Annotated in this window: 104 protein-coding genes and 5 pseudogenes (1 of these 109 cut by a window edge); 53 read left to right on the top strand and 56 right to left on the bottom strand. The window is 70.9% G+C overall.

Features of this window, described 5'->3' with window-relative positions; genetic code table 11:
- Positions 1 to 71, bottom strand: the start of a protein-coding gene (locus ACWEOE_RS29555) for a hypothetical protein (RefSeq protein WP_452014806.1). The gene continues 592 nt to the left of window position 1, outside the view; the window shows 71 of its 663 coding nt (coding positions 1–71); the start codon lies at positions 69 to 71; its stop codon lies off the left edge, out of view.
- Positions 72 to 132: 61 nt separating this feature from the next.
- Here ACWEOE_RS29555 and ACWEOE_RS29550 point away from each other — a divergent pair, with 61 nt between their 5' ends.
- From ACWEOE_RS29550 to ACWEOE_RS29515, 8 genes are read left to right on the top strand one after another with little or no spacing between them, the layout of a single operon-like run.
- Positions 133 to 1,452, top strand: coding sequence for an MSMEG_0569 family flavin-dependent oxidoreductase (locus tag ACWEOE_RS29550; RefSeq protein WP_452014804.1), 1,320 nt, complete (start codon positions 133 to 135; stop codon positions 1,450 to 1,452).
- Complete coding sequence (locus ACWEOE_RS29545; protein ID WP_452014832.1) at positions 1,452 to 2,285, top strand: amidohydrolase family protein; 834 nt, start codon at positions 1,452 to 1,454, stop codon at positions 2,283 to 2,285. Before ACWEOE_RS29550 ends, ACWEOE_RS29545 begins: the two co-directional genes overlap by 1 nt.
- 6 nt (positions 2,286 to 2,291) lie before the next feature.
- Complete coding sequence (locus tag ACWEOE_RS29540) at positions 2,292 to 2,804, top strand: MSMEG_0572/Sll0783 family nitrogen starvation response protein (RefSeq protein ID WP_220243137.1); 513 nt, start codon at positions 2,292 to 2,294, stop codon at positions 2,802 to 2,804.
- A gap of 9 nt (positions 2,805 to 2,813) precedes the next feature.
- Positions 2,814 to 3,890, top strand: a complete 1,077-nt coding sequence (locus ACWEOE_RS29535; protein WP_452014801.1) for an MSMEG_0568 family radical SAM protein — start codon at positions 2,814 to 2,816, stop codon at positions 3,888 to 3,890.
- A gap of 1 nt (position 3,891) precedes the next feature.
- Positions 3,892 to 5,265: an MSMEG_0567/sll0787 family protein gene (locus tag ACWEOE_RS29530; RefSeq protein ID WP_452014799.1), complete on the top strand. Its 1,374-nt coding sequence runs from the start codon at positions 3,892 to 3,894 to the stop codon at positions 5,263 to 5,265.
- A 13-nt stretch (positions 5,266 to 5,278) separates the two neighbouring features.
- On the top strand, positions 5,279 to 6,106 hold the full coding sequence (locus tag ACWEOE_RS29525; RefSeq protein ID WP_452014798.1) for a carbon-nitrogen hydrolase family protein: 828 nt from the start codon (positions 5,279 to 5,281) through the stop codon (positions 6,104 to 6,106).
- The gene (locus tag ACWEOE_RS29520) at positions 6,107 to 6,937 is read left to right on the top strand and encodes a carbon-nitrogen hydrolase family protein (protein WP_452014796.1); all 831 of its coding nucleotides are present in this window, start codon (positions 6,107 to 6,109) and stop codon (positions 6,935 to 6,937) included. It abuts the gene before it with no gap.
- Between the two features lie 2 nt (positions 6,938 to 6,939).
- Positions 6,940 to 7,995, top strand: coding sequence for an MSMEG_0565 family glycosyltransferase (locus ACWEOE_RS29515; protein WP_364056926.1), 1,056 nt, complete (start codon positions 6,940 to 6,942; stop codon positions 7,993 to 7,995).
- Positions 7,996 to 8,027: 32 nt separating this feature from the next.
- Here the strand turns inward: ACWEOE_RS29515 and mtnA are convergent, their stop codons facing one another.
- Positions 8,028 to 9,014, bottom strand: coding sequence for an S-methyl-5-thioribose-1-phosphate isomerase (mtnA, locus tag ACWEOE_RS29510; RefSeq protein WP_452014794.1), 987 nt, complete (start codon positions 9,012 to 9,014; stop codon positions 8,028 to 8,030).
- Positions 9,015 to 9,078: 64 nt separating this feature from the next.
- Here mtnA and ACWEOE_RS29505 point away from each other — a divergent pair, with 64 nt between their 5' ends.
- Complete coding sequence (locus tag ACWEOE_RS29505) at positions 9,079 to 9,477, top strand: RidA family protein (RefSeq protein ID WP_452014792.1); 399 nt, start codon at positions 9,079 to 9,081, stop codon at positions 9,475 to 9,477.
- Here the strand turns inward: ACWEOE_RS29505 and ACWEOE_RS29500 are convergent.
- Together ACWEOE_RS29500 and ACWEOE_RS29495 are read right to left on the bottom strand one after the other, a co-directional pair.
- On the bottom strand, positions 9,472 to 10,260 hold the full coding sequence (locus tag ACWEOE_RS29500; RefSeq protein ID WP_452014790.1) for a PIG-L family deacetylase: 789 nt from the start codon (positions 10,258 to 10,260) through the stop codon (positions 9,472 to 9,474). The two genes, ACWEOE_RS29505 and ACWEOE_RS29500, sit on opposite strands and share 6 nt — an antisense overlap.
- A gap of 41 nt (positions 10,261 to 10,301) precedes the next feature.
- A complete protein-coding gene (locus tag ACWEOE_RS29495) occupies positions 10,302 to 11,180 on the bottom strand; it encodes an RNA polymerase sigma-70 factor (protein WP_452014788.1) in 879 nt (292 codons plus the stop codon).
- 125 nt (positions 11,181 to 11,305) lie between these two features.
- Between ACWEOE_RS29495 and ACWEOE_RS29490 the strand changes: the two genes are divergently transcribed.
- Positions 11,306 to 11,788 (top strand): carboxymuconolactone decarboxylase family protein, encoded by a 483-nt coding sequence (locus ACWEOE_RS29490; protein ID WP_452014787.1) that lies wholly within the window; start codon positions 11,306 to 11,308, stop codon positions 11,786 to 11,788.
- Positions 11,789 to 12,032: 244 nt separating this feature from the next.
- Here the strand turns inward: ACWEOE_RS29490 and ACWEOE_RS29485 are convergent, their stop codons facing one another.
- Complete coding sequence (locus ACWEOE_RS29485; protein ID WP_452014786.1) at positions 12,033 to 12,650, bottom strand: glyoxalase; 618 nt, start codon at positions 12,648 to 12,650, stop codon at positions 12,033 to 12,035.
- A gap of 159 nt (positions 12,651 to 12,809) precedes the next feature.
- Between ACWEOE_RS29485 and ACWEOE_RS29480 the strand changes: the two genes are divergently transcribed.
- Both ACWEOE_RS29480 and ACWEOE_RS29475 read left to right on the top strand, forming a co-directional pair.
- Positions 12,810 to 13,484, top strand: coding sequence for a DUF6313 family protein (locus ACWEOE_RS29480; RefSeq protein ID WP_452014785.1), 675 nt, complete (start codon positions 12,810 to 12,812; stop codon positions 13,482 to 13,484).
- Positions 13,471 to 15,264 (top strand): PstS family phosphate ABC transporter substrate-binding protein, encoded by a 1,794-nt coding sequence (locus ACWEOE_RS29475; protein ID WP_452014784.1) that lies wholly within the window; start codon positions 13,471 to 13,473, stop codon positions 15,262 to 15,264. The genes ACWEOE_RS29480 and ACWEOE_RS29475 overlap by 14 nt, the downstream gene beginning before the upstream one ends.
- 42 nt (positions 15,265 to 15,306) lie before the next feature.
- On the opposite strand, the gene ACWEOE_RS29470 is transcribed toward ACWEOE_RS29475, so the two are convergent.
- The 4 genes and pseudogenes from ACWEOE_RS29470 to ACWEOE_RS29455 all read right to left on the bottom strand — a co-directional run bounded on the left by ACWEOE_RS29470 (position 15,307) and on the right by ACWEOE_RS29455 (position 17,145).
- Positions 15,307 to 15,768 (bottom strand): phage tail protein, encoded by a 462-nt coding sequence (locus ACWEOE_RS29470; RefSeq protein WP_452014830.1) that lies wholly within the window; start codon positions 15,766 to 15,768, stop codon positions 15,307 to 15,309.
- A 210-nt stretch (positions 15,769 to 15,978) separates the two neighbouring features.
- A pseudogene (locus ACWEOE_RS29465) lies at positions 15,979 to 16,170 on the bottom strand (hypothetical protein); the annotation flags it as partial.
- Positions 16,145 to 16,417, bottom strand: a complete 273-nt coding sequence (locus ACWEOE_RS29460) for a hypothetical protein (protein ID WP_452014783.1) — start codon at positions 16,415 to 16,417, stop codon at positions 16,145 to 16,147. The pseudogene ACWEOE_RS29465 and the gene ACWEOE_RS29460, both read right to left, overlap by 26 nt.
- A gap of 29 nt (positions 16,418 to 16,446) precedes the next feature.
- Entirely contained in the window at positions 16,447 to 17,145 is a 699-nt protein-coding gene (locus tag ACWEOE_RS29455) for a dienelactone hydrolase family protein (RefSeq protein ID WP_452014782.1), read from the bottom strand.
- A 96-nt stretch (positions 17,146 to 17,241) separates the two neighbouring features.
- On the opposite strand from ACWEOE_RS29455, the gene ACWEOE_RS29450 reads away from it, so the two are divergent.
- The gene (locus tag ACWEOE_RS29450) at positions 17,242 to 18,594 is read left to right on the top strand and encodes a TrpB-like pyridoxal phosphate-dependent enzyme (protein ID WP_452014780.1); all 1,353 of its coding nucleotides are present in this window, start codon (positions 17,242 to 17,244) and stop codon (positions 18,592 to 18,594) included.
- Positions 18,595 to 18,635: 41 nt separating this feature from the next.
- Here ACWEOE_RS29450 and ACWEOE_RS29445 read toward each other — a convergent pair whose 3' ends face one another.
- Positions 18,636 to 20,228 carry a hypothetical protein gene (locus ACWEOE_RS29445; RefSeq protein ID WP_452014778.1) on the bottom strand — a complete coding sequence of 531 codons (1,593 nt, stop codon included), beginning with the start codon at positions 20,226 to 20,228 and terminating at the stop codon, positions 18,636 to 18,638.
- Positions 20,204 to 20,983: an ABC transporter ATP-binding protein gene (locus ACWEOE_RS29440; RefSeq protein ID WP_452014776.1), complete on the bottom strand. Its 780-nt coding sequence runs from the start codon at positions 20,981 to 20,983 to the stop codon at positions 20,204 to 20,206. Before ACWEOE_RS29440 ends, ACWEOE_RS29445 begins: the two co-directional genes overlap by 25 nt.
- Before the next feature lie 109 nt (positions 20,984 to 21,092).
- On the opposite strand from ACWEOE_RS29440, the gene ACWEOE_RS29435 reads away from it, so the two are divergent.
- A complete protein-coding gene (locus ACWEOE_RS29435) occupies positions 21,093 to 21,908 on the top strand; it encodes a class I SAM-dependent methyltransferase (RefSeq protein ID WP_452014774.1) in 816 nt (271 codons plus the stop codon).
- Here ACWEOE_RS29435 and ACWEOE_RS29430 read toward each other — a convergent pair.
- From ACWEOE_RS29430 to araD, 4 genes and pseudogenes are all read right to left on the bottom strand, one after another.
- The gene (locus ACWEOE_RS29430; protein ID WP_452014772.1) at positions 21,889 to 22,011 is read right to left on the bottom strand and encodes a hypothetical protein; all 123 of its coding nucleotides are present in this window, start codon (positions 22,009 to 22,011) and stop codon (positions 21,889 to 21,891) included. The genes ACWEOE_RS29435 and ACWEOE_RS29430 overlap by 20 nt on opposite strands.
- A 140-nt stretch (positions 22,012 to 22,151) precedes the next feature.
- Positions 22,152 to 22,682: pseudogene (locus tag ACWEOE_RS29425) on the bottom strand (DJ-1/PfpI family protein); the annotation flags it as partial.
- A 140-nt stretch (positions 22,683 to 22,822) separates the two neighbouring features.
- Complete coding sequence (locus tag ACWEOE_RS29420; RefSeq protein WP_452014770.1) at positions 22,823 to 24,586, bottom strand: VanW family protein; 1,764 nt, start codon at positions 24,584 to 24,586, stop codon at positions 22,823 to 22,825.
- Between the two features lie 91 nt (positions 24,587 to 24,677).
- Positions 24,678 to 26,396, bottom strand: coding sequence for an L-arabinonate dehydratase (gene araD / locus ACWEOE_RS29415; RefSeq protein ID WP_452014768.1), 1,719 nt, complete (start codon positions 26,394 to 26,396; stop codon positions 24,678 to 24,680).
- Positions 26,397 to 26,543: 147 nt separating this feature from the next.
- Between araD and ACWEOE_RS29410 the strand changes: the two genes are divergently transcribed.
- From ACWEOE_RS29410 to ACWEOE_RS29400, 3 genes are read left to right on the top strand one after another with little or no spacing between them, the layout of a single operon-like run.
- Positions 26,544 to 27,203 (top strand): GntR family transcriptional regulator, encoded by a 660-nt coding sequence (locus ACWEOE_RS29410; protein ID WP_452014766.1) that lies wholly within the window; start codon positions 26,544 to 26,546, stop codon positions 27,201 to 27,203.
- A gap of 4 nt (positions 27,204 to 27,207) precedes the next feature.
- Positions 27,208 to 27,711: a metallophosphoesterase family protein gene (locus tag ACWEOE_RS29405; RefSeq protein WP_452014765.1), complete on the top strand. Its 504-nt coding sequence runs from the start codon at positions 27,208 to 27,210 to the stop codon at positions 27,709 to 27,711.
- Positions 27,712 to 27,728: 17 nt separating this feature from the next.
- Positions 27,729 to 28,724, top strand: a complete 996-nt coding sequence (locus ACWEOE_RS29400; RefSeq protein WP_452014764.1) for a PHP domain-containing protein — start codon at positions 27,729 to 27,731, stop codon at positions 28,722 to 28,724.
- Here the strand turns inward: ACWEOE_RS29400 and ACWEOE_RS29395 are convergent.
- Both ACWEOE_RS29395 and ACWEOE_RS29390 read right to left on the bottom strand, forming a co-directional pair.
- Positions 28,711 to 29,376: a L,D-transpeptidase family protein gene (locus ACWEOE_RS29395; protein ID WP_452014762.1), complete on the bottom strand. Its 666-nt coding sequence runs from the start codon at positions 29,374 to 29,376 to the stop codon at positions 28,711 to 28,713. The two genes, ACWEOE_RS29400 and ACWEOE_RS29395, sit on opposite strands and share 14 nt — an antisense overlap.
- Positions 29,377 to 29,438: 62 nt before the next feature.
- The gene (locus ACWEOE_RS29390; protein ID WP_452014760.1) at positions 29,439 to 30,287 is read right to left on the bottom strand and encodes a chitosanase; all 849 of its coding nucleotides are present in this window, start codon (positions 30,285 to 30,287) and stop codon (positions 29,439 to 29,441) included.
- A 599-nt stretch (positions 30,288 to 30,886) separates the two neighbouring features.
- Between ACWEOE_RS29390 and ACWEOE_RS29385 the strand changes: the two genes are divergently transcribed.
- The gene (locus ACWEOE_RS29385) at positions 30,887 to 32,908 is read left to right on the top strand and encodes an MFS transporter (protein WP_452014759.1); all 2,022 of its coding nucleotides are present in this window, start codon (positions 30,887 to 30,889) and stop codon (positions 32,906 to 32,908) included.
- A 1,006-nt stretch (positions 32,909 to 33,914) separates the two neighbouring features.
- Here ACWEOE_RS29385 and ACWEOE_RS29380 read toward each other — a convergent pair.
- Both ACWEOE_RS29380 and ACWEOE_RS29375 read right to left on the bottom strand, forming a co-directional pair.
- A complete protein-coding gene (locus ACWEOE_RS29380) occupies positions 33,915 to 34,061 on the bottom strand; it encodes a hypothetical protein (protein ID WP_452014757.1) in 147 nt (48 codons plus the stop codon).
- Positions 34,062 to 34,126: 65 nt separating this feature from the next.
- Positions 34,127 to 35,287, bottom strand: a complete 1,161-nt coding sequence (locus ACWEOE_RS29375) for a saccharopine dehydrogenase family protein (protein ID WP_452014755.1) — start codon at positions 35,285 to 35,287, stop codon at positions 34,127 to 34,129.
- 90 nt (positions 35,288 to 35,377) lie between these two features.
- On the opposite strand from ACWEOE_RS29375, the gene ACWEOE_RS29370 reads away from it, so the two are divergent.
- Complete coding sequence (locus tag ACWEOE_RS29370; protein WP_452014753.1) at positions 35,378 to 36,214, top strand: LLM class flavin-dependent oxidoreductase; 837 nt, start codon at positions 35,378 to 35,380, stop codon at positions 36,212 to 36,214.
- On the opposite strand, the gene ACWEOE_RS29365 is transcribed toward ACWEOE_RS29370, so the two are convergent.
- On the bottom strand, positions 36,211 to 36,762 hold the full coding sequence (locus ACWEOE_RS29365; protein ID WP_452014751.1) for a DUF4262 domain-containing protein: 552 nt from the start codon (positions 36,760 to 36,762) through the stop codon (positions 36,211 to 36,213). The two genes, ACWEOE_RS29370 and ACWEOE_RS29365, sit on opposite strands and share 4 nt — an antisense overlap.
- Positions 36,763 to 36,854: 92 nt before the next feature.
- On the opposite strand from ACWEOE_RS29365, the gene ACWEOE_RS29360 reads away from it, so the two are divergent.
- The 3 genes from ACWEOE_RS29360 to hrpA all read left to right on the top strand — a co-directional run bounded on the left by ACWEOE_RS29360 (position 36,855) and on the right by hrpA (position 42,390).
- Entirely contained in the window at positions 36,855 to 37,211 is a 357-nt protein-coding gene (locus ACWEOE_RS29360) for a hypothetical protein (RefSeq protein ID WP_452014750.1), read from the top strand.
- A gap of 40 nt (positions 37,212 to 37,251) precedes the next feature.
- Positions 37,252 to 38,445 (top strand): cation:proton antiporter, encoded by a 1,194-nt coding sequence (locus ACWEOE_RS29355; RefSeq protein WP_452014748.1) that lies wholly within the window; start codon positions 37,252 to 37,254, stop codon positions 38,443 to 38,445.
- 63 nt (positions 38,446 to 38,508) lie between these two features.
- Positions 38,509 to 42,390: an ATP-dependent RNA helicase HrpA gene (hrpA, locus tag ACWEOE_RS29350; RefSeq protein ID WP_452014746.1), complete on the top strand. Its 3,882-nt coding sequence runs from the start codon at positions 38,509 to 38,511 to the stop codon at positions 42,388 to 42,390.
- Here the strand turns inward: hrpA and ACWEOE_RS29345 are convergent.
- Positions 42,383 to 42,781, bottom strand: a complete 399-nt coding sequence (locus tag ACWEOE_RS29345; protein ID WP_452014744.1) for a hypothetical protein — start codon at positions 42,779 to 42,781, stop codon at positions 42,383 to 42,385. The two genes, hrpA and ACWEOE_RS29345, sit on opposite strands and share 8 nt — an antisense overlap.
- A 154-nt stretch (positions 42,782 to 42,935) precedes the next feature.
- Positions 42,936 to 43,808 (bottom strand): AraC family transcriptional regulator N-terminal domain-containing protein, encoded by an 873-nt coding sequence (locus tag ACWEOE_RS29340; protein ID WP_452014742.1) that lies wholly within the window; start codon positions 43,806 to 43,808, stop codon positions 42,936 to 42,938.
- Positions 43,809 to 44,005: 197 nt separating this feature from the next.
- Between ACWEOE_RS29340 and ACWEOE_RS29335 the strand changes: the two genes are divergently transcribed.
- Positions 44,006 to 45,043 carry an aldo/keto reductase gene (locus tag ACWEOE_RS29335; protein ID WP_452014740.1) on the top strand — a complete coding sequence of 346 codons (1,038 nt, stop codon included), beginning with the start codon at positions 44,006 to 44,008 and terminating at the stop codon, positions 45,041 to 45,043.
- A gap of 388 nt (positions 45,044 to 45,431) precedes the next feature.
- Here the strand turns inward: ACWEOE_RS29335 and ACWEOE_RS29330 are convergent, their stop codons facing one another.
- On the bottom strand, positions 45,432 to 45,629 hold the full coding sequence (locus tag ACWEOE_RS29330) for a hypothetical protein (RefSeq protein ID WP_452014738.1): 198 nt from the start codon (positions 45,627 to 45,629) through the stop codon (positions 45,432 to 45,434).
- Between the two features lie 277 nt (positions 45,630 to 45,906).
- The gene (locus ACWEOE_RS29325) at positions 45,907 to 47,598 is read right to left on the bottom strand and encodes a bifunctional 3'-5' exonuclease/DNA polymerase (protein ID WP_452014736.1); all 1,692 of its coding nucleotides are present in this window, start codon (positions 47,596 to 47,598) and stop codon (positions 45,907 to 45,909) included.
- 152 nt (positions 47,599 to 47,750) lie between these two features.
- Here ACWEOE_RS29325 and ACWEOE_RS29320 point away from each other — a divergent pair, with 152 nt between their 5' ends.
- Positions 47,751 to 49,376, top strand: coding sequence for an acyl-CoA synthetase (locus ACWEOE_RS29320; protein WP_452014734.1), 1,626 nt, complete (start codon positions 47,751 to 47,753; stop codon positions 49,374 to 49,376).
- Positions 49,377 to 49,438: 62 nt separating this feature from the next.
- On the opposite strand, the gene ACWEOE_RS29315 is transcribed toward ACWEOE_RS29320, so the two are convergent.
- Positions 49,439 to 50,362 (bottom strand): hypothetical protein, encoded by a 924-nt coding sequence (locus ACWEOE_RS29315; RefSeq protein ID WP_452014732.1) that lies wholly within the window; start codon positions 50,360 to 50,362, stop codon positions 49,439 to 49,441.
- 389 nt (positions 50,363 to 50,751) lie between these two features.
- On the opposite strand from ACWEOE_RS29315, the gene ACWEOE_RS29310 reads away from it, so the two are divergent.
- Genes ACWEOE_RS29310 through ACWEOE_RS29290 form a run of 5 tightly spaced genes read left to right on the top strand, consistent with a single transcriptional unit; the run spans position 50,752 to position 53,917 of the window.
- Positions 50,752 to 51,504, top strand: coding sequence for an SDR family oxidoreductase (locus ACWEOE_RS29310; RefSeq protein ID WP_452014730.1), 753 nt, complete (start codon positions 50,752 to 50,754; stop codon positions 51,502 to 51,504).
- Positions 51,505 to 51,539: 35 nt separating this feature from the next.
- Positions 51,540 to 52,196, top strand: a complete 657-nt coding sequence (locus tag ACWEOE_RS29305) for a histidine phosphatase family protein (protein ID WP_452014728.1) — start codon at positions 51,540 to 51,542, stop codon at positions 52,194 to 52,196.
- Between the two features lie 9 nt (positions 52,197 to 52,205).
- Complete coding sequence (locus ACWEOE_RS29300; RefSeq protein WP_452014726.1) at positions 52,206 to 53,123, top strand: SMP-30/gluconolactonase/LRE family protein; 918 nt, start codon at positions 52,206 to 52,208, stop codon at positions 53,121 to 53,123.
- A gap of 41 nt (positions 53,124 to 53,164) precedes the next feature.
- On the top strand, positions 53,165 to 53,356 hold the full coding sequence (locus ACWEOE_RS29295) for a hypothetical protein (RefSeq protein WP_452014724.1): 192 nt from the start codon (positions 53,165 to 53,167) through the stop codon (positions 53,354 to 53,356).
- A 42-nt stretch (positions 53,357 to 53,398) separates the two neighbouring features.
- Entirely contained in the window at positions 53,399 to 53,917 is a 519-nt protein-coding gene (locus ACWEOE_RS29290; protein ID WP_452014722.1) for a 2-keto-4-pentenoate hydratase, read from the top strand.
- Positions 53,918 to 53,978: 61 nt separating this feature from the next.
- On the opposite strand, the gene ACWEOE_RS29285 is transcribed toward ACWEOE_RS29290, so the two are convergent.
- Both ACWEOE_RS29285 and ACWEOE_RS29280 read right to left on the bottom strand, forming a co-directional pair.
- The gene (locus ACWEOE_RS29285) at positions 53,979 to 54,749 is read right to left on the bottom strand and encodes an Imm1 family immunity protein (protein WP_452014829.1); all 771 of its coding nucleotides are present in this window, start codon (positions 54,747 to 54,749) and stop codon (positions 53,979 to 53,981) included.
- A gap of 316 nt (positions 54,750 to 55,065) precedes the next feature.
- Positions 55,066 to 55,893: a Scr1 family TA system antitoxin-like transcriptional regulator gene (locus tag ACWEOE_RS29280; protein WP_452014720.1), complete on the bottom strand. Its 828-nt coding sequence runs from the start codon at positions 55,891 to 55,893 to the stop codon at positions 55,066 to 55,068.
- 272 nt (positions 55,894 to 56,165) lie between these two features.
- On the opposite strand from ACWEOE_RS29280, the gene ACWEOE_RS29275 reads away from it, so the two are divergent.
- Complete coding sequence (locus tag ACWEOE_RS29275; RefSeq protein ID WP_452014718.1) at positions 56,166 to 57,026, top strand: helix-turn-helix domain-containing protein; 861 nt, start codon at positions 56,166 to 56,168, stop codon at positions 57,024 to 57,026.
- Positions 57,013 to 57,276 carry a DUF397 domain-containing protein gene (locus tag ACWEOE_RS29270; protein WP_452014716.1) on the top strand — a complete coding sequence of 88 codons (264 nt, stop codon included), beginning with the start codon at positions 57,013 to 57,015 and terminating at the stop codon, positions 57,274 to 57,276. The genes ACWEOE_RS29275 and ACWEOE_RS29270 overlap by 14 nt, the downstream gene beginning before the upstream one ends.
- 74 nt (positions 57,277 to 57,350) lie before the next feature.
- Here the strand turns inward: ACWEOE_RS29270 and ACWEOE_RS29265 are convergent, their stop codons facing one another.
- The gene (locus ACWEOE_RS29265) at positions 57,351 to 58,178 is read right to left on the bottom strand and encodes an enoyl-CoA hydratase family protein (protein WP_452014714.1); all 828 of its coding nucleotides are present in this window, start codon (positions 58,176 to 58,178) and stop codon (positions 57,351 to 57,353) included.
- Positions 58,175 to 58,867 carry an SDR family NAD(P)-dependent oxidoreductase gene (locus tag ACWEOE_RS29260; protein WP_452014712.1) on the bottom strand — a complete coding sequence of 231 codons (693 nt, stop codon included), beginning with the start codon at positions 58,865 to 58,867 and terminating at the stop codon, positions 58,175 to 58,177. The genes ACWEOE_RS29265 and ACWEOE_RS29260 overlap by 4 nt, the downstream gene beginning before the upstream one ends.
- 122 nt (positions 58,868 to 58,989) lie before the next feature.
- On the opposite strand from ACWEOE_RS29260, the gene ACWEOE_RS29255 reads away from it, so the two are divergent.
- From ACWEOE_RS29255 to ACWEOE_RS29240, 4 genes are all read left to right on the top strand, one after another.
- The gene (locus ACWEOE_RS29255) at positions 58,990 to 59,763 is read left to right on the top strand and encodes a PaaX family transcriptional regulator (RefSeq protein ID WP_452014827.1); all 774 of its coding nucleotides are present in this window, start codon (positions 58,990 to 58,992) and stop codon (positions 59,761 to 59,763) included.
- A gap of 33 nt (positions 59,764 to 59,796) precedes the next feature.
- Positions 59,797 to 60,588 (top strand): tryptophan 2,3-dioxygenase, encoded by a 792-nt coding sequence (locus ACWEOE_RS29250; RefSeq protein ID WP_452014710.1) that lies wholly within the window; start codon positions 59,797 to 59,799, stop codon positions 60,586 to 60,588.
- A gap of 11 nt (positions 60,589 to 60,599) precedes the next feature.
- Positions 60,600 to 61,793 (top strand): kynureninase, encoded by a 1,194-nt coding sequence (locus ACWEOE_RS29245; RefSeq protein WP_452014826.1) that lies wholly within the window; start codon positions 60,600 to 60,602, stop codon positions 61,791 to 61,793.
- A 138-nt stretch (positions 61,794 to 61,931) separates the two neighbouring features.
- A complete protein-coding gene (locus ACWEOE_RS29240; protein WP_452014708.1) occupies positions 61,932 to 63,005 on the top strand; it encodes a Glu/Leu/Phe/Val dehydrogenase dimerization domain-containing protein in 1,074 nt (357 codons plus the stop codon).
- 269 nt (positions 63,006 to 63,274) lie between these two features.
- Here the strand turns inward: ACWEOE_RS29240 and ACWEOE_RS29235 are convergent, their stop codons facing one another.
- From ACWEOE_RS29235 to ACWEOE_RS29225, 3 genes are all read right to left on the bottom strand, one after another.
- Positions 63,275 to 63,460 carry a DUF5302 domain-containing protein gene (locus ACWEOE_RS29235; RefSeq protein WP_452014706.1) on the bottom strand — a complete coding sequence of 62 codons (186 nt, stop codon included), beginning with the start codon at positions 63,458 to 63,460 and terminating at the stop codon, positions 63,275 to 63,277.
- Positions 63,453 to 63,947, bottom strand: a complete 495-nt coding sequence (locus ACWEOE_RS29230) for a hypothetical protein (RefSeq protein ID WP_452014704.1) — start codon at positions 63,945 to 63,947, stop codon at positions 63,453 to 63,455. Before ACWEOE_RS29230 ends, ACWEOE_RS29235 begins: the two co-directional genes overlap by 8 nt.
- A gap of 82 nt (positions 63,948 to 64,029) precedes the next feature.
- Positions 64,030 to 64,896, bottom strand: a complete 867-nt coding sequence (locus tag ACWEOE_RS29225; RefSeq protein WP_452014702.1) for an alpha/beta fold hydrolase — start codon at positions 64,894 to 64,896, stop codon at positions 64,030 to 64,032.
- Between the two features lie 67 nt (positions 64,897 to 64,963).
- Between ACWEOE_RS29225 and ACWEOE_RS29220 the strand changes: the two genes are divergently transcribed.
- A complete protein-coding gene (locus tag ACWEOE_RS29220) occupies positions 64,964 to 65,692 on the top strand; it encodes a TetR/AcrR family transcriptional regulator (protein ID WP_452014700.1) in 729 nt (242 codons plus the stop codon).
- Positions 65,693 to 65,861: 169 nt separating this feature from the next.
- Here ACWEOE_RS29220 and ACWEOE_RS29215 read toward each other — a convergent pair whose 3' ends face one another.
- The 7 genes from ACWEOE_RS29215 to ACWEOE_RS29185 form a co-directional block, all read right to left on the bottom strand.
- Positions 65,862 to 66,506 (bottom strand): TetR/AcrR family transcriptional regulator, encoded by a 645-nt coding sequence (locus ACWEOE_RS29215; RefSeq protein ID WP_452014698.1) that lies wholly within the window; start codon positions 66,504 to 66,506, stop codon positions 65,862 to 65,864.
- 126 nt (positions 66,507 to 66,632) lie between these two features.
- Positions 66,633 to 68,327, bottom strand: coding sequence for a flavin monoamine oxidase family protein (locus tag ACWEOE_RS29210; RefSeq protein ID WP_452014696.1), 1,695 nt, complete (start codon positions 68,325 to 68,327; stop codon positions 66,633 to 66,635).
- Entirely contained in the window at positions 68,324 to 69,094 is a 771-nt protein-coding gene (locus ACWEOE_RS29205) for a carbon-nitrogen hydrolase family protein (protein WP_452014694.1), read from the bottom strand. Before ACWEOE_RS29205 ends, ACWEOE_RS29210 begins: the two co-directional genes overlap by 4 nt.
- Complete coding sequence (locus tag ACWEOE_RS29200) at positions 69,091 to 70,509, bottom strand: amino acid permease (RefSeq protein WP_452014692.1); 1,419 nt, start codon at positions 70,507 to 70,509, stop codon at positions 69,091 to 69,093. Before ACWEOE_RS29200 ends, ACWEOE_RS29205 begins: the two co-directional genes overlap by 4 nt.
- 146 nt (positions 70,510 to 70,655) lie before the next feature.
- A complete protein-coding gene (locus ACWEOE_RS29195; RefSeq protein WP_452014690.1) occupies positions 70,656 to 71,951 on the bottom strand; it encodes a sensor histidine kinase in 1,296 nt (431 codons plus the stop codon).
- A 2-nt stretch (positions 71,952 to 71,953) separates the two neighbouring features.
- The gene (locus ACWEOE_RS29190; protein WP_452014688.1) at positions 71,954 to 72,637 is read right to left on the bottom strand and encodes a response regulator transcription factor; all 684 of its coding nucleotides are present in this window, start codon (positions 72,635 to 72,637) and stop codon (positions 71,954 to 71,956) included.
- A gap of 182 nt (positions 72,638 to 72,819) precedes the next feature.
- Positions 72,820 to 73,857 (bottom strand): LacI family DNA-binding transcriptional regulator, encoded by a 1,038-nt coding sequence (locus tag ACWEOE_RS29185; RefSeq protein ID WP_452014686.1) that lies wholly within the window; start codon positions 73,855 to 73,857, stop codon positions 72,820 to 72,822.
- Positions 73,858 to 73,894: 37 nt separating this feature from the next.
- On the opposite strand from ACWEOE_RS29185, the pseudogene pip reads away from it, so the two are divergent.
- The 5 genes and pseudogenes from pip to ACWEOE_RS29160 all read left to right on the top strand — a co-directional run.
- A pseudogene (gene pip, locus ACWEOE_RS29180) lies at positions 73,895 to 74,833 on the top strand (prolyl aminopeptidase); the annotation flags it as partial.
- A gap of 63 nt (positions 74,834 to 74,896) precedes the next feature.
- Positions 74,897 to 75,301, top strand: coding sequence for a nitroreductase family deazaflavin-dependent oxidoreductase (locus tag ACWEOE_RS29175; RefSeq protein WP_452014824.1), 405 nt, complete (start codon positions 74,897 to 74,899; stop codon positions 75,299 to 75,301).
- 54 nt (positions 75,302 to 75,355) lie between these two features.
- Complete coding sequence (locus ACWEOE_RS29170; protein ID WP_452014684.1) at positions 75,356 to 76,150, top strand: lysophospholipid acyltransferase family protein; 795 nt, start codon at positions 75,356 to 75,358, stop codon at positions 76,148 to 76,150.
- Positions 76,151 to 76,202: 52 nt separating this feature from the next.
- Positions 76,203 to 77,597 (top strand): dihydrolipoyl dehydrogenase, encoded by a 1,395-nt coding sequence (gene lpdA, locus ACWEOE_RS29165; RefSeq protein WP_452014682.1) that lies wholly within the window; start codon positions 76,203 to 76,205, stop codon positions 77,595 to 77,597.
- Positions 77,598 to 77,838: 241 nt separating this feature from the next.
- Complete coding sequence (locus tag ACWEOE_RS29160) at positions 77,839 to 79,713, top strand: S8 family peptidase (RefSeq protein WP_452014680.1); 1,875 nt, start codon at positions 77,839 to 77,841, stop codon at positions 79,711 to 79,713.
- A gap of 34 nt (positions 79,714 to 79,747) precedes the next feature.
- Here the strand turns inward: ACWEOE_RS29160 and ACWEOE_RS29155 are convergent, their stop codons facing one another.
- Positions 79,748 to 80,455, bottom strand: a complete 708-nt coding sequence (locus ACWEOE_RS29155) for a peroxiredoxin-like family protein (protein ID WP_452014678.1) — start codon at positions 80,453 to 80,455, stop codon at positions 79,748 to 79,750.
- A gap of 106 nt (positions 80,456 to 80,561) precedes the next feature.
- Positions 80,562 to 81,194 carry a class I SAM-dependent methyltransferase gene (locus tag ACWEOE_RS29150; protein WP_452014676.1) on the bottom strand — a complete coding sequence of 211 codons (633 nt, stop codon included), beginning with the start codon at positions 81,192 to 81,194 and terminating at the stop codon, positions 80,562 to 80,564.
- Between the two features lie 124 nt (positions 81,195 to 81,318).
- On the opposite strand from ACWEOE_RS29150, the gene ACWEOE_RS29145 reads away from it, so the two are divergent.
- The 3 genes from ACWEOE_RS29145 to ACWEOE_RS29135 all read left to right on the top strand — a co-directional run bounded on the left by ACWEOE_RS29145 (position 81,319) and on the right by ACWEOE_RS29135 (position 83,230).
- Positions 81,319 to 82,050 carry an SDR family oxidoreductase gene (locus ACWEOE_RS29145; protein WP_452014674.1) on the top strand — a complete coding sequence of 244 codons (732 nt, stop codon included), beginning with the start codon at positions 81,319 to 81,321 and terminating at the stop codon, positions 82,048 to 82,050.
- 101 nt (positions 82,051 to 82,151) lie between these two features.
- Positions 82,152 to 82,655 (top strand): RNA polymerase sigma factor, encoded by a 504-nt coding sequence (locus ACWEOE_RS29140; RefSeq protein WP_452014672.1) that lies wholly within the window; start codon positions 82,152 to 82,154, stop codon positions 82,653 to 82,655.
- Entirely contained in the window at positions 82,652 to 83,230 is a 579-nt protein-coding gene (locus ACWEOE_RS29135; protein ID WP_452014670.1) for a hypothetical protein, read from the top strand. Before ACWEOE_RS29140 ends, ACWEOE_RS29135 begins: the two co-directional genes overlap by 4 nt.
- A gap of 16 nt (positions 83,231 to 83,246) precedes the next feature.
- On the opposite strand, the gene ACWEOE_RS29130 is transcribed toward ACWEOE_RS29135, so the two are convergent.
- Positions 83,247 to 84,704, bottom strand: coding sequence for an ABC transporter substrate-binding protein (locus tag ACWEOE_RS29130; protein ID WP_452014668.1), 1,458 nt, complete (start codon positions 84,702 to 84,704; stop codon positions 83,247 to 83,249).
- Positions 84,705 to 84,804: 100 nt separating this feature from the next.
- Here ACWEOE_RS29130 and ACWEOE_RS29125 point away from each other — a divergent pair, with 100 nt between their 5' ends.
- Positions 84,805 to 86,139: an LVIVD repeat-containing protein gene (locus ACWEOE_RS29125; RefSeq protein WP_452014822.1), complete on the top strand. Its 1,335-nt coding sequence runs from the start codon at positions 84,805 to 84,807 to the stop codon at positions 86,137 to 86,139.
- A gap of 371 nt (positions 86,140 to 86,510) precedes the next feature.
- Here ACWEOE_RS29125 and ACWEOE_RS29120 read toward each other — a convergent pair whose 3' ends face one another.
- The 8 genes from ACWEOE_RS29120 to ACWEOE_RS29085 form a co-directional block, all read right to left on the bottom strand.
- Complete coding sequence (locus tag ACWEOE_RS29120; protein WP_452014666.1) at positions 86,511 to 86,813, bottom strand: hypothetical protein; 303 nt, start codon at positions 86,811 to 86,813, stop codon at positions 86,511 to 86,513.
- 37 nt (positions 86,814 to 86,850) lie between these two features.
- On the bottom strand, positions 86,851 to 87,420 hold the full coding sequence (locus ACWEOE_RS29115; protein ID WP_452014664.1) for a dihydrofolate reductase family protein: 570 nt from the start codon (positions 87,418 to 87,420) through the stop codon (positions 86,851 to 86,853).
- An 88-nt stretch (positions 87,421 to 87,508) separates the two neighbouring features.
- Positions 87,509 to 89,074 carry a glycoside hydrolase family 13 protein gene (locus tag ACWEOE_RS29110; RefSeq protein WP_452014820.1) on the bottom strand — a complete coding sequence of 522 codons (1,566 nt, stop codon included), beginning with the start codon at positions 89,072 to 89,074 and terminating at the stop codon, positions 87,509 to 87,511.
- A gap of 44 nt (positions 89,075 to 89,118) precedes the next feature.
- Positions 89,119 to 89,997 (bottom strand): carbohydrate ABC transporter permease, encoded by an 879-nt coding sequence (locus ACWEOE_RS29105; protein ID WP_452014662.1) that lies wholly within the window; start codon positions 89,995 to 89,997, stop codon positions 89,119 to 89,121.
- Positions 89,994 to 90,959 (bottom strand): carbohydrate ABC transporter permease, encoded by a 966-nt coding sequence (locus tag ACWEOE_RS29100; protein WP_452014660.1) that lies wholly within the window; start codon positions 90,957 to 90,959, stop codon positions 89,994 to 89,996. The genes ACWEOE_RS29105 and ACWEOE_RS29100 overlap by 4 nt, the downstream gene beginning before the upstream one ends.
- Positions 90,937 to 92,328, bottom strand: coding sequence for an ABC transporter substrate-binding protein (locus ACWEOE_RS29095; RefSeq protein ID WP_452014658.1), 1,392 nt, complete (start codon positions 92,326 to 92,328; stop codon positions 90,937 to 90,939). The genes ACWEOE_RS29100 and ACWEOE_RS29095 overlap by 23 nt, the downstream gene beginning before the upstream one ends.
- Before the next feature lie 116 nt (positions 92,329 to 92,444).
- Positions 92,445 to 93,452, bottom strand: coding sequence for a LacI family DNA-binding transcriptional regulator (locus tag ACWEOE_RS29090; RefSeq protein ID WP_452014656.1), 1,008 nt, complete (start codon positions 93,450 to 93,452; stop codon positions 92,445 to 92,447).
- Between the two features lie 71 nt (positions 93,453 to 93,523).
- Entirely contained in the window at positions 93,524 to 94,276 is a 753-nt protein-coding gene (locus tag ACWEOE_RS29085; RefSeq protein WP_452014654.1) for an IclR family transcriptional regulator domain-containing protein, read from the bottom strand.
- A 152-nt stretch (positions 94,277 to 94,428) separates the two neighbouring features.
- On the opposite strand from ACWEOE_RS29085, the gene ACWEOE_RS29080 reads away from it, so the two are divergent.
- From ACWEOE_RS29080 to ACWEOE_RS29055, 6 genes are read left to right on the top strand one after another with little or no spacing between them, the layout of a single operon-like run.
- The gene (locus ACWEOE_RS29080) at positions 94,429 to 95,751 is read left to right on the top strand and encodes a Rieske 2Fe-2S domain-containing protein (protein ID WP_452014652.1); all 1,323 of its coding nucleotides are present in this window, start codon (positions 94,429 to 94,431) and stop codon (positions 95,749 to 95,751) included.
- Positions 95,751 to 96,215 carry an aromatic-ring-hydroxylating dioxygenase subunit beta gene (locus tag ACWEOE_RS29075; protein WP_452014650.1) on the top strand — a complete coding sequence of 155 codons (465 nt, stop codon included), beginning with the start codon at positions 95,751 to 95,753 and terminating at the stop codon, positions 96,213 to 96,215. Before ACWEOE_RS29080 ends, ACWEOE_RS29075 begins: the two co-directional genes overlap by 1 nt.
- A complete protein-coding gene (locus ACWEOE_RS29070; RefSeq protein WP_452014648.1) occupies positions 96,212 to 97,174 on the top strand; it encodes a PdxA family dehydrogenase in 963 nt (320 codons plus the stop codon). The genes ACWEOE_RS29075 and ACWEOE_RS29070 overlap by 4 nt, the downstream gene beginning before the upstream one ends.
- A complete protein-coding gene (locus tag ACWEOE_RS29065; RefSeq protein WP_452014646.1) occupies positions 97,171 to 98,169 on the top strand; it encodes a 2Fe-2S iron-sulfur cluster-binding protein in 999 nt (332 codons plus the stop codon). The genes ACWEOE_RS29070 and ACWEOE_RS29065 overlap by 4 nt, the downstream gene beginning before the upstream one ends.
- Positions 98,170 to 98,210: 41 nt before the next feature.
- Positions 98,211 to 98,882 carry an alpha/beta fold hydrolase gene (locus tag ACWEOE_RS29060; RefSeq protein WP_452014644.1) on the top strand — a complete coding sequence of 224 codons (672 nt, stop codon included), beginning with the start codon at positions 98,211 to 98,213 and terminating at the stop codon, positions 98,880 to 98,882.
- 8 nt (positions 98,883 to 98,890) lie between these two features.
- Positions 98,891 to 100,231 (top strand): MFS transporter, encoded by a 1,341-nt coding sequence (locus ACWEOE_RS29055; protein WP_452014642.1) that lies wholly within the window; start codon positions 98,891 to 98,893, stop codon positions 100,229 to 100,231.
- A 44-nt stretch (positions 100,232 to 100,275) separates the two neighbouring features.
- On the opposite strand, the gene ACWEOE_RS29050 is transcribed toward ACWEOE_RS29055, so the two are convergent.
- The 3 genes and pseudogenes from ACWEOE_RS29050 to ACWEOE_RS29040 form a co-directional block, all read right to left on the bottom strand.
- The gene (locus ACWEOE_RS29050; RefSeq protein WP_452014640.1) at positions 100,276 to 100,623 is read right to left on the bottom strand and encodes a discoidin domain-containing protein; all 348 of its coding nucleotides are present in this window, start codon (positions 100,621 to 100,623) and stop codon (positions 100,276 to 100,278) included.
- Positions 100,624 to 101,260: 637 nt separating this feature from the next.
- A pseudogene (locus ACWEOE_RS29045) lies at positions 101,261 to 102,478 on the bottom strand (glycosyl hydrolase family 28-related protein); the annotation flags it as partial.
- A gap of 38 nt (positions 102,479 to 102,516) precedes the next feature.
- Positions 102,517 to 104,826: a discoidin domain-containing protein gene (locus ACWEOE_RS29040; protein ID WP_452014638.1), complete on the bottom strand. Its 2,310-nt coding sequence runs from the start codon at positions 104,824 to 104,826 to the stop codon at positions 102,517 to 102,519.
- Positions 104,827 to 105,025: 199 nt separating this feature from the next.
- Between ACWEOE_RS29040 and ACWEOE_RS29035 the strand changes: the two are divergent.
- Positions 105,026 to 105,873 (top strand): annotated as a pseudogene (locus ACWEOE_RS29035) (alpha/beta hydrolase).
- Positions 105,874 to 105,933: 60 nt separating this feature from the next.
- Here ACWEOE_RS29035 and ACWEOE_RS29030 read toward each other — a convergent pair.
- Positions 105,934 to 108,489, bottom strand: a complete 2,556-nt coding sequence (locus ACWEOE_RS29030; protein ID WP_452014818.1) for a bifunctional FO biosynthesis protein CofGH — start codon at positions 108,487 to 108,489, stop codon at positions 105,934 to 105,936.
- Between the two features lie 186 nt (positions 108,490 to 108,675).
- On the opposite strand from ACWEOE_RS29030, the gene ACWEOE_RS29025 reads away from it, so the two are divergent.
- Positions 108,676 to 110,283: an IS1634 family transposase gene (locus ACWEOE_RS29025; RefSeq protein ID WP_452014636.1), complete on the top strand. Its 1,608-nt coding sequence runs from the start codon at positions 108,676 to 108,678 to the stop codon at positions 110,281 to 110,283.
- Here ACWEOE_RS29025 and ACWEOE_RS29020 read toward each other — a convergent pair.
- Positions 110,280 to 111,029, bottom strand: coding sequence for an SDR family NAD(P)-dependent oxidoreductase (locus tag ACWEOE_RS29020; RefSeq protein WP_452014634.1), 750 nt, complete (start codon positions 111,027 to 111,029; stop codon positions 110,280 to 110,282). The genes ACWEOE_RS29025 and ACWEOE_RS29020 overlap by 4 nt on opposite strands.
- Positions 111,030 to 111,037: 8 nt before the next feature.
- Positions 111,038 to 111,877: an alpha/beta fold hydrolase gene (locus tag ACWEOE_RS29015; RefSeq protein ID WP_452014632.1), complete on the bottom strand. Its 840-nt coding sequence runs from the start codon at positions 111,875 to 111,877 to the stop codon at positions 111,038 to 111,040.
- Positions 111,878 to 112,165: the final 288 nt, after the last annotated feature.

Raw genomic sequence — 112,165 nt, 5'->3', positions numbered from 1 at the left:
GGGGTTTTCTTACCCTCACCCGAATTCGTGTTAACGCCCAGTCGTGCGAACCGTAACTCTGCGCGGGGCATGTAACACGGCGGTGTTCCGGATGAAACGGTTCGGACTCCGCCCGGCGGTGCACTGTGCGGCATGAACCTCCAGCTCGACGGCCTGCACCGGCCGGTGATCGTGGTCGGCGGCGGACAGGCGGGGCTATCGATGTCCCACTGCCTGACGACCGCCGGGGTCGGGCACGTGGTGCTCGAGCGCGAGAGCGCCGGGCACGAGTGGCGCTCACGCCGCTGGGACAGCTTCTGCCTGGTGACGCCCAACTGGCAGTGCCGGCTTCCCGGTTTCCCCTACCCGGGCGATGATCCGGACGGGTTCATGGTGCGCGACGACATCGTCGCCTACCTCGAAGACTACAAGAAATCCTTCGACGTGCCCATCGTCGAAGGGGCCGCGGCCACGCGCCTGACGAAGGTGCCCGGTGGTGGGTTCCGCGTGGCCACCACGCAGGGTGAGCTGACGGCCGACCACGTCGTGGTGGCGACCGGCCCGTACCAGGTGCCGCTGAAGCCGCGGCTGGCCGAGCGGTTGCCGGCGACCACCGTGCAGCTGCACAGTTCCGAGTACCGCAACCCGGAGCAGCTGCCCGCCGGCGAGGTGCTCGTGGTGGGCACCGGCCAGTCCGGCTGCCAGATCGCCGAGGACCTGCACCTCGCGGGCCGCCGCGTGCACCTCGCGGTCGGGTCGGCGCCGCGGGTGGCGCGGCGCTACCGGGGCCGCGACGTGGTGGCCTGGCTCGACGACATGGGTTACTACGCCAGGGGAATCGACGAGTTCGCCGACGCCGATGCCGTCCGGTTCCGTGCCAACCACTACGTCACCGGGCGCGACGGCGGCCACGACATCGACCTGCGCGCCTTCGCCCGTGAGGGAATGCAGCTCTACGGACGCCTCACCGACGTCCGCGAAGGCACCCTGAGCTTCGCCCCCGATCTCCGTCGCAACCTCGACGCGGCCGACGCCGTGTCCGAAGGCATCAAGGACTCGATCGACGCCTACCTCACCCGGGCGAACATCGAAGCACCGGCCGAACCCCGCTACACCCCCGTCTGGCAGCCGGACGACGAGCCGCGGACCCTGGACGTCACCAGGATCTCCGCCGTCGTCTGGAGCACCGGCTTCGGCCGGGACCACCGCTGGATCGACGTCCCGGTGTTCGACGGCAAGGGCTACCCGACGCACCGCCGCGGCGTCACGAGCTGCCCGGGACTATTCTTCCTCGGCCTGCCGTGGCAGCACACCTGGGGCTCCGGCCGCTTCTGCGGCGTCGGCGCCGACGCGGAGTACCTGGCGCGGCGCATCGTCGCGGGCGAGCGCGCGGCCGACGTCCGCTGGATCTCCGGCACGCCCCGCAACACCGCCCCGGCCGACGACTGGGTCGCCCCGAGGACGGTCGCGTGATGCGCTGGATCGCCGACGCCCACCGCCACCTCGGCGTGCTGCCCGCGTATCCCTTCTACGGCGGCGCGCCGGTCGCCCCGGCCATCGGCTCGCGGGCGACGATCGACGAGCTGCTGTCCGATTTGGACCGTGAAGGCACCGAACGCGCCCTCGTGATCCCCAACTACGGCGTGCCCGACCCAGAAATCGCGTTCTCCTTCAATGAGCTTTGCGTAGAAGCGTCCGAAAAGGACGATCGAATCGCCGCGGCCCTGTGGGTGTCGCCACGAGCGGAAGACGCCGCGAGAACCGACCAGGCACTCAAGCTGGCCGGCGAGCCCGGCGTCCGCGCTCTCAAGCTCAGCTTCCTCCTCGGGGGCCGCGCGAGCGACCCGGCCTGCAAACCTCAGCTCGACAAGATCTTCGCCACCGCCCGCGAGCACGACCTCGTCGTCCACGTGCACACCTCACCCGGCGCCGCGTCCGATGTGGACGAAGTCGGCAAGCTCGTCGACGAGTACGCCGACGACGCGAAGCTGCACCTCGTGCACTTCGGCGGCGGGATGAGCGGGCACATCAAGCTCGTCGGCGGCCGCTTCTTCGACTGGATCGCCGCCGGTAAGCAGGTCTACACCGACCTGTCCTGGGCGATCGGCTTCACCCCGCGCTGGCTCGCCGAGGAGATCTCCCGGCGGGGCATCGGGCACGACCGCGTGCTCTTCGCCTCCGACCAGCCGTGGGGCGACTACGAAGGCGAGCTCGCGAAGCTGACCGCAGTGGTCGGCGACGGCGAGCTGGCCGACCGCGTTTTCCGGAGCACGTTCGAGGTGCTGTACGGACCGAAGAAAGGGTAATGACCGATGGCCGAGCTGACCGACCTCGAGAAGACCAGCCTCGACGAGATTCCGCACCCGTCTCTGCCGCAGGGTTCGAACCTCTACGGCGCCACCAAGATCTTCCCCGACTACCAGGCGGAGAACGGGGAGACGTACTTCACCCTCGTGCACGGCATCGCGCACGAGTCGTCGGTGAGCTTCGTCGCGATCCTGCAGGCGACCCGCGCGCTGCGCAAGGGTTTCGAGACCGCGATCTACTTCTACGGCCCGGGCTCGCTCAACTGCCTGGCCACGCGCGGGTTCCCCACCACCGGCAACGCCGCGTTCCCCGGTGAGCTGAACATCAACGACCAGCTCAAGACGTTCATCGCCGAGGGCGGCAAGGTCTACTGCTGCCGCTTCGGCCTCTCGCTGCACGGCGCTCGCGAGGAAGACCTCATCGAAGGCGTGATCCCGGCGCACCCGCTCGACGTGCAGGACGCGTTGATCCACTACGCGCGCAAGGGCGCGATCATCAACTCCACGTACATGTTCTAGGAGGCGGGCGTGCGCGTTGGCACCACTACCGAGGATATTCTGGACACCCGCGCCGACATGGCCGTCCGCGGGGTGCGGATGGACGCACCCGTGCAGCGCAGCAAAGGCGCCGGGCCGAGTGACGACGGGCACCTGGTCGTCGACGGTGCCAACGCCACGCTGCCCCTGAACGACGAAAGCCCGTACCAAGTCAGGGAAGGCCGTGTCTTCCGCGGCTCGCTGGACCTCGGCCTCACGGTCGAACCAGTGGCCCGCCCGAAGTTCTACGACATGTCCACTGCGGACGGAGTGCCGTACCGCAAGATCGCGCTGCTGCACGGGAAGGACGTGCTCGCGAGCACGGTCGTGCAGACGTGCATCCGCTACGTCGAAGACGAGCGCTGCCGGTTCTGCACCATCGAAGAGTCCTTGCGCGCCGATTCGACGGTCGCGGCCAAGACCCCGGCGCAGCTGGCCGAGGTCGCGGAAGCGGCCGTGCGGCTCGACGGGATCAAGCAGATGGTGCTGACCACCGGCACCACGGCCGGGCCGGACCGCGGAGCGCGCCACCTCGTGCGCTGCGTCCGCGCGGTGCTCGAAGCCGTGCCCGGCCTGCCGATCCAGGTGCAGATCGAGCCGCCCGGCGACCTCGCCGTGCTGACCGAGCTGCACGAGGCCGGCGCGACGTCGATCGGCATCCACGTGGAGTCGCTCGACGAGGACGTGCGCCGCCGGTGGATGCCCGGCAAGTCGAGCGTGCCCATGGCGGAGTACGAGGCGGCCTGGGACGAGGCCGTGCGCGTGTTCGGCCCCAACCGCGTGTCGACCTACCTGCTGATCGGCCTCGGCGAGGATCCGGACGAGCTCGTCGCGGGCGCCGGCTGGCTGATCGACCGGGGCGTGTACCCGTTCGTGGTGCCGATGCGCCCGATGCTCGGCACGCTCGCCCGGCGCGACGGTGCGGTGGCCCCATCGCCCGCGCTGGTGCGTGACGTGACGCGGCGGGTGGCCGAGCTGCTGCGGGCCGCGGGGATGACCGGGGCCGACCAGGGAGCGGGCTGCGCGGCGTGCGGAGCGTGCAGTGTGCTCAGCGCGGCGGGAGGCTGACATGGACCACGACATCCTGGCGCTGCTCGGAGATTCCCGCGGCGCCGGTGCCCCGCCGGAGTTCCGGATCGACCCGTCCGACCACAGTGGACTGACGGCCTATCGGGCGCTGCGGCACGAGACGTTCGTGGAGCGCCAGGGCCTGTTCGCGCGCCACGACGTCGACGACCGCGACACCGACCCGCGGACGCTGGTGCTCGTGGCGCGCGACGCCACCGGCACCGTGCTCGGCGGTGTCCGGCTCGGCCCGGCGCACGACGGCCCGGACTTCGGCTGGTGGACCGGTGGCCGGCTGGTCGTCGCTCCGGGCAGCCCGCAGGGTGTCGGGCGCGCCCTCGTGCGGGCCGCGTGCGCCCGGGCCGAAACGGAAGGCGCGCTGCGGTTCGAGGCGACCGTGCAGGTGCAGAACGAGCGCATGTTCACGCGCTTGGGCTGGCAGCACGTCCGGCCGGTCACGGTGGCGGGCGTCGAGCACGTCCTGATGCGGTGGCCCATCGGCCGCGTGGCCGCACTGGCGCAGGCCACCAAACGTCCACTGGGGACACTGCTGCCCGGGCTCACCGGCAGCCCCGGCTTCTTCGGCGACGACGGCGTGCCGATCCCGGACAGCGACCTGGTCGCGGCGTGCGACGCGATCGTGCCGTCGATGGTGGAGCGCGACCCGGAGTGGGCCGGCTGGTGCTCGGTGCTGGTGAACGTGAACGACCTGGCGGCGATGGGTGCGGAACCCGTTGCGCTGCTGGATGCGCTGGGTGCCCGGGACGCGTCGTTCGCCGCGAGAGTCCTTTCCGGACTCCGGAAGGCGAGCGCCGCGTACGGCGTGCCGGTCCTGGGCGGCCACACGCAGTTCGGCGTCCCGGCGTCGCTGGCCGTCACCGCGCTGGGCCGCTCTGCCCAGCCGGTGCCGGGCGGCGGTGGGAAACCCGGCCAGGCGGTGTACCTGACCGCCGACCTCGATGGCCGCTGGCGGCCCGGATACACCGGGCGGCAATGGGATTCGACGAGCTCACGGCGCACGCCCGAGCTGCGTGACCTGCTCGGCGCCGTCGCCCGGGCGCGGCCCACGGCGGCGAAGGACGTGTCGATGGCGGGCCTGGCCGGCACGCTCGGGATGCTCGCCGAGGCGTCGGGCTGCGGTGCGGTGCTGGACGTCGCCAAGGTGCCGCGCCCGGCTGGGACGACGGTGGGCGACTGGTTCACCTGCTTCCCGGGCTTCGCAATGCTCACGGCCGGGGCGCCCGCTCCGGCCCGTGCCGCCGTGACCGCCGGATGCGGCGAGCTCGTGGCGGGATCCGGCGTGCGGCTGCGGTGGCAGGACGGCGAGGTGACCACCGTCGTGGACGGCGGGGTCACGGGGTTGGGGGAGGCAGCATGACCGAGGAGAGAACATGAGCACGATGCGGATAGCCGCGGTGGCGGCGCCCTTCGACCGCGATGTCGAGGGCGACTTCGCGCGGATCGAGGAGCTGATCGCAGAGGCCAGGACCGAGGGTGTCGGGCTGCTCGCGCTGCCCGAGGCGGCGCTCGGCGGGTACCTCGCGAACCTCGACGGTGACGCGGAGGGCCCGCCCGCGCTCGACCCGGAGGGCCCGGAGATCCGCCGCCTGGCCGAGCTGGCGGGCGACCTCGTGGTCACGGCCGGGTACTGCGAGCGCGACGGTGACCGGCGCTACAACTCGGCCGTGTGCGTGACCGGCGACGGCGTGCTGGGGCACCACCGGAAGGTGCACCAGCCGTTGTCGGAGGACGCCAGCTACGGCGCGGGTGACGGGTTCGCCGCGTTCGACACGCCAGTGGGCCGGCTGGGCATGATGATCTGTTACGACAAGGCGTTTCCGGAATCGGCGCGGGCGCTGGCTCTCGACGGCGCGCAGGTGGTGGTGTGCATGTCGGCGTGGCCGGGCAGCCGGACCAACCCGAGCGCGGACCTCGCCGAGGACCGGTGGAAGCGCCGGTTCGACCTGTTCGACCGGGCCCGTGCGCTGGAGAACCAGATCGTGTGGGTCTCGGCCAACCAGTCGGGGACGTTCGGTGACCTGCGGTTCGTGGCGAGTGCGAAGATCGTCGACCCCGGGGGCGAGCTGCTGGCCGACACGGGCGTGGGCGAAGGCCTGGCGATCGCCGAGCTGGATGTCGCCGCCGCGTTGGCGGGCGCGCGCCGCGCGATGGCGCACCTGGCCGACCGCCGGCCCGCCGCGTATGCCGTGGGCGGGTGAATGGGCCGGCTCCGGATCGCCGCGGTGGCCGCCCACTTCGGGCGTGACCTCGAGTTCGACCTGCGGCGCATCGCCACGTTGATCGACCACGCGCGCCAAAGCGGCGCGGACCTGCTGGTGCTGCCCGACGCGGCGCTCGGCGGCTACCTCGCCGACCTGCGCAACCCCGACCCGGACGCGTTGCCACCGGCGCTCGAACCCGGTTGCCCCGAGCTGAAAACGGTGCAGGCGCTGGCCGCCGAGATGACCGTGTGCGTGGGCTACTGCGAGGCCGACGGCGCGCGCCGCTACAACGCGGCCGTGTGCGTGACGGGCGACGGCGTGCTCGGCCACCACCGGAAGGTGCACCAGCCGCCGGGAGAGAGCGTGGCGTACGACGCCGGGGATTCGTTCACCGCGTTCGACACCCCGGTCGGGCGCGTCGGGATGCTGATCGACTACGACAAGACGTTCCCGGAATCGGCGCGCTCGCTCGCGGTGGACGGCGCGGAGATCGTCGCGTGCCTCTCGGCGTGGCCGACGAGCATCACCGACCGGGCGCCGCGGATGGCGCAGGACCGCCAGTCGCGGCTGTTCGACCTGTACGACCAGGCGCGCGCCGCGGAGAACCAGGTGGTACTGGTGTCGTCCAACCAGACCGGTGCGATGGGCGGGATGCGGTTCCTCGGCCAGGCCAAGGTCGTCGGCCCCGGCGGTGAGATCCTCGCGCGCACCTGGTCGAAGGCGGGCCTCACGGTGGCCGAGGTCGACGTGGCGGGCGAAGTCGCGAACGCCCGCCGCGTGCTGCACCACCTCGGGGAACGCAAACCTCACGCGTACCGGGAGGGCTGACGTTGCGCATCGCGTTGCTGAGCTATTCGACGAAACCCCGCGGCGGCGTGGTGCACACGCTGGCGCTGGCGGAGGCCCTGGCCGTGCTCGGTGCGGACGTGACCGTGTGGACGCTCGGTCGTGGTGGTGACAGCGGCTTCTTCCGGCCGGTGGATCCGCGGGTGACGACGGTGGTGGTGCCGTTCCCCGACGTGCCGGGTGAGTCGGTGGGTTCGCGGATCGTGCGCTCGATCGAGGTCTTGGGCGCGGCGTTTCCCAGCGGCGAGTACGACATCGTGCACGCGCAGGACTGCATCTCGGCCAACGCCGTGGACCGGTGCGTGCGGACGGTGCACCACCTCGACACGTTCACCACACCGGAGCTGGCCGCGTGCCACGAGCGGGCGATCACGCGGCCGTTCGCCCATGTGTGCGTGTCGGCGTCGGTCGCCGAGGAGGTGCGCGCGGGCTGGGGGATCGAGGCCACGGTGATCCCCAACGGTGTCGAGGCTGCGCGGTTTTCTTCGGCACCGTACGGGGATTGGCGGGCGCGGTTCGGCCGGTACGTGCTCGCGGTCGGCGGGATCGAGCCACGCAAGGGTTCTTTGGACCTGCTGGAGGCCGTGGCCTTGCTCGACCCTTCGGTGCGCCTGGTGATCGCGGGCGGCGAGACGCTCTTCGACTACCGCGACTACCGCGAGCGCTGGGACAAGCGGGCGGCCGCGCTGGGCGTGGACCCGGTGGTGCTGGGGCCGGTTGCGCACGACTCGCTGCCGTCGCTGGTGCGTTCGGCGGCTGTTTTTGCGTTCCCTTCGACGAAGGAGGGCTTCGGCCTGGCGGCGATGGAAGCCCTGGCCGCGGGGGTGCCGGTGGTGACGCGTGATCTCCCGGTGCTGCGCGAGGTTTTCGATGGCGTGGCCCGGTTCGCCACCACACCGCGCGGTTTCGCGGCCGCGATCGAAGCCGCGCTGGATTCCGGGCCGGAAGACCGCGCGGCGGGGGTGGCTCTGGCTGAGCGCCACACCTGGGCGGCAGCCGGGCGGGCACATCTGGAGTTGTACCGGTCGCTCGTCGGGTAGCCGGGCCGGAGGGCGTTTCGCGACAGCCGGGTCTACGCCGTCGGCTGAGGGAGGCGGACCCCGTTTTCCGTCACCACCGCCGTGACGAGCCCGGCCGGGGTCACGTCGAAGGCCGGGTTGAAGACCTCGGCGCCCTCGGGAGCGATGCGGACGCCGCCGAACTCCGTGAGCTCCGAAGGCCGGCGCTCTTCGATTTCGATGTCCGCGCCCGTGGCGATCGAGGAGTCCACAGTGGATTCCGGGGCGACGACCACGAACGGCACCCCGTGGTGGGCGGCGGCGATCGCGAGGCCGTAGGTGCCGATCTTGTTGGCGACGTCGCCGTTGGCGGCGATGCGGTCGGCGCCCACGAGGACGCAGTCGACGAGGCCGCGGGACATCGCGAGGGCGGCGGCACCGTCGGGCTGGACGCGGTAGGGGACGCCGGCCTGGGCGAGCTCCCACGCGGTGAGGCGGGAGCCCTGCAGCAGGGGGCGGGTCTCGTCGACCAGGACGGACTCGACGAGGCCCCGCTCGTGCAGGTGCCAGACGACGCCGAGCGCGGTGCCCCACGCGACGGTGGCGAGGTGGCCAGCGTTGCAGTGGCTGAGCAGCCGAAGCGGGCGGCGGGTGGTCTCGCGCAGCACGACTTCCGCCGCGTGGCCCGACGCGGTGCGGTTGAGGTGTTCGTCCTCGTCGAGCACGGCCAGGGCCTCGGCGAGCACGGCTTCGGGGCCGTCGCCGAGCTTGCCGAGCGCGCGGGTGACGCCCCAGCGGAGGTTGACGGCCGTCGGGCGGGCGGTGGCGAGGCGTTCGGCTTCGGCCCGCACCGTGTCCGCCGAGCCACCCGCGAACGCCGCCAGTGCGACACCGAGCGCGCCCGCGGCGCCCAAGGCCGGAGCGCCCCGCACGGCGAGCCGCCGGATCGCGTCGACGAGCTCGTCGACCGTCCGCAGCTCCAGCGTGCGGTACACGCCGGGCAGCGCGACCTGGTCGATGATCACGACGGCGCCGTCGGCCCAGCTCACAGTCCTGCGCATCTGCCCTCCCGAGCCCCGAAAACCACTGGCCGGCCGCGCGGCGGGTGCGCCACCATGCAGCCCCGTGACCATTCAACGGCAGAACCCGCCCGCCTTGCACGCGACGCCCGGCTACCACCACGTGACCACCGTCTTCGGCCGCACGAGCGTGTACCTCGCCGGCCAGTGCCCGCTCGGGCTCGACGGCCTCGTCGTCGCCGGTGACGTGCTCGCGCAGGTGGACCAGGTCGTCGGCAACACCGCCACCGCGCTCGCGGCCGCCGGCGCCACCGCCGACGACGTGGTCCGCACGGTGATCTACGTGGCCACGGCCGACCACGCCGTGCTCTCCGCCGTCTGGAACCGGTTCACCGGCTCGGCGATCGGGCCGGCGTTCAGCACCGCGAGCACGCTGCTGGGCGTGACGCGCCTGGGCTATCCGGGCCAGCTGGTGGAGCTGGACGTCACCGCCGCGGTGTCATAGGCCCGCCATCAGGTCCGTCTCCGTGATGCCCGGACCGTGGCCGGCGCGGATGAACCACTCGGTGCCGAACGCCTGCGCGAACGCGTCCGCCGGCATCGCCAGGAACCAGGACCCCTCGGCGATCTGGCTCGGGTGCGACTGCATGGCGGCCCGCTTCGCGGTCAGGTACGGCCGGACGTCGACCGCCGCCGTGATCTCCGCCTCCGGGGTGCCGAGCTGCGAGTCGGCGTCCGGCACGGCCTCGCGCGGCACCGCCCCCCTCTCCGCTGCCAGCTCGAGCCCGCGGCGCATGTGGTCACGGTTCGTGGTGGCCTCGTAGACCCTTGGCGTGCCCGCCAGCTCGGCCGCCCGCACGCCGACGCGGTGGACCTGGATGTGGTCGGGGTGGCCGTAGTTGCCGTGGTCGTCGTAGATCGTGAGGACCTCGGCCGCTTCCTCGCGCAGGATCGCGGCCAGCCGCTGCGCCGCCTCCTCGACCGACGCCTGCCAGAAAGAGCCCGGCTCGTCGTTCGTCGGCTCGCCCATCATCCCGGAGTCGCGGTAGCCCAGGAACTCCACTCGTTTGGCGCCCAGCACCTCGGCCGCCGCGTGCGTTTCGCGGACGCGGCGCTCCCAGAGCTGCTCGCCCTCGGCGAGGAACCCGTCGGGCACCTCGCCGACCTCGCCGCGGGTCGCGACCACGAGCACCACGCGGTGCCCCTCGTCGGCGGCTTTGCGCATCACGCCGCCGGTGACGATGCACTCGTCGTCGGGATGGGCGTGGAACGTGACCATTGTTGCCATGTCATCGAACTTACCCGGGGGGAGCGACAAAATCCGCCGGCTCAGCGTTGCAGGCTCTGTTCGCGTTCCATGTGCGAGAGCTTCGCCGGGTTCCGCACCGCGTAGATGCCCGTGACGAGCCCGTCGTCGATCCGCAGGGCCAGCACGGTGTCGAGCGCGCCGTCGAAGTGGACGGTGAGGGCCGGGAAGCCGTTGACCTGCACCGGCAGGCGCGTGGCCGAGGCGAGCCGGCCCAGGCCCGCGCCCAGGATGCGCGCCACCCGCTCGGCGCCGACCACGGGCCGCAGCACCGCCTGCTTGACGCCACCGCCGTCGCCGAAGAAGACGACGTCCGGCGAGAGCACGTCCAGCAGGCCCTGCAGCTCCCCGGTCTCGATGGCGTGCTGGAAGGCGGCCAGCGCGTCCCGCGTGGCGGCGCGCGACACCGGCCCCCGCGGCCGGCGGGCGGCCACGTGCTCCCGCGCGCGGTGCGCGATCTGCCGCACGGCCGCGTCGCTCTTGTCCACGGCATCCGCGATTTCGGAATAGCCCAGGTCGAACACCTCGCGCAGGACGAACACCGCGCGCTCGGTCGGCGTGAGCGTCTCCAGCACGAGCAACATCGCCATCGACACGCTCTCCGCGAGCTCCACGTCCTCGGCGACGTCCGGCGCGGTCAGCAACGGCTCCGGCAGCCACGTCCCGACGTAGGACTCCTTGCGCCGCCCGAGCGTCCGCAACCGGCCGAGGGCCTGCCGCGTGGTGACCTGCACGAGGTACGCGCGCTCGTTGCGCACCTCGTCGAGGTCGACGCCCACCCACCGCAGCCACGTCTCCTGCAGCACGTCCTCGGCGTCGGCGGCCGAGCCGAGCATCTCGTAGGCGATGGTGAACAGCAGGTTGCGGTGGGTGAGGAACAGTTCCGTGGCGCGGTCGGCCATGTGTGGTGCCCCCTTCGGTTTCGCCAGTGTCCCCCATGAGATGCCGCCGGGCTGTGATTCGTGACATGTCACAGCCGGCGGGCGGGCGGCATCTGGTGGGCGAAACCCGAGAGTGAGGACTTGCCATGACCCGCCTGAACGTGATGGACACCGAGATCGGCGCCAAGTTCGCCAAGCGCTTCGCCGGCGTGAGCTCACTGCTGGACCGCTCGCCGCTGCCGCGGGAGATCCAGGAGCTCGTCAAGATCCGCGCCAGCCAGCTCAACGGCTGCGGCTTCTGCCTCGACATGCACACCAAGGACGCCGTCGCCGCCGGCGAAACCCCGGTGCGCCTCGCGCTGGTCGCGGCCTGGCGCGAAACCACGGTCTACACCGACGCCGAACGGGCGGCTCTCGCGTTGACCGAGGAGGCCACCCGCCTGGCCGACTCCACCGGCGTCTCGGACGACACGTGGTCCCACGCCCGCAAGCACTTCGACGACGAGCAGCTGGCGGCGCTCGTGTGCTTGATCGGGTTGATCAACGCGGCGAACCGGATGAACGTGATCGTGGGGATGCCGGGTGGGGAGTACGAGGCGGGGATGTTCGACGGGTTCGCGCAGGGGTGAAGCGGGGGTGCCCGGCTCGGGATCTCGGTCCTGGGCCGGGCTCGCCCTGGCGTGCCCGGCGTGGGGAAAGTCAGCTGCCGGGCCGCGTGAGCGCGTCGAACGACGTGGTCAGCCACACGCGCAGCACCGGGTCAGTCGGCGGATACCGCGTCCGACGCTTTCTCCTCCACCGCAACGGTTTCCGGCTCCGGCAGTTCTTCCTCGTCCGCAGGCACCTCCGCCGAGTACAACCGATACCGGCACATCACAACACCTTCGCCGACTCGGTGGTTCCCCACGCGAAGCCGTCCGGATCCGTGAAATCCTCGCCGCCGCCCAGTGCGATCCGGTGCGACCCCGTGCCGTCGGCGGCGACGCCCGCGTCCTTCGCCAGCGCCCGGCGGCGGTACAGACCCAGCTTCACCGGCGAAGTCTCGAACTCCACGTACATCCGCCCGAAGCTCTTTCCCGCGGTCAACCCGCGCGACACGTAGAACTTCTTGCTCGCCGCGACATCGTCGACGCCCAGCAGCAGCACGAGGGCGTCGTACTCGCGCGCGGCGGGGCCGGTGTTCTTCTTGGCCGAGGTGGCCACCTTCCAGATCGTGCCGTCCGGGGCCCGGACGACGCCGCCGTAACCCCACATGGACTTGGCGGCCGGTTTGAGCGACGTGGCGCCGGCCGCCAGCGCGGCGTCGAGGAAGGCGTCGACGTTGGCGGGCTGGGAAACGGTGAGCGAGAGGGTGAACCCGCGAAAACCCTCGGAAGGGCTCTGCGCCGCACGCAGACGCAGGCGGGAGCCGAGCCCGAAGGCGGTGGCGTAGAAGCGTTCGGCGGCGGCGCGGTCGGCCACCTCGAGGGTGATGCTGTCGATTGAGGTCATGCCGGAAACGGTAGGCGCGCACCCGTGACCAGTGCTTCTCCATTCCTGCTCGGTCTGGGCGACGGTCCTGTTCGTCTGCCGTTCACCGTGGCCCGGTAGGTTCCGCGCCATGGGTGGTGGATGGGGGCCTCGCTCAGCGCGAGCGTCGTTGCGCGGCAGATGACCGAAACGAACCAGGTGGATCCGCCGCCGCCGAGGGAGTCGTTGCGGGCGTTGGTGCGCCGCCGGCGCCGGGGCGTACGCCGGTTCCGCGGGATCCAGTACTGGCTGCGCGTGCGCGGTTATTACATCCTCTCCGGGTTCGTCGGGCTGTTCGTGGTCAACGCGTTCGTCATCGGCGGCCGGGTCGCCTACGACGTGACACTGCAGATCGACTCTCCCTGGGACACCTCCAGCCCCGCGCTCGCCCTGCCGCTGTCGCTCGCCGGCTGGCTCGTGGTGACGGGTTTCGCGGGCGCGGTGGCCGGTTACGTGGTGACCGAGGTGACGGACAACCGCACCATCGGGCGCATGCGCGGCCGGTCGAACGCGCGCCGCATCGGGCTCATCCCGCTGCTCGACCGCCTGCAGTACAGCCGGCACGGGTTCGAGGTGCCGCACTACTTCGGCATCCGCTTCGCCCTGCGCCACCAGGGCGACTGGAAGCTCGCGCAGGACCACTGGGAGATCGTCGTCGAGAAGTTCCTGCACGTCGCGGAGTCCGACCGCAGCCGCGGACCGCGGCAGGCCATGTGGCAGGCCGTGCTGGAGGCCTCGTACGTGCTGGACGGAATGTCGGGGAAGTGCCCGGTGTGCGAGCAGCTCCCGGAGGGGAAAACCGATGCCCGCCAGTGACCCGCAGCCGCCGCAGAGCGTGGATGAGCTCGCGAAAACCCTGTACCAGGCGGCATATCCGGAGAAGGCCGACGATCCCGGCTGGGTCGACGAGCAGGTTTCCATTGCCGTGCAACGGATCGACCGCGCGGAGCAGGCCGAGCCATCGACCTCGCCGGGCGCGCGCGAGCTGACCGACGCGGTGATCAACCGCGCGGCCCCGAAGCCGCGCAAGGGACCACGCGTCACCGCCGGGGTGGTGCTGGCCGTGGTGGCGCTCGTGGCGCTGGTGCTGGGCATCACGCAGCGCCAGTGGGTGGCCGAGACGACCATCAGCGGCAACGGCATCCTCGGCCTCTCGATCGCGGCGGTGGTGGCCGCGCTGGCCACGAGCGTGAGCTACGTGCGCGTGCGCCGCCGCAAGATCCTTTCGTGCCGGGTGCGGATCGACGCGCCGTTCGGCGTCGACATCGGCGAAACCGTGCGGCTGGAGGGCGAACACGCGGCCGTGACCGATCCCGGCGTGGTCGTGGTGCGCGTGAAGAACACCGGCGGCTCGCGGATCGAGGTGGCGGACTACGTGTCGCCGCTCGCGCTGCACTTCCCGGGCCGCCGGGTGATTTCCGTCGACGCGACGGAGTTCGAGCCCGCGGTGCTGCAGCGCGTGATCAGCAAGCTCACCGACTTCACCATCGACGGCGATCGCGTGAAACTGCCGGCCGTGCAGCTCGAACGGGAGCACTCCTTCAAGCTCGTGATCGTGCTGTCCGGTACGAAAGCGGGGGAGAAGCACCAGATAGCCGTGGAAGGCCTCCTGCGCGACGGCCGCATCACCACCCGCGAGGGCAAGGAAAAGGTCGGTCCGGGCACGCTCGCGTGGGGCGGCCTCACGGCGATCTGCGCGGGTGCGCTCGCGGTGGTGCTGCTGCTCAACAACGTCGCGCCGTTCACCAAGCTGCCCCACGGCGTGGCGTGCGAGGCGGGCGCGCTGAGCGTGGAGGGGTCCAGCGCGTTCGGCCGGGCCGCGACGGAGCTCGCCGGTTCGTACGAGGCGTACTGCCCGGGCTCGGCGGTGAAGGTCGGCACGCCGGGCAGCGTGGAAGGCCTGCAGCGCCTCCACGACGGCACCATCGACCTCGCCCTCTCCGACGGCAAGTTCGACGAGCCCGACTTCGCGCAGTTCGTGCCGCAGCAGCTCGCGATCGTGCCGTTCACGTTGGTGGCGAGCAAAAACGTCCCCGTGGACGACCTGTCGCTGTCCGACGTGCAGAAGATCTTCACCGGCCGGGCTCGCGTGTGGAGCGACATCACCGGCAACCCGCGCGACACCGGAGTGATCCGGGTCGCGGGCCGCTCGACGTCGTCGGGCACCCGCCGCACACTCGAGAAGTACCTCCTGGGCACCACCCAGGCCCCCGCCACGTCGGACTCCTGCCGCGACCTGCGCCCCGGCGTCCCGGCCACGGCGCCGATCATCTGCGAACAAGGCTCGACCGGCGACCTCATCGACCGCATCGCCACCCTCGGCGACGCCATCGGCTACGCGGACGTCTCCGACGTGGCCCACTCGACGACCGTGAAGAAGATCAGCCTCGGCGGTCGCAACGCGACACTCGACGACATTCGGGGCGGTTACCCGTTCTGGACGGTCGAGTACGTGTTCAGCCGGGGACCCCTGCCGTCGGGCTCACTGGCGGCGGCGTTCCGGGATTATCTGGTGACGCCGGAGGCGCGGGGTGCGATGGCGGGGTTTCAGTATTACGCGTGCGGCGCGGAAGAGGATCTTTGTGGGCGGCGTTAGCGGGCTCGGCGCGGAGGGTTGTGAAGATGCTGCAGCCTTCGCTCAGTACTCGTTCTTGATCACGAAGTAGGACCCCCGGATCGTCCCCGCCAGCTTCGACTTCTGGCGCGCGAACTTGAACGCCGCGAGTTCCTCCGGTACCTCCATGCCGTCGGACAGCTTGAACCCGACCGCGCGCTTCCCGCCGTCGTCGAGGGTGTACATGACGTTGATCGACAGGCCGCTCTCGTAGAAGACGTAGGCCATGCGGATGTTCTCCACCTGGAACTCGCTGACCTCGAGCGCGGGAGAGCCGATGACGATGCCCCGCTCCTCCTCCAGGATCCGGCTCACCCATTCGAGCGTCGCGGGGGCCTCGGCGGCCGGCTCGACGGCGAAAACGTGGTCGTACTTGTTCTTGAAGTACCGCGCCTCGTTCGCCCGCAGGCCCGCCAACGCCCTCGCCACCGGCGACGACTCGAGGCCTTCGGTCGAAACGGTGGTGAAGTCCACGGCGTGGGACATGGTGGGTTCCTCCGGGTTTGGGGGCGCTGAAGGGCCAGCGTATGCGTTGTTCGCGCAGTTCGCTGCTAGACCGGCAGGGTTCGACCCCAGAACTCCACCGCCAGATCCCAAGCCCGCTCCGCCGCCTCCGGCCGGTAGAACCATCGGCGTCACCCGGTTGTGAAACGCGTGCCCCGCCTCTTCGTGCACATGGATCTGCGCCCCCGGATGCGCGGCCACCGCAGCCTCCACCACGGCCACATCCGACCGCGGAATGAACGGATCCACCCCACCGAGGTGGGGTGGGTTTTGTTTACATAGTCGTGTCTCGCGCGACGCGGTCACCCGTGACGTGGCGTCTTGGCTTGTAGCCGCGGTGGCGACAACCGGGCGCCGCTCACTTGGTGCGCCCGTCGTCCCCATTGAGGCAAGACGGGCTCCATCCGCCGCGGAGTCCGCGGGCGTCGAAGTCCAGACGCAGCGTGTCGAGAATGACGTGTTCCTGGATGAGATCGAGGGACACCAGCAGCCACGGTGTGCCGTCGTCGTCCGCGTGCAGCCAGTAGTCCAGTCCTGGAGCCAATGCGTTGAGCGATGTCGTGAAGGCGAGCTCTTCGGCCGTCGGCCCATCCTCCCGCTGTCCACCCCAGTCAATGTGCTCGGCGGTCACCGGCTGACCCTACAGTCGTGATGCGACCTCTACACCGGCAACGTCCTGTCCAGGAACTCCACCGCCAGGTCCCAAGCCCGAGCTGCCGCCTCCGGTCGGTAGAACATCGGCGCCACCCGGTTGTGAAACGCGTGTCCAGCGTCCTCGTGCACATGGATCTCCGCCCCCGGATGGGCAGCCACCGCCTCCTCGACAACACGCACATCCGACCGCGGAATGAACGGGTCCACCCCTCCGAACTGGAACTGGATCGGGCAGGAAACCGACTCCAGCAACCCGATCTGAGCAGCCACCGTCGACCCGTAGAACGACACCGCCGTGTCCGGAGCTCCCTGCGCGGAAGCCGCAGCCGCGAAGGCCAATGACCCACCCAGGCAGAAGCCGAACACCCCCGCGCGCGGATCGAACGAACGCAGGTGCCCCAACGCCGCCAGCACGTCCGACACCCCCAGCACCGGATCGAACTGCCCCGCCACCTCCATCGAGCGCGCCACCCCCGCCTCGTCGTGTGCGGACGACCAGCCGGGCGCGAACCGGTGGAACAGCTCCGGCACCGCGACCACGTACCCCAGCGCGGCCAGCTCCCCGGCCACCGCGGAGAGGTACTCGTCGAGCCCGAAGATCTCCTGGACGAGCACCAGCCCGGGCCCGGAACCGGCCGGGGGCAGCCACACGGGCAGGGGCGAGGAGCCGTCGGCCAACGTGAGGTGGTCGATGCGAGTGGGCAATTTTCCTCCCGGACGTCAATCCACTGTGGACAACCAAAACTAGCCACGAACCCCGGCGAGATCTATGTTGAGTTTTCCAGACCGCGAGGAGGCGTGATGGCGGAGCGCACCAAGTACATCCTGGACGAAGCCGATCTCCCGACGCAGTGGTACAACGTGGTGCCCGACCTGCCGGAGCCGCTGCCCCCGCCGTTGCACCCGGGGACGCGCGAGCCGGTCGGGCCCGAGGATCTGGCGCCGCTGTTTCCGCAGGCGCTGATCGCGCAGGAGGTGAGCACGGACCGCTTCGTGGACATCCCCGAGGAGGTCCGCGAGGTCTACCGCCTGTGGCGCCCCTCGCCGCTCTACCGCGCGCGAAGGCTGGAAAAGGCCCTCGGCACGCCGGCGCGAATCTACTACAAGTACGAGGGCGTGAGCCCCGTCGGGTCGCACAAGCCCAACACGGCGGTGCCGCAGGCGTTCTACAACGCGGCGGAAGGCGTCACGCGCCTCACGACCGAGACGGGCGCCGGCCAGTGGGGCAGCGCGCTGGCGTTCGCGTGCGCGCAGTACGGGCTCGAGTGCGAGGTGTGGCAGGTCCGCGCGTCCTACGACCAGAAGCCCTACCGCAAGCTGATGATGGAGACCTTCGGCGCGACGGTGCACCCCAGCCCGTCGGCGCTCACCGAGTCGGGGCGCAAGATCCTGGCCGACGACCCCGAGTCCACGGGCAGCCTCGGCATCGCGATCAGCGAGGCCGTCGAGCAGGCCGCCGCCGACCCGAACGCGCGGTACGCGCTCGGCAGCGTGCTCAACCACGTCCTCATGCACCAGACGGTGATCGGCGAAGAGGCGCTCAAGCAGTTCGAGCTGGCCGGCGACACACCCGACATCCTGGTCGGCTGCACCGGCGGCGGCTCGAACTTCGGCGGGCTGGCGTTCCCGTTCCTGCGCGAGAAGCTGGCCGGCCGCATGGACCCGGTGATCCGGGCCGTGGAACCGGCGGCGTGCCCCACGCTCACGCGCGGCACGTACGCCTACGACTTCGGCGACACCGCGGGCCTCACCCCGCTGCTGAAGATGCACACGCTCGGCCACGGCTTCATCCCCGACCCGATCCACGCCGGCGGCCTGCGCTACCACGGGATGTCGCCGCTCATCTCGCACCTCTACGAGCTGGGCCTGATCGAGGCGCTGGCCGTCGGGCAGCAGGAGTGCTTCGCCGCTGGCGTGCGTTTCGCCCGCGCGGAGGGCATCATCCCGGCGCCCGAGCCGACGCACGCGCTCGCCGCGTGCCTCCAGGAAGCGTTGCGCTGCAAGGAAACCGGTGAGGAGAAGGTGATCCTCACGGCGCTGTGCGGCCACGCCCACCTCGACCTGCCCGCCTACGGCGCCTACCTCTCTGGCGAGATGGTGGACAACGAGCTGCCCGAAGACGTGCTGGCCGAATCGCTGGCCGCACTGCCGTGACGGGCCGCGCGGGTGGCGGCAGGAAAGCCGCCACCCGGGCGTCACCGCTCCTTTGACACGGTTGCCAGCAGCTCGGGCCCGCGCGTCGCGAGGCGGTCGCGCGCGAGGCCACCCCACCACCACGCCAGCACGCCGCCGAGGACGACCCCCACCGGCACGCCGATCCACTGCACCAGCGGCAGGTCGAACACGGCGCCCAGGATGCCCAGCACGAGCACCGGCAGCGCCCCGACGACCATCAGCAGCATCGTCGCGAACATCATCAGCAGCCGCGTGCACCCCGGCCGGCCACCGGACGACCACGGGCTGCCACTCTTGCGCTGGTCGGGCAGGGGGTAGGCGAGGAACACCGACTGCAGCATCAGCACCCCGGCCCCCGCGCCCAGCAGGGCCGGCACCAGGCCGAACACCCACGGGTACGCGCCGGTCTCGCCGACCGCGCCCGGCACGACCGCGGCCAGCAGCAGCGCGACCGGCCCGACGATCAGCACCCACGCCAGCTGGCGCCCGCGGATGTCGGCGCGCTCGGCGCCCGGCACGGTGAGCGTGTGCCACAGCGCGCTGCCGTCGAAGCCGTAGAGGTTGCCCGACTGCATGCACGCGAAGAACACCACCGCGACCCCGAGGTAGGGCACGATCGCCGGCCGCTGGCCGCCCGAGAGCGTCGGGACGACCGTGACCACGAGCCCCACGATGAGCGTCGACAGCAGCGCCACGCGCCGGCGGGCGTCGCGCCACCACGTGAACAGTTCCTTGCGCGCCACCGCACCCACGGGCGTCGCGGGCAGCAGGCTGCGGCGGGTGCGGGCGCCTTCGGCTCGGACCTTCGTGCGGGACGCGCCGCGGAACGACGGGTTCGTCACCTGCCGCGCGAGCAGCGCGCCCCACGCCGCGACCAGCACGGCGATCAGCGCCAGCATCGCGACCAGCAGGCCCAGCGCGGTGCCCCACGAGCCGGTGCCCGCCGCGTGCACGGCGACCGTGCCCCAGCCCGAGGGCAGCACGTGCACCACGTTCACGAACGTCGGCACGCGGCCGTCGATGATGGCGGGGCCGAGGCTGTTGATCGCGAGGTTCACGCCGACGCCGGACAGACCGGTCAGCGCCACCAGGATGATGCCGAGCTCCTTGCCCTTGCGCGAGGTCAGCAGCGCGCCCAGCGCCGCCATCACCACGCGGTAGAGCAGCACCACGAACGCCAGCTGCAGCACCGTGAACACGAGCCCGACCAGTGCCGCGCCGATGCCGAAGCGCAGGCCGTAGACGAACAGGCCGAGGAACGCGACCAGGCTGACCAGCGTCGTCACCCCGACGAAGCTCGCGGCCAGCAGGCCCACGGCGAGCTTGCGCCGCCCGATCGGCAGCAGCGCGAAGTGCTCCGGGCGCAGGGTGTCGTCCCCGCCGCCGGTGGCGATCGGCGCAAGCACCCAGCCGACGGCCCACCCCGCGTACACCGAGGCCAGCAGGTCGAGCGTGACGTCGGGCCCGCCGGGCACGGGCGCCACGGCGAGCACGATCGTCAGCACGCCGGCGAGCAGGCCCACCACACCACCGACGATCATCCCCGCGACGCGGCCGCCCCGCAGGGAGTTGCGCAGTACGCGCAGCTTCAGTCGGACGAGGACGCCAACCACGACAGTCCTTCCGCTCCGCCGGTGCGCCCGCCCACGATGTGCACGAACGCGTCTTCCAGGCTCCCGCCGCCGCGCACGTCGTCCACCGCGCCCGCGGCCATGACCCGGCCGCGGGTGATCACGGCGACGTGGCTGCACAGCTGCTCGACCAGCGCCATCACGTGGCTCGAGAGCACCACCGCGCCCCCGGAGGCGACGAACCGCTGCAGAATCGTGCGGATCGTCGACGCCGACACCGGGTCGACGGCCTCGAACGGCTCGTCCAGCACCAGCAGCCGCGGGCCGTGCAGCAGCGCCATCGCGAGCCCGATCTTCTTGCGCATCCCGGCGGAGTAGTCGATCACGAGCGTGCGCTCGGCCTCCAGCAGCTCCAGGACGCCGAGCAGCTCCTGCGCCCGCTCGGCGACGGTGACCGGTGGCAGCCCCCGCAGGAGCCCCATGTACGTGAGCAGCTCGCGGCCCGTGAGGCGCTCCGGAATGGACAGTCCGTCGGGAAGGACCCCGATCAGGCCTTTCGCCCGTTCCGGCTGCCGCCAGACGTCGACGCCGAACACGTGGGCCTGCCCCTGGTCGGGCCGCAACAGCCCGACCGCCATCGACAGCGACGTGGTTTTGCCCGCGCCGTTGGGCCCGACGAGCCCGAAGAACGAGCCACGCGGCACTTCCAGCGAGACGTTGTCGACGGCGAGCGTGGTCCCGAACCGTTTCGTGAGCCCGTACAAGCCCATCGCGGCGCCTGTGCCGTTGTCGGCCACGAGTACCCCCTTCCGTGGTCTGGATCCGGAGGTTACGCGGGTTGGCGTGGGCGTGCGCGCTGTTTGGGGGAGGATTTCGACAGACGGATCCGAGCGGGAGGCGATGCGCGTGTCGGCGGTGCGGAAGTGGGCGGAGCAGCTGGCCGAGTGGGCCGTTCCCGCGGCCATTGCCGACGCGGTGGCGGACCCGCCCTGGGTCCTGCCCCGGCGGGTGTTCGAGCGCCGCGCCGATGCGCAGATCGCGGCGCCGATCGGCGCGACTTTCGCCGAGGCCGCGGCGGTGCTGGCCGAGCCGGGCACGGTGCTCGACGTCGGCGTCGCGGCCGGCGCGACGAGCCTGTCACTGGTGGGGCGGGCCGGCGTGACGGCGGTGTGCGGCGTGGACGGGGACCAGCAGTTGCTCGCGTCGTTCGCCGCGCGGGCGGCACGGCTCGGCGTGGCGGCCGAGCCGGTGCTCGGGCACTGGCCCCAGGCTGCCTCGCGGGTGGCCGACGCCGATTTGGTCTTGTGCGGGAACGTGGTCTACAACGTGCCCGACCTGGCGCCGTTCATCGCGGCGCTGACGGACCGAGCCCGGCGCCGGGTCGTGCTGGAGACGGCGGCTGCGCACCCGCTGACCGAGTTGAACGACCTGTGGGCGCGCTTCCACGGCGTGCGGCGGCCCCTCGGACCGACCGCCGGCGACTTCCTCGCCGCCCTGGCCGAGCTCGGCATCGAACCCCAGGTCACCCGCTGGCGCCGCCCCGACGAGGCCGAACACGAGACTTTCGCCGACCTCGTCGACGTGACACGTCGCCGGCTCTGCCTGCCTGCCGAGCGGTCCGGCGAGGTGGCCGCAGCGCTGCTGGAGCTGGGCGTCGACCCGGCGCTGCCGCCCGACCTCGGTTCGTCGGGCCGGGAGCTGGTCACGGTCTCGTGGTCTTGAGCCGCGTGGCGAACGTCTTCGCGAACGAGTGCACGTCACCGGGCCACCGCGCCGACACGTAGTTGCCGTCCTCGACGACGAACGCCGGGCGTGGGTCGTCCACCGTGTCGCGAGCCCGCCCGCTCGCCTGCACCCGGTCCGTCGTGTCGCGGAAGTCCTCCGGCCGCGCCAGCGCGCGGGTGACCTCTGCTGCACGGACAGGTACCCGGCGGGCTGCCCGGGCACCTCGCGGTAGGTGCGGTAGTAGTCCGGGTCCCAGAACCGGGTACGCCGGGCGACGCGCCAGGCCGTGCGTTCCGGCTTCCAGGTCAGGGCCGTGGTCGTGCGGCCGTGCAGCACCGAGCGCCCGGTGTCGGGGTCGACGCTGCGCGCGGCCAGCAGCACGCCGTGGCAGATCGCGCCGACGGGCAGGTCCCGCCGGAACGCCTCGACGACCACGTCCTGCAGCACGGGGCTTTCGAGGTACTCGCGCATGCCGCGGGCCCGGTGCCCGCCCGGCAGCAGCAGACCGTCGAAGTCGTCGAGGTCGATGTCGTCCCACCGGATCGGGGCGCGCCACGCCGGGTCCGCGAGCAACGCCCCGTGCGCCTCCCGCGCCGCGCGGTCCGCCCGCAGCACCCGGCCGACGGCGGTGAGCTTGCGCAGCCCCGGAATGCGGCCCCAGGGGTCGAGCCCTTGGCCGGTGACCATCAGCTCGTCGCAGGTCGCTTGTGTGCCGTCGGGGGTCGCGAAGACAACCGTGTGCTCGGCGAGCATCGCCCGGCTGACGGCCACCTCGGACGGGTCCGAGTCCCGCGCGGGCACGGGGATCAGCACAGTCGCCACGGCATCCTCCTGCAGGCTTCCCGGGAAGAATGCCAGCCGACGATCTTCGGGGCGAACCGCACCTCGATCAGGCCCGGCAGGAATCCGGCCTATGCCCCGCAGGTGATCTTCGGCTGCGGGTTGTACCGCACCGTCCGCGTGTGCCGCGAGACTTCCCGTCCCGTGGCCGCGTCCTTGAGCACCCGCGTGTCCGTGGTGGTGAAACCCGGCGCGCCGTTCGACGCATGACAATTCGAGGCCGGGCCGGGCTTCGTCGGCGGGGGTGTGGGGTTCGTGCGCGCGCCCGGGATCGACTCCACCAAGTACCGCTTCGTGCCCCACAGCTTCACCGTGAGCGACGACGGCGACCAGATCGTCTGGATCGCGATGCCTGTGTCGGAGTCGTTGGTGAACTTGAGGTCGATGACGCTGGAACCGTCGGGGTTCTGGAACACCGTGGCCTCGCGCGCGGCCGGGTAGCGGCTGATGTAGTAGCTGTGCTCCTTGTGCCCGGCGTCCTTCATGCCGGCGAAGTACGAGGCGTTGTAGAGCGTGGTCGCGAACTGCGAGATGCCGCCGCCGACCTCGCGGGCCGGGGCTCCGTTCTCGATCACGCCGGCCTCCACGTAGCCCTGGGGTTTGCCGCGGGGGCCGGTGAAACCGTTGAGGCTGAAGGTTTCGCCGGGTTTCACGATGGCCCCGTTCACCTTCTGCGCGACCACGCGGATGTTCACGCCGGAGTCGGGCGCGAAGCCACCGGTGGTGAACTCGCCGACGACCTCCTTCACGCCCAGTGCGTTGGCCTGCTCGGTGGTCACCTTCGCCGGGCTGTTCTTGTACACGGCCTTCAGCTCACGCGAATCCGCCCGCTTCAGCACGTCCGGCAACGGCTTCAGGCTCGGCTCCCAGTCCACGGTCCTGCCGTCCACCGACGGCTCGACGACGGGCTTCCCGCCGCTGAACCCGATGGTCGCCTCCTTGCCCTCCTTCTCGGTGGACTTCAGCTGCGGGCCGGCGACCGCGACGAGCTTCTTCTGGTCCAGCACGGGCGTCAGGCCACCGCCGTCCGCCGGTGCGAAGGTCAGGGCGGCCGCGATGTCCTTCGGCTTCAACGTCGCCGAGGCGCCCTCGCCCGCGATCGTCACCGGCGCCGCGACGGCCGGGCGCGCGAACTGCTCCAGCGCCGCCTGCACACCTTCCGGCGTCGTCCGCACGGGCGTGGGCACCATCGGCAGCGCGAGTTCCGCGCCCGACGCCCAGTTGCTCAGCACCGCGGCCTTGGCGGCGGCGACGTCGAGCTTCTGCCCGGGCTGCGGCGAGACGGCGACGGGCGTGGTGCCGTCGAACTTCACCGTGCCTTCCACCGCTTCGCGATCCACGCGTCCGCGCAGGTCCTCCAGCGCCGGGTCGAGGCGGTCGCCCTCGGCGTGGGAGACGACGCCGATCTCGCGCGTGGTGAAGAACGACGCGAGCCGCGTGAACGGGTTCAGCGGCTGATCGCCCGCCTGATCGAGCGTCGCGGACCAGTCCAGCCGCAGGCCCGCGAGCGTTGGCGACAGCGTGGTGCGGGCCTCGCCCGCGGTCACCGTCAGGGGCTTTGTGAGCCGCGGCTCGATCAGGCTGCGCAGCTCGCGCTCGGCCACCGGCCGGTCCAGGCCACCGACGTCGACGCCCGCCACCGTGACTCCGCGCGGCACGCTGCCCTGGCTGGTGAGCAGGTCGATCAGGTACACGACCAGCAGCGCGGCGAGCGTCCCGCCGGAGATCCAGGCGGCTCTGCGCAGGCGGCGGCGTGGTTCGGGCGTGGGCTCGACCGCCGGCAGCACGACCGTCTGCTCGTCCTCGGACTCCGGCCAGCGCGGTTCGTACGGCACCTGTTCGACCCTCCGTTTGCTGCGTCCCGCGCCACAGCGTACGGCCTGAGCCGGACATGACGGACTACTGCCCCTTCATGGCACAAACCGGTCAGCGAGCGTCCGGTTCCGGGTTGGCGCCGGCGCGTGCGAGGAAGTCGAAGTCGCAGCCCTCGTCGGCCTGGGTGATGTGCTCGGCGTACAGGGCACCGTAACCGCGTTCGAACCGCGGCGCAGGCTCAAGCCACGCCGCGCGCCGGCGCGCCAGCTCGTCGTCCGGCACTTCGAGGCGCAACGCCCGCGCCGGCACGTCGAGCGTGATCAGGTCGCCGTCGCGGACCAGCGCGAGCGGGCCGCCGACGTGCGACTCCGGGGCGACGTGCAGCACGCAGGCGCCGTAGGACGTGCCGCTCATGCGTGCGTCGGAGATCCGCACCATGTCGCGCACGCCCTGGGCGAGCAGGTGGTCGGGGATCGGCAGCATGCCGTACTCGGGCATGCCCGGGCCGCCGAGCGGGCCGGAGCCGCGCAACACGAGCACGGAGTCGGCGGTGATTCCGAGCGCCGGGTCGTTGATGCGCTTCTTCAGATCGGCGTGGTCGTCGAACACCACGGCGGGCCCGGTGTGCGTGAGCAGCTCCGGCGTCGCGGCGATGTGCTTGATGACCGCGCCCGACGGCGCCAGGTTGCCGTGCAGCACGGCGACGCCGCCTTCGGCCGCCAGCGGGTTGTCGCGCGGCCGGATCACGTCGTCGTTGTGCACGCGCGCCGACTCCAGCGTCTCGCCCAGCGTGCGGCCGGAGACGGTGAGCCGGTCGGTGTGCAGGAGATCCGTCAGGCGCGACAGCAGCCCGGGCAGGCCGCCCGCGTAGTAGAAGTCCTCCATCAGCCAGGCGCCGCCCGGGCGGATGTTCGCGAGCACGGGCACGCGGCGCGCGATCTCGTCGAAGTCGGCCAGGCTCAAGGCCAGGCCGCTGCGGCCGGCCATGGCGATCAGGTGGATCACGGCGTTGGTCGAGCCGCCGAGCGCGAGCACGGTGGTGATGGCGTCGGCGTACGCGCGTTCGTCGAGGAGCTTCGTGATCGTGAGGTCCTCCCACACCAGGTCCACGATCCGCGCGCCACTCATGGCCGCCATCCGGTGGTGCGCCGAGTCCACGGCCGGGATCGACGCGGCACCCGGCAGCGTCACCCCGAGGACCTCCGCGGCCGAGGTCATGGTCGACGCGGTGCCCATCGTCATGCAGTGGCCGGGGGAACGGGCGAGACCGCGTTCGAGCTCGGCCAGCTCCTCGTCGCCGATCGTGCCGGCTCGGCGTTCGTCCCAGTACTTCCACATGTCCGTGCCGCTGCCCAGGACCTCGTTGCGCCAGTGGCCACGCAGCATCGGGCCGGCGGGCACGAAGATGGCGGGCAGCCCGGCGCTCGCCGCACCCATCAGCAACGCCGGGGTGGTCTTGTCGCAGCCGCCCATCAGCACCGCGCCGTCGACCGGGTAGGAGCGCAGGATCTCCTCGGTCTCCATCGCCAGCAGGTTGCGGTACAGCATGGGCGTGGGCTTCTGGTACGTCTCCGACAGCGTCGCCACGGGGAACTCCAGCGGGAACCCGCCGGCCTGCCACACGCCGCGCTTCACCTGTTCGGCGCGCTCACGCAGGTGCATGTGGCACGGGTTGATGTCGCTCCACGTGTTCAGCACGGCGATCACCGGTTTGCCGAGGTGTTCCTCGGGCTCGTAGCCGAGCTGGCGGGCCCGGGCGCGGTGGCTGAAGTTCCGCAGCTCGTCGCCGCCGAACCAGCGGTGGCTGCGCAGGTCCTCCGGGGTTTTCATGGCCGGGCCGCCTTTCGTCGCTACGAGCAGTATGGCATCTGATATACGATCACAGACCGCCGTGCGGGTCGCGGGCACCGCTCGTGGCCGCCTGGTTGAATATCGGTCTGCCCGACGGCGCAGACCGCGTGAGCCTGGAGAAGTCCGATGCCATCGACGTTCAGCCTGCCCGCCTCCCGGACCGAAGTGGTGCTGGAGGAGATCCGGCGCGCCATCCTGACTCGGGAGCTGCTGCCAGGCCAGCCGCTGGTGGAGGCCGAGCTCGCGGCGCGTCTCGGGGTGTCGAAGACGCCGGTGCGCGAGGCGCTGAAGGTGCTGTCGAACTCCGGGCTCGTCACGTTCAGCCCCTACCGCGGCGCGTCGGTGTGCGTGGTCGACGCCGAGCTCGCGCGGTCGGTGTACGACGTGCGGATGGTGCTCGAACCCGAAGCGCTGCGGCGTTCGGTGGCCGCCGGGGCGCCGTTGGACGACGCGGGGGAAGCGCTGAAGGACGCGCAGGCCGCGCTCGCGGACAAGGACCACACCACGCTCAGCCTGCTCAACCGCCGTTTCCACCGCGCGCTCTACGCCGGCTGCGGCAACCCGCTGATGGTGTCGATGCTCGACGACCTCCGCGACCGCGCCGCCCTCATCAGCGTGATCGGCTGGGACGCGAACCCCAGCTGGCGCAAGGAGTGGGCCGAGCACAAGGCCGTGCTCGCCGCCGCGAAGAAGGGTGACGCGGAGGGCGCGGCGGACCTGCTGCGCAACCACATCGGCGCGTTCCTCGAGCGCGTGCTGGCGGCGATCCCGACCGAGGAGGCCTGAGAACGTGCGGCTGCTGCTGGTCGCGGACACGCACCTGCCGAAGCGGGCCAAGGAACTGCCCGACGAGGTCTGGGCGGAGGTCGAGCGGGCCGACGTGGTGGTGCACGCGGGCGACTGGGTGGACCTCGACGCGTTCGACGAGCTCGCGGTGGCCAGCAAACGGCTCGTCGCGGTGTACGGCAACAACGACGGACCCGAGCTGCGCGAGTGGCTGCCGGAGGTCGCGCGCGTGACGCTCGGTGGCGTGCGCCTGGCCGTGATCCACGAAACGGGCGACGCGAAGGGCCGCGAACGGCGCTGCGACGCGCGGTTCCCCGACACCGACGTGCTCGTGTTCGGTCACAGCCACATCCCGTGGGACACCGTGACCCCCGGCGGCCTGCGCCTGCTCAACCCCGGCTCTCCCACCGACCGGCGGCGCCAAGAGTTCTGCACGTACCAGACGGCGGAGATCCGTGACGGGAAACTGGTGGACGTCGAGCTCCACGAGCTGCCCCGGCGCTCCTGAACGGGTAGACAGGACGCATGGATCCGGCACGCGCCCTGCGCGACATCGCGTTCCAGCTCGAACGCGCGGCTGAGCCGACCTACCGCGTCCGCGCCTTCCGGCTGGCGGCGGCGGTGGTCGACGGCCTGACGCAGGAGGAGCTGGAGAGCCGCGTGCGCTCCGGCACGCTGCAGGGGCTCAAGGGCATCGGCAAGGCGACGGCCGGCGTCATCGAAGACGCGTGGCTGGGCCGCGTGCCCGCGTACGCGGCGAAGGTCGCCGAAGCGGACCTGCCCGACGGCGGCGAGTTGCGGGCCGCACTGCGCGGCGACTGCCACACGCACTCCGACTGGTCCGACGGCGGCAGCCCCATCCAGGAGATGGCCGAGGCCGCGCGCGACCTGGGCCACGAGTGGATCGTGCTCACCGACCACTCGCCGCGCCTGACCGTGGCCAACGGCCTCTCGGCCGAGCGGCTGCGCAAGCAGATGGCCGAGGTCGCGCGGGTGAACGCGGAGCTCGCGCCGTTCCGGCTGCTGCACGGCATCGAGGTCGACATCCTCGACGACGGCGCCCTCGACCAGCGTTCGGACCTGCTGGAGCGGCTGGATTTCGTGGTCGCCAGCGTGCACTCGAAGCTGCGCATGCCCTCGCGGGAGCTCACGCCACGGCTGCTGGCGGCCGTCGCGAACCCGCTCGTGCGCGTGCTCGGCCACTGCACCGGCCGGCTCGTGCGTGGCGCGAGGGCTCGGCCGCCCTCGACGTTCGACGCGGAGAAGGTGTTCACCGCGTGCCGGGACAACGGCGTGGCGGTGGAGATCAACTCGCGCCCGGAACGGCTCGACCCGCCCATGGCGCTGCTGCGGATGGCCGTGGAGCTGGGCTGCGACTTCGCCATCGACAGCGACGCGCACGCCCCCGGCCAGCTCGACTGGCAGGTCTACGGGTGTGCGCGGGCCGAGAAGGCCGGGCTGACCGCGGATCGCGTGATCAACACGCGGCCCGCCGACGAACTCTTGTCTACTTCGGACTGATCCCGATGTCGATCGCCGGGTGCTCGGCCGGGTCGAGCCACCGCATCACGGCGTCGAGGTCGGGCCCCGGGATCGACACGCAGCCGGCCGTCGGCTTGCCGTTCGACACGTGCAGGAAAAACGCGGAACCCTTGCCCGGCACGGCGGGCGAGCGGTTGTAGTCGATCACGGTGGCGTGGTCGTAGACCGGGCCGGCCTTGCCGAGGTCCTCGCCGGCCGCCTCGTCGAACGGGCACGTGCCGGGCGCGCAGTGCTGATGCGTGTTGTAGAGGGGCGAGTGGACGTCGGAGACCCACCAGTCGCTGGCGGTCACCTGGCGGTAGGGCAGCCGGGTGCCGTTGCTGGGCCGGATGCCGAACGCCTCGGTGAGCGTCCAGGCGCCGGCGGGTGTGCGCGAGGTCGTTTCGCTCGCCTGGCCGATGCCCTGCTTGCCGACGAACGCCGGGAACGGTCCGAGGGCTTTGACCCAGCGTCCGTCGTGGCGCTCCCAGGCGGTGAGCGTGGCGGTGGTCGAGGCCGCGTCCGGCGCGGTGACCGTGACCACCTGGCCCGCTTCGGGCACGGCGGGCACGGGTGCCGGCGCGGGTGCGGTCGGCGCGACGGTGCCGAGCGCCCCCAGCGCGATGGCGAGTGGCACGACAGCGGGTCTCATGGCCGGGATCCTACGGCAGGAACCCGGGCCGCCGAGGGAAAATCGGCCGCCCGGGTGCCGGCTCAGTTGATGGTGTAGGAGTCGCCGTAGACCTTCCACTTCAGCGGCGTGTGCAGGTCGAGGTTGCCCGCGTTGAGGAACACGAGCTGCTCGGTGTCCACGCGCGAGGTGTCGGCGTGGGCCTCTTCCTGCTTCATGATCACCTTGCGGGCGTCGAGGAACGCCTTGAGGTAGGTGGTTTCGTTGCCACCCTGTGACGGCGGCTTCGCCTTGCGGATCGCGGCGTTGCGGATGCCGCCGAAGCTGTCGGAGCTGTTGCCCGGGCCGTGCATCACGATGGCGTCGTAGTAGATGAACTGGCCGAGCGCGCCGAGGCCGTCGGACTTGGCCTGGTTCACCGACGGGTTGAAGTACACGCGGTCGCGCTCGCTGTTCTGGGCGGCCTGGAACTGCGGCGTCTGCGCCGCCTGCTGCCACGCGCTCACGAACGCGTTGCCGAGACCGCTGTGCGAGTCGCTGCCGTTGACGTTGCGCAGCGCCGGCAGGTACTTGGCGAGCGGGTTGTTCGGCACGGAATCGGTGTAGGCCTCGACGAGCTCCAGCATGTCGCCGGTGCCCGAGCAGAACCCGATGATGCCGGCGGTGTAGCCGCGGCCGTCGCCGATGTCCTCGATGTAGCTGTACTGGGCCTTCCAGTCGAGGCTCGAGTTCTCCGCACTGGACACCAGCTGCATCGCGATGTCCTTCTTCTCCGGCGACGCGAGGTCGCCTCCGGAGGCGAGGATCGAAGCCGTGCTCGCGGTGGTCGCCGTGGGCGCCGCCGAGGACAGCGCGGGAGTGGTCAGGACGACGGTGAGGGCCGACGCCACGGTGAGACCGGCAACGAGAGCAGGCCGCATCGTCTTGCGCATGGGGGATTCCCTTTCCGCAGGATCGTCACGGCGGGGACCGTGACAGGTGGGCAAGGCGGACGAAGCTGTGAATTCCCTGGCACGCCAGGGTAATCCCGACTCCGGGTGCTGCTGCGGCGTAGCGCAACGATAACCGCGGGTGATCCGTGCGGCAAGGGGCAGAATGGGGTTTTCAGGGATGTGAACGGCGGTTCGGGGGCTGGGAATGGGTTCCGGTCATCGGGAAACCATTCCGAGCGAGGGAGTCGGCGCCCTTGGCGGATCCACAAAGGACTCATTCGGCCCCGGGACATCCACCACCACCTGCTTATGTCCATTAAGGACTGTCGCGCGAACGACGTGACAACCGGTGCGAACCCGACCGGACCGGGACGGGTGCTCACCTTCGGCGTCGACGGGCCCGGGCGCCGATCAGCACTGCCGTCACCGACCGCACGCCGGCCGACTTCAGTGCCCTCGGGAGCGCCACGGGCATCGACGGGGGCCTGGCTCGCCCCCGGTGATCTTCGCCATGCCACGATCGGCGCCGTCACGTCCGGGAGAACGCGGGTGGGTACCGTTGACCCGGTGAAGTGTCCGTACTTGTCGCGGGTGGTCCAGTGAGCGCTTTCCCCACGCCGGAGCCGGATCCGCGGCGCTGGCGAGCGCTGTGGGTCTGCCTGATCGCCGGGTTCATGACGCTGCTGGACGTCAGCATCGTCAACGTCGCGCTGCCGTCGATGGAGCACGGGATCGGCGCGACGCCCGCCGACGTGTCCTGGGTGGTGTCCGGGTACGCCCTGACGTTCGGCCTGGCGCTCGTGCCGGCCGGGCGGCTGGGCGACGACTACGGGCGCCGGAGGATGTTCCTGCTGGGGCTGGCGCTGTTCGTGGCGACGAGCGCGCTGTGCGGGGCGGCGCCGAACGCGACGTGGCTGGTCGTGGCGCGGCTGGCGCAGGGCATCGCCGGCGGGCTGCTCAACCCGCAGGTCATCGGCATGATGCAGCAGCTGTTCTCGGGCCGCGAGCGGGGCAAGGCGTTCGGCGCGTTCGGCGCGGTGGTGGGCCTGTCGACGGCCATCGGGCCGGTGCTGGGCGGCCTGCTGATCCAGGGCTTCGGCGTCGACGAGGGCTGGCGCTACGTCTTCTACGTGAACCTGCCGATCGGCATCCTCGCGATCCTGTTCGGCCTGCGCCTGCTGCCCAAGGACGTGCGCGACGGTCCGAAGCGCGCGCCGGACCTGCTGGGGACGATCCTACTCGGCGTCGCGGTCGTGGCCGTGATGCTGCCGCTGGTCGAGGAGGAGGAGCAGGCTGCGCAGCCGCGGTGGTGGCTGATGGGCGTCGCGGCGGGACTGCTCGTGCTGTTCGTGCTGTGGCAGCGCCGGCTCGGCAGCCGGGGCAAACACCCGCTGGTGAACCTGAAGCTGCTGAGCATCCGCAGCTACACGATGGGCTCGTTGCTCGGGTTGGTCTACTTTGCCGGGTTCACCGGGATCTTCCTGGTTCTGACGCTGTTCTTCCAGCAGGGCCAGGGCTACTCGGCGCTCGAGTCGGGCGCGGCGCTGCTGGCGTTCGCCATCGGCTCGGCGATCTCGCCCGCGATCGGCGGGCGGCTCGTGCACCGGCTGGGCCGGCCGATGGTCGTGGTGGGCAACCTGCTCGCGGCGCTCGGTCTCGCCGGCACGGCGTGGATCGTGCGCGACTACCTCGGCGCCGGCGCCGCGCTCATGGTCGCCGGGCCACTGTTCGTCGCCGGCTTCGGCAGCGGCCTGGTCATCGCACCGAACTCGACGCTCGCGCTGGAAGACGTCGCACCCGCCGAAGGCGGCACCGCCGCCGGCGTGCTGCAGACGGGACAGCGCATCGGCTCGGCGATCGGCACCGCGCTGGGCGGTTCGCTGTTCTTCGGCCAGCTGACCCGCTCACACGGCGACTACCACGCGGCGGCGGCGCTCGGCCTGATCGGCTCGACGGCCCTGGTCACGCTCGCACTGCTGGTCGGCCTGGCGGACGTCGTCCTCTACGCCCGCTCCCGCAGGAAGGCCGCCGCGCGGCCGGCGCACGAGGCGGTGCCTGAACCGGTGCCGGAGAAGCTGGTGCCGGAGAAGCTGGTGCCGGAGAAATCAGGGCCGCCCGAAGCGGTGTCCGGCTCGGTGCAAGGCCTCGCGCCGGGAGAACAAGCCGCGGTGACGTTGACGTCCCTGGAGACCCACCAGGTCCGCCGCACCGCCACCGGCCCGGGAGGCGCCTTCGCCCTGTCCGCACCGACCGGCACGTACTTGCTCCTCGTCACCGGCCCCGGCCACGCCCCCATCGCCCGCCACGTGACGGTCGGCTCCGATCCCGTCCGCGAAGACGTCGTCCTGCCCCGCTCGGTCCGCCTCGTCGGCACCGTTCGCGCCGATCCCGGCCCGTTCAGCGGTGCCCAGGTCACGGTCCTGGACTCGGCCGGCGAAGTCCAGCGCGTCGTCGTGACCGACGACGCCGGCCGCTACGTCGTCGACGGCCTGGCCCCGGGTCGGTACCGGGTCGTCGTCACGAGCTACGAACCGGCCGCGAGCCCGGTCGAGCTCACCGCCGACGGCCCGGCGGAATTCGACCCTCGCCTGCGCCTCGCCTCCGCGGTGGACGGGCACTGAGCACAGCCGGAGACCTACTCCGCGGCCACGGCAGCCGAAGCCGCGGGAACAGCGGGTGCAGGCGCCGGAACACCCACCTCGATGCGGCTTCGGCTCGGCGCCCGCGTCACCAGGCTCTCCAGCCACGCGACATCCATCCGGGCCGCCTATTTACGGCCGGGCCTTGCAGACCGGACGAACGGCGGAACCGTCCGGTCCGTCCACTGTGGATCTCGTCAGGGGCGGGCCAGGTCGCGCACGGTCGTCGCGTCGATGCAGCGTCGGGCGTCCGGATCGATGGCGGCGGACCTCGCCAACGCGTCGACCAGGGCAGGGTTTCGGGCCAGTTGCGTGGCGTACTCGGCGACGACGGCCGGGCACAGGGCGACCCGGCCGGTTTCACGTCGGGGTGGGTGGCCAGCCCGAACAAGCCGGTGATCACGGGGACCAGGACCGCCGCGGTTGCGGGCAGGGCGCCGGCGATCAGCGTGGCTCGGGCGGTGCCGTCCTTCCGGCCGGTTTGGTCGGGGGCGCCGGTGGCGGGGCACCCGGGGGCCGGTTCGGGGCAGCTGCGGCCGGTTGCGCCGCTGGGACGCCTGCCTGGTGCAACCGAGCGCGGTGGGCTCTGAGCCGTCGGAGTGCGTAGTCGTGGTCAAGCGGGCGCATGGTGGCCACCTGCGTCGCCCGGCAGCGAGAACTCCTCGCCGAACAGGAGCCGGGCGAGGTCCGCCGTCCGGGTCGCACCGTGGCGCTCGGTGGCGAGCAGCACGAGGTCGCTGTGCCCGATCCCGAGCCGGCCGAGCGCCGTGTCCAGGCGGCGGACCGAGTCGGTCCGCCCGCCGGCGGCGAGGTCGGAGCGCGCGAACCACAGGTCCTCGAGCCGACCCCGAGACGTCGGCGGCCAAGTCGTGCCGTTTGCCGGTGTCCTCTCGTGCGGCCGGGCCGTCGTCCTGGGTCGACCGGCGATGGAGGCGTTCGACCTGCCGCACCGTGATCTCCAGGTCCGACAGGACCAGCTCCGCTTCGGTCAGCACTGCCCGGCGGCGCGAGGCGAGCAGCGCGGCGGCGCCCCGGCCACCGCGGCCGACAGCGCCGTGGCGCCCAGCCGGCTCGCCCCACAACCCCGCCGACCGCCGCCGACCGCCCCGAGCACCGCGACGACCACCGACAGCACGACACCGCACGTTACGCCGTTTCACCCCGGACCGGGGACCGCCGGCAGTTCACAACGGACTGTGGTTACAGAGTCCGGAACCCCAGCCCCGCCCTCGTCAACCGCTCGATCAACGCGTCCCCCATCGCCGTCGCGGTGGTCACCTGGCCGGCCGTCGCCGGCAAGTCGTCGAAGGCCAGGCACAGGGCCGATTCCGCCAGCATCTTCGCCGTCTCGTCGTAGCCCGGGTCGCCGCCGGAGACTTCGGTGGTCACGTCGTGTCCACCGCCGGAGCCGGTGAAGCGGACGGTGAACCAGGACTTCGCGCGGCGGGCCACGCTCGGGCCCTGGCCGGGCGCCAGCAGCTTCGACAGTGCCTCCCGTGCGGGCGCCAGCTGAGCGGCGGCGAACAACGCGCCCGCACCGGCCGTCGCGCCGGCCAGGGCGGGCAGGCGGTCGAAGGCGGCGAAGTGGCGGTAGCGGAAGTCGGGTCCGTAGCGCGCCGACGCGCGGGCGGAGTGGCCCACGACCTGCGGATCGATCGTGGGCAGCGGCACGGCCCACTGGCCGGTGCCGGGCACGCGGTGCGGGCCGCCGAGGGGGGTCCGCACGCGGCGGCCCTCGAGCGCGGGCTGTGCGGCAGCGCGCACCTTCGCCACGCGGTTGGCCGCCGCCTGGCGGGAGAACGCCGTCATGGCCGTGAGGAAGGTGCCGCCCGACGGCAGGGCACCGACGCGGACGTAGCCGTCGACCCGCAGCGGGACGTCGGCGGGCAGCTGCCGCACGGTGTACCAGGCGCCGAGGTCGTGGGGGATCGAATCGAAGCCGCAGCTGTGCACGAGCCGCGCGCCGGTTTCGGCGGCTTGCGCGTGGTGGGCGAGGTACATGCGGTCGACGAACTCGGGCTCGCCCGTGAGGTCGACGTAGTCGGTTCCCTCGGCGGCGCACGCGGCGACGAGCGGCTCGCCGTAGTGCAGGTAGGGGCCCACGGTGGTGGCCACGACCTTCGCCGCCGCCGCGACCGCGCGCAGGGAGTCGGGGTCGGCGATGTCGGCGCTGAGCAGGGGCAACGTGCTCAGCCGCTCGTCGATCGCGACCAGCCGGGTGCGCAGGGTTTCGAGCTTGGCGCGGTTGCGGCCCGCCAGCGCCCAGCGGCAGCCGGGCGGGGCTGAGCGCGCGAGGTACTCCGCCGTGAGCGTGCCGGTGAAGCCGGTGGCGCCGAACAGCACCAGGTCGTAGTCGGCCATGCGCGTGCCTCCCGAAGGTCCGCGTCCGAGGTTACCGCCGGGTCACTTCAGGGCCGGAATCTCCGCCCGTCCGGCGTGGTTGAGCGGGGTGTGACGGACTTCGGGCGGGACATCTCGACGGGCTACTTCCTCGTGCCGAACGCGGCCGACCCCCTGGTCGAGCACGCGCGCGAGCTGGAACGGATGGGGTTCGAGCACCTCGCCGTGCAGGATCACCCGTACCAGCGCCGCTACGTCGAGACGTTCGCCCTCATGGGTGTGCTCCTCGGCGCGACGACGAAGATCCGCGTGTTCCCCGACGTCGCCAACCTGCCCCTGCGCAACCCCGCCGTGCTCGCGAAGGCCGCCGCCAGCCTCGACCTGCTCTCCGGCGGCCGCTTCGACCTCGCCGTGGGCGCCGGCGCCTACTGGGACGCGATCGTCGCCTACGGCGGCCCACGCCGTTCCCCGGGTGAGGCCCTCGCCGCCGAGGAGGAGGCGATGACCGTCATCCGCAAGATCTGGAGCGGCGACCACAACCTCCGGTTCGACGGCCGCTTCCACTCCCTCGCCGGCGCCCACTCCGGCCCCGCGCCGGCGCGCCCGATCGGCCTCTGGCTCGGCTCCTACGGCCCCCGCGCGCTGCGCCTCACCGGCCGCCTCGCCGACGGCTGGGTCGTGAGCCTCCGCGACGACCCCGCCGACGTCGTCCGCATGGGCGCCGCCGTGGACGCCGCCGCGCTCGACGCCGGCCGCGACCCCGGTTCGATCCGCCGCGTGCTCAACGTCGGCGCCACCCCGGCCGCCGCCGAGCTCGCGGATTTCGCCCTCGGCTCCGGCTTCGACACCTTCGTGCTCTCGGGCGCGGACGACCGGGCGGCGCACGTGTTCGTCGAGGAGACGATTCCGCGGGTGCGCGAGGACGTGGCGGCGGAGCGGGTCGCCTAGAGCTCCGCCGTCCACGGCCCCCGCGGGTGCTCTGAAGGGGGAACCCACAGCCGCGGCTGGAACGGTTCGAACTCGGCCGCGAATCCGTCGTCGGTCGGGAAGCGCCCGGTTTCGTCCGGCCACAGCACCTGCAGGAACGGCACCACCGGCTTCGTCGCCCGGTAGAAGCCCTTCGCCGTGCCGAAGAAGGCCTCGTGCCAGCCGGGGTCGACCGGCCGGAAAGCCACCCGGCCGTCGAAGACCTCGACCTCGTCACCGGCCTTGAGCTCGCGCCCCGCGGCCACCTGCTCGCCGATCGCGTTCAGCAGGCTCATCCCGGCGTCGGGCTCCAGCCCGAACACGGCCAGCTCGGGCGAGCGGAATGAATGCCACAGCCCGATCGTGAACGTCCACCCCGGGCTCACGTGGTCCTCCGGGATCGCCAGCAGGCCCCACCCGGGCTCGGCGACGTGCTCGAACAGCCTCTCGTCGACGGCGTCGAGCTGCCCTCGGTCGCCGTAGTCGAGACAGACCACGCACTTGCAGGCAGCCGCGCCGTCGTGAGACATGTCGCGAACGATAGCCCGCCACCGCGGGTGACCACCGTCCACTGTGGAATGTCTCGGGTCCGGAATTAAAGAGATGGTAAAGTGATGGCACGATGACCGCCAACGCCGCCACCGCGCCAGGGCACCGGTCCATCGTGCGCGTGCTGCTGGTTGTCGCGCTGGTGCTGGGAATTGCCGCTCCCGGGCCGGTGTACGCGCGGCACTCGGCGCTGATCGCCGGGCAATCGGTGTTCGTCACATCACGCGGTGAAGCCGAGAAGCCCGAATCGGCGGTCATTGCCCAAATATCCCCGCATTTCGTTGCCTCGCAATCAATCCCGCTCGCCACCCCACCGGACGAGCCGACGATCCGTACGCAATACGCAAAAACTGTCACCCGCGAAGCCCACCCGACCCCGAGCCGCCGCCCCGAAACCCCCACCGCCGCCCGCGCGCCTCCCGCCGGCTGAGTACGCCGACCCACCCGTACTCACCTGTTGGAGGTTCCCCATGACCAACGGTCATGCCCTGCTGGCCGTGGGCGGCGCGTTCCTGGCAGCCGGCGTGGTGGCCCGCCTGGGCACCAGGATCGGCCTGCCGACGATCCCGCTGTTCATGCTCGCCGGCTTCGTCTTCGGGCCGCACACGCCCGGGTTGTCGCTTGTGGACGACCCCGCCGAGCTCGGCGTGCTGGCCGGGCTCGGGCTTGTGTTCCTGCTGTTCTACCTCGGCCTCGAGTTCTCCCTCGACGATCTCGCGCGCGGCGGCCGCAGACTCGCCGCGGCGGGCCTGGGCTACCTGGTGCTCAACATCGGCGGCGGGCTGGCCTTCGGCTTCGCGCTGGGCTGGGGCACGCGCGAAGCCCTGGTGATCGCGGGCGCGATCGGCATCTCGTCGTCGGCCATCGTCACCAAACTCCTGCTCGAAACCCGGCGCCTGAACAACCCCGAGTCACGCCTGATCATGGGCGTGATCGTGCTCGAAGACCTGTTCCTGGCGCTCTACCTGGCCCTGCTGCAGCCCGTGCTCAGCGGCGCCGACGGGTTCGGCGCGGCCCTGGCCGACTTCGGCAAGGCGTTCGGCTTCCTCCTGGTCCTCGCGGCGCTGGCGCGCTGGGGCGGCCGCCTGGTCACGCGGCTGTTCGGCTCGGCCGACGACGAACTGCTCACCGTCTGTTTCGTCGGCGTCGCGGTGCTCGGCGCGGCCGTGGCGGAGGAGGTGGGGGTGTCCGACGCGATCGGCGCGTTCATGGTCGGCATGATGCTCGGCGGGTCGAAGGTCGCGCCGCGCGTGCACAAGCTGGTGCTGCCGCTGCGCGACGCGTTCGGGGCACTGTTCTTCTTCATCTTCGGCCTGTCGATCGACGCGGGTGCGGTGGGGACGGTCGTCGTCCCGGTGCTCGTGGCCGTGGCGCTCACGCTGGTGCTCAACCTCGCGGCCGGCGCGTTCGCGGCCCGGCTGCACGGCTTCGACCACCAGGCCGGGGTGAACATCGGTTTGACCGTGCTCACGCGGGGCGAGTTCTCGCTGGTCCTCGCGACGCTGGCCGCGGCGGCCGGGCTCGACGCGCGCGTGGCGCCGTTCGTCGCCGGGTACGTGCTGCTCCTGGCCGTGATCGGGCCGCTCGCGGTCGTGCGCTCGGAGCGGATCACGGCAAGCGTGACCAAACACGTGAGCAAGCGCCTGACCCGGTTGCGGGGGTGACCGGGAGACCCCGGGCATATTCAGGAGCCAGCCCGGTCACGCACCGCTATCCTCGAAACAAGTATGTCCACTCAATCCCCCCTCGACGCTCTGCGTGCGCGGCTGCCCGAGCTGATGGCGCGCGACGAGCACCGCCTGCGCCGCCGGCTCGACGGCGCGCGCCGCTCGCGCGACAAGCAGACCGTGGCCGAGCGCATCGAACCCGACGTGACCGCCGCCGAGCTGCGGGTGCAGCGCCGGCGCGCGAGCGTGCCCGAGATCGAATACCCCGAAGAGCTGCCCGTCAGCAAGCTCAAGGACGAGATCGGCGAGGCGATCGCCGCCAACCAGGTCGTGATCGTCGCGGGCGAGACCGGCTCGGGCAAGACGACCCAGCTGCCGAAGATCTGCCTCGAGCTGGGCCGGGGCATCCGCGGCCAGATCGGGCACACGCAGCCGCGCCGGCTGGCCGCGCGCACGGTGGCCGACCGCATAGCGAGCGAGCTCAAGACCGAGCTGGGCGACGCCGTGGGCTACAAGGTCCGCTTCACCGACCAGTCGGGCCAGGACACGCTGGTGAAGCTGATGACCGACGGCATCCTGCTCGCCGAGATCCAGACCGACCGCATGCTGCGCCAGTACGACACCCTCATCATCGACGAGGCCCACGAGCGCAGCCTCAACATCGACTTCATCCTGGGTTACGTCAAGCAGCTGCTGCCGCGCCGGCCCGACCTCAAGGTGATCATCACCTCGGCCACGATCGACCCCGAGCGCTTCTCGAAGCACTTCGACAACGCGCCGATCGTCGAGGTCTCCGGCCGCACCTACCCCGTCGAGGTCCGCTACCGGCCGATCATCGACCCGGAAGACCCCGAGGCCGACCCGGACCGCGACCAGACGCAGGGGATCCTCGACGCCGTCGCCGAGCTGAGCGCCGAGGGCCCCGGCGACGTGCTGGTCTTCCTCTCCGGCGAACGCGAGATCCGCGACACCGCCGATGCGCTGAACCGCCTCGACCTGCGGGGCACCGAGGTGCTGCCGCTCTACGCGCGGCTTTCGTCGGCCGACCAGCACCGCGTGTTCCAGCGCCACACCGGCCGCCGGATCGTGCTCGCGACGAACGTCGCCGAGACGTCGCTGACCGTGCCGGGCATCAAGTACGTCGTGGATCCGGGCAACGCGCGCATCTCGCGCTACAGCCACCGCACGAAGGTGCAGCGGCTGCCGATCGAGCCGATCTCGCAGGCCTCGGCCAACCAGCGCAAGGGCCGCAGCGGCCGCACGTCCGACGGCATCTGCATCCGGCTCTACTCCGAAGAGGACTTCGAGTCGCGGCCCGAGTTCACCGATCCCGAGATCCTGCGCACGAACCTTGCGTCGGTGATCCTGCAGATGACCTCGCTCGGGCTGGGCGACATGGCGGCGTTCCCGTTCGTGGAGCCGCCGGACCGCCGCCAGGTCACCGACGGTGTGCAGCTGCTGCAGGAGCTCGGTGCGTTCGAGCCGGCCGACACCTCGCGCCTCACCGAGATCGGGCGCAAGCTCGCGCTGCTGCCGGTCGACCCGCGCATGGGCCGCATGGTGCTGGAGGCCGCGCGGGGCGGCTGCGTGCGCGAGGTCATGATCATCGCCGCGGCACTGTCCATTCAGGACCCGCGGGAGCGGCCGGCGGAGAAGCAGCAAGCGGCCGACCAGCAGCACGCCCGCTTCGCCGACCCGACGTCGGATTTCCTCGCGTACCTCAACCTGTGGGAGTACGTGAGCGAGCAGCAGAAGGCGTTGACGGGCAACCAGTTCCGCCGGCTGTGCCGCAACGAGTACCTCAACTACCTGCGCATCCGCGAGTGGCAGGACATCTTCAGCCAGCTGCGTCAGCTGGCCAAACCGCTCGGCATCTCGCTCAACACCACCCCGGCCGACCCGCAGCACGTGCACACCGCGCTGATCGCCGGGCTGTTGTCCCACATCGGGCTCAAGGACCCGGCCAAGGGCGACTACCTCGGCGCCCGTGGCGCGCGGTTCTCGGTGTTCCCGGGCTCGGCGCTGTTCAAGAAGCAGCCGCGCTGGGTGATGTCGGCCGAGTTGGTGGAGACGTCGCGGCTGTGGGGGCGCGTGAACGCGCGCATCGAGCCCGAGTGGGTGGAGCCGCTGGCCGCGCACGTGGTCAAGCGGTCGTATTCGGAGCCGCACTGGGAGCGCAAGCAGGGCGCGGTGATGGCGGTGGAAAAGGTGACGCTCTACGGCGTGCCGCTCGTTGCCGACCGCCGCGTGAACTACGGGCGCATCGACCCGGAGCTTTCGCGCGAGCTGTTCATCCGCCACGCCCTGGTGGAGGGCGACTGGCACACCAACCACCACTTCTTCGCCGAGAACCGCGCGCTGCTCGACGAGGTCGAGGACCTGGAGAACCGCGCCCGCCGCCGCGACATCCTCGTGGACGACGAGACGCTGTTCGAGTTCTACGACAAGCGCGTGCCCGCCGACGTGGTGTCCGTGCGCCACTTCGACAGCTGGTGGAAAAAGGCCCGGCGCGCCGACGCCGACCTGCTGTCGTTCGAGAAGTCCATGCTCATCAACGAAACCGCGGGCAGCGTGCGTGAGTCGGACTACCCCGACTCGTGGACGCAGGGCACGCAGGTCTTCGGGCTCACCTACCAGTTCGAGCCGGGTGCCGATGCCGACGGCGTGACCGTCCACATTCCGCTGCCCGTGCTGAACCAGGTGACCCCCGACGGTTTCGACTGGCAGGTGCCGGGGCTGCGCGCGGAACTGGTCACGTCGCTGATCAAGTCCCTGCCGAAAGCCCTGCGGCGCAACTTCGTGCCCGCTCCCGACACGGCGGCGTATGTCCTTTCGCGAGTGTCGCCTTCGGACGGTCCGCTGCTCGAAGTGCTGTCCGACGAGCTGTTCGCGCTGCGCGGGGTCGACGTGCCGCCGGCGGCGTACGAGGTGTCGACCGTGCCCGACCACCTGCGGGTCACGTTCCGCGTGCTCGACGACCGCGGCCGCAAGGTGGCCGAGGGCAAGGACCTGGAGGCGCTCAAGCTGCGCCTCGCCCCGAAGGTCCGCGAGACGATCTCCAAGGCCGCCAACAGCATCGAGAAGGCGGGCCTGGTGAAGCCTTCCTTCGGCTCCCTGCCGCAAGTTTTCGCCTCCACCCAGCGCGGCCACGACGTCAAGGCGTACCCGGCGCTGGTCGACGAGGGTTCCTCGGTGGCCGTCCGCCTGCTCGACACCCCCGCCCAGCAGCAGCACGCCATGTGGGCCGGCACCCGCCGCATGCTGCGGCTGAACCTGAACTCGCCGATGAAGTTCATCACGCGGTCGCTGTCGAACTCGTCGAAACTCGTGCTCAACCGCAACCCGCACGGCAGCGTCGCCGCCCTGCTGGAAGACTGCGTCGACTGCGCCGTGGACTCCTTGATGACTTCGCACGGCGGCCCGGTCTGGGACGAGGCCGCCTTCGCCTCGCTGCTCGAGCACGTCCGCGCCGGCCTGAACCCGGCCGTGCTGGCGGTGCTGACGGACGTCGAACGCATCCTGCGCGCCACCATCGACGTCGAGACGCTCCTGCCCGACACCCGCGGCCCCGCCGATTCCCTGGCGGACATGCGTGCCCAGCTCACGGGCCTCGTCCACGCCGGCTTCGTCACCGAAACGGGCGCGGCCCGCCTGCGCGACGTCGAACGCTACCTGCGGGGCATCTCCCGCCGCCTGGACAAACTCGTCTCGGAGCCGACCCGCGACCTGCAACGCACGGCGGACATCGCGTGGATCACGGAGGAGTACCGGACTGCGCTGGCGTCCCTGCCGCCGGGCACGTCGTCGCCCGCCCTGACGGAAATCCGGTGGGGCATCGAGGAACTGCGGGTTTCGTTCTTCGCGCAGACACTGGGAACGGCGTACCCGATCTCGCTGAAACGCCTCACGAAGTCCCTGGACGACGCGGTTGCGGCTATTTGACGACCAGCGTCACGGTGGCGACGCCCGCGGACACCATCCCGGCGAGCGCGGACAAGGACGCGGCCTTGCCGCCGATGCTGGTCAGCACGGTGGCCGCGGCTCGACTCCACGCTTGCTGCCTCACGGCAAGCTTGAGCTTCTCGAACTTGTGCTGTCGCAGGTGGCAGCCGAGCAAGATGCCGTTGGCATTGTTGCGGCACAGCTGATTCGCGCGCGTCGGGGCGCAGCACCACATCGGTGCCTGGAACAGGCAGTAGAGCACCACGAGACCCGACATGATCGCGATGGCCGCCGGTCCGACCGACGGCACGAACCAGCAGCACCCGACGGCGGCGAGGACCAGGTATCCCCACAATCGGCCCAGCTTGCGTTTCGTGGCTTTCCTGATCATGCGAAAAAAACGTACTGACCGTCACGCGGATTCGGCTACCTGCTCGCGAGGGAATTCCGCGCTGTTGGCGATGTGGTAACTGTACACTGCGCGATCTTCGTTGCCCCGAAAGGAGTTCCGCCCGTTGCGCCGTGTGGTCCCTGGGTCGGAAGGTTCAGCTGATCCCCGCCCTGAGCCGGGTCGAGTCCTGGCCCGGGGGGACACCGAACTGGCGGCGGTATTCGCGGCTGAACTGGGAGGCGCTGTCGTAGCCCACGGCGTAGCCGATGGAAGCCACGTCGTCGTCGGTGCGGCTCAGGAGGAGCAGGCGGGCCTCCTGGAGGCGGATGTGTTTCTGGTACTGGATGGGCGTCATGGCCGTGACGGCGCGGAAGTGGCGGTGGAAGGAAGACTCGCTCATCGCGGCGAGGCGGGCGAGGTCCGCGATGCGCAGGGACTCCGCGTGGTGGTCGCGGATCCAGCGGATGGCGCGCCCGACGTGCGAGAGGCTGCTGTCGGCGAGGCCGATCTGCCGGATCGTCGCGCCCTGGGGGCCGGTGACCAGGCGCCAGAGGATCTCCTTCTCGATGAGTGGCGCGAGCACGCGGCGGTCGGCCGGCTGGTCGGTGAGGCGCAGCAGCCGGACGAACGCGTCGAGGAGCTCGGGTGAGGCGTCGCTGACGGTGATGGCCGAGGGCGTGGCCGGGGCCGAGGTGGTGGTGCCGGTTTCGAGCAGCAGAGCGGCCAGGGCTTCGGGTTTCAACACCAGGCCGGCGCCGAGGAACGGGCGCGTCGGGCCGGCCTCGATGAAATGGCCGGTCACGGGCATGTCGACGGTGACGACGAGGTACTGGCCGGCGCCGTACTCGAACGTGCGGTCACCGGTGCCGATGCGTTTGCGGCCCTGCGCGACGACGGCGAGGACCGGGCCGGTCAGGGCGGCCGCGGGCTCGGTGGGGGCGGGTTCGTTCGACAGCATGAGGCCACCCGGCAGGTCGGTGCGGCCGGCGTGGCGGGTGATCAGCGTGCGCAGCTCGTCGAGGGACACGTGCTCGATTCGACCACGGTTGGCCGGGGTGGGCAACTGGCGATCGTGACAGGATCAGGCAAGAGGTGAGGAGTTTCGGGCTCACGGTCCCGGGCGGACGGCTGCTGGAATCAAGGGGTAGGCGAACCAGCGAGCTGTCAGGAGAAATCCCTGTGAGTCTTGATTCTTACGTCCACCTCGGCCGGTCCGGTCTCGTCGTGAGCCCGTTCTGCCTCGGGGCGATGAACTTCGGTGAGGACACCGGTGTCGGCTGCAGTGTCGAGGAGTCGGAGAGGATCCTGCAGACGTACATCGAGGGGGGCGGGAACTTCATCGACACGGCGAACTTCTACACGAACACGCACTCGGAGAAGATCGTCGGCGATTTCCTCGGGGCACGGCCTGGGCTGCGGGATCGGGTGGTGCTGGCGACGAAGTTCTTCGTGAACCTGCACCCCGGGGATCCGAACGGCGGCGGCGCCGGGCGAAAGGCGATCTTGCACCAGCTGGAGGATTCGTTGCGGCGGCTGGGGACGGATTACCTGGATGTGTACTACCTCCACAACTATGACCGGTTCACGCCGGTCGAGGAGACGTTGCGGACGCTCGACGATCTGGTCTCCGCCGGCAAGATCCGGTACGTGGGTTTCTCGGACACGCCGGCGTGGTTCACGGCCAAGGCGCAGACGATCGCCGATTTTCGGGGGTGGGCGCCGGTGGTCGGGTTGCAGATGGAGTATTCGCTGTTGGAGCGGACGATCGAGGGGGAGTTGTTGCCGCTCGCGGAGGACGCCGGGATGGCGATATTGCCGTGGAGTCCGTTGAAAAGCGGCTTCCTGTCCGGCAAGTACACCCGGGAGGGCGCTGCGGCGGATACCCGTCGTGGGGCGGCGTTCGGGGTGGGGCCGACGGAGGAACAGTTCCGGGTGATCGATGTTGTGGTGGGGATTGCGAAGGAGCTCGGGGTGAGCCCGGCGGCAGTGGCGTTGGCTTGGGTGCAGGGACGGCCGGGGATTACCTCGACGTTGATCGGGCCGCGGCGGGTGGAGCACTTGACGGAGAATCTGGCGGCGCTGGAGCTCACGCTGAGTGCCGAGCAGGTGGCGGCGTTGGATGAGGTTTCGGTGCCGCGGCTCAACTTTCCGGCTGAGTTGAATCGGGATGTGGCGCCGATGTTGCGGTATGCGGGGGCGACGGTGGATGGGCGGGAGCATGGGGTTTATCCGCCGTTGTTGCAGAATTCTGTGCGGTATTGATCGCGGGGCACGCTCGGCGCGCGGGGCGCGCCATTGCGCTTGGGGTGGTGGGTGGGCACCCCGATTTTCCAGTGTGTGGGAGAAAAGAATCGGGGGCTGGGCGGGGGAAAAGTGCGGGGAGGTTTGGTGGGGGTTGAGTTGTGTTGCCGGGTGGCGGTTGTGTGTGTGCGCGCCTGGGCTTGGGTGGGGTTGGGGTGAGGTGGGCGGCTGGCGGTTGGTGGGTCGCGCCTGGCCTGGGTAGGTGGGCGGCTGGTGTTCGGGGCCTGCGTAGGTGATGAGGTGGGCGGTCTGGCGGCGACATCGCCGAAGCCGAGGCGTACGGGGGCGGCTTGGCTCAGCGGGAAATCCGGCAGTGCAGATGCCCAGCGAGTCAAAGGGGGCCGTGAGGTCAGTCGCCCGAGAAGCCCCAGAAGCAGACCTCGGTGGGAGTGCCGTCCTGGTAGATCACCAAGCTGCGGCCCGTCCAGCGGTCGCCCAGGAGGGCGTCGAGTGAGGAGGACGAGCGGTCGAAGTCGGCCGTGGTGGGTTGCTGGGTGCCGAATACGTCGGCGAGTTCGGTGGAGCTCAACGGCCGGATGACGCCCACTGCGTCGTCCTCGGAGATTTCGTGGGTGTCGAGCAGGGAGTGGGTGCCGCAGTCCCAGAAAGTTCGTTGTCCTTCGCCGCGTCGAGGTCGGCGAGGGTGGTGGGGCGGGGCAGTGCGTCGGGGACGAGCTCGGGATTGAAATCTTCCCACGGCCACACGTAGTCGCCGCTGGACAGGAGTTGCGTTTGGACGAATCTGTGTGTTGCTTTGACGCTGCCGGCGTAGGGCGCGCGGTACTGCCAGCCTGAGGCTCCCACTGAGATCTCCTTCGGATGGGTTATTTCGCATCTGCGTAGGTGTCGACGGCGAGGGCCTGCATCGGGAAGTGCACGGGGCACGCATCACCGAACAGCAACCGGGCCGACTCCGCGACGGTCGACTCGATCAGCTCCGAAACCGCCGGAGCCAGCTCGGCCGGGGTGTGCACGATCACCTCGTCGTGCTGGAAGAAGACCAGGTGGGCGGGAGCGGGCAGGCGGCCGCGCAAGGTGGCCAGCAGCACGGCGGTGAGGTCGGCCGCGGAGGCCTGCACGACGAAGTTGCGCGTGAAGCGCCCCCAGCCGCGGGAGGCGCGGCGGGCGCGGGTTTCCGTGGCTTCGTCGTCGGCCAGGCCGCCGGTGAGGGCGCGCCACGCGGCGGACGGAGCGGGAGAGGTGCGGCCCAGCCGGGAGCGCACGCGCTCACCGCGCTCGCCGGCCGCCGCGGCTTGCTCCACATAGGACACAGCGTCGGGGAAACGCTGGCGCAGCAAGGCGAGCAGTGGGCCCGCTTCGCCGGACGTGCCGCCGTACATGGCCGACAGCATGGCGATCTTCGCGCGCGAACGGTCGTCGGACGAACCCGAAGGCGGCGGGACGTAGCGCGCGCCGGAAAACAGCGCCTCGGCCAGCCGTGCGTACAGGTCCGTGGCCGCCGAGACCTCCGCCAGCCGACGGTCGCCGGACAGGGCCGTGAGCACGCGGGGTTCGAGCTGCGCGGCGTCGGCGACCACGAGCTTCCAGCCCGGATCGGCGCGCACGCACGTGCGCAGCACCTTCGGGATCTGCAGCGCCCCGCCCCCGCGGGTGGCCCAGCGGCCGGAGACCACACCGCCGACCACGTAGTGGGGGCGGAAGCGGCCGTCGGTGACCCATTCGTCGAGCCAGGCCCAGCCGTTGGCCGAGTGCAGCCGCGAAAGCTCCTTGTACTCCAGCAGCGGCGCGACGGCCGGGTGGTCGATGCCGCGCAGCAGGTACTTCCGCGCGGCCGGCACCTCGATGCCCTCGCGCGCCAGCGCGCGGATGACACTCGGCGACGAATCGGGGTTCACCGGCCGGCCGCCGAACGCGTCGGTGATCCGCGCGGCCAGCGAAACCAGCGCCTTCGGCCGCTGCCCCGACGGCACCCGCGGCCCGAGCCGCGTCTCCAGCAACGTCCGGTGCAGGTCCGCCCGCCACGGCAGCCCCGCCGCCGACATCTCCGCCGCCGCGAGCGCGCTCGCCGACTCGGCCGCCAGCAGCAGCCGCATCCGCCCTGGCGAAGCGACGGCGGCCACGCGTTTCTCCTGCTCCGCCAGCACGCGCCGGGCGGCGTCGACCACCGTGACCCCGTCGGGCAACCCAGGGCCACGCGGCGAGAACAGCGTGGGTTGCGCCGCTTCACCGAACGCGGGCCCGTCGTCGGGCGGCTCCTCGCCCCGCGCCCTCGCCCACGCCGCGCGCAGGCTGCGGGACTCGCCCTCGCGTCCCTCGTACGCGAGCAGCAGCCCCTCCGCCAGGCCCAGGTCGTGGCACCGGCCCAGCCGCACCCCCGCGTCGATCAGCTTCGGGTACAGCTCGTCGACCGAGGGCAGCACCCAGCGCGGCGCCTCGGCCTCCTCGAGCCGCCGCACCTCGGCCACCCACTCGGCCGCCGACAGCCCGCGGGAGGTCCCCGCCGGCGTCGAGATCGTGTAGCCGGAGTCCTCCTCCAGGCCGGTGATCACCTGCACGCGTCCATTGTGCTCGGGGGCACCGACAATTTCGGTCACCGAGCCCGGCCGCCGCGACTGGTGCGGGCGTCGCCGGCTTGGTCTACTGTCGAGTAGCCGACCATACCGACGGTACGGGCGGCGTTCCCCGAAGCAGCGACGGAGGTGCCCGGATGAAGGTGTTCGGTCTCGCCGGCCAGGTCACGGACAAGGTGGCCGAGACCGTGCGCAGCATCGACGTGATGCGCCGTGCGGGACTCGTGCCGTTCCCGCGGCTCGACGAGGGCGTGCGCTCGGTCGTCGCCATCCGGAAGTACGGCCCGTTCGCCGGCGCCAACCACATCGCAGCGCGCCGTGACCCCTCGGCCGTCGGGATCGTCGACGAGCTCGGTCCCCTCACCTACAAGCAGCTCGACGACCGGTCCAACGCGCTGGCCCGCGCCTGGTCCGAGCGCGGCCTGAAGCCCGGCACCGTGATCGCCGCGCTGTGCCGCGACCACCGCGGGCTCGTGCTCACGATGGCCGCCGCCGGCAAGCTCGGCGCGCGCCTGCTGCTGATGAACACCGGCTTCGCCAAGCCGCAGCTGGCCGACGTCGCGCAGCGCGAACAGGTCGCCGCGCTCGTCTACGACCAGGAGTTCACCGGCCTGCTCGACGCGATGCCCGCCGGCGTCGACCGCTACCTCGCGTGGGTCGACGAGCCGGGTGAGAGCTCCGTGCCGGTGCTCGACGAGATCATCGCCAGCACCGACGACCGTCCGCTGCCCGCGCCCGCCAAACCCGGCGGGTTCGTGCTGCTCACCAGCGGCACCACCGGCACCCCGAAGGGCGCGCCGCGGCCGCACACGTCGCCGCTCGCGTCGGCGCAGTTTCTCGACCGCATCCCGCTGCGCGCGGGCGAAGCGACGTACATGGGCGCGCCGCTGTTCCACGGCACGGGGCTTTCGCAGTTCATCCTGAGCTTCGCGCTCGGCTGCACGGTGGTGATGCGGCGGAAGTTCGATCCGGAGCTCACGCTGAAGGGCGTCGCCGAGCACCGGTGCACGGCGCTCGTGCTGGTGCCGACGATGCTGCAGCGGATCGTCGACCTGCCGGCGTCGGTCCGTTCGCGGTACGACACGTCTTGCCTGCGGATCATCTTCGTCGCGGGGTCCGCGCTGTCGCCCGACCTGGGCAACCGGGCCAACGAACAGTTCGGTGACGTCGTCCACAACCTGTACGGGTCAACGGAAGTCGCCGTCGCGACCGTGGCCACGCCGGAGGACTGGCGGCGCGCGCCGGGCACCGTCGGCCGCGCGCCCGTGGGTTGCCGCGTCGCGCTGTACGACGAGCACGGCGCCCGCATCACCGAGCCGAACGTGACGGGCCGCGTGTTCGTCGGCAGCGGACTGAGCTTCGGCGGCTACACCGACGGCCGCCACAAGGAAATCATCGACGGTTTGCTGTCGAGCGGCGACGTCGGCCACTTCGACTCCGACGGCCTGCTCTTCATCGACGGCCGCGACGACGAGATGATCGTCTCCGGCGGCGAGAACGTCTTCCCCGTCGAGGTCGAAAACCTCCTCGTCGAACGCGACGACGTGATCGAGGCCGCCGTGATCGGCGTCGACGACGAGCAGTTCGGGCAGCGGCTGAAGGCCTTCGTGGTGCGGGGCGAGAACTCCAGCCTCGATGCCGACGGGGTGCGGGAGTACGTGAAGGCGAACTTGGCGCGGTACAAGGTTCCTCGGGATGTGGAGTTCCTGGAGGAACTGCCTCGCAATGCCACGGGGAAGGTGTTGCGGAACAAGCTGAGCTGAGCCCCAGGAAGCTGAGCCCCAGGAAGCTGAGTCCCAGAAAGCTGAGTCCCCGGAAGCTGAGCTCACTCCCACCCGATCCCGAAGATCCCCGGCCCGAAATCCAGCGCCACCGCGTGCACCCCACCGGCGGAGTCCAACCGCAACCGACGGCGGGACGGTGCCGGATCGCCGCGGGTGTACTGCCAGCAGCGCACCGGCTCGGCCTCCGGGGCGAAGCGGATCTCCAGCAGGTACTCCCGCACCGGACGGCGGAACTCGCGGTAGTGCGTGGCCCGGCACTGCGGATACGGCGGCCCCGCGTTGGTCAGCGAGTACTCGATCAGGTGCGTCTCACCGCGGTCGAGACCGCGGTCGAAGAGGAGTTCGGCGACCAGGATGCCGTGCCGCGGATCGGACTCGACGCGGCCGACGCGGCAGTTGCGCACGGCGTGGACCTGCGGCACCGACGCGGCGTCGTCCTGGGCGTAGACGAGGAGCCAGCGGTCGAGGCCGTCGGCGCCGGCCTGGAAGACGGCGCGGGAGGTGACTGCGGCCTGGCCCCCGTCGGCGGCGATTTCACAGCGGTCGTGGAGGCCGACGAGCTTGAGGTGCTGCTGCTGGTCGAGCATGTTCGGCGCGCCGACGCGGTCCAGGAGCGGCTGGAGGGTCTCGCGGGTGAACGTGAGCGGTTCCTCGCCGACGCGGTCGCGGCGGGTCGCGCCACGCGGGCGGGGCGGGGGGAGCAGGCCGAGCAGCGAGCCGGCCGGAACGTCGAGGATCTCCTCCAGCACGCGCACCGCCGAGAGAGACCCGGCGCGTTCGGGCTGGCGTTTGCCCGACTGCCAGTAGCTCAGCGCCGTGACGCTGACGGCCGCGCCCCGGGCCCGCAGCCGGGCCTGGATGCGGTCGAGCGACAGGCCGCTGGCGGTGATCGCCGCGCGCAGCGCGCTCGCGAACGCGGTCCGGGCGCCCTCGGTGCCGGATTCGTCCGAACGTCCACCAGTCATGCCCCCACCCGCGGTCCGAGAAGCCGAAAACCGTGGTCCGAAAACCCATGGTCTGCCGAACCGAGTGTGAAGAAAACCCACAGTGTCCGAACCGACACTCCAGACCGTATCAGCACCCGACCAGGCACTCCGCGTCACCACTGGGGCGAACGGGCTAGTACTGGCAACTGTGAACCATTGCCCTGACCTGCGGGGTCGCGTTTGTATGGCCATCGAGGCCCGCGCCGGCGATCCCGGTGCGGCGCACCAGCTTCGGCCCCGGCCCGCGGTCCGCGCCCCGCGCACGGCCGGCGGCCGTACCGAGTACCGGTGGCCCGGCGATGCCCCCAGCGCCGGGCCACCGGTCAAGGAACCCGGCCCGGCGGTTACCACCCGGTACGATCCGGCGCATGGCCCTGCGGAAGAACATCCTGATCACCGGCGCCAGTTCGGGCCTCGGCCAAGGCATGGCACGCCAGTTCGCGGCGCGCGGCCGCAACCTCGCCCTCTGCGCGCGGCGCACCGAGCGGCTCGACGAGCTGACGGTCGAACTGAAGGCCGCCTACCCCGGGATCACGGTCGTCACGCGCCGGCTCGACGTCAACGACCATGACCGCGTGTTCACCGTCTTCGAACAGTTCCGCGGCGAGCTCGGTTCGCTCGACCGCGTGATCGTGAACGCCGGCCTCGGCAAGGGCCAGCCCATCGGCACAGGCCGCTTCGACGCCAACCGCCAGTCGATGGAGACCAACTTCATCGCCGCGGCCGCGCAGATCGAGGCGGCCGTCGGCATCTTCCGCGAAACGGGCGAAGGCCACCTCGTGGTGGTTTCGTCGTTCAGCGGCATCCGCGGCCTGCCGAAGAACCTCACGTCGTACTCCGCCGCGAAGGCCGGCATCTCGACGTACGCGGCCGGCACGCGCGTGGAGCTGCGCAACACGAACATCCGCGTCACGGACCTGCGCCCCGGTTTCATCGCGTCGGAGATGACCGCGCGCAAGGCCAATACGTTGTTCCTCACCAGCGCCGAGGCGGGCGCCCGGGCGCTGGCCAAGGCGATCGAGGCCGAGCCGAAGGTGGCCTACATCCCACCGTGGCCGTGGAAGCCGATGAGTGTCGTCATGCGAGTGCTGCCCGCCGCGTGGCTCGGCAAGTTCTCCTGAACCCCGCGAAAATCCCGCGACAAGGAGCGAATGCGTTGGGTGCGATCTACCTCGTCCGCCACGGTCAGGCCTCGTTCGGCGCGGCCGACTACGACGCGCTGTCCGAGCGCGGGTTCGAACAGTCCATTGTGGTCGGTCAGGAGCTCGCGCGCCGCGGCGTCGAGTTCGCGCAGGTGCGCTCCGGCACGCTCGCCCGCCAGCGCGACACGGCCGCGACGGCGCTGAAGGTGCTCGGCACCGACGTGCCGGTGGTCGAGGACCCGCGGTGGAACGAATACGACCACGTGGACATTTCGCTCCACCACGCCGGCGGCGCCCCACAGCGGGACTCCCGTGAGTACCAAGGCCTGCTCGACACCGCACTGGGCGCGTGGGTCGCGGCCGGCGCCGGCGGCCCGTGCGCCGAGCCGTGGCCGGCATTCCTCGAGCGCTGCACGGCCGCGCTGGCCGACCTGGTCGCGTCGCTCGGCAAGGGCGAGAGCGCGCTCGTGTTCACCTCCGGCGGCGTGATCGGCACACTCGCCGGCGCGATCCTGGGCGTGCCCGAGGTCGGCTTGCTGAAGTTCAACCGCGTCACCGTGAACACCGGCATCACCAAGCTCACCTCGGGCCGCGGTGGCGTGAACCTGTTGACGTTCAACGAACACCCGCACTTCGAAGCGGAGGCGGCGAAGCTGCTCACCTATCGGTAGGAGGTCGTGATGGACTTCGGTGACGTCGAACTGGTCCCGGTCAACGGGCACGCACCCGAAGACGTGGTGGTCGACGCCGAGGGCCGGGTCTACACCGGCGTCGACGACGGGCGCATCCTGCGCGTGAGCCCCGGCGGCCGCGGCATCGACGTCCTCGGCGACACCGGCGGCCGCCCCCTCGGGCTGGAGCTCTTCGGCGACGACCTGCTCATCTGCGACGCCCGAGCCGGCCTCCTCACGATGCCCCTGGCCGGCGGACCGGTGCGCACGCTCGCGACGTCCGCCGCCGGCCTCGACCTGGTGTTCTGCAACAACGCGGCCGTCGCGGCCGACGGCACCGTGTACTTCACCGATTCGTCGCGCCGCTTCGGCATCGACCGCTGGCGCGACGACCTCATCGAGCAAACCGCCGGCGGACGCCTGTTGCGCCGCACGCCGGACGGCACCATCGACCTCGTCGCCGACGGCCTCCAGTTCGCCAACGGCGTCGCCCTGCCCCCGGACGAGTCCTTCGTGGCCGTCGCGGAGACCGGCGAGTTCCGCGTCACGCGCTTCTGGCTGCACGGCACGAGCCAGGGCCGCCGCGACACCCTCGTCGAGAACCTGCCCGGCTTCCCCGACAACATCTCCACCGGCAGCGACGGGCTCATCTGGGTCACGCAGGCGTCCGTGCGGGTGCCCGCTCTCGACGCGGTCCGCCGCCTGCCCTCGGGTTTGCGGGCGTTCGTGCGCGCGTTGCCGCCCGCTCTGCAACCCGCGCCGGGCCGCCAGGTCGGCGTGCTCGGCGTCGCCGCCGACGGCGCCGTCGAACACGAGCGCTGGGGCGAGATCCCCGGCTTCCACATGCTGGTCGGCGTCCGCGAGCGCGCGGGCACCCTGTGGTTCGGCTCGCTGGAAGGCACCGCGCTCGCCCGCACCGCCGTGTGATCAGATGTCCGGGCCCATCCCGGACCCTGAGGAGCACACCCGTGGCGGACGACGACCTGGCCCAGCGCTTGACCAAAGCCACCCACGGCGGCCCGGCCGTGCCGCCTGAGTCTCTCGATCTCGCGCAGGCCCAGCGCATCTCCCGAGCGACCCGCGACCTCGCGCTGGCCGCGGGCGATCGGGTGGCGGGCTACAAGGTCGGCCTGACCAACCAGCCGGCCCGCGACGCTTAAAAAGCCACGGAACCCGCGTTCGGCCGCGTCTTCGCGTCCACGGTGCTGGCGCCCGGGCAGGTGTTGGCGACGGCCGACCTGTTCGTTCCTCGTGCGGAGATCGAGATCGCCTTCATCCTCGGCCGGCCCGTGTCCGGCCCCGGCGTGACCGCCGCGGACGTCCTCGCCGCCACCGACGCGGTCGCCCCGGCGTTCGAGATCGTCGACTCCCGCTGGGCCGGCGGGCCGACAACGCTGGCCATGCTGGTCGCCGACAACTCCCTGGCCTCCCACGTCGTGGTCGGGCCGCGCGTTCCGGTGCCTGGCGGCCTTTCGGGCGTGGCGTGCGTTTTGAACGTCGATGACCGCGTCGTCCCCGGCTCCGCGGCGGCGGTGATGAACGGCGACCCGGCCGCTGCCGTGGCTTGGCTGGCGAACCACCTGGCTTCTGCTGACGAAGAGATCCCGGCCGGCTCGGTGGTCCTCACGGGAACGTTGTGCGCTCCGACGCCGTTCGTGGGCGGGGAGACGCTGGTCGCCGAGGTGTCGGGACTGGGTGGGCTCACGTTGCAGACTTCGTGACCGGCAGGCCGCTCGTCACGGGTCACTGGGCGCGGACGCGCGCGGTCACCGTCCACCGTGGTCACGCGTCGCGCCAGGGCACGGTTTCCGGCAGCTTCCGCGTGCGCACGAACTCCCGGACGGCCGCGACGACCTGAGCGGCGGGAAGCCCGGTCCCGGCGGGGAAGTTCGCTTCGCACGGCGCATCGGGGGAGGCGGGGTCGCCGTCGGTGATGAGGTATCCGGCGTCGCCCGCGTACAGCATGTAGCCCCAGTTGTCCCGGATGTGGACTTCCAGCGCGGTGTCGGCGGTTTGGATGGACGCGGAGTCGGCCCACGGTTCGGCGAGCAACTCGGCCAAGCGCTGCACATCTGCGTCGGTGTCGAGCGGGAGTCGCCGGCCGCCCTGAACGCCGTCGCGGAAGGTGGGAACGCTCGCGCTGAGAGTCATTGCTGCTCCGTTTCGGTGCCGTGCCCCCGGCGGCAGAAGCCGCGCAAGGTACTTGTCGCACGTGAAAGGGTCGTCCCGGTCGAATTCGCGAGTGCCGCACACGGGCCGGTCCATCACCACCGTTTCGTCCCGCAACCCGCGCCCCCACATCGATAAGGCGACCTTGACCTCGACGTGCCGGGCAAGTTGGGACGCCGGACGCGGCAAGTTGTTGTCGCGGATGAACCGCACTGCGGCGGCGTGGTGTTCGTCGCCACCACCGCTGGCCATTCGCACAGACCATCCGTCCGAGCACAGCCATTCACCGCGCGCTTGGCTGCCGCGTACGTGTGACTCGCCGACCCGGACACGGCTTGCTCGATCCGGTCCGCCTGGGCCGGAGGCGTCCGCCCGGCAAAGCAGGCGGCGGGGCGGCCGATGATGGGATTCCCGCGCCGAGTGCGGTGAGGTAGCCGGTGAGCAACTGTTCCGCTTGGGTGATGGCGGCGTGTCGTTCGCCGATGCCAGAGGCCACGGAATCGGCGATGGCGGGAAGTTGCGCCGCGTCCGTATCGCCGGTGCCCGCTAACGCCCGCGTCCAGCTCAGCTTCACCTCACCCATGAGGCTGTGCGCACGTGTGAGCGAGGTTCGCGCAGTGGCAATCAGTGTGAGAACAATCCGGACTCGTTCGGCCAATCCCTCGACTGCCACAATCGCACCCCCTTGCGACGCGAGCTGTTATTTTGCGTGACTCAGCTGCTCTGCCACCAGTTCTTCGGTTTCTGCCAGGGTGAGGGCCGCCTTGGCGAGGTGTTTGGCCGCTGTGGTGTATTCGGCCACGGCGTCATCGGAGGTGAGGTACACGGTGGTGTGCCGGTGCCGCAACGCGACGGTCGGTTTGCGGCCGGGCGTGCGGTACACGACGAAGCCCGGCAGGTCGTGCTGTTCCTGCGGCACCACGCGGATCTTCCCGGCGGCGCCGGCCATCACGGTGAGCAGGTGCTGCAGCTGGGCCGCCATGGTCGCGGGGTCGATGACCGGGTTCGTGAGGGACTGGTGGCCGAGGAACCACTCCCGCGTGGCCGGTTCGGGGCCGGTGGCCTGGTCGGTCTCGGCCGTCAGCTCGAACAGGTAGCTTTCGGCGTCGGCGCCAGGGCGAGTGGTGTGTTCGACCATGGCCCACGTGTACGCGCGCGTCTGCAGGTGGATCGGCAGGAACGTCGGCGCCCACTCGGTGATCTTCGAGGCGGTGCGGTTGTACGCGGTCGCCAACCGAGCCGGACGGACCGGCAGGATTTCGGCGTGCATGGCGTTGGTCGCGTTCGCGGCGAGGGTCAGCAGGCGGTCGTACTCGGCCGAGGGCAGGCGCAACAGCCCGAGCAGGTACGAGAGCCGATCCAGCTGCGGGACGCGGCGTCCGCCCTCCCAGTTGGCGAGGCTGCCGAGCGGCACCCCCGAGCGACGCGCCAGCTCCCGCACGCCGAACTTCGCCTGCTCACGCGCGGCCTTCAGCCCCGCCCCCAGCTCGATCAGCACGGGAGAGGTGGCGCTCAAGTCGTTAGCCATCGTGACCTTCTTCGGAGGAAGTAAAGCGCCGAACCCCGACGGGCCTTGTCCGCAACGTCGGGGTTCGCGCCCTGCGCCCGCCCCAGCCTTGCGCGGACACAGCCTTGGGAACCCGGCCGACACGGTGTCGGGGCAACCACGCCGACCGGGAGTTGATGCGGTACCTTGGTACCGATGGTGCGGATCCAATGGTGACGTTTGGAAACGTGGATGCGCAATGACCTGATCGGGTGAGGTCTCCGCACGTGTTCGAGGTGCGTATCCTCTGGTGCATGGCTGGTACCACCCCGAAGAGCAGGGCGCTCGGTGCGGAACTCCGCAAGGCTCGCGAAGCAGCGGGGCTGACTGTTCGTGGGCTCGCTTCGCTGCTGGAGATCTCGCACGCCACGGTGAGTCGCTGGGAAACCGGCGATCGGCTGGTGCAGCCGGAGAATGTGTCAGCCTACTTGGTCGCCTGCAAGGCGCCGGCCGAAGTTCGCGACGAGCTAGTGGAGATGTCCCGATACACCGAGAGTGCTCGGTGGCTGTCGATGGGCATGCCCGATCTGAAGCTTCAGCTGGCTGCGCTGCTTGAGATTGAGGCGAATGCCAAGGTGATCACCAATGTCGCACCGCTGCTCGTGCCGGGGTTGCTGCAGACAGGTGAATATGTTTTCGCGGTCATGCAGGAGGGCGGTGTGCCGCCCTCTGAGATCCACACTCGGGTCGCCACGCGGATCGGTCGGCAGCATTCGATCACCCGCCGCCGCAATCCGGTGGAGTTGCGCGCCTATATCGGCGAGGCTGTGTTGCGCGGCGGCATCGGTGGCGATGAGGTGATGGGAGACCAGTTGGATGCCTTACTCGAATTCGGCCAGCTGCCGAATGTCGAGATTCGGGTCATCCCGACCAACGGTCCATGGCACGTTGGCCTGGAGGGAATGTTCACCTACACCGAGTCGGAGGATGGCACACCGATTGTGCACCTTGAGACCCGTGTATCTGGGTTGTTCCTGCACGAGCCGGATGATGTTCGTGCCTACAAAGATGCTCTGCCGAGATTGGCGGAGGTCGCGATGAGTTCTGCAGACAGCGCCGCCCTCATCGCGGAGGTGTCATCAGATGTGAGGAGGAGGCTTCATGAAGGTAACTGACTGGTCTGATGCTGGCTGGCGAAAGTCAAGCTATAGCACGAACACCGAGAGCTGTGTCGAGGTGAATATGCCTGCCAGCCCTGACAATTGGCGGAAGCCGAGTCGGAGCCAGAACGGCAACAACTGTGTGGAAGTTGCGCTCAGTGCGGCTGTCGTTGGTGTGCGGGACACCAAGGATCGTGCCGGTGGTGAGCTGGCCGTCGCGGGTGTGGCGTGGCGGGCGTTGACCGAGAAGATCGTGCGCGACTGAAGTAGCAACCAACAGAACCGATGCCCCGGCACACCCCAGCCGTGCCGGGGCATCGTTCTGTCAGGATGAAGAACTCACCGCCCGGTCCACTGTGGACTACGCCCGGCCGACCAGGCGGCGTAGAACTCCTTGTGGTCGTGCGCCGTCATGAGCAGGGCCTGGGTCATGGCCTCCAGCTCGATCGACGACCCCAGGTCCATGTCCAGCTCACGGGTGAGCAGCACCTTCGTGGTCGAGTACGCCAGCGCGGGACCGTCGGCGAGGCGGCGGGCCAGCGCAAGAGCCGTCGAAGCCAGTTCGGCGTCCTCCACCACCGACGTGGCCAGGCCGATGGCCTCCGCCCGGGCCGCTTCGAGCTTGTCGCCGAGCATCAGCAGCTCCGTGGCGCGCCCGAGGCCCACCAGGCGCGGCAGCAAGTACGCCGAGCCCATGTCCGCGCCCGCCAAGCCCACCTTCGTGAACAGGAACGCGAACTTCGCCGACTCGGCCAGGATCCGGAAGTCCGACGCCAGCGCGATGACCGAACCGGCGCCGGCGGCGACACCGTTCACGGCGGCGATCACGGGAATGGGCGTCTCCCGCAGGGCCTTCACCACGGCGCCCGTCATGCGGGTGAACTCCAGCAGCTCGGCGGTCTCCATCTTCTGCAGCTCGCCGATGATCTCCTCGACGTCGCCGCCGGAACAGAAACCGCGGCCCTGCCCGGTGATCACCAGCACCTTCACGTCACCGCGGTGGGGGAGCTCCGAAACCAAGTCCCGCAGATCGGCGTACACGTCGAAAGTCAGCGCGTTGAGCTTCTCTGGGCGGTTGAACGTCAGGGTGGCCACGCCGTCGTCCACGGTGAAGTCGAAGTGGTCCCACGACTTCGTGAGCGGGGGCGTCGCGCGGAACGGGCTCATTTCTGGATTCCTCCACCATCGAGTACGAGGGTCTGTCCGTTGATCGCGGCCGCTGCCTCGGCGGCGAAGAACGCCACCGCGAACGCGACCTCCGAGGGTTCGAGCAGCCGCCCGAGCGGGGACGCGGCGGCCAGCGCGGCCTCGGCGTCGGCTTCGTCGCGGCCGGTGCGTTCGCGGATGCGGGCGACCGAGCCGGCCGTCATGTCCGTGCGCACGAAGGCGGGACACACGGCGTTGGCCGTCACGCCGGTGCTGGCGAGTTCGGCCGCGACCGCGCGCATCAAGCCGACGGCCGCGTGCTTGGACGCCGTGTAGCCCGTGGTGTAGCGGTAGCCCACGTGCCCGGCGGTCGAGGCGACCGTGACGATGCGGCCGCGGTCGCGTGAGCGCATGCCGGGCAGCACCTCGCGCGTGCAGAGGAACGCGCCGGTCGCGTTCACCTCGAACTGACCGCGCCAGTCGTCGAGCGAAGTCTTCGCGGTGGGGGCGCTGGAGGAGATGCCGGCGTTGTTCACGAGCACGTCGACCGGGCCCAGGTCGGCGAAGTAGGCGCGCACCGCGTCCTCGTCGGTCACGTCGCACTCGCGTCTACCGGGCGCGTGCACCGTGTCACCTGCGGAAACGAAGTGTTCGGCGATCGCGGCGCCGATGCCGCGCGTGCCGCCGGTGACGACCACCAGCCGTTTCATCCAGCCTCCTGACAACCTGCTCGCCCAAAAACTACACCGCAGCGGGCTGAGGTGTATAGAGTCACGCTGTGCCCGAACCGCGAGCGCCCGAACCCACGCCCACCGGCCCTCAGGAGCTGGTGATGACGCTGCTGGGCAGCTACGTGCGCCCGCGCGAGAGCCGCCGCGTCTGGTCGGGCGGCCTCGTGGCGCTGCTCACCGAGCTGGGGTTCTCCGACGGCGCCGCGCGCATCGCGCTCACCCGGCTGGTCAACCGCGACCTGCTGGCGCGCCACCGCGAAGGCCGGCTGGTGCACTACTCGCTCACGAGCCGCACCGTCGCGGTGCTTGCGGACGGCGACCGGCGCATCTTCAGCCTGGGCCGGCGCGACCGGCCCGCCGGCACGTGGACGGTGCTGTGGCAGAGCATCCCCGAAACCCGCCGCCAGGCTCGCGAGACGCTCGTGCGGCGCCTGCGCTTCCTCGGCTTCGGCCCGGTGCAGGACGGTACCTGGCTCGCGCCCCACGACCGCGAGGCCGAAGTGCTGGAGCTGCTCGCCGAGCTGGGCGTGACCGAGCACGCCGGGTTGATGCTGGGCACGCCGTCGGCGGCGCTGGACGTGCGCCGGTTCGCCGGGCGCGCGTGGGATCTCGACGAGCTGTCCGCCCGGTACGACGCCTTCGTGACCGAGTTCGGTGAACACGACGGGGACCTGCCCGACGAGCGGGCGTTCGCCGTGCGGACGAGACTGGTGCACGAGTTCCGCGTGTTCCCCTCGCTCGACCCCGAGCTGCCCGGCGAGCTGATCCCCGCGCCCGGCCGGCGCGCGGCGGCCGTCGAGCTCTTCCACGACCTGTACGCGGCGCTCGCGCCCGCGGCGCAGCGGCACTTCGACCGTGCCGTGCAGACTCGGTGACGGACCCGGTGACGGTGAAACAGTGAGGACCCCATGACGCAAACCGACGACACGCAGGCCGCGCTGAGCTACACGTCGTACCTCGCGCTCGACGAGGTGCTCGCCGCCCAGCGCCCGCGTTCCGACGAGCACGACGAGCTGCTGTTCATCGTGATCCACCAGGTGTACGAGCTGTGGTTCAAGCAGATCCTGCACGAGGCGGAGTTCCTGCAGGCCAACCTCGAAGCCGGCAACACCGCGCACGCGATCCGCACGTTGCGGCGCATCCTCACGGTGCTGAAGGTGATCGTCGCGCAGCTCGACGTGCTGGAGACCATGACGCCCAGCCAGTTCACGAGCTTCCGGGCGCGCCTCGATCAGTCGAGCGGCTTCCAGTCGGCGCAGTTCCGCGAGCTGGAAGCGGTGCTCGGCCGCCGCGACGAGCGCGTGTTCGCCCACTACCCGGAAGACGGGGAGCAGCGCGCTCGCATCTCCGCGGCGATGCGTCGGCCGTCGATCTTCGACTCGTTCCTGACCTACCTCTCGACCCGCGGTTACGACGTGCGGGTCGATCGGGACGTCACGCGGCCGGTGGCGCCGTCGGCGGAACTGCAGGCGGTACTGCTGAAGGTGTACCAGGACGACGGCGGCCCCTCGGTGGTCGCGGAGTGTCTCGTCGACCTCGACGAAGGGATGCAGGAGTGGCGCTACCGGCACGTGAAGATGGTCGAGCGGACCATCGGCGACAAGACCGGGACCGGTGGGTCGTCGGGCGCGGCCTACCTGCGGACCACGCTGTTCCAGCCGATGTTCCCGGACCTGTGGGCCGTGCGGAGCAAGCTGTGACGACGCAACCCGTGACGACGCTGGAATCCTTGCGCGCCAACGACAACGCGCTCGCGCCGCACTACTCGCGCTTCCGCGTGGCCGACCGGCTTCTGCTCTCGGCGCACTCGCACCAGGCCTGGCCCGACGTCGCGGAGGAGGGCCTGCTGGAGGCGTTCGCCGACGCCGCGCGTGACGTCGACGAGAAGTGGGCGGCCGCGTTCGCCAAGGCCGACGAGCTGCGGGCCGGGTTCCGCGCGCTGCTGTCGGATCCGCACGGCGAGTACGCGCTCGGCGCCAACACCCACGACCTCGTGATCCGGTTCCTCTCGGCGATCGAGCTGCGGTCGCGACCGCGGCTGGTGACCACCGACGGCGAGTTCCACACCCTGCGCCGGCAGCTCGCGCGGCTGGAGGAGGAGGGCGTCGAGGTCGTGCGCGTGCCCGTGGAGCCGGTGGCGACGCTGGCCGAACGCCTGGCGGACAAGAGCACCGATCGGACCGCGGCGGTGCTCGTGTCCGCGGTGCTGTTCGAGACCTCGCGGCTCGTGCCGGGGCTCGCGCACCTGGCCGACGTGTGCCGGGGTCAGTCGGTGGAGCTGGTCGTGGACGCCTACCACGCACTGGGCGTGGTGCCGTTCTCGCTGCACGACCTGGGGCTCACCAACGCGTGGGTGGTCGGCGGCGGCTACAAGTACCTGCAGCTGGGTGAGGGCAACTGCTTCCTGCGCCTGCCCGCCCACGCGCAGGAGCTGCGGCCGGTCGTCACGGGCTGGTACGCGGAGTTCGGCGCGCTGGCGGATCGCCAACGGCCGGATCGGGTCGCGTACGCCCCGGGTGGTGACCGGTTCGCCGGCGCGACCTACGACCCGTCGAGCCACTACCGCGGCGTGCGGGTGCAGCAGTTCTTCGCGTCGCAGGGGCTGACGCCGGAGTTCCTGCGCGAGGTGTCGCAGCACCAGGTGGGGCTGCTGGCGCAGTGCTTCGACTCGTTGGGGTTGCCGGCCGAGGTCGTGTCGCGGGATCGGGAGACGCCGCTGGAGATGATCGGCGGGTTCCTGTCGCTGCGGAGCCCGGCGGCCGGTGCGTTGCAGCAGGCGCTGGCCGCCGACGGGGTGCGGACCGACAGCCGCGGCTCCCACCTGCGGTTCGGGCCCGCGCCGTACCTGTCGGACGCGCAACTGGAGGCGGCGATGGCGACGCTCGGGAAGGTCGCCGCGCGCTGATCGACGACCTGCGGTGGTCGATCAGCGCGGATGGCTCTAGGTTGGCGGTGTGCGGGGTGGACGACCTCCGTCCGGCACACCACCTTCCGGAGCACGCGGCCACGAACCGCGGGCGGTCAGACAAGGGAGTCACGCACCGTGACCGAAGGAGTGTTCGGCCGGCACAGCGGCCATGAACAAGTCGTGTACTGCCACGACGAGGCCAGTGGCCTCAAGGCCATCATCGGCATCTACTCCACCGCTTTGGGCCCCGCGCTCGGCGGCACCCGCTTCTACCCCTACGCCACCGAAGACGCCGCGCTCGACGACGTGCTCGCGCTCTCCAAGGGGATGGCGTACAAGAACGCGCTGGCCGGGCTCGACCTCGGCGGCGGCAAGGCCGTGATCCTCGGCGATCCGGCCGTCGTGAAGTCCGAAGCGCTGCTGCGTGCGTACGGCCGCTTCGTGCAGTCCCTCGGCGGCCGCTACATCACGGCCTGCGACGTGGGCACGTACGTGCAGGACATGGACGTGGTGGCCCGCGAGACGAAGTTCGTCACCGGCCGCTCGCCCGAAGACGGCGGCGCGGGCGACTCCTCGGTGCTCACCGCGTACGGCGTGTACCAGGGCATGCGCGCTTCGGCCGACCACGTGTGGGGCGTGCCGGAGCTGGCGGGGCGCCGCGTCGGCGTCGCCGGCGTCGGCAAGGTCGGGCACATCCTGGTCGGCCACCTCGTGGAGGCCGGCGCGCAGGTCGTGATCACCGACGTGTCGCCGCTCGCGGTCTCGCGGACCCAGGCGGCGTACCCGGGCGTCGAGGTGGTGTCCGATGTGGACACTCTCATTTCCACGGAGCTCGACGTTTTCGCGCCGTGTGCCCTCGGTGGCGTGCTGACCGACTCCACCGTGGCTGCTCTGCAGGCCCGCATCGTCTGCGGCGCCGCGAACAACCAGCTGGCCCACCCGGGCGTCGACAAGCTCCTCGACGACCGCGGCATCCTCTTCGCCCCCGACTACCTCGTCAACGCCGGCGGCGTCATCCAGGTCGACGACGAACGCCACGGCTTCGACTTCGCCCGCGCCCAACGCAAGACGACGGCCATCTTCGACACCACGAAGGCCGTCTACGCCCTGGCCCGCGCCGACGGCGTCCCCCCGGCCGCGGCGGCGGACCGGCTGGCTGAGCGCAGGATGGCGGACGTCGGACGGTTGCGGTCGATCCTGACGGTCTGATCGGATTTTCGACGGCGGAGTTCCCAAGACGTGTGCACGCTGCGCTGCACTGCACCCGCCTCGTTGAGCAGGAGCCGTTGCTGATCAACGCCAGCGCGCACTTCTTCGCGTTGGGGCGGGCCGTCCACCACCTGATCGTCCGCATGATGCGAACCGGTCGAACAGTGCTGAGGATCCATCTGCATGAGCGGGCCGACCGACGGAATCCGCGCATGAAAGAGGCCCTCTCACTCACCCGAGTGAGAGGGCCTTCCTCCGATCGGCGACGCTCAGCCGCTCTTGCGGCGGAACGTGCGCTTGTTCGCGGCCGGACCGTGGGCGTGCTGGTTCTTGCCGCCGCCGGTTTCGTGGGCGGAGCCGGAGCGGGTGTGGGCCTGCTTGCGCTCCAGGGCTTCGCGGAACTTGCGCTTGACGTCGTCCTCCTCGCCGCTGGGCGAGGGTTGCGGATCACTCATGCTTACCTCCGAAGGTGACGACGTGGGACCGTCCCAGCCTGGCACCGCCGGGAACCCGACGCGAGTCGATTTCGCCACACCGGGACACCTCAGAGTACCGACTGCCCCGTTCGGCCGGAGGCGGCGCGGACGGTTGCGGCGCGGGCCCGACCGCGTTGCGCGGCCGGGAGTGATCCACCACGAGCCCTGACAGCACGCCCACGACGAGCGCCGCGGCGAGGACCACGGCCACCCGGAGACTCGCGGTGTCGAACACGAGGTGCCCCTCGCGTCCGAGCACGAACCCGGACTCGACGGCCCACGCCACGGCGGCCACGCCCGTCGCCGCGGCCGGGGTCGTGCTTGTCGCGGCGGCGAGCACGACCAGGGCCAGCGGCACGAGTGCGTAGAGCGGGTGCGCGGTCGCCCCTGCGACGTCCGCGCCGATCGCCACGGCCACCACGGCGGCGCAACCGAGCGGGAAACCGAAACCTCCGGTGATGCGCATGGTTCCAGCTCAACGCGCCCGCGCGCGGCACGAGAGGCGCGGACGCTTTCCGTACAACCCGGGCCGTGTTCTTGACGGCGTCTTAACCCCGGCTCGTCGCCCGCACGATCGCCGCGACGATGTCCGGCCACAGGGGCTCGGGCAGGTCGTGGCCCATGCCCGGCAGGACCACGAGCTCGGCGTCCGGGATGGCGGCCGCGGTGGCCTTGCCGCCGCTCACGTCGACCATCGGGTCGGCGTCGCCGTGGACGACGACGGCGGGCAGGCGCAGGGAGCGCAGGGCCTCCGTCCGGTCGCCCGAAGCGACGATCGCCGCGGCTTGGCGCAGGGTGCCCACCGGGTGCTGGGCGCGGTCGTAACCGCGGGTGGCCTTCATCCGCAGGTACTCGTCCGTCGCCGGGTAGCCCGGGGAGCCGGTGGTGCGGTACGACGCGATGCTCTGCTCGATGGCCTCCTCCCGCGTCGCGGCGGGTGGGCGCGTCAGGGTGGCCAGGGCGTCGGGCGTGGTGTGGCCGACGCTGGGGTCGCCGGTCGTCGACATGATCGAGGTGAGACTGAGCAGCCGCGAGGGGTGGTCGATCGCGAGCTGCTGCACGACCATGCCGCCCATCGACGCCCCCACCACGTGGGCTCGGGAGAAGCCGAGGGCGTCGAACAGGCCGACCGTGTCGTTCGCGAGGTCCGAGAGCAGGTACGGCGCCGGGGCCTGCCCGGTGGCGATGGCCGCCAGGTCCGGGGCACCGAGGTCGTCGAGGTAGGTGGAGAGGCCGATGTCGCGGTTGTCGAAGCGGACGACGAAGAAACCGTGACTCGCGATGAGCTCGCAGAAGCCGGTTTCCCACGTCACCATCTGGGCGCCGAGGCCCATCACGAGCACGAGCGGAGGGCTCGTGGGGTCGCCGAAGGTGTCGTACTCGAGCTCGAGACTGTTGGCCAGGGCACGGGGCATGCCCTGATCCTGCCCTAGATCCCCGAATCCTGGCACGGGCCCTCGTTGTCCGGATACGGTACCTCGCATGCCGTCTTCGGACTCGCGGGCCGGGAACCGCCCTCGCTCGCGCGCGGCCGCGGGACTGCCGGCCGTCACCGCCGAAAAGGTGGTCGACGCGGCGGTCGCGCTCACCGCCGAGCGCGGCCTCGACAACTGGACGTTGCGCCAGCTCGCCGCGGCCGTCGACGCGTACCCGGCGGTGATCTACCACCACGTCGGCGACCGGGACGCGGTCGTGGCCGCGGTGCTCGACCGCGTCGTCGGGCTGCTGACCCTGCCCGCCGAGGACCTGCCGTGGCAGGAGTGGTTCGCCGAGCTGCTGGCCGACCTGCGCGTGGTCTTGCGAGCCCACCCCGGCACCGCGCGACGGCTGGTGCTGTTCGGGCCGTCGGTGTCGGCGGCCGCGCTGACCATCAACCGCGGCATCGGCGTGCTGCTCACCGCCGGTTTCCGCGAGGAGGCCGTGCTGGCCTACAACCTGCTGGTCGCCACGGCGTGCCAGTTCGTCGCGATGGAGGACGACCGCGACAGCACGCTCGCGTTGCGCCTGAACAACACCGAGGAATACGCGACCTACCACGACCGCGACGACCTGCCCGGCATGGCCGCGCACGGGCGCGCGATGCGACAGCTCATCACCGACCCCGACGCCGCCGCGAGCTGGTACGCGCACCTCTACGACTACGCGGTGCGCCGCTGCGTCGACGGCCTCGCCCACCGCCTGGCGGAGCTCGAGGCCGAGGCGCCGGCCTGAAACCCGCTTCCGGCCTGCGCCGAACGTGTGACCGCACCGGGGCGAACCGGGGGAAACTGACACCGAACCCACGCCGACCAGGCGTAACGTGGAAGGGAGCCGGGGGTCCTGGGACTCCTGGCCGGGGCCCCCGGCACTTTCCTCCCCCCTCGTGGTGCCGGGGGTTCCGTCATTCCGCGGGTCGTTCCGCGAGTTCTGCGCCCTGGATCAGCGGGAACACCTCACCGACCAGTGTGACCAGCGTTCTGCTCAGCAGCGTGTGCACCTGCCCCCGGTCGAGCGCACCGCGCACGAGCCACTCGCGCCCGGCGGCCTTCACCATGCCGGCGAACGCGCGCACGGCCGCGTTCAGCTCCTCGCCGTGCGCGCTTTCGCGAGACAGCCCGACGGCTTCGAGCACCCGGTCGGCCGACTCGCGGTCGGCCTCCTCGAGGATGCGGTCGACCTCCGGGTCGCGGCCGATTCCCTCGGGCGCGATCGCCGCGAGCCAGGTCTTCTCCTGCGAGTGCACCATGTCGAGGAACCAGTTGATGGCGGCGCCGGCGCGCAGTTCGAGCGGACCCTCGGGCAGGATCTCGATCGCGAGCCGCGGCACGGTCAGCGCGCGCCGCACGATTTCCAGGTACAGCTCGCGTTTCGTGCCGAAATAGTGGTTGATCAACCCCCGCGCGACACCGGCGGCCGCGGCGATGTCCGAAGTGGACACCTCCGAATAGGGTCGTTCGCCGAACAGGCGGGCCGCGCAGGCGTAAATCTGTTCTCTGCGCTCGTCCGGTTCCAGTCTCCGCCACTTCGGCGCCGGTTCCGTGTTCATGCGTAATATTTTCGCATGATCGGTTCAGTCGGGCCGACCGATCTCCGGCGGGTCGCGCGCGGGGCGACACCATCGTTGGCTACCGCCCGGTATGGCTTGACTGACGGAGGTGCCGGCGCCAGAAACTCAGTCCGGCAGCTCGATCGGCGCCAGATCGTCGTACAGATCCCCGGGACCGGGGTTGGCCGGTGCCGACTCGCCGCCTAAGTGGTGCTGCACGCCCCACACCGCGTTGAGCGCCGTCTGCACCGCGCCCTCGGCCCAGCCCGCGGTCCACGACACGTCGTCGCCCGCCAGGAACAGCCCGCGGTAGCCCTCGGGCAGCGTGTCCTGCTTGAAGTGCGTGAAGAGCCGGTGCTGGTAGCGGTAGTGCCCCGGCAGATTCGCCTTGAACGCGCCCATGAAGTGCGGTTCCGCCTCCCACGACACGGTCACCGGGTCGCCCACGAGGTGCTTGCGCACGTCGACGCCGGGGTAGATCTCGCGCAGCGACTGCAGCATCACCTCCACGCGTTCGGACACGCTCAGCGGCAGCCACTTCAGCGAATCGTCCGCCCACGTGTAGGAAAGGCAGATCACGGCGGGCTTACCGGGATCGTCGCCGAGCAGGTAGGTGCCGCGCGGCATGCGGTCGGTCAGCGTCATGCTCATGGTGTCGCGCCCGGTGGCCGGGTCGCGATCGAGCCAGAACGGCCGGTCCACCGGCACGAACACCTTCGACGACTCCATGTAGTGCGTGCGCTCGATCGCCGTCCAGTGGTCGATCGGGAACAGCGCTTCGTCGCATTCGATCTTGGACAACAGCATCCAGCTCTGCGCGGTGAACACCGCGGCGCGGAACGTGCGGATGTGCCCGGACGCGTCGGTCACGGTCACGTTGTTCGGCGCGGTGCGGTGCAGGCGCGTGACACCGGGGCGCGGCCGGCCGCCTTCGTGCAGCCCGGCGAGGCTCGTGCCGGCGGGCCAGTGCGCGAGCGATTCCGGGGCGTGGTCCCACAAGCGCACCGGCAGCTGCCTGCTGCCGCCGGTGATGCTGCGGTGCTCGTCGTCGGCGCCGGTGTACACGACGCGCAGGATTTCCAGGATCGAGTTGGGGAAATCGGTGTCCCAGCCGCCGGTGCCGAAACCGACCTGGCCGAAGATCTCGCGGTGGCGGAACGACGCGAACGCCGGCGAGTCACAGAGGAAACCGTAGAACGTCTGGTTGTCGAGCCGGGGAACGAGCTCGTTCCAGATCCGTTTCACGGTTTTCGCGTCGCGGTCGCGGATCGCGGTCTGCATCTCGGCGAACGACGCGTGCTCGTCGAGCGTGCGCTGCCACGCCTGCGCGACTTCCGTGAACACGGGCGGCAGGTCGTCCTGCGTGCGCGCGTAGTGGCTGCGCCCCTTGAGGTCCACGACCGTGCTCGGCGTCGCGGGCGCCAGCGGGTTCGGGAACGGCGAGGTCTTCAACCCCACTTCGTCGATGTAGTGGAACAACGCGGTGGACGCCGGCGGGAAACGCATGGCGCCCATTTCGGCGACCACGTCGTCGGGCAGGCCGGGGAAGTGGTGCGTGCGCAGGCGCCCGCCCAGCTCGGCGATCTCGTAGACCACCGGCCGCAGCCCGAGTTTCATGAGCTCGTACGCCGTGACGACGCCCGAAAGCCCGCCGCCGATCACGGCGACCTCGGTGCCGTGGTGTTCGGCGGGTACGGTGCCGAGTCCGGCGGGATGGGCCAGGTAGTCGTCGTAGGCGAACGGGAAGTCGGGGCCGAACATCGTGATCGGGCGCCCGGCCGGCTCGTCCGTGGGGATCGCGGTCGGGACGGCGGAAGTCATGTCTGGGGTCCTTCGGTCAGGGAGCGGTACAGCTCGGGCCGGCGGTCGGCCAGATAGGTGTTCACAGGCCGGGCGAGCACGGCCGGGGCGACGTCGGCGAAGATCAGCTCGGGTCCGTCGCCGGCTTTCGCCACGGTCTCGTCGGGTGAGGCGACGGTGGAGTGGCCGCAGTAGGTCAGCTCGGCCTCGGTGTCGCAGCGGTTGGCGTACACGACGTAGAGCTGGCTTTCGTGCGCGCGGATGGGCACGAGCACGTCGGCGACCCGGTCGTGGGGGCGCATCAACGCCGTCGGCACGAGCAGCAGTTGCGTACCGGCGAGCGCATGCGCGCGCACCGGCTCGGGGAACTCCACGTCGTAGCAGATGAGCAGTCCCACGCGCAGGCCGTCGAGGTCCGCTTGCACCACCAGCTCGTCGCCGGGGGAGAACCGGTCGCGGTCGAGGTCGCCGAACAGGTGCGTCTTGCGGTAGTTCGCGAGCCGTTCCCCTCGCGCCGACAGCAGTTGCGCCGAGTTGTACACGGCGTCGCCATCCCGCTCCGGGTAGCCGTAAACGAGTGCGACGCCGTGCTGGCGCGCGAGCGCGCCCAGCTCCCGCGCCAGCGGTCCGTCGGCGGGCTCGGCGCGGTCTGCGATCGCGGCGGCGCCGATCGCGTACCCGGTGGTGATCATCTCCGCGGTGACCAGGAGCGAAGCCCCGCGTTCGGCCGCCGTGGCCGCAGCGGCGGGCAGGTCCGCGAACGGCCCCTGGTGGACGGCGACGATCACGACGTAGCCAGCTTCGAACGCCGGATGCCGTAACCGAAGTACAGCACCAGCCCGAGCAGCATCCAGCCGCCGAACACGAGCCAGGTGGCGCCGTCGAGGCTGAACATCATGTACGCGCAGCACAGCACACCGAGGATCGGCGTGAGGGGGGAGAACGGCACGCGGAACGTGCGCGGGTCGTCGGGGCGGCGCCGGCGCAGCACGAGCACCGCGATGTTGACCAGCCCGAACGCGAAGAGCGTGCCGATGCTCGTGGCGTCGGCGAGCTTGCCCAGCGGCACGAACGCCGCGAGCACGGCCACGAACGCCGACACCACCAGGGTGTTGGTGCGCGGCACGCCGGTCTTCGCGTGCACTGTGGACAGTGCCTTCGGCACGAGCCCGTCGCGGGACATGGCAAAGAGGATCCGCGTCTGTCCGTAGAGGACGGTGAGGACCACGCTGGAGATCGCCACGATGGCCCCGACGGCGAGCACCCCGGCCCAGAACGGGCTGTCCAGCACCGAGCTCAGCACGTGCGACAGCGCGGCCTGCTTGTCGTCGAACTGCTGCCACGGCAGCGCCCCGACCGCCGCGACGGCCACCAGGCAGTAGAGCACCGTGACGATCCCGAGCGAGAGCAGGATCGCGCGCGGCAGGTCCCGCTGCGGGTTTCGCGCCTCCTCACCGGCGGTCGACGCGGCGTCGAACCCGATGTAGGAGAAGAACAGCTTCGCCCCGCCCGCGCTCATGCCCGCGAGACCCAGCGGCAGGAACGGCGTGAAGTTCTTCGCCCGCACGGCCGTGAACGCGATCGCGCAGAACAACACCAGCGTCGCGATCTTCACCACGACCATGATCGTGTTGGCCCGCGCGCTCTCCTTCGCCCCGGAAAGCAGCAGCACCAGCGCGAGCAGCACCACCACGATCGCGGGCACGTTCACCAGCCCGCCGTCGCCGGGCGGCCCGCTCAGCGACTCCGGCAGCGCGATGCCGAACGCGAGCCGCAGCAGCTCGTTCACGTATTGGCCCCAGCCGACCGCGACCGACGCCACGGACACGCCGTATTCGAGCACCAGGCACCAGCCGCAGACCCACGCCACCAGCTCGCCGAGCGTGGCGTAGGCGTAGGAGTACGACGAGCCCGACAGCGGGATCATGCCCGCGAGCTCGGCGTAGGACAGTGCGGAGAACAAGGCCGTGATCCCGGCGAGCACGAAGGAAACCACCACCGCGGGCCCGGCCACCGGCACGGCCTCGCCGAGCACCACGAAGATGCCGCTGCCCAGTGTGGCGCCGATGGACAGCGTGGTGAGCTGGCCCAGGCCCAGCGAGCGCCGCAACGGACCGTGGCCGGCTTCGGCCACCAGGTCCGCGACCGGTTTGCGGCGCCGCAGCGCTGTGCCGAGCCCGGAGCGGGTCGGGGTGGACGTCACTGGTCACTCCTCGTCGAGGCTGCGCTGAAGATCGATCGCGAGCCACGGTATCGAGCGAAGTGTGCCCCGAAAACTGGAGTACGTTGCGCATCCGGCGGAAATCCGGGTCTTTTCTTGCAGTTTCCCGGTCGGCAACGACGATCTGTTCACTCCACGAGAGCGGGCGGGGCGGCGGGATCCTCGGCCGGCAGCAGCAAGGTGAACGTCGTCGGGTGCGGGCTCGACAGCCGCAGCCGCCCGCCTTCGGCCTCGGCCAGGCTGCGGGCCAGCCGCAACCCGATGCCGTGGCCCTGCGGCGCGGTGCGCGCGCGGGCGAACGGGTCGGTGTCGCCCAGGTCAGGGCCTTCGTCGGTCACGTCGATGGCGAGCGCGCCGCCCGCGTCGCGCGCGAGGACGGTGACCCGGCCTCGGCCGTGGGTGATCGCGTTGTCCAGCAGCACCGCGAGCACCTGCCGCACGGCCGCCGCCGAGGCCCGCACGACCGGCGGGTCCTTCACCTCGACCCGCATCCCGCGGCCGTTGAGCAGCGCGGACCCGGCCCGGTGCAGCTCGTCGAGCACGGCCCCGAGATCGAGCTGCGCGCGAGGCGTCCGGCGTTCGCGGGAGAGCGCCAGCAGGTCGTCGATGGTGCGTTCCAGCCGGTCGGCCGAGCCGATGCCGGCGCGGATCGCCTCGTGCGGGTCGGTGCCCGGCGTCTCGAGCGCCGCTTCGAGCTGCAGCCGCAAGCCGGCGAGCGGCGTCCGCAACTGGTGCGAAGCCTCGGCCGAGAACGCGCGCTCGCGGTCGAGCGTCTCGCCGATCCGCTCGGCGGTCACGTCGAGGGCCACGCCGACCCGGTCGATCTCGGCGATGCCCGCGCGGGGCGCGCGGGCCGTCAGGTCGCCTTCGCCGAGCCGCGCCGCCGCCGCGGACAGCTGCTCCAGCGGCCGCGACAGGCGGGCTGCGAGGCGCCGGGCGATGAGCCAGCTCGCGGCGACGGCCGCCACCCCGAACCCGGCCATCCCGAGCCAGGTCAGGCCGACGCGGCGCAGGAGCAGTTCGTGGGGCACCGCGGCGCGGACCACGCCGGCCAGCCGCGCGCCGTCCATCACGGGTACCGCCAGCACGTCGTCGTCGCCCACCGGGCCGGACGCCACGTCGATGTCCGCGCCGGACACCCGGCTCACCACCGCGTCCGCGAAGTCCGGGCCCTGGCCGGAGACCAGCCGGCCCTGTGGGTCGTAGATCGCGACGGTCGCGGTGCCCTGCGCCGGCTCGCGCGGCACGCGCCCGGCGGCGAGCGCGTCGGACACTTCCAGCGCCGTGCCGTCGGCGGCCCGTTCGAGTTCCGCGCTGGTGTTCTCGCGGAAGTACCACAGCGCGGCGACCGCGAGCGGCAGGCCGAACAGCGCCGTGGCCACCACGGCGGCGAGCACCGTCAGCGTGACGATCCGGCGGCGCACGCTCAGGCCTCTTCCAACCGGTAGCCGTGTCCTCGCAGCGTCGCGATCCGCGGCACGTCCGCGGGGGCGGGTGCGGCGTCCGCGAGCTTGCGCCGCAGCGCGGCGATGTGCACGTCGAGCGTTTTCGTGGAGCCCTGCGCGGTGGCGTCCCAGACGTCGGCCATCAGCCGTTCGCGGCTCACCGCCACACCGGGCTGCTCGGCCAGGCGGGCGAGCAGGTCGAACTCGCGGGTCCGCAGATCCACTTCCCGTCCGGCGACGGTGGCGCGCCGGCGGGCCGGGTCGACCACGAGCGAGCCGACGGTCACCACGGGCTCCGCGAGGTTCGCGGGTGCGCCGCGCCGCAAGTGCGCCCGCACGCGCGCGAGCAGCTCGCCGAGGCGGATGGGTTTGGTGAGGTAGTCGTCGGCGCCCGCGTCGAGGCCCACGACCACGTCCATCTCGTCGGCCCTCGCGGTGAGGATCACCACCACGGCGCCGGGCATGCTCGTGCGCAGGCGCCGGCACACGTCCACGCCGTCGAGGTCGGGCAGGCCGAGATCGAGCAGCACGAGCTCGGCCCCGGGCTCGGCCAGCGCGCTGCGGCCGTCGCGGCACCAGCGCACCTCGTGGCCGTGGCGCGCGAGCGACGACTCCAGGACGCCGCCGATCGTCACGTCGTCCTCCACCACCAGCACCTTGGCCACGCGAGCAGCCTACTGTGCCGATTGTTACTGATCCGACCACAGCCACGGCCGAATGACTTCGCCGCAAGTGTTACGTGCCGCGAGGGGGGTCGGCCTACTTTTGGTCGGATCAGTAACCAGCGCCGCTGCGTAACCGGCCGGGGAAATCGGCAGCGACCCCTGGCGTCTACAAAGGACGGTGCTCAGCGACGCGGCCGAGCGGTGCTCTCGCGCAGCATCACCTCGGCGCCGAACCGCACCGTGCGGGCCCGCGTGCCCGAGCACTTCAACGCGAAGTCCATCGCTCGTTCGCCGAGCTTTTCCAGTGGCAGCGCGACAGTGGTGAGCGCCGGCGTGAGGTCGCGCACCACCGGGATGTCGTCGAAGCCGGCCACCGACATCTGACCCGGCACCGAGACGCCGGCCTCGCGCAGCGCCGCCAGCGCACCGGTCGCCATGAGGTCTGTGACGGCGAACACGCACGTCGGGCGGCGGCGTTTCGGGCGCTCCAGCAGCCGCTTGGCCGCGTCGTAGCCGCCGTCGCGGTCGAAGGAGGTCTCAAGCACGTCGTCCTCGGACAGGGGCACGCCGTGGGCGGCGAGCTCCTCGGCGAAGCCGTCGACCCGGTCGCACACCGTGGTGAGCCGCGAGGGCCCAGCCAGCACCGCGAACCGCTTGTGGCCCAGCCCGACCAGCGCCTTCGCCAGCGCGGCCGCGCCACCGCGGTTGTCGGGCAGCACGGTGTCCACCTTGAGGCCCCGGTGCCGGCTCACGGCCGCGACCTGGCCGCCGCCGCGGCGGTACGGGTCGAGCTCCGCGGCCATCGCGCGTTCCCAGGAGCGGTCCTCGAACGCCGAGCCGATCAGCACGATCGCCGACGCGCGCTGCGCCCGCAGCATCGAGACGTACGCCACTTCGCGGTCGGGGTCGCGGAACGTGTCGGCCAGCATCACGAGCATGCCGTTGGCGTTGGCCACCTTCATCACGCCGCCGGCGATCGTGGAAAAGTACGGATCGGACACGTCGTGACAGATGACCCCGACTGTCCGATGTGTCCCTCCGGCGAGTGCCTGTGCGTGTGCGTTGGGTGCATACGCGAGCTCAGCCGCGGCCGACATCACGCGATCGCGCAGGTCCGTGCGGACGGACGCGGTGCCGTTGAGCACGCGCGACGCGGTGGCGAGTGACACGTCGGCGCTTTGTGCCACGTCCGCGAGGGTCACGTGCGGGCCGGACTTCATCGCTCCTCCATGGTGGTTCCTCGGGCATAGTGGCCCCATGCTCGGTCTGTACCCGGAAATCGAACCCTACGTTCACGGGATGCTGCCGGTGGGCGATGGCAACGTAATCTACTGGGAGGAGTGCGGGAACCCCGCGGGCAAGCCGGTGGTGTTCCTGCACGGCGGTCCCGGGGGCGGCGCGTCGGCGCGGCACCGGCGGCTGTTCGACCCCGCGCGGTACCGGATCCTGCTGTTCGACCAACGCGGTTGCGGGCGCAGCACCCCCCACGGCAGCACGGCCGAGGCCGATCTCTCGGTGAACACGACCTGGCACCTCGTCGCTGATCTGGAGCTGCTGCGCGAAGACCGGGGCGTCGATCGGTGGCAGTTGTTCGGGGGCTCTTGGGGCAGCGTGCTTGCCCTGGCCTACGCCGAGCAGCACCCGGACCGCGTGAGCGAGCTGGTGTTGCGCGGCGTCGCGACCCTGCGCGTGAAAGAGATCCAGTGGCTCTACGGCGGTGGCGCCGCGTGCTTGTTCCCCGAGGCGTGGTCGCGGTTCCTCGCGCCGGTGCCCTACGCGCGCCGCAGCGACAACCTGCTCGAGGTCTACCACGAGCTGCTGCACCACCCGGATCCCGAAGTCCACGGCCCCGCCGCGGTCGCGTGGAGCCGGTGGGAAGGCGAGACGGTGAAGTACACGCCGCAGGAGGAGGTGGTGTCGGCGTTCACCGAACCGGAGTTCGCGCTCGCCATCGCGCGGATCGAGAACCACTACTTCCGCCACGGCGGCTGGTTCGCCGAGGACCAGCTGATCCGCGAGGCCGGGAAGCTCGCGGGCATCCCGTGCGTTCTGGTCCAGGGGAGGTATGACGTGGTAACCCCCGCCACCACGGCGTGGGAGCTGGCCCAGGTCCTGCCCGGCGCGGAACTGAAGATGATCTCCGACGCCGGTCACGCCTTCGACGAGCCCCGGATCCTGCACGAGCTGATCAGCACGACCGACCGGTTCGCGGCACCCTGGGGTGAGCACGCGATCGACGAACCGAGAGGAACGACACGGATGCTTTACGGTGACGAGCACGTCCGCCGCTACGAGGAGACCGACGGCGAGGTCGGCCACGAGTGGAAGCCCGGTGTGCCGACACTGGTCCTGACGACCAAGGGCCGCAAGTCCGGTGAGGACCGCAAGTTCGCGCTCATCTACCAGGAGGTGGACGGCAACCCGGTGATCGTCGCGTCCAAGGGCGGCGCGCCGAAGCACCCGGGCTGGTACCTGAACCTGCAGGCCGAGCCCGAGGTGCGTGTGCAGGTGAAGGCCGACAAGTTCACCGCCCGCGCTCGCACGGTGTCCGGCGAGGAGCGCGCGAAGCTGTGGGAAAAGCTCGCCGCCGTGTGGCCGGCCTACAACGACTACGCGAAGAAGACCGACCGCGAGATCCCCGTGGTGGTGCTCGAGCGGGTGTGATCCGCGCCGCGTCCGCGCCCCGGGGCCACCGAGCCGGGTGGTCTTCGGCTACGAATGACGCTCATGGCCCTGCCGAACCGGACGCGCGACCGCTGGACCTCCCTCGACCACGAGGGGGAGCTGCTCACCTTCAGCCAGATGCAGGCCTACGGCCGGCGCTTCGCCCGCGCCGGCCGTGGTGCCTGGTACAGCCTCGCGATCGAGGTGGTCTGGCAGTTCCTCGTGCTGTTCAGCCGCTTCCGCGTGCGGGGCTCGCGCCACATCCCCGCTTCGGGCGGGGTGCTCGTCGCCTCGAACCACCTCTCGTTCGCCGACCCGGCCACGCTCACGGCGTTCTGCCTCGCCGCGGGCCGGGTGCCGCGCTACTTGGCGAAGTCGAGCCTGTGGGACGCGCCGGTGATCGGCTCGGTCATGCGCTCGGGCCGGCACATCCCGGTTTACCGGGGCGCCGCGACGGCGTCCGACGCCTACCGCGACGCGGTGAAGGCCGTGGCGGCGGGGGAGTGCGTGACGATCTTCCCCGAGGCCACGTTCTCGTCGGACCCGGCCGGCTGGCCCATGAAGGGCAAGACCGGCGCGGCCCGGATCGCGCTGGAGACCGGGGTGCCGGTGGTGCCCGTCGCGAACTGGGGGACGCACCACCTGCTGCCCGCCGGGTCCCTGCTGCCGCACGGGGTGCCGCGCAAGACCGTGTCACTGCTGGCGGGGCCACCGGTGGACCTTTCGGACCTGCGTGGCGTCGAGCTGACGCGCGAAGTGCTCGAAGAAGCGACGGCGCGGATCATGCGGGCGGTCACGGAACTGCTGGCCGAGCTGCGCGGCGAAACGGCGCCCGCGGACCGTCCGTGAGGCGAGCACCGTCACCCCGCCTTCGTGGCCCGTTCGGGGTAATTTGGACGGTATGAGTGCACACTATGACGTCGTGGTCCTGGGGGCCGGTGTCGGCGGCTACGTGGCCGCCATTCGCGCCACGCAACTCGGTCTGAGCGCGGCGGTCGTCGAGGAGAAGTACTGGGGTGGGGTGTGCCTCAACGTCGGCTGCATCCCGTCGAAGGCGCTGCTGCGCAACGCCGAGCTCGCCCACACCGTGAAGGAGGAGGCCGCCACCTACGGCATCTCCTCCGACGGCGAGATCCGCTTCGACTACTCGGCCGCCTACGAGCGCAGCCGCAAGGTCGCGGACGGCCGCGTCAAGGGCGTGCACTTCCTGATGAAGAAGAACAAGATCACGGAGTACGACGGCCACGGCACGTTCGTCGACGACCACACCCTCGAGGTCAACGGCGAACGCATCACGTTCGGCCACTGCGTCATCGCCACCGGCGCCACCGCGCGGCTGCTGCCCGGGACTTCCCGCAGTGACCGGGTCGTCACCTACGAACAGCAGATCCTCGAGAACGAGCTGCCCGAGAGCATCGTCATCGCGGGCGCCGGCGCGATCGGCGTCGAATTCGCGTACGTGCTGCGCAACTACGGCGTGGACGTGACCATCGTCGAGTTCCTCGACCGCATGGTGCCGCTCGAGGACGCCGAGGTGTCCGCAGAGCTGGCCAAGCGCTACCGCAAGCTCGGCATCAAGGTCCTGACCGGCACGAAGGTCGAGGCCATCGAGGACCCTGGTGACTCCGGCGCCAAGGTCCGCGTCACGGTGTCGAAGGACGGCAAGCAGGACGTGCTGGAGGCCGACAAGGTCCTGCAGGCCATCGGTTTCGCGCCCAACGTGAAGGGCTACGGCCTGGAGAACACCGGCGTCGAGCTCACCGAGCGCGGCGCGATCGCGGTGGACGGGCGCGGGCGCACCAACGTGCCGCACCTGTTCGCGATCGGCGACGTGACCGCGAAGCTGATGCTGGCGCACGCCTCGGAGTCCATGGGCGTCGTCGCGGCCGAGACGATCGCCGGCGCGGAGACCATGGAGCTCGACTTCGTGATGATCCCGCGTGCCACCTACTGCCAGCCCCAGATCGCCAGCTTCGGCTGGACCGAGGCCCAGGCCCGCGAAAAGGGCTACGACGTCCAGGTCGCCAAGTTCCCCTTCACGGCCAACGGCAAGGCCCACGGCCTCGGCGACGCCGCCGGCTTCGTGAAGATCCTGAGCGACGCCAAGTACGGCGAGATCCTCGGCGCCCACCTCATCGGCCCGGACGTGACCGAGCTGCTGCCGGAGCTCACGCTGGCGCAGCAGTGGGACCTGACGGTGCACGAGGTCTCCCGCAACGTCCACGCCCACCCCACGCTGGGCGAGGCGGTGAAGGAAGCCATCCACGGGTTGGCCGGGCACATGATCAACTTCTGATCCTCGCTCCCACCGGCGCCGGATCGTCCACTGCGGACGGTCCGGCGCCGGCTGTTCACCCAGCCCCACCCACCTCCCGGTCGCACCTCCACGACCGGGTGACCGGTGGCTACGCTGACCACCGCGTCCGAGGTCTGGACACACCGGATGATTCAAACTTTTGTCGGTGTACGGCGCGGTGGTGACTCTCTAGGTTCGTCTGACTACCGCCGGTGGAGCGGGCGAGGCAGGGAGAGAGTCGATGCGGAGATTCAGCCGGGCCGCCACTCGGTCGGTTCCGTTGGCGGTGGGGGTCGTGCTGCTGGGCGCCGGGGTGGCGACCGCGCAGCCGTCCGCGGCCGACGTGGCCGCGCACCGCACCGAGGCCGGCATCAGCGCGTTGCAGGGCATCAAGCGGTCGCTCACGCCCGCCGAGCGCAAGCAGGACAGCCGGCTCGTGGTCGAGAAGCGGTTGCGCGCCGATCGGGCGCTCGCGGCCGCGCTGCCGGACTACCGCACCGGGCTCACCGGCGACGTGGTGGCGGTCGACATCACCGGGGCCGCCGGGACCGCCGTGGCGCAGGCCGTGCGTGCGGCCGGGGACACCGTCCGCTATGCCGCACCGGACGGTGCCGTGCGCGCGGATCTGCCGCTCGGCGCGGTGGACCGGATCGCGGCGCGCGGCGACGTCGCCGCGGTCGCGCCGGCGGCGAAGGCCACGACGTGGAGGGAAAAAAGCGCGGTGGTCGCCCAGGCCGTCACGCAGGTGTCCGAAGGGGACAAGGCGCACGGCGCCGACACCGCCCGCGCCCAGTACGGCGTGACGGGCTCGGGCATCAAGGTGTGCGTGCTCTCCGACGGCGTCAACTCGCTGGCGAAGTCGCAGGCCGCCGGAGAACTGCCGGCCGTCGACGTGCTGCCCGGCCAGGCCGGCAGCGGCGACGAGGGCACCGCGATGCTCGAGATCGTCCACGACCTCGCGCCGGGCGCCACGCTGGGCTTCGCCACGGCGTTCACCAGCGAAGCGAGCTTCGCCGCCAACATCCGCGCCCTGCGCACCACCGGCGGCTGCACGGTGATCGTGGACGACGTCGCCTACTTCGACGAGTCACCGTTCCAGGACACGCAGGTCGCGCAGGCCGTCAACGACGTCACCGCCGCGGGCGCGCTCTACTTCTCCTCCGCCGGCAACTCCGGCAACCTCACCGACGGCACCAGCGGCTACTACGAGGGCGACTTCCGCTCCTCGGGCACCACGCTGGCGGGCATCAGCGGCACGCCGCACGACTTCGACCCCGGCTCGGCCACGCAGACGTCCGACCCGCTGTCGGCGGGGTCGCTCGGCAAGCCCGTCACGCTGTTCTGGTCGGACCCGTGGGGCAAGTCGGGCAACGACTACGACCTGTTCGTCCTCAACGCGTCCGGCAGCGTCGTGTCCTCCAGCGACAACCCGCAGACCGGTTCGCAGAACCCGTACGAGGTCGCCTCGGTGCCCACCACCGGCTCGGGCTACCGCGTCGCCGTGGTCAAGTACAGCGGCGCCGACCGGTTCCTCGCGCTCAACGTGATCCGCGGCCGGTTCGTGGCTTCGGGTTCGCTGCAGGCGTTCAGCACCGCCGGCGTCACCTCGGGCCACTCGGCCGCGGCCGACGCGTTCAGCGTGGCGGCGACCCCGGCGGCGACGGCCTTCGGGCGCCCGCTGGAGGTGGGCGACCCGGCGAACCCGGCCGGTCCGTACCCGGGCGTGTTCACCTCGGCGAGCAGGTGGGAACGCTTCACCTCCGACGGTGCGCGCCGCGTCTTCTACCGCGCCGACGGAACCGCGCTGACGCCCGGCAACGTCTCCTCCACCGGCGGCGTGGTCCGGGCCAAGCCGGACCTCACCGCGGCCGACGGCGTCGCCACCTCCGTGCCCGGCTTCCAGCCCTTCTACGGCACCTCCGCGGCCGCCCCGCACGCGGCGGCGATCGCGGCGCTCCTGCTGTCGGGCAAGCCCACCGCGACGCCCGCCGAGATCCGCTCGGCCCTGGTGTCGAGCGCGATCGACCTGGGCGCACCGGGCCACGACCCGGTGACCGGCGCCGGGGTGATCATGGCGGGCCCGGCGCTGGCGGCGCTGGGCGTGCCGCAGAGCTAGGCGTCTCCGGTGGCCCGGCCCTGCCCGGCCGGGCTCACCGGAGCCGATCGAGAACTTCGAGGATTTGCGCAGGGTCGGCGCGGTACATGTAGTCCGGGTCGGCGTGCACGAACCTGACCACCCCCTCCGCGTCGAGCACGAAGGTGCCGGGGATCGGCAAGGCCTGGCGGGATGTGCCGTGGTAGCTCGGGACCGGGTGGCCGACTTCGGAGTACATCTCCTGGAGCTCGGCTGGCAGGTCGTGGACCAGGCCGTAGGACCGGGCCACGGCGAGGTCCGTGTCGGAGAGGACCTCGTAGCCGAGTTCGAGCCGTTGGGCGAGCGTGAGGGAGTTGTCGGGGGTCATGCCCGAGATCGCCACGAGGGTGGCGCCGAGTTCGGTGATCCGGGGCAGGTGCTGCTGCAGTGCCCGCAGTTCGAGGTTGCAGAACGGGCACCAGGAACCCCGGTAGAACGTGAGGACCACCGGTCCGCGGGCGAGAAATCCGCCCAGCGAGCGCTGCTCACCGAAGGCGTTGCGCAGCTCGAACTCCGGAGCGGTGCTGCCGGGCCGAGGCACCCGGTCGAGGTCGTGCGAGTTCCGCAGCTGCCGGGTCGAGCGGTCGATCACGGCGTTGTGCGCGGCGCTGTGATGGGTGGAGCGGATCTCGCGCAAGCGCGCCAACGCCTCGGGCAGGTCGAACGGCCCTGGGGGCAGGATCTTCACCCAGCCCCAGTCGTCTTTCGGGCGAACCTCGTCCACTGATCTCCTCCACTGGGCCGCCGGTGGCGAATGACCAAGAGTCCCTTGGTTCGGTGAAATCCTATCGGGACTCGGGCCCGTGGTCGAAGATCCACTTCGGTGGTCGCTACCGGCTGGTGACCAGCAGGTGGAACGCGCGGCTGCCCTCACCGATGCGTTGGTGGCGGGTCAGGGTCAGCTGGGCCTCGCCGAGTGCGGTCTCGACGTCCGCGACGGGCCGCAGGCGGAAGCCGTGGCCGGTGAAGGGGAAGGTCGCCATCACGTCCGGGTCGCCGATGCCGAGCACGAAGCGGCCGCCCGGGGTGAGCACGCGGGCGACCTCCGAGAACGCCAGGCCGATGTCCTCGACGAAGTACACCGTGTTGAGCGTGATCACGGCGTCCATCGACGCGTCTTCCAGCGGCAGCGCGGTGATGGTGCCGCGGTGCAGGCGCAGGCGGCCCGCCGCGATGTTGGCGGGGAAGGCCGAGCGGGCCTTGGCGATCATGGTGTCGGACACGTCGACGCCGTGCACCGTGCCGCCCGCGGCCGCGCGCAGCAGGCGATCGAGGCCCAGACCGCCGCCGAAGCCGATGTCGAGGGCGGTTTCGCCGGGTTTCAGCTCGAGTGCTTCGACGGCGGCGGTCACGTTGCCGCGGTTGGCCCGGTTCAGCAGCCGGCCGACGGCCCGGCCGGGCAGCCCACTGGGGTGGCCGAGCTGCCGCGCCAGCCCGGCGAGCAGAGTGTCTCGTGGTCCCATTTCCGCAAGTCTGCCCCCGTGGCGGGCCCGCGTCCACGCTGTGGATTGTGGGGTGCCTGCTTGCGCGTCACGAGCAGCGTCGCCTTGTGGTTAGGTACGGGCGACACCGGGAGGGGTTCACGTGATGAAGACGGCAGTGGTCACCGGGGCGGGTTCGGGCATCGGCCGGCGGGTCGCCCGTGCGTTGCTGGACGCCGGCTACCGCGTCGTCCTGGCGGGTCGCCGTGTCGAGGCGCTGCGCGAGACCGCGGGCGAGAGCCCGGAAGCGCTGGTCGTGCCCACCGACGTCGCCTCGCCCGACGCCGTGGCCGCCCTGTTCGAGACGGTGCGCGAGCAGTGGGGCCGCCTCGACCTGCTGGTGAACAACGCCGGTGTGTCCGCGGGCGGCACGGTCGCCGACCTGACGCTGGAACGCTGGCGGCGCGTGGTCGACACCAATCTCACGGGCATGTTCGTGTGCGCCCAGCACGCCGTGCGCCTGATGAAGGACCAGGACCCGATGGGCGGGCGGATCATCAACAACGGCTCGATCTCCGCCCACGCGCCGCGTCCCTCGAGCGTCGCCTACACCGCCACCAAGCACGCCGTGACCGGCCTGACGAAGTCGATCTCCCTCGACGGCCGCGCCTGGAACGTCGCGTGTGGACAGATCGACATCGGCAACGCCGCCACCGAGATGACCGAGCGCATGTCCGCCGGCATCGCCCAGGCCGACGGTCGCGTGCTCGCCGAGCCCACCTTCGACGCCGGCCACGTGGCCGACGCGGTGCTGTACATGGCCGGCCTGCCCCTGGACGCCAACGTGCAGTTCCTGACCATCACGGCGACCCGGATGCCGTTCATCGGGCGGGGATGACGTTCGCGCGGCGGACCGGGGCCCGACCGGAGAACTTCGCGAAGCCGTGCAACCTCGCAGGACTCCACCCTCGTATGGAGTGGTGAACGAGGGGTGGTGACGTGGCGGATCGGAAGAGCTTCACCGACGTGGCGAGGAATCGGGCGCCGCAGTGGGCCAGGGTGGCGTTCCTGATGTGCGGTGACTGGGCGCTGGCCGAGGACATCGTGCAGGTGACCCTGCTGCGGCTGTACAAGCGATGGCACCGGCTGGACCCGGAGGGCATCGAGTCCTACGCGCGCAAGGTCATGGCGCGCCTGGCGATCGACGCCGCCCGTCAGCCGCACCGCCGCCGCGAACTGCTGACCACGCCACCCGAACGGTCGCAGCCCGGTCCGGCTGTCGAGGACGGTGCCGAGGTCCGCGCCGCCCTCGACGCGCTGGGGCCCAAGCAGCGGGCGGTACTGGCCCTGCGTTTCTACTGCGACCTCTCCGTCGCCGAGACCGCGGCGGCGATGCGGATCAGCGAAGGGACCGTGAAGTCCCAGTGCGCACGGGCGTTGGCCACAGTGCGGGCCCGGCTGTCGACCACCACGCCGAACCCGGCCGAAAGGGTCCTGCCATGACGACGGAACGAGAACTGCTCCAGCAGGCGATCGGCTCGCACCAACCTCCGGTGTCGCTGGACTTCGAGGCGATCGAGGCACGGGGGGCGCGCGCCGTCCGGCGGCGCACCGCACTGACCTTGGCGGGCAGCGCCGCGGCCGTGGTCCTCGTCGGACTCGGCGCGGTTTCTCTGCTGACCCGCGCCACTCCCCAGGTGGTGACGCCCGCCTCGCCCGGTCAGATCACGACCGCTGCGCCCTCCCAGCGTGAGATCGCCTACTGCTACGAGAACGCCGACATCACCAGTACCGAACCCCATCAGCACGTGCCCTTCGGCATCAGTGGCAGTGGCCCCAACGGCCGCGGTGACGCCGCCGCTGAGAGTATGTCCATTTGCGCCGACGCCTGGTCTCAGGACTACCACCAGTGGCAGAAGCCCGGTCTGCCCCGGGTCGTTCCGCCGCTCGTCGCGTGCGTCCTGACGTCGGCCGCCGTCGACATCGAGCCCGAGGCCGTCGGCGCGGTCGGAGTGTTCCCGGGAGACGCGACGACGTGTGCGTCGATGGGTCTGGCTGTCGCGAAAATCGAGAAATAGCGCGAAACCCCGACCGTCACACGGAAATCTCCGCCAGCTCGATCCCCGAGAACGCCGCCGCCCTCACGTCGTGCACGCGGGGCGACCACACGGCGTGCCCGTGGCCGGTCCACAGCGGAGCCACCGGCAGGTCGCGCAGCAGCTGGTTCTCGGCCACCCGGTACAGCTGGCCCGCTTCGGCGGGGGTGGCGGCGGCCTCCGCGGCGGCGAGGTCCTGCCGGAAGCCGTCGTCGGTGTAGCCGGCCGCGGAGGCCAGCGTCGAGAGCAGGTCGGCGGGGCTGGCGGAGGCGGGCTTGAGGTCCACAGTGGACAAACCCAGGGCCTGTCCGGTGGGGCGCTGCGCCGCCGTCACCGGCACGCCGAGGGTGGCGGCCAGGCCGGAGGCGAGGGGGCGCGTCCAGATGCCCGCCCCGGGGTCGAAGTACACCGTGGTCGCGCCGGTGAAACCCGACTGGCCGAGCAGGGACTTGGCGGCCGCCGCGTCGAAGGTGCAGGGGCGGCAGGTGCCGGTGCGTTCGCCGGGGGCGTCGGCGGGCGGGAGGAGGGCCTGGGCCGGGTCGACCTGGTGGGCCAGCGGGCCGGCTTCGAGCGCGCCGCGGTCGATGGCGAGGGCGAAGGCGTGGCGGACGGTCGCGTCGGCGAAGCGCGGGTCGCCGGCGGGGAACACGAGGTAGCCGGCCTCGGGCAGCGGCCAGGTGGTGTGGCGGTCGGCGAAGTCGGCGTGCATGGCTTCGTGCCGGTCGCCTGCGACAGAGGCGACGAGGTCGAGCGAGCCGTCGCGCACGGCGTCGTACTGGTCCACCGGGTCGCCCACGCGCAGGTCGACCTCGCTCGCCTTGCCCTCGGCCGGGGTGACTCGCAGGAGGGTGCCGCCGGTGCCGGGGGCCCAGCCGTCGGCGAGGCGGAAGGGGCCGTCGCCCACGGGGTGGCGGGCGAAGGCGTTCCAGTCGCGCGAGGCGAGCACCGAGGCGGGCATCGGCACGAGCCCGGGTGTCGACAGCCACGCCGGCACCTGGCTGCTCGGCCGGTCGAGCACGAGCTGGATCGTCGAGGTGTCGGGCGCGGTGATCTGCTTGGCCCGCAGCGACTTCGTCAGGACCGGGGTGGTCTTCCAGTTCTCGCGGGTGATCGCCCGCCAGGTGTCCACATAGGACTCCGCGGTGACGGGGGTGCCGTCGTGGAAGCGCAGGCCCGGGCGCAGCTTCACGGTCCACGTCACGCGGTCGGTGCTCGTGATCGACGCGGCGGCGCGCGGCGTGAGCTTGCCCGTGGCCGGGTCGTAGTCGGCGAGCGGTGTCCACAGCGCGCCGGTGACGAGGCGCCCGGCCTGATCGTCGACGTCGGCGGGCAGGAGCGTGCCCGGCTCCTGCAGCCCGACGGTGACGACACCGGGGCGGGCCGGTTCCTCGGACGAACAGCCGGCGAGGGTGGACAAGGCCACCACGGCGGCGAGCAAGGCGGCGGGCAGGCGCATGGAGTCTTAATACCAGGCGGAAAGCAACGAAAGGCGGTTGTGTCCGGTTGGTCACCGTCTTAGAGTGCAACGGTCACGCTGGGCGTTCTGGGAGGTTCGTGTGCGCCGTTGGTGGGTTCGATCTTGTCTCGCCCTGTCCACCGTCGCCGCGACACTCGTCGCGACCGGCCTGCCCGCCGCCGCGTGCGGCGAGGACGACAAACCCGCTGCCCTGGCCAAACACACCGCGGGCGACCCGGGCGCGGTCAAGGGCGTGCGCGCCGTCGGCAACCTGCCCGACGCCGCGGGCGCGATCTCGGCCAACTTCCTGCAGGTCGGCCACCGCGACGTGATGGTGGTGTCCGGCGAGTTCGGCCTCAAAGTCTACGACCTGACGAAGAACCCCGCCGCGCCGAAGGCGGTCGGCCAGCTCAGCCTGCCGGGCCTGTGGGAAACCGAGGACACCGAGGTCGACGCCCAGCGCAAGCTGGTCTTCCTCTCCCGCGACCCGCGTGCGTTCGAGGGCAACACGCACACGGGTGAATCGGGCATCTACGTCGTCGACGTCTCGCGGCCGGAGAAGCCCGCGATCCTCAGCTACGTGCGCGTGCCCGCCGGCCACACCACCAGCTGCGTCGACGGCTGCCGCTACCTGTGGACCGGCGGCCCCGCGAAGGCCGACGACCAGCCGGCCGACTGGGGCGGGCGCCCGATCTGGGTCACCGACGTGCGCAACCCGCGCCACCCCGTCGTCCACCCGGACCCCATCGAACTCGCCCGCAACGACGGCCAGACCGACTACGTCCACGACGTCCAGGTCGACTCCGCAGGCGTGGCCTGGGTGTCGGGCCGCGGCGGCGTCCGCGGCTACTGGACCAACGGCCTGCACCGCGACCCCCTGCGCGGCGGCATCCACCGCGCCACCGCCCTCGAACCGATCCCGTACGCCGGCGGCGGGGTCGACGAGACCGCCGCGCCGTCGAAGTTCCTGCACAACAGCTTCCACCCGGTCGGCCCGGGCGCGGCCGGAGCCTGGCGCGGCCACGACCTCGTGTACGCCACCGAGGAAAGCTTCCTCGACGGCTGCGCCGGCGACGGCGTGCTCACCATCTCCTCGCTCGCCGGCTCCTACCACGGCGAAGGCTGGCGCTCGACCCCCGCCGACCCCTTCCGCCTCTCCCCGGTGGGCACCTGGAGCGTCGCCGGCCAGGAAGGCAGCGACCCCGTCTCCGACGACTGCTCCGCGCACTACTTCGACCTGCGCGGCCACGTGCTGGTCCAGTCGTTCTACTCGCAGGGGACCCGTTTCCTCGACGTCAGCGACCCCACGAACCCGCGGCAGATCGCGTACTACCGGCCGGCGGATGCGGCTTCGTGGGCGCCGTATTGGCATGACGGGTATGTGTATGTCGCGGACAACACCCGTGGGGTGGACATCCTGAAGCTGACTGCCTGAGGTTCAGCGGCCGCGTCCGGCGGCGCGGCGAATTGCCGCCGGCCGTCGTTGTCCTCGACTGATTGGTTCAGTTCGCCATCTCGCGGCCTGCGGATCCCGTGTCGGCGGCGCTACCTTGGGCGAGGTTCGCCGCCGCTGCTTGTGACAGGGAGTCGCCTGTAGCCGATCCCGCGTTGGGCCAGCCGGGAAGTCTGTCAGTCGACGCAGCGAGTTCCCTGCTGACACGCACGAGTGCCGACGCCTTGGAAGTGCTCCTTCAGCCCAGGAATCGCCCCAGCGGACCGAGAAAACCCCGCCTCCCTAGGGAGCGTCCCAACTCCATTCTACCGGCGGCGGGTGACAGAACATCGGCCGAGTGGACTGCTTGCGGTTCAGCGGACCTGGTCCGCCGGCACCGTGAACTGCCCTCGGCCCTCCTCGTCCTCGACGTGGTAGCTCAGTTCGACGAGCGCCACCTCACGGCCGTGGGGATCTCGTTCACGTCGCAGCGCCTCGCAGTCCAGGTCGAACGCGAGTGGCAGCGGCATGTCCGGCATCCAGTTCTCGGCCGTGAGGATGGGCACCTTCTCCGTGATCACCACAACGGTGCCGTCGGCCTCGTCGAACTGCAGCTCCACCCAGCCGGGAAAACCGTCGTCCACCCACCGCGTCACCGTTGCCTTGAGCTTCGCCACGCAACGGAGTTTGCCAGCCCGCCCGACCTGCCTCCGGTCAGTGCCGCGTCGGCCGGTAGATCAGTTCCTGCGTCCGCCCGTCCAACGTCTGGCTCTCCACCAGTTCCAGATCGAAATCCTCGGCTCCCTCGAAGATCCGCGCCGCACCCGTCGCGCCCGTGAGGGCGGGGAACACGGTGAGCTGCACGCGGTCCACCAGCCCCGCGGCCATCAAGGCCCGGTTCATCGCCAGGCTGCCGTGCGAGCGCAGCGGCACGTCGGACTCCTCCTTGAGCCGCGCGACCACGTCGACGGCGTCCCCGCCGGCGACGGTGGCGTCCGGCCAGTCGAGGGGCTCGCGCAGCGTGGAAGAGATGACGGTGGTCGGCAGGTTTCGCATGCGGGTCACCCACGGGTCGAAGACGTCCGGCTCCATAACGGCCGTCATCTCGGCGAAGTCGCGGAAGGTCGCGGCGCCGAAGACCATGCGCTGGGGCTCGGAGTACAAACCCGCGCGGCGCGCGAGCAGCTCCGGACCCTGCTTCCCCCAGTACCCACCCCAGTCACCGGTGTGGGAGCCGTAGCCGTCGAGGCTGGAAAAGACGTCGAAGGTGTACGTGGCGGTCATGTCGTCCTCCTCGGATCGGGTGGGGCGGGCCGCCCCTCACCCAACCCACGAACCCGCCCCGCCCGATTCGACATGCCCACGGAAAAAGTCACCGCGAGAGCCACACCGCCGTGTCGGTCGGCAGCCCGTTTTCCAGAGAACCGCTGGTCAGCACCACCGTCCCCGCGGGCAACGCGACCGTCGAACCCGAGAAGTTCAGCGCGAACACGAACCCCGGACCCCGCGAGAACGCCAGCACGCCCGGCCCGAGGTCCAGCCACGACAGGTCACCCGACGACGGCCGCAGCGCCAGCCCCCGGCGGTACAGCGAGAGCATCGACGCCGGGTCCGAAGCCTGGGCCGAAGCCGTGTACGCGGCCCAGGACGCGGGTTGCGGCAGCCACGGCGTGCCGGACCCGAAGCCGAACGGTGCCGAAGAACCGGACCACGGCAGCGGCACCCGGCACCCGTCCCGGCCCGGGTCCGCGCCGGCCGTGCGCGCCCACACGGGGTCCTGCCGCAGCTCCGAAGGGATGTCCTCGACCTCCCACAACCCCAGCTCTTCGCCCTGGTACACGTACACGCCGCCGGGCAACGCCAGCGTCAGCAACGCGGCCGCCCGTGCTCGTCGGGTGCCCAGCGGAAGCGAGACCGGCGTGCCGTGGTGCCGGTCGGCGAAGGAGAAACCCGTGTCGCCCGCGCGGCCGTAGCGGGTGACGTGCCGGGTCACGTCGTGGTTGGACAGCACCCACGCGGCGGGCGCGCCGACCTCGCCGTGGGCCCGCAGGGTGCGCGTGATGACGTCGCGCAAGCGCGAGACGTCCCACGGGCACACGAGGAAGTCGAAGTTGAACGCCGAGTGCAGCTCGTCGCGCCGCAGGTACCGGGCCGCGCGTGACATGTCGGGCAGCCACATCTCGCCGACGAGCACGCGCTCGCCCTCGTACGAGTCGGCGATCTTGCGCCACGACCGGTAGATCTCGTGCAGCCCCTCCTGGTCGGAGAACGGCGTCTCGTCCCCGTCGGCGACGTCGGGCAGCGCGGGGTCCTTCACGAGCCCGTCGGCGACGTCGATGCGGAACCCGTCGACACCGCGGTCGAACCAGAACCGCAGCACGTCCTCGAACTCGGCGCGGATGTCGGCGTTGTCCCAGTTGAAGTCGGGCTGGCGCGAGCTGTACAGGTGCAGGTACCACTCACCGTCGGGAACGCGGGTCCACGCGGGCCCGCCGAAGCGCGACTGCCAATTGTTCGGTGGCTCCGCACCGTCGGCACCGCGGCCGGGACGGAACCAGAACCGTTGCCGCTCGACGGATCCCGGCCCCGCCGCCAAGGCCGCCTGGAACCAGCGGTGCTCGTCGGAACAGTGGTTCGGCACGATGTCGATGATCACGCGGATGCCCCGCTCGTGGGCTTCGGCGATGAGCTCCTCGGCCTCGGCGAGCGTGCCGAACAGGGGCTCGATGTCGCGGAAGTCGGCCACGTCGTAGCCGCCGTCGTCCATCGGCGACGGGTACCACGGCGTGAACCAGATGGCGTCGATGCCCAGCTGGGCGAGGTGGTCCAATCGGGACCGCACGCCGGCGAGGTCGCCGATGCCGTCGCCGTTCCCGTCGGCGAAGCTGCGGATGTACACCTGGTAGATCGCCGCGCTGCGCCACCAGGCCGAAGACAGTTCGGTCACTGCGTAGTCCTCCCAATAGTCTTTGTGGACAGTGCTCAGCCCTTGACCGAACCGGCCGTCAGCCCGGCGAGGATCTGGCGCTGGAACACGAGGAACAGCACGATCATCGGCACACTCGCCAGCACCATGCCCGCCACCAGCAGATTCAGCGGCATGTCGATCGCCACCCGCTGCAACATCACGCTCAGTGTCTGCTTGCCGGTGTCGGGGAACACCAGCAGCGGCCAGATGAAGTCCTTCCACGCGGCCACGATCGTGAGGATCGAGACCACGGCGAGGATCGGCCGCGAGATCGGCAGGATGATCTTCCACAGCGTGCGCACCGGGCCGGCACCGTCGATGCGTGCGGCTTCCACGAGCTCGTCGGGGATCTGGTCGAAAAACCGTTTGAGCAGGTAGATGTTGAACGCGTTGGCCGCGGCGGGCAGCCAGATCGCGGTGGGGGAGTTGATCAGGTTCAGGTGCAGCAGCGGAAGGTCGGTCACCGTCACGTATGTGGGCACGAGCAGGGCCGCGGCCGGCAGCATGAGCGTCACGAGCATGAGCCCGAGCACCACGTTGCCGAACTTCGGCCGCAGCTTCGACAGCGCGAACGCTGCCGGCACGTCCACCGCGAGCTGCACCAGCCACGCGCCGCCGGCCACGATCACCGTGTTCAGGAAGTACTTCCCGAGGTCCATCTGGTCCCACGCTTCGGTGAACGACTCGGGGTGCCACTCGCGCGGCACGAGCGTCGCCGGCGTCTGCGCCAGCTCTGCCGGCGACTTCATCGCGCCTGTCACCGCCCAGTAGAGCGGGAAGAGGAACGCGAGCGTGAACAGCGCCAGCGTGCACGCGAACACGATCACGTACACGGTTTTCCCGCGGCCAGTGCGCAGTTGCGACGGCGATACCAGCGTCCGAGCGGCCGTCATTCCACCCTCCTCGTGAGGCGCACGTACATCGCCGAGAACACGCCCAGCGCCACGAACAGCAGCAGGCTCATCGCGCTCGCCGAGCCGAAGTCGTTGTAGACGAAGGCATACCGGTAGAGCAGGAGCAGCACGGTCACCGTCGAGTCGTCCGGACCACCGCCGGTCATCACGTACGGCTCGGTGAACACCTGCATCGTCGCCACGATCTGCAGCAGCAGGAGCACCAGCAGCACGAACCGCGTCTGCGGGAACGTCACGTGGCGCAGCCGCCGCCACATCCCGGCGCCGTCGAGTTCGGCGGCTTCGTACAGCTCACCCGGGATGGTCTGCAGCGCCGCCAGGTAGATCAGCGTGGTGCTGCCCATGTTGGCCCAGGTGGACACGAACACCAGCGACAGCATCGCCGTCGTCGAGGAGTCCAGCCACTGCAGGCCGGGCAGGCCCACCGAGGTCAGCGCCGAATTGAACAACCCGGGACCCGGGTCGTAGAACCACTTCCACATCAACGCGGTGACCACCGGCGGCAGCATCACCGGCAGGTACACCGCGAGGCGGAAGTACGCCCGCGCGTGGCGGATCTCGTTGAGCAGCACCGCGGTCAGAAACGGCACCAGGAACCCGAACACGAGCGCGAACCCGGTGAACAGCAAGGTGTTGCGCCACGCGAGGCCGAACAGCGGGTCACCGAAGAGCCGCACGAAGTTGTCCAGGCCGACCCACGTCGGCGGGTTCACGAAGTCGACCTGCTGGAAGCTCAGCAGCACCCCGCGGACGATGGGGTACCAGGAGAACATCGCGAACACCACGAGCGCGGCGCACAATAGCGTGTACGCGGTGAGGTTCTCGCGCAGCCGCCGCTTGAGCCGGGCCCGCCGGTGATCCGCGGCCGAGACGGCCGGGCGACCGGCCCGCGGGGTGACCGCGGGCCAGTCGAGCAGGTCACCTGACCTGGGCGAGGACACCGTTGACCTTCGACGACGCGGAGGAGAGCAGCTGGTCCACATTGGCGTTGCGGTCGGTGAGCACGGCCTGCATCACGCTGTCGAGCGCAGCGTAGATCTGCTGCGCGCCGGGCGGTTCGATGCTGCCCTTGATCTTGTCCGCGGTGTCCACGTAGGACTGGTAGTTCTCGGCGGGCACGTTGGCGTACTTCTTCTTCACGGCCAGTTGCCGATCACGCACCGCGCCCTGCCAGATGTCGAGCGTCGGCTCGGTGGGCAGGCCGACGGGCTGCTGGCCGTCGGCGTACTGCTTCACGTGCTTGTCGAAGCGGTCGGGGTTGAGGTACTTCCACTGGATCCACTCGAGCCCGGCCTTGATCTTCGCGGGCGAGGCCTTCGGGTTGATCATGTAACCCTCACCGCCGAGCAGGGTGCCCTGCGTGCCGGGCATTCCGGCGATGCCGTAGTCGGAGTACTTGCCGTTGAACTGTTTCACCAGCACCGGCACGTTGTCCGGTGCGGCCATGTACATGCCGAGCTGACCCGCGCCCATCATCCGCTGCACGTCCACGTCCTGCAGGAGCTGCTTGCTGCCCATGGAGTTGTCGTCCCAGCGCATGGCGTGCAGGTAGCCCAGCGCGGCGCGGCCCTTGGCGTTGTCGAAGTCGGCGACCCACCTGTCGCCGTCCTTGCGCGCGATGTCGCCGCCCATCGAGTACAACCAGCCGGTGAGGTGCCAGCCGCCCTGGTTGTTCTTGCTGTAGTCGGCGTACCCGACGATCCCGTTGCCCAGCGCAGAGATCTTCTTCGCGTCGGTGCGCACCTCGTCCCAGGTGGCGGGCGGCTTGTCGGGGTCGAGCCCGGCCTGCTGGAACAGCTTGCGGTTGTAGACCAGGCCCATGGTGTAGTTCGCGGTCGGGAGACCGTAGAGCTTGCCGCTCGCGTCGCGGAAGTTGTCGAGGAGTTGCGGCTGGATGTCGTCGATGTGCGGCACGCTCTTCGCCGCTTCTGTGATGTCGGCGGCCTGGTGTCGGGCGATGATCTGCGCCGGGTCGGTGAAGTACACGTAGTACACGTCTTCGAGCTGGCCACCGGCGAGCTTCGCGGAGAACGTCTTGGGGTCCATGAACCCCTCGTGCGGCACGATGTCGACGTCGGGGTGCGCGGCCTCGAACTCGGCGACGTCGGCGTCGAACACCTTGCGCTCGAACGGCTGCGTGGTCGGCGGCTGCCCGGTGACGGTGATCTGGACCTTTCCGCCGGCGTCCCCGCCGCCGGAGCCGGAGCCGCAGGCGGCGAGGCTCACGGCCAGGCCGCCCGCGGTGAGCAGGGCGAGCACGGTTCTGGGAGTGCGGCTGGACCTCGCTGCTCGGGACCAGGGACTGCTCATCTCAAGCCTCTTCTCGCGGTCGCGACGGCTGTGTCGTGATGGTCGTCACTCTAAAGTGTGAGACCAGAAGCCCGCAATAACCCGACGAGGATTTGCAAGTTACGAACAGAAGGTGATCACCCCTGGTGCCGCGCGGTCGACCCCCTCACCACGAGCTCGGGGGCGAAGAGCAGTTCCTCGGCCGCGACCTCGCCGCCGTTGATCCGCTTCACGAGCAGCTCGACCACCGCGCGGCCCATCGCCTCGATCGGCTGGCGCGTGGTCGTGAGGGGCGGGTCGGTGCAGTTCATGAGCGCGGAGTCGTCGTAGCCGACCACGGAGATGTCTCCGGGCACGTCGAGGCCCTGCCGGCGGGCGGCGCGGATCGCGCCCAGCGCCAGCAGGTCGCTCGCGCACAACACGGCGGTGGCCCCGCGCGGGTAGAGGCGCGCGGCCGCGGCGTGCCCGCCCTCGATGGAGAACATGCCGTGCTCCACCAGCTCGTCGAGCACCGGCAGGCCGAGCTTGGCCGCGTATGAGCGGAACGCCGCGAGCTTGCGCTGCGACGGCACGTGGTCGGCCGGGCCCAGGACCAGGCCGATCTTCTCGTGCCCGAGTGAGCTGAGGTGCCCCACGGCCTGCTCCACGGCCACCGCGTCGTCGCACGAGACCTGCGGCAGCCCGAGGTGCTCGACCGCGGCGTTGATCAGCACCGTCGGCAGCTTGCGTTCCGCGAGGTGGTGGTAGTGCGTGTGCACGGCGTCGGCCTGCGCGAACAGCCCGCCGGCGAACACCACGCCCGACACCTGCTGCTGCAGGAGCAGCTCCACGTACTCGGCTTCGGACACCCCGCCGGCGGTGCGCGTGCACAGCACGGGCGTGAAGCCCTGCTGCGCCAGCGCGTTGCCCATGATCTCGGCGAGCGCGGGGAAAATCGGGTTCTGCAGCTCGGGCAGCACGAGCCCCACCAAGCGGGCCCGCTCCCCGCGCAGCTGGGTGGGGCGTTCGTAGCCCATCACGTCCAGCGCGGTGAGAACGGCGGCCCGGGTGCTCGCGGAAACCCCGGGCCGGCCGTTGAGCACCCGGCTGACCGTGGCTTCGCTGACCCCTACCTGTCGGGCCACTTCGGCAAGTCGACGCGTCATGGCTGAAACTTTACTGCAACGGACCGCAAAATCTCGACTTCAGGGCGCGAAGCAAAGGACACGCTCCGAGGTCAGAGCTTGCGGCCCAACTGCTCCGCCTGCTCTCGCAGCACCGGCAGGAACTCGTCCCGCAACTGCGCCATCGAGATCCGCCCGGCCGTCGCGCTCACCGACATCGCGGCGACGGTGTGGCCGCGCGAGTCGAGCACGGGCACGGCGAGCGAGCGCAGCCCGAACTCCAGCTCCTCGTCCGTGAACGCCGCGCCCTCCTCACGCGCGAGGTCCACGCGCCGGCGGATGTCGGCGGGGGTGATGGGGGTTTTCGGGGTTCTGGCGCGGGGTTCGCAGCGCTCGAGGTACCCCGCGAAGTCCTCCGTGGACAGTGCGGACAGGAGCACGTGCCCGGTCGCCGAGGTGTAGGCGGGCACGCTCGCCCCGATGCGCACGCCGGTGTTCACGATGCGCTTGACCTCGCTGCGGGCGATGAACAGCACTTCATCGTTCTGCAGCACGGCCAGCGAAGCCGATTCCTGCACGTGCTCGCGGACCGCGGCCAGGTGCGGCTGCGCGAGCTGGGGCAGCGCCGTGGACTCGACGTAGGCGTCGCCCAGGCGCAGGAGGCGAGGCGTGGGCAGGAAGTGCTTGCCGTCGTGGGTCAGGTAGCCCAGGTCGACGAGCGTGAGCAGGCAGCGGCGCGCGACGGCGCGGTTGAGCCCGGTGAGGCGCGCGGCGTCGCTGATCGCGAGCTTAGGCGTGGCCTCGCCGAAGAGCTCGAGGATCGCCAGACCTTTGGCCAGACCGGCCATTCCTTCGGCTGCGGGCATGGCTCTCCCCGACGGAGTTCACAGGTATGGGTCTTGACGACAGGCGCCCGCCTGCCTTCAATGTGTTCGGAAAGTGAAACTGCGTTCGTTAATCGAACAGTACCAGGAGTGCCGCGAGCTGTCGAGCGGCACCCGGCGAGGGAGGAACGACGATGGATCGCCTCACGGGGACGACTGCCGGCCGCGCACCGGATCGCCGCTGGCCGCGGTCGCTGACCCGGGTGCCGTACTGGGTGTTCCAGGACGAGGCGGTGTACCGCGCCGAGCAGGACCGGATCTTCCACGGCCCGCACTGGAGCTACCTGTGCCTCGAGGCCGAACTGGCCGAGCCCGGCGAGTTCTGCGCGACCTTCATCGGCGAGCAGCCCGTGCTGGTCACGCGCGACGTCGACGGCGAGGTGTACGCGTTCGAAAACCGCTGCGCCCACCGCGGTGCGCTGATCGCGATGGCCGACCACGGCAAGGCTCGCGACTTCACCTGCGTCTACCACGCCTGGACCTACAACCTGCAGGGCGATCTCACGGCCGTCGCCTTCGCCGAGGGCGTGGGCGGCAAGGGCGGGATGCCGAAGGACTTCTGCCTCGCCGACCACGGGCCGCGCAAGCTGCGCATCGCCGTGGTCCACGGGCTGGTGTTCGGCACGCTGTCCAACGACCTGCCCGACATCGAGGAGTACCTCGGCGAGGAGATCCTCGACCGCATCGACCGCGTGCTCGGCGGCCGCAAGCCCGTGGTGCTGGGCCGGTTCGCGCAGCGGCTGCCGAACAACTGGAAGCTGTACGCGGAGAACGTCCGCGACTCCTACCACGCCAGCATCCTGCACTTGTTCTTCACCACGTTCGGCATCAACCGGCTCTCGCAGAAGGGCGCGATCATCGTCGACGAGTCGGGCGGCCACCACGTGAGCTACTCGGCGATCGACCGCACCGCCACCGAGACCACCGAGTACCGCGACCAGAACATCCGCTCCGAGTCCGAGTACCGCCTGGCCGACCCGTCGCTGCTGCAGGGCTTCAGCGAGGTCGGCGACGACGTGACGCTGCAGATCCTGTCCGTCTACCCGGGATTCGTGCTGCAGCAGATCCAGAACTCCGTGGCCGTGCGCCAGATCCTCCCGCGGGCCACCGACGACACGCTGCTGAACTGGACCTACCTCGGCTTCGAGTCCGACACCGAAGAGCAACGGCTGGTCCGGATGAAACAGTCCAATCTGGTCGGTCCCGCCGGTTACGTGTCCATGGAGGACGGGGGCATCGGCGGCTTCGTGCAGCGCGGCATCGCCGGAGCGTCCGACGAGTACGCGACGCTGCAGATGGGCGGCGACACCGCCGAGTCGAGCGAAAGCCGCGTGACGGAAGCTTCGGTGCGCGGGTTCTGGCTGGCCTACCGCGACTCCATGGGTTTCGTCCCCGACGACGAGGCACCGCTCAAGGAGATCGGCGAGCACGAGCGCACCCGGGTGGTGCGTGCGTGATGGACAACCAGGTCGCCATTGCCCGCGCCCAGGCGCACTACGCCCGCTGCATCGACGACGGGCCGCTCGAAGACTGGCCCACGTTCTTCACCGAGGACTGCCACTACCGCGTGACCACGGCCGACAACTACGCCCGCGGCCTGCCCGCCGGCCTGATCTGGGCCGACACCCGCGGCATGCTCCACGACCGCGTGTCGGCGCTGAAGGAAGCCAACATCTACGAGCCGCACGTGTACCGCCACATGCTCGGCCAGCCCGCGATCCTCACGGAGTCCGGTGGTGACGTCGAGAGTGAGACCCCGTTTTTCGTGCTGCGCGTGACCGGCGGCGGCCCGACCGACCTGTTCGCCAGCGGTCGTTATGTCGACCGCTACCGCGTGGACGGCGATCGGGCGCTGCTGCGGGAACGGGTGGTCGTGTGCGACAGCAAGGAGATCGACACCCTCCTGGCGCTGCCGCTGTGAACCGCGTGCTGCTGGCCATCGGCGACCCGAACGGCATCGGGCCCGAGATCGCGGTCGCGGCGGCCGCCGGTGCCGACGACCCGCCGGTGCTGGTCGGCGACCACCACGTGCTCGCGGACCTGGCCGCTGCCCGGGGTTTCCGCTTGCGGGAACACGTGCCCGGTGCCGCGGCCGAGCCCGGCGTGCTCGACCTCGTGGACGCACGCCACCTGCCACCCGGCGAGTTCCGTCCCGGCCTGCTCAGCGCGGAGGCGGGCGCGGCGACCATCGAGTACGTCAAAACCGCCGTCACCCTCGCCCTCGACGGCGGCTACCGGGCGGTGGTCGCGTGCCCGCATTCGGAAACGGCCGTGCACGCCGCCGGCATCGCGTTCCGCGGTTACCCGCCGCTGATCGCGCAGCTCACCGGCGTGCCCGAGGACCGCGTGTTCCTGCTGCTTTCCGGCGGTGGCCTCAACATCGTGCACACGACCCTGCACGAACGCCTCGCCGGCGCTCTCGATCGGCTCACGCCCGAGCTGGTCACCGCGGCCGGGCTGGCGTTGTGCGCGGCGCTGCGGACATTCGGCATCGGCGCCCCGCGCATCGGCGTGTTCGGCGTCAACCCCCACGCGGGGGAGGGCGGCCTGTTCGGCACCGACGACGAGCACGTCACCGCCCCGGCCGTGGCAACCCTTGCCGCGCAAGGCATCGACGTCACCGGTCCGGTCGGCGCCGACGTGCTGCTCACCACCCCTGGCCACGACGGGTTCGTCGCGCACTACCACGACCAGGGCCACATCCCGGTCAAGCTGCTCGCCGGCCGCACCGCGACGGCGCTGACCGTGGGCGCCGGTGTGCCGTTCTGCAGCGTCGGCCACGGCACGGCGTTCGACATCGCCGGGCGCGGCATGGCCGACCCGACGGCCGTGGTCCGCGCGCTGGGCCGGTTCGGACGAACGAAGGAGACCACCGCATGATCACCGTGGCCGACACGGACGTCGAAATCCCCTGCACCGACGGGCAGACCGTGCTCGAAGCCGCCGAGAACGCGGGCTGGGCGATCCCGTACTCGTGCCGCAAGGGCGTGTGCACCTCGTGCACGGGTTCGCTGGTCGCGGGTTCGGTGCTGGTGCGCGGCCGCGGCGAGCTCACTGGCCCGGCCGACGGCGTGCTGCTGTGCCGGGCCGAGCCCCGGGGCCCGGTCGTGGTCCGGCCGCGCCGCATCGAACGCGGTGAGCCGCCGCGGCGCAAGAAGCTCACCACGGTGGTGCACCGCATCCGCCGGCCCGCGCCCCGCGTGACCGTGCTCGACCTGCGGTTCCCGATCGGGCGGCGCGCGCCGTTCCGGGCCGGGCAGTTCCTCGAGGTGCAGCTGCCCGGCGACGAACCACGGCCGTACTCGCTGGCCAACCCGCCGCACCACAACGACGCGGTGCAACTGCACGTCCGCACCGAACCGGGCGGGCGGTTCTCCGAGCACCTCGTCGGCGCGTTGCAACCCGGTGACACGCTCGACGTCGAGACGCCGTTCGGCGAGTTCGTGCTCGACGAGGGTGAGAGCCCGATTCTGCTGCTCGCCACCGGCACGGGGTTCGCGCCGATCCAGTCGATCGTGCTCGACCTCATCGCACGCCGCAGCACCCGGCCCGTGCACCTGTACTGGGGTGCGCGCACGGAAGAGGACCTCTACTTCGCCGAGCTGCCGCGGAAGTGGGCGGCCCGGCAGAGCTGGTTCTCCTACACGCCCGTGCTTTCCCGGCCGCACAAGGGCTGGTCCGGTGCCACCGGCCACGTGCAGCACGCCGCCCTGGCCGACCACCCCGAGCTGGCCGCGCACCGCACGTACGCCTGCGGCAGCGAAGCGATGACCACCGCCGCCCACGACCTGCTCACCGCCCGAGCCGGCCTGCCGACCGAGAGCTTTCTGGCCGACTCGTTCGTGGCCGCCGCCGAACCGCGTATTCCCGCCTGACCGCGTTTTCCTTTCCCCACCACGATTCAAAGGAGAATCCCATGGACTTCGTGCTCGTCCACGGCGCTTGGTACGCCGGCTGGAGCTGGCGGGAAGCAGCCGAGGCGCTGCGGGCGCATGGCCACGAGGTGCACGTCGTCGACCAGCTGCCCAGTGGCGAATCCGCGCGGAGTGACCTGGCCGCGGACGTCGCCCACGTGCGGGACCTCATCGACGGTCTTGGGCGCGACGTCGTGCTGGTCGGCCATTCCTACGGCGGGATCGTCGTCGGCGAGCTGGCCGATCACCCCCGCGTGCGGCGCAGCGTGTTCCTGGCGGCGTTCCGGCCGGGCCGCGGCAAAACCCTGCTCGAAGTCCGGTCGCCGCACCCCGAGGAGTGGATCGTGCCGCGCGAGGACGGCACGCTGCACGTGACCGACGACCACGCGCTGGCCCGCAAGGTGCTCGGCGCCGACCTCGACGAGACCGCGTTCGCCGGCGCCCACGGCCGGCGACGGGCGCACGCGGCGGTCACCTTCACCCAGCCCGCGTCCGCGCCCGACCCCACGCACCCCGTCACCTACGTGCTGTGCGAGCGCGACGAGGCGATTTTCCCCGTGGATCAGGAGAAGATGGCCGCCGGCGCCGAACAGGTGCTGCGGCTCGACGCCCCGCACCTGGCGCCGCTGACGCACCCGCGTGAGGTCGCCGAGCTGCTCGCGGGTCTGCGGTGACGGCCGGCGTGCGCCTGACCGGGTTCGTCGACGGCAGGAAGATCAGCCCGTTCCAGTACGGCACGGTGGTGCTGTGCGGGCTCGTGATGTTCTTCGACGGCTTCGACACGCAGGCGATCAACTTCCTCGCCCCGCACATCGCGAAGGACTGGAACCTGAAGGTCGCGGTGCTCGGCCCGATCTTCTCCTCGGCTCTGGTCGGCCTCATGATCGGCTACCTGCTGCTCTCGCCGCTGTCCGACCGCTTCGGCCACCGGCGGCTCGTGATCGCGGGCACGGCGTTGTTCGCGCTGGCGAGCCTGGTGTCCGTGTGGGTCGGCGGCGTGGCCGAGCTCGTGGTGCTGCGGCTGATCACCGGCATCGGCCTCGGTGCCGCCGCACCCAGCGCGGTCGCGCTCACCGCCGAGTACAGCCCGAAACGCGTGCGCGCGAGCTTCGTGCTGGCGATCTACTGCGGCTTCTCCCTCGGGTTCGTCGTGGCCGGGATCGTGTCGGGCTGGCTCGTGCCGACGGCCGGCTGGCGTTCGGTGTTCCTCGTGGGGGCACTGGCACCGCTGGTGATCATCCCGCTGATGCTGAAGTTCCTGCCGGAGTCGCTCGTGTTCCTGGTGGGCCGGGGCGCGAACCCGGACCGTGCGTACGCCCTGTGCCGCCGCATCGACCCGGCTCTGCCGTCGGGAACGCAGCCGGTGACGGTCGACGCGGCCGAAGCCGGTGGTCGCGTGAAACTGAAGGCGCTGCTGGCGGGTGGCGGCGTGCTGAGCACGGTCCTGCTGTGGGTGGTGTTCGCCGTGAACCTCGGCGAGTTCTACGCGCTGCAGAGCTGGCTGCCGACCATGCTCACGAACCTCGGGTTCGCCAACGGCACCGTCGTCACGGCCACCAGCCTCACGACCGTCGGCGGCATCGCGGTGGCGCTCGTGGTCGGCCCGGCCATGGACCGCCTGGGCGCGTTCGGCTCGCTGGGCGCGTTGTTCGTGGTGGGCGCGGTGTTCCTCGCGGTGACCGGGCCGGCGTTCCACGCTCCGGTGTGGGTGCTGCTGGCGGCGATGTTCCTCGTCGGCTGCGGCGTCAGCGGCGGGCAGAAGGCCCTGATCGCGCTGGCGGCCGTGGTCTACCCGGTGAACATCCGCTCGACGGGCGTCGGCTGGGCCCTGGGCATCGGCCGCCTCGGCGGGATCCTCGGTCCCCTGGTCGTCGGCGCGGCCGTGACCTCCGCCTGGTCTCCGGCGGCGATTTTCCTGGCCCTGGCCGGACCGATGCTGGTGTGCGCCGTGCTGATCCTCTACCTGGGCCGACGGGCGCGGAAGACAGCGGACGTCGTGGAGCGCGAAGCGGCTGCGGTGTGACGAAGGGGCTCCCCGGTGGCGGCCGGGGAGCCCCTCCTGCTCGGTCAGGCCGCGGCCACCTCCAGTTCCGAGACCTGTCCGGCCGGCCAGCCGGTGTTGCCGGTGATCGTCACGCGCACGAAGCGCTGCGTCGTCGCGGCGAAGCTCGCCGATGCCGTGTTACCCGAAGACGGGCTGAAGTTCCAGGCCCGCGAGGAGACCAGCGTCGTCCACGAGCCGCCGTCGGTGCTGCCCTGCACGGTGAGCGTCTGGGTGCGCGCGCCCCAGTCGTTGGCCGGCGGCAGCTTCAGCGTCACCTTGTTGATGGCGGCCGCGTCGCCGAGGTCGACGGTGAGCGACTGCGGGAACGCGTTGTTCGCGCTTTCCCAGTAGCTGCTCGCGTTGCCGTCCACGGCGTTGCCCGGCGGGAAACCGCCCTGCGAGCCGCTCGCCGTGATCGCCTTGCCGCGTGCGATGTTCGCGCCCGACTGCGGCGGCTGTGGGGGGGCCGGAGTTCGGCGCGGGCCAGGTCGCGCAGTCGTTCCACGTGCCGGTGAAGCCGCTGTTGCCCGAGCCGGTGAACGTCATCTTCGGGATCGAGCTCGGGTAGGGGCAGTTGTACGTGCCGACCACCCCGACGCCCGACGCGGTGAGGTTGCTGATCGACACCGTGCCCTGCGTCTGCGACTGCGCCACGAACGTGCCCGCGCCGCGCACGGTCACGCCGTCGATGGTGATCCCGCTGACCTGCTTGCCCGCACCGTTGCCGTCGATGAACTGGATGGCCTCGTAGGGGCTGTCGATGGCGGTGAAGCCGTTGACGCGGATGGTGACGCCGGTGATGGCCTGGTCCCGCGCGTCGAACCACAGCGCGCCGACGCCGAACTGCCAGTTGGGGTCGAGTGCCCCGGCCCGCAGCGCGGTGTTGTTCGTGAGCGTGACCGTGCCCGAGAGCGGCACCGAGTTGAACCGGTTGGCCACCAGGTACCCGCCGCCGAGGGCGTTGGTGTCCTGGATCAGGTTGCCGCTCACGGTGTTGTTCGAGCCGCCGTAGAGCGCGATGCCGTTGGCCAGGTTCGGCTGCACCACGGTGTTGTTCGCGATGGTGATGCCGGAGTCGGCCTGGCCGTTGGACCACAGCGCGAGCGCGTCGTCGCCGTTGTTGCGCAGGTAGTTGTTGCGGATGGTCGAGTTCGTGACGGCGCCGTCGAAGTTCACGCCGTCGGCCTGCGTGTCGAGGATGCGGTTGTTCTCGATCGTGAGGTTCGACGACGCGCCGTTCATGAGCCAGAGGCCGCACTTGGTGTCCTGGATCCACAGGCCCGAGACGACCGAGCCGTTGCCCAGCACGCCGTGGAACGCGTTGTCCGGGCTGGAGTCGTTGCGCTCGGACACCGAGCCGAACACGGCGAAGTCGTAGAGCTTGATGTTGCCCGACGCACTGCCGTTGTTGAAGATGTTGTTGCCGTGCAACACGGTGTACCACTGGCCGGCGCCGCGCACGGTGGTCTGGTCGATCTGCAGCGCGGACCCGATCTCGAACCGCCCGCCCGGCACCCACACCTCCTTGCCCTGCTGTCGGGCGGCTTGCAAGGCGTTGCGGAAAGCTTGCGTGTCGTCGCCCGCGTCGTTGGCCGTGGCGCCGTAGTCGGTCACCGACAGCGAGCCGGGGGGCTGGGTGCCGGCGGCCCCGACCTGTTCGAAGTCGGCGAGGTCGATCGTGGCCTGCCCGACGTCGCCGGAGTCGAGCTGCACCTTCACCTTCGCGCCGGCGGCGGCGTTCTGGCCGAACAGCAGGCGGGCGTCGTCGAAGAAGTGGTGGGTCTTCGCGCCGGGAATGAAGGACGTGTCGGTGTAGGTGTACTGGGACGTCACGGAAAGCCCGCCGGCGACCTTGGTTCCGTTGGCGTACACCGACATCCGGCCGGAGCTGCCGTCGGGCAGGTTGTAGTGGACGTTGATCGAGTTGGCCGCGGCCGGCAGCGTGAACTCCACGTACTGGCCTTGCCCGAGCTTCACCGCCTGGCGGCCGGACGCTTCGGACGCGATCGTGGCTTGCGTGTAGTCGGGGCCGACGGCGGATCCGTTGGTGGCAGCGCATTCGGCCTCGACGGTCCGGAACGCGACGGTGGCACCGCCGGACGCCGTGGCCGGGCAGGTCGCCGCCGCGGCTGGCGTCGCCGAGCCGACTGCGAACACGGTCAGGCCGGAGGACACCAGCGCCGCGGCCAGCAAGGCCGCCTTGGGTCGTGCTGAGGTGGGGGACATCTTCGACCTTTCTCTTCCGGGGTCTTTTCCGGGGCGGATCAGGACGCGTAGGCCTCGAGCTCGGACAGCTGCCCGGCGGGCCAGCCGGTGTTGCCGGTGAAACTCAGGCGCAGGTAGCGCGTGCTCGTGGCGGGCAACGAGACGGTGGCGGTGTTGCCGCTCGCCGGGTCGAATCGGTAGCCGGCTTCGGTCTTGAGGGTGCTGAACGACGAGCCGTTGGTGCTGCCCTGCACGGTGAGCGTCTGGGTGCGGGCGCCCCAGTCGTTCGAGGGCGGCAGTTTCAGCACGAGCCGCCCGAGGGCCTGGGCGCTGCCGAGGTCGACGGTGAGGCTTTGCGGGAAGGTGTTGTTGCTGCTTTCCCAATAGCTACCGGTGTCTCCGTCCACCGCGTTGCCCGGCGGGAACCCAGCCTGGGAGCCGCTGGCCGTGATGGCCTTGTGCAGGGCCAGGTTTCCGGTGGGCGGCTGGGTAGTGGGCGTGGTCGGTGTCGGCGGCGCGGTCGTGCCGCCGTTGTCGCCGTTGTAGACCGGAGTCGGCCAGGATCCGCAGAAGGTGGTGGTCCAGCCGGAGTTGCCGCCCTGGTCGGCCAGCCCGGTGAGCGCGTCCGGGCCCATGCAGTTGTAGACCCCGGCGCGGCCGATGTTCGTCGCGACGACGTTCTTGACCGTACCCCTCGGTTTGGACTGCAGCTGCCACGCGAACGTGCCCGCGCCCGTGATGCGCAGGCCGTCGAAGTGCACGTCGGTGGTGGCGCCGTCGATGAACTGCACGCCTTCGTAGTTGTTGTCCAGCAGGTCGTTGTCCGCCACGTCGATGCGGCCGGTGATGGCGGAGTCGCGCCCGTCGAACCACAGGGCGCCGACGCCGAACTGCCAGTTGGAGTCGAGCACGCCGGTGCGGATCGCGGTGTTGCGCGTGAGGGTGGTGGTGCCCGAGAGCGGCACGGCGCTGAACCGGTTGGCGACGTGGATGCCGCCGCCCTGGTCCTGGTTGTCGGCCACCACGTTGTCGGACACGGTGTTGTCGTGGCCGCCGTAGATCGCGATGTTGTTCGCGAGGATCGGCAGCAGCACCGTGTTGAACGAGAACGTGTTGTGGTGGTCGGCGTCGTGCTCGGCCCACATCGCGAGGCCGTCGTCGCCGGTGTTGCGCAGGAAGTTGTCGGTCACCAGCGTGTTGCTGATGCCCTGGTGCAGGTTGAGCCCGTCGGCCGTCTGGTCGAGGATGCGGTTGCCGCGCACGGTGAGCCCGTCGAACGGCCCGTCGAGCCACAGCCCGACCTTGGTGTGCTGCAGCCACAGGTTCTGCACGACCGAGCCGCCGCCGAGCGCACCGCCGATGGCGTTGGACTGGTCGCAGTCCACGCGGGCGTCGACCTCGCCGATGATCGCGAAGTCGTAGAGACCCACGCCGGTGCTGCTGCCGGGCACCGCCGCGTTGCCGGGATACGTGGGGGTGGAGCAGCTGGCCGGCTCGCCCTTGCCGAAGATGCCCGCGCGGGCGCCGTGCAGCTCGGAGTACCACGGGCCGGCGCCGCGGATCGTCAACTGGTCGACGGTGATGTGGTGGTTGAGCGTGAACGAGCCGGCCGGGATCCACACCTGCTTGCCCTGGCTCTTCGCGGCGGCCACGGCGGCGTCGAACGCACTGGCGTCGTCGCTCGTGTCGCCTGCGGTGGCGCCGAAATCGGTGACACTGAGGGCGTTGGCCGGTTTGGCGGCGGGTGGGGCGACCTGCTCGAACTCGGCGAGGTCGATGGTCGCGGGGGTGATGTCGCCGGCGTCGACCTGCAGCTTGATCCTGGTGCCGGCGGGGTAGGTGGTGCTCAGCAGCGTGCGGGCTTCGTCGTAGAAGTGGTGGGCCTTGGCCTGGCCGGGGTCGTTGCTGAAGGGGTAGCCGCCGTAGTACCAGCCGTAGCGCGAGGTCAGGTCGAGGTCTCGGTTGTGGGTGCCGTTGACGTAGACCGAGATCTTGCCGTTCAGGCCCGTGCCCTGGGCGCTGTCGGGGAGGCTGTAGCGGAAGTCGAGGGAGTTGGCGGTGGCGCTGAGCGTGAACTCGACGTACTTGCCCTGGCCGTTCAGCGTCACCGCCTTGCGACCCGACGCTTCGCCGGCGAGCGTGCCCGCCGTGCGGTCGGGTCCGATCACGGTGCCGTTGGTGGCGGCGTTCTCGGCTTCCTGCTCGATGAATCCGACGGTGGCACCGCGAGCGGCGACCGCTTGGCTTGCGGGGGCCGCCACCACGGTGAGGACGGTCAGGCCGGCCGCCGCGAGCACTGCGCTGCTCGCCGCGGCGATTTTTCTGCGGGTGGGTTTTCCGGGCGCGCTGAAGACACCTAGGGGAGACACGGGGAGCACTCGCCTTTCGTCGGGGTCGGGTGCACTGGTGGGGACAGTGTGTGAGCTGGATCATACGAATTCTCGACAGGAAATCGCAATAGTCGGACTGACTTACGCAAATTTTCGACAGCCGCCGTCAGTGGTGGGCGGCCGGGCGTGCTTCGGCCAGGATGATCGGGAGAGCCACGACGTCCTGGGAGGTACCGAGATGACCGCGACCCGTCCGCAGGTGGGGCCGCCGCTGCCGTTCGACCCCGAGCTGGAAGTGGTGCTGGAGCGGATGCGCGCCGAGCGCCCGGCGCTCGACTCCGCGGCGGCGATCCCGGCGTTGCGTGAAGAGCGGGCCACCCGGGAGCTCTCGCTCGACGAGGTCACCGCCGACGCCACCGTCGAACTGTCCGAAGTGGACGCCGACGGCGTTCCGCTGGTCATCGGCCGGCCTACCGGGGTCACCGGCGACGTGCCAGTGCTGTACTGGATGCACGGCGGCGGCATGATCCTCGGCGGCCACCGCGGCCGGGACCTGTTGGTGCTCAAGGACTACGCACTGGAGCTCGGCCTCGCGTTCGTGTCGGTCGACTACCGCGTGGCCCCGGAACACCCGCACCCGGCGCCGGTCGAGGACTGTTATACCGGTCTGAAGTGGACACTCACGCACGCCGGGGACTTCGGCATCGACCCGCCGCGCGCGATCGTCGGCGGCGCCAGCGCGGGCGGCGGTCTCGCGGCCGCGGTGGCCCTGCTGTGCCGCGACCGAGGCGGCCCGGCGCTGCTCGGGGAGGCGCGCGGCGGCCCGGACGTCTCGCCCTACGCCGCCCCGGCCCGCGCGGAAGACCTTTCGGGCCTCCCGCCGGCCTTCCTGGACGTCGGCACCGCCGAAACCTTCCGCGACGAGGTCATCACCTACGCGACCCGCCTGCTGCAAGCCGGCGTCCCCACCGAACTCCACGTCTGGCCCGGCGCCTACCACGGCTTCGACGGCTCGGCCCCGGACGCCGCGCTTTCGGTTCAGGCCCGCGCCGCCCGCGCCCGTGGCTGCGTCGCGTGCTCGGCTGAGAAACCACGCAACGCCCCGGACCACCGGCCCGGGGCGTTGCGTGCCAGGAAGTCAGCAGCTCAGGAGGTCAGCAACGGCAGCAGCGGCTTGCGCACCGCCGTCGCCACCCCGTCCGACGCCTCCGCCGCCGCGATCCGCTCCGCCGGCGGCGTGCCGTACCCGGTGGTTCGCTGCCGCAGCGGCCGGCCCAGCGGCTCGACCATCGCGCGCATGTCGCTGATCGTCTTGTACGACCCGTTGGCCGCACCCGCCATGCGCGAGATCGTCTCCTCCATCAACGTCCCGCCGATGTCGTTGACCCCGCCCTGCAGCACCGCCCGGCTGCCCTCCTCGCCGAGCTTCACCCACGAGCTCTGGATGTTGTCGATCGTCCCGTGCAGCAGCAGGCGGGCCAGCGCGTGCACCGCCCGGTTCTCCCGCAGGGAAGTCCCCGGCCGCGCGAGCCCGGCGAGGTAGATCGGCGCGCTCTGGTGGATGAACGGCAGCAGCACGAACTCCGTGAACCCCCGCCGACCGTTGCGTTCCATCCCCTCACGCTGCAGACGAGCCAGCAGCTTCAGGTGCGCGACCCAGTGGCTGGGGTTGTCGACGTGCCCGTACATCATCGTCGACGTCGTCGGCAGCCCCACCGAGTGCGCGGTGGTCACCACGTCGATCCACGCCGACGTCGGCAGCTTGCCCTTCGTCAGCACCCAGCGCACGTCGTCGTCGAGGATTTCGGCCGCGGTGCCCGGCAGGGAGTCCACACCGGACTCTTTGGCGCGCACCAGCCAGTCGCGCAGGGACAGGTTCGTGCGTGACGCGCCGTTCACGACCTCCATCGGGCTGTACGAGTGCAGGTGGATGTCCGGCTGCCGCCGCTTGACCTCGGCCGCGAGGTCGAAGTACGCGGTGCCCGGCAGATCGGGGTGGATGCCGCCCTGCATGCAGATCTCGGTCGCGCCCGCGGCCCACGCCTCGTCGACACGGTCGCCGACCTGCTCCAGCGACAGCGTGTACGCGTCGGCATCCGTGCGACGCTGGGCGAAGGCGCAGAAGCGGCAACCCGTGTAACAGACGTTGGTGAAGTTGATGTTGCGCGTGACCACGAACGTGATGTCGTCGCCCACGGTCTCGCGCCGCAGGTCGTCGGCGATGCGCGCCAACGCGTCGAGCTCCGGCCCGTCCGCGTGCAGCAACGCAAGAGCGGCGTCGTCCGACAGTCCGGCCGGGTCCTTTTCCGCGCTGCGCAAGGCCTCCAGGATGTCGGTGTCGAACTTCTGCGGCCCCGTTTTGATCTTGCGGCCGATTTCCTTCCAGTCGCCGTACACGGAGTCGAAGTCACCGCGGCGGTCGTCGGTGCGCCCGGTCGTGTCGATCTCCGTGTGCAGCTCGGTGCGGCCCGACTGCTGCCAGCCGCCGTCCGGCTCCTGCCACGGGATCCCGACGGGCATCGCGCCTTCCCGCGCCAGCCCCGTCGCCGGGTCGACGAGCGCGGCCACGTGCCGGGTCACGCGCGGGTCGAGCCAGGGTTCGCCGAGGTTCACGTATTCGGGGTAGATGGTCAGCCGCTCACGCAGCTCGAAGCCGGCCTTCTCCGTCTGGCGGGCCAGCTGGTCGATCTGCGGCCACGCGCGCTCGGGGTTCACGTGGTCCGGCGTCAGCGGCGACACCCCGCCCCAGTCGTCGATGCCGGCGCGGATCATCAGGTCGTACTGGTTGCCGATCAGGTTCGGCGGCGCCTGGATGCGCATCTTCGGCCCGAGCACGAGCCGCGCCACGGCGATGTTCGCCGCGAGCTCCTCGAGGTCGGCGTCGGGCGTCGCACGCATCTTCGTGTCGGGTTTGGCCCGGAAGTTCTGGATGATCACTTCCTGGATGCCGCCGTACTCGCGCGCGGTCTTGCGGATGGCGAACATCGCGTCCGCCCGCTCCTCGTGCGTCTCGCCGATGCCGATCAGCACGCCGGTCGTGAAGGGCACCGAGCTGCGTCCGGCGTCTTCGAGCACCCGCAGCCGGACGGCGGGATCCTTGTCCGGCGAGCCGTAGTGCGGGCCGCCCTTCTCGCTCCACAGCCGCGTCGCCGTGGTCTCGAGCATCATGCCCATCGACGGCGCCACCGGCTTGAGCCGCTGGAAGTCCTGCCAGCTCAGCACACCCGGGTTCAGGTGCGGCAGCAGGCCGGTCTCCTCCAGCACGCGGATCGCCATCGCACGGACATAGGAGAGCGTGTCGTCGTAACCGTGGGCGTCGAGCCACTCGCGGGCGGCCGTCCAGCGGTCCTCGGGCCGGTCGCCGAGGGTGAACAGCGCTTCCTTGCAGCCCATCTCGGCGCCCTTGCGCGCGATCTCGAGCACCTCGTCGGGCGAGAGGAACGGCGACTCCAGCCGCCCGGGCACCGTCACGAACGTGCAGTACCCGCACCGGTCGCGGCACAGCCGGGTCAACGGGATGAAAACCTTGCGGCTGTAGGTGATCACGCCCGCACGTCCGGCGGCTTCGAGGCCGGCGTCGCGGATGCGGGAGGCGTGTTCGGAGAGCGTCTTGAGGTCGTCACCGCGGGCGTGCAGCAGCACGGTGGCCTCGGCGAGGTCGAGCGTCTTCCCGTCCCTGGCCCGCGCGAGCGCGCGGCGCATCGCCGACGGGGTGGGGGCGGTCAACTCGGGTACGGGTGCCATTCGGCTCACGCTAGGTCCCGCTCGCGGAAGTGGGCCAGTGCGTTGTCCGCCACGTGCTCACCCGTTCGGAAGTGACGATCATCCGCGCTGGTCAGAGGCGCGGAAAGGTTGTCGATCAGCCGCCGGGCGTGTATTACCTAAAGTGTGGCATCGGTGATCGGCAAGCGCATCGGCGGCAGGGTGTACTACTACCTGGCCGAGTCCGCGCGCGTCGACGGCGCACCGCGAGTGGTCACGCAGCGGTACCTCGGCACGGCCGAGGACATCGCCGGCGCGCTGCCGGGCGGCGCCGAACCGGGTGGCGCCCGGCACCGCACGTTCGGTGACGTGGCCGCCGTGTGGGGCACGATCCAGCGACTCGACCTCATCCGGCGGATCGACGCCGTGGCCGGGCCCCAGCGCGCGAAGACCACGCTCGGCTTCCACGTCGCGCTGGCGGTGCTGCACCGGGCCACGGGTGGCGACGTGGGTTTCGAAGAGTGGTGGGCCGGCTGCGCGGCGCGCGACCTCGTCCGCCCGCGCCCGCCCAAGGCCGCCGTCGCCACGGCGGCGCACTGGCGCGCGTTGCAGCGCCTGACCCCGGAACGCATCACGGGCGTCGAAACCGCGGTCGCCGAAGCGGTGCTCGACCTGCTCGGCGACGACGGCACGTCGGCGCTCGCGGTGGACGTTCCCCAGTTCGCCGTGTTCACCGCCGCCGACTGCACGGCACCCTCGGCCTGCCAGGACGTGCTCGCCGGCCTCGGGCTCGTGGTCACGCGCGACGGCGCGATCCCGCTGGCTTCGCACGTGTACCGCAGGGAAGCGGCGCCGACGTTCGGCGCGCTCGCGGGGGAGCTGGGCGAGCGCTACCCGGCCACGGACGTCACGCTCCTCTTCCACGCCGGCCAGGCCGGCCAGCTCGACCTCGGCGCGCGGCGCGGCTTCGTCGGCTCACTGCCGCCGGCCGACCACCCGGAGCTGCTCACCCAGCCCGCCTCGGCCCGCCGGCGCGTGGACCCGGAACGCTTCGCCGGGCTGACCGCGATCGACACCCGCGCCACCGTCGACGGCGTGCGGCGCCGGGTGATCCTCACGCACTCGGCCACCCTCTTCACCGCGCAGTACCGCGCGTTCACCGACGAGCTGAGCACCGCGATCCGCGAGCTCGACGGCCTCGCCGCGGCCCTGGCCGCCGGCACCCACCGAGGTGACCGCACGCAGGTGCACGCGGAGATCTCCCGCGTCACCCGCGGCCGGCGCGTGGGCCGGGTCCTGGAGGCGACGCTCACCGGCACCCGCCCCGGCGAGCTGCGGCTCACGCGCCGCGTCGACGAGGCGGCCGTCGCGCGCCTGGTCGACGAGTACTTCGGCAAGCAGATCCTCGTGACCGACCGCGACTGGCCGGTGGCCGAGATCGTCACCGCCTACCGCGCGCGGACCCACCTCGAGTCCACGTTCCGCTGGCTCACCGGCCCGGCCGCACTCGGCCCGAAGCCGCGATGGGAGTGGACGCCGCACCGCGTCGCCGTGCACACGCTGGTCTCGGTGCTCGCCGCCACCGTCACCCACCTCATGCGGCGCGAGGCCGACCGCGCCGGGATGAACCTGTCGGTGGGCGAACTGCTCGACCAGCTGTGCGGCATCGGCGAGACGGTGCTGCGGTATCCCTCCACGGGCGGGCGCCCGCGCACCCGCCGCATCCTCACCGACCGGGACATGGCGCAGCAGGCGTTGTTCGACCTGTTCGGGCTGGATCGGTTCGCGCCTTAACTGTCGCGTTCGATGTTCAGGGCCGAGAAGCTCTGCACCACCGGCATGATCTCGATGACGTTCACGTTCACGTGCGGCGGCTGCGCGGCGGCCCAGAACACCGACTCGGCGATGTCGTCGGCGGTGAGCGGGGTGGTGCCCGCGTAGACACCGGCTGCCTTGTCGTCGTCGCCGAACCGGACGTTGGAGAACTCGGTGCCGCCGACCATGCCGGGCTCGATGTTGGTCACGCGCACGCCCGTACCGCGCAGGTCGCTGCGCAGGTTGAGGCTGAACTGGTGCACGAACGCCTTGGTCGCGCCGTAGACGTTGCCGCCGGGGTAGGGGTAGGTGCCGGCGATCGAGCCGATGTTGATCACGTGGCCGGTGCCGCGCTCGACCATGCCGGGCAGCACCGCGCGGGTGAGGTGCACGAGACCGGTCACGTTGGTCTCGATCATCTGGTCCCAGTCCTCGAGCCGGGCTTCCTGCGCCGGTTCGAGGCCCTTGGCGAGGCCGGCGTTGTTCACGAGCACGTCGATGCGGCCCCAGTCGCCGGGCAGCGCGGCGACGGCCGCGACGATCGCGTCCTTGTCCCGCACGTCGAGGACCACAGGCAGCACGGACTCGCCGAGCTCCGAGGTCAGCGACGCGAGCCGCTCGGCGCTGCGGGCCGCGGCGACGACCCGCGCGCCCTCGGCGACGAACCGGCGCGTGATCGCGGCTCCGAACCCGGCACTCGCGCCGGTCACGAATACGGTTTTCATGGGGTGGGTCACCGTTCTTCCGCCTGGTGGTCCGGCCGGGGCCGGAGGGAGTGCAGGAACCGGCCGAACACGTCGTCGAACTCGGCCTCGGTCTCCAGATTAGGCAGGTGGCCCACGCCTTCGAGCACCGCCAGCGTCGAACGGGTGATCAGGCGGTGCATGGCTTCTGCGGTCGCCACGGGGGTGAACTCGTCTTCGCTGCCGGTTGTCACCAGCGTGGGCACCGCGATCTGTTCGAGGGTTTCGCGGTAATCGGGGCGCACGGCGCGGGCCCGCAGCGCCGCGGCGGCGCCGGCGGGTGGGGTGGTGCGCATCATCCGGTGGACGTGTGTGGTGACCTGCGGGTTTTCGCTGCGGGTGCGGGCGGAGAGCATGCGGGGGAGGAGCTCGTCGGCGTGGGCGGTCATGCCCTCGCGCTCGATCCTCGTGGCGGTGGCTCGTCTGTGCTGCCGGCCTTCGGGGGTCTCGGCGGTGGGGAAGGTGCTGGCGAGCAGGAGCGCCTCGACGCGGTCGGGGTGGTCGGCGACGGTCTGCATGGCGATCTGCCCGCCCATGGAGACGCCGCCCAGGACGAACGTGGTGAGGCCGAGGTGGTCGGCCAGGGCGATGAGGTCGCGGGTGAAGTCGCCGAGTGTCGTCACGCTGGGGCCGGTGCTGTTTCCGTAGCCGCGGAGATCGGGAACGACGACGCGGAAGCCCTGGGCGGAGAAGTGTGCGGCTTGGGGGCCCCAGAGGGAGCGGTCGAAGGGGTGGCCGTGGACGAGGAGCAGGGGTGGGTGGTTGCCCTGTTCGGCCAATCGGTGGTCGTCGTAAGTGATGACGGCGTCGGTGGTGTGGAGGGTGGCCATGGGGCCGACGGTAGGCAGAGCTCTGGATCGGTGCAATAAGACGCAATGTAGTCGGAGCAATGTTTTCCGGAGGTCTCCCTGGCGGCTGGACGAGGTGTCCGGGCCGTGCGCAGGCCTTCGGGAGCGGTTGCGCGGGGGTTGACCTGCGTTTTTCTCGTTAAGGGACCCCCCTGTTTCGGGCCCTGTTCGGCCATGTAAAGTTCTCCAAGTCGCCAGGGAAACCGGGCGGCCACCGGGACCACGAACCAAGCTCTCGCCTCAGGCGATTGAGTGGGTGGCCCACCAAAA

The sequence above is a fragment of the Amycolatopsis sp. NPDC004368 genome, from assembly GCF_053602515.1.
The sequence above is the reverse complement of the archived record's forward strand: the minus strand, read 5'-3'. Positions and strand labels throughout refer to the sequence as shown.

Coding starts and splice junctions, on each gene's coding strand:
- ACWEOE_RS29525 (WP_452014798.1), top strand. CDS start 5,279: ATGAGCACGATGCGGATAGCCGCGGTGGCGGCGCCCTTCGACCGCGAT.
- ACWEOE_RS29115 (WP_452014664.1), bottom strand. CDS start 87,420: ATGACCGCCACGTACACCTTCGACGTCTTTTCCAGCCTCGACGGCTAC.
- ACWEOE_RS29105 (WP_452014662.1), bottom strand. CDS start 89,997: ATGACGGCCGCTCGGACGCTGGTATCGCCGTCGCAACTGCGCACTGGC.
- ACWEOE_RS29265 (WP_452014714.1), bottom strand. CDS start 58,178: ATGAGCCCGTTCCGCGCGACGCCCCCGCTCACGAAGTCGTGGGACCAC.
- ACWEOE_RS29550 (WP_452014804.1), top strand. CDS start 133: ATGAACCTCCAGCTCGACGGCCTGCACCGGCCGGTGATCGTGGTCGGC.
- ACWEOE_RS29160 (WP_452014680.1), top strand. CDS start 77,839: ATGCGGAGATTCAGCCGGGCCGCCACTCGGTCGGTTCCGTTGGCGGTG.
- ACWEOE_RS29220 (WP_452014700.1), top strand. CDS start 64,964: ATGCCGTCTTCGGACTCGCGGGCCGGGAACCGCCCTCGCTCGCGCGCG.
- ACWEOE_RS29015 (WP_452014632.1), bottom strand. CDS start 111,877: ATGGCCACCCTCCACACCACCGACGCCGTCATCACTTACGACGACCAC.
- ACWEOE_RS29470 (WP_452014830.1), bottom strand. CDS start 15,768: ATGTCCCACGCCGTGGACTTCACCACCGTTTCGACCGAAGGCCTCGAG.
- ACWEOE_RS29065 (WP_452014646.1), top strand. CDS start 97,171: ATGATCACCGTGGCCGACACGGACGTCGAAATCCCCTGCACCGACGGG.
- ACWEOE_RS29500 (WP_452014790.1), bottom strand. CDS start 10,260: ATGGCAACAATGGTCACGTTCCACGCCCATCCCGACGACGAGTGCATC.
- ACWEOE_RS29275 (WP_452014718.1), top strand. CDS start 56,166: ATGGCTGGTACCACCCCGAAGAGCAGGGCGCTCGGTGCGGAACTCCGC.
- ACWEOE_RS29530 (WP_452014799.1), top strand. CDS start 3,892: ATGGACCACGACATCCTGGCGCTGCTCGGAGATTCCCGCGGCGCCGGT.
- ACWEOE_RS29345 (WP_452014744.1), bottom strand. CDS start 42,781: ATGATCAGGAAAGCCACGAAACGCAAGCTGGGCCGATTGTGGGGATAC.
- ACWEOE_RS29135 (WP_452014670.1), top strand. CDS start 82,652: ATGACGACGGAACGAGAACTGCTCCAGCAGGCGATCGGCTCGCACCAA.
- ACWEOE_RS29280 (WP_452014720.1), bottom strand. CDS start 55,893: ATGGCTAACGACTTGAGCGCCACCTCTCCCGTGCTGATCGAGCTGGGG.
- ACWEOE_RS29480 (WP_452014785.1), top strand. CDS start 12,810: ATGACCGAAACGAACCAGGTGGATCCGCCGCCGCCGAGGGAGTCGTTG.
- mtnA (WP_452014794.1), bottom strand. CDS start 9,014: ATGCGCAGGACTGTGAGCTGGGCCGACGGCGCCGTCGTGATCATCGAC.
- ACWEOE_RS29395 (WP_452014762.1), bottom strand. CDS start 29,376: ATGAGACCCGCTGTCGTGCCACTCGCCATCGCGCTGGGGGCGCTCGGC.
- ACWEOE_RS29540 (WP_220243137.1), top strand. CDS start 2,292: ATGGCCGAGCTGACCGACCTCGAGAAGACCAGCCTCGACGAGATTCCG.
- ACWEOE_RS29365 (WP_452014751.1), bottom strand. CDS start 36,762: ATGTCTCACGACGGCGCGGCTGCCTGCAAGTGCGTGGTCTGTCTCGAC.
- ACWEOE_RS29300 (WP_452014726.1), top strand. CDS start 52,206: ATGGACTTCGGTGACGTCGAACTGGTCCCGGTCAACGGGCACGCACCC.
- ACWEOE_RS29130 (WP_452014668.1), bottom strand. CDS start 84,704: ATGCGCCTGCCCGCCGCCTTGCTCGCCGCCGTGGTGGCCTTGTCCACC.
- ACWEOE_RS29260 (WP_452014712.1), bottom strand. CDS start 58,867: ATGAAACGGCTGGTGGTCGTCACCGGCGGCACGCGCGGCATCGGCGCC.
- ACWEOE_RS29270 (WP_452014716.1), top strand. CDS start 57,013: ATGAAGGTAACTGACTGGTCTGATGCTGGCTGGCGAAAGTCAAGCTAT.
- ACWEOE_RS29235 (WP_452014706.1), bottom strand. CDS start 63,460: ATGAGTGATCCGCAACCCTCGCCCAGCGGCGAGGAGGACGACGTCAAG.
- ACWEOE_RS29450 (WP_452014780.1), top strand. CDS start 17,242: ATGGCGGAGCGCACCAAGTACATCCTGGACGAAGCCGATCTCCCGACG.
- ACWEOE_RS29320 (WP_452014734.1), top strand. CDS start 47,751: ATGAAGGTGTTCGGTCTCGCCGGCCAGGTCACGGACAAGGTGGCCGAG.
- ACWEOE_RS29145 (WP_452014674.1), top strand. CDS start 81,319: ATGAAGACGGCAGTGGTCACCGGGGCGGGTTCGGGCATCGGCCGGCGG.
- ACWEOE_RS29090 (WP_452014656.1), bottom strand. CDS start 93,452: ATGACGCGTCGACTTGCCGAAGTGGCCCGACAGGTAGGGGTCAGCGAA.
- ACWEOE_RS29310 (WP_452014730.1), top strand. CDS start 50,752: ATGGCCCTGCGGAAGAACATCCTGATCACCGGCGCCAGTTCGGGCCTC.
- ACWEOE_RS29355 (WP_452014748.1), top strand. CDS start 37,252: ATGACCAACGGTCATGCCCTGCTGGCCGTGGGCGGCGCGTTCCTGGCA.
- ACWEOE_RS29175 (WP_452014824.1), top strand. CDS start 74,897: ATGCTTTACGGTGACGAGCACGTCCGCCGCTACGAGGAGACCGACGGC.
- ACWEOE_RS29060 (WP_452014644.1), top strand. CDS start 98,211: ATGGACTTCGTGCTCGTCCACGGCGCTTGGTACGCCGGCTGGAGCTGG.
- ACWEOE_RS29170 (WP_452014684.1), top strand. CDS start 75,356: ATGACGCTCATGGCCCTGCCGAACCGGACGCGCGACCGCTGGACCTCC.
- ACWEOE_RS29475 (WP_452014784.1), top strand. CDS start 13,471: ATGCCCGCCAGTGACCCGCAGCCGCCGCAGAGCGTGGATGAGCTCGCG.
- ACWEOE_RS29150 (WP_452014676.1), bottom strand. CDS start 81,194: ATGGGACCACGAGACACTCTGCTCGCCGGGCTGGCGCGGCAGCTCGGC.
- ACWEOE_RS29185 (WP_452014686.1), bottom strand. CDS start 73,857: ATGAAGTCCGGCCCGCACGTGACCCTCGCGGACGTGGCACAAAGCGCC.
- ACWEOE_RS29390 (WP_452014760.1), bottom strand. CDS start 30,287: ATGCGCAAGACGATGCGGCCTGCTCTCGTTGCCGGTCTCACCGTGGCG.
- ACWEOE_RS29315 (WP_452014732.1), bottom strand. CDS start 50,362: ATGACTGGTGGACGTTCGGACGAATCCGGCACCGAGGGCGCCCGGACC.
- ACWEOE_RS29360 (WP_452014750.1), top strand. CDS start 36,855: ATGACCGCCAACGCCGCCACCGCGCCAGGGCACCGGTCCATCGTGCGC.
- ACWEOE_RS29075 (WP_452014650.1), top strand. CDS start 95,751: ATGGACAACCAGGTCGCCATTGCCCGCGCCCAGGCGCACTACGCCCGC.
- ACWEOE_RS29030 (WP_452014818.1), bottom strand. CDS start 108,489: ATGCGCCGCGCGCTCGCGCGGGCCAGGGACGGGAAGACGCTCGACCTC.
- ACWEOE_RS29410 (WP_452014766.1), top strand. CDS start 26,544: ATGCCATCGACGTTCAGCCTGCCCGCCTCCCGGACCGAAGTGGTGCTG.
- ACWEOE_RS29400 (WP_452014764.1), top strand. CDS start 27,729: ATGGATCCGGCACGCGCCCTGCGCGACATCGCGTTCCAGCTCGAACGC.
- ACWEOE_RS29080 (WP_452014652.1), top strand. CDS start 94,429: ATGGATCGCCTCACGGGGACGACTGCCGGCCGCGCACCGGATCGCCGC.
- ACWEOE_RS29225 (WP_452014702.1), bottom strand. CDS start 64,896: ATGCCCCGTGCCCTGGCCAACAGTCTCGAGCTCGAGTACGACACCTTC.
- ACWEOE_RS29215 (WP_452014698.1), bottom strand. CDS start 66,506: ATGAACACGGAACCGGCGCCGAAGTGGCGGAGACTGGAACCGGACGAG.
- araD (WP_452014768.1), bottom strand. CDS start 26,396: ATGAAAACCCCGGAGGACCTGCGCAGCCACCGCTGGTTCGGCGGCGAC.
- ACWEOE_RS29230 (WP_452014704.1), bottom strand. CDS start 63,947: ATGCGCATCACCGGAGGTTTCGGTTTCCCGCTCGGTTGCGCCGCCGTG.
- ACWEOE_RS29545 (WP_452014832.1), top strand. CDS start 1,452: ATGCGCTGGATCGCCGACGCCCACCGCCACCTCGGCGTGCTGCCCGCG.
- ACWEOE_RS29495 (WP_452014788.1), bottom strand. CDS start 11,180: ATGGCCGACCGCGCCACGGAACTGTTCCTCACCCACCGCAACCTGCTG.
- ACWEOE_RS29095 (WP_452014658.1), bottom strand. CDS start 92,328: ATGAGCAGTCCCTGGTCCCGAGCAGCGAGGTCCAGCCGCACTCCCAGA.
- ACWEOE_RS29250 (WP_452014710.1), top strand. CDS start 59,797: ATGACGCAAACCGACGACACGCAGGCCGCGCTGAGCTACACGTCGTAC.
- ACWEOE_RS29485 (WP_452014786.1), bottom strand. CDS start 12,650: ATGACCTCAATCGACAGCATCACCCTCGAGGTGGCCGACCGCGCCGCC.
- ACWEOE_RS29375 (WP_452014755.1), bottom strand. CDS start 35,287: ATGGCCGACTACGACCTGGTGCTGTTCGGCGCCACCGGCTTCACCGGC.
- ACWEOE_RS29085 (WP_452014654.1), bottom strand. CDS start 94,276: ATGCCCGCAGCCGAAGGAATGGCCGGTCTGGCCAAAGGTCTGGCGATC.
- ACWEOE_RS29020 (WP_452014634.1), bottom strand. CDS start 111,029: ATGAAAACCGTATTCGTGACCGGCGCGAGTGCCGGGTTCGGAGCCGCG.
- ACWEOE_RS29255 (WP_452014827.1), top strand. CDS start 58,990: ATGACGCTGCTGGGCAGCTACGTGCGCCCGCGCGAGAGCCGCCGCGTC.
- ACWEOE_RS29490 (WP_452014787.1), top strand. CDS start 11,306: ATGACCCGCCTGAACGTGATGGACACCGAGATCGGCGCCAAGTTCGCC.
- ACWEOE_RS29210 (WP_452014696.1), bottom strand. CDS start 68,327: ATGACTTCCGCCGTCCCGACCGCGATCCCCACGGACGAGCCGGCCGGG.
- ACWEOE_RS29520 (WP_452014796.1), top strand. CDS start 6,107: ATGGGCCGGCTCCGGATCGCCGCGGTGGCCGCCCACTTCGGGCGTGAC.
- hrpA (WP_452014746.1), top strand. CDS start 38,509: ATGTCCACTCAATCCCCCCTCGACGCTCTGCGTGCGCGGCTGCCCGAG.
- lpdA (WP_452014682.1), top strand. CDS start 76,203: ATGAGTGCACACTATGACGTCGTGGTCCTGGGGGCCGGTGTCGGCGGC.